This window comes from Roseovarius ramblicola (genome assembly GCF_042430665.1).
In the GTDB taxonomy this organism is placed as follows: Bacteria; Pseudomonadota; Alphaproteobacteria; order Rhodobacterales; family Rhodobacteraceae; genus Roseovarius; species Roseovarius ramblicola.
The window spans coordinates 1-109,514 of the sequence record NZ_JBHMEC010000003.1; the positions used below are offsets into that span (position 1 = coordinate 1).

Annotated in this window: 116 protein-coding genes, 1 pseudogene and 1 riboswitch (1 of these 118 running past the window's edge); of the genes and pseudogenes, 66 read left to right on the top strand and 51 right to left on the bottom strand. The window is 68.9% G+C overall.

The annotated features are described in order from the left end of the window. Positions 1-153: 153 nt before the first annotated feature. The 3 genes from fusA to rpsL all read right to left on the bottom strand — a co-directional run bounded on the left by fusA (position 154) and on the right by rpsL (position 3,224). Positions 154-2,271 (bottom strand): elongation factor G, encoded by a 2,118-nt coding sequence (fusA, locus tag ACFFU4_RS01580; RefSeq protein WP_377066361.1) that lies wholly within the window; start codon positions 2,269-2,271, stop codon positions 154-156. Between the two features lie 18 nt (positions 2,272-2,289). Then, positions 2,290-2,760, bottom strand: coding sequence for a 30S ribosomal protein S7 (rpsG, locus tag ACFFU4_RS01585; RefSeq protein ID WP_377066363.1), 471 nt, complete (start codon positions 2,758-2,760; stop codon positions 2,290-2,292). A gap of 92 nt (positions 2,761-2,852) precedes the next feature. Then, a complete protein-coding gene (rpsL, locus tag ACFFU4_RS01590; protein ID WP_104018583.1) occupies positions 2,853-3,224 on the bottom strand; it encodes a 30S ribosomal protein S12 in 372 nt (123 codons plus the stop codon). 269 nt (positions 3,225-3,493) lie between these two features. On the opposite strand from rpsL, the gene ACFFU4_RS01595 reads away from it, so the two are divergent. Next, entirely contained in the window at positions 3,494-4,357 is an 864-nt protein-coding gene (locus ACFFU4_RS01595; protein WP_377066366.1) for a glycosyltransferase, read from the top strand. Here the strand turns inward: ACFFU4_RS01595 and ACFFU4_RS01600 are convergent. The 4 genes from ACFFU4_RS01600 to ACFFU4_RS01615 all read right to left on the bottom strand — a co-directional run bounded on the left by ACFFU4_RS01600 (position 4,296) and on the right by ACFFU4_RS01615 (position 8,975). Continuing rightward, entirely contained in the window at positions 4,296-5,216 is a 921-nt protein-coding gene (locus ACFFU4_RS01600) for a DMT family transporter (protein WP_377066368.1), read from the bottom strand. The genes ACFFU4_RS01595 and ACFFU4_RS01600 overlap by 62 nt on opposite strands. Positions 5,217-5,300: 84 nt before the next feature. Next, positions 5,301-6,080, bottom strand: a complete 780-nt coding sequence (locus tag ACFFU4_RS01605) for an inositol monophosphatase family protein (protein WP_377066370.1) — start codon at positions 6,078-6,080, stop codon at positions 5,301-5,303. Next, on the bottom strand, positions 6,067-7,413 hold the full coding sequence (locus ACFFU4_RS01610) for a TldD/PmbA family protein (protein WP_377066372.1): 1,347 nt from the start codon (positions 7,411-7,413) through the stop codon (positions 6,067-6,069). Before ACFFU4_RS01610 ends, ACFFU4_RS01605 begins: the two co-directional genes overlap by 14 nt. Positions 7,414-7,469: 56 nt before the next feature. Continuing rightward, a complete protein-coding gene (locus tag ACFFU4_RS01615; protein ID WP_377066374.1) occupies positions 7,470-8,975 on the bottom strand; it encodes a DUF2125 domain-containing protein in 1,506 nt (501 codons plus the stop codon). A 132-nt stretch (positions 8,976-9,107) separates the two neighbouring features. Between ACFFU4_RS01615 and ACFFU4_RS01620 the strand changes: the two genes are divergently transcribed. Continuing rightward, the gene (locus ACFFU4_RS01620; RefSeq protein ID WP_377066376.1) at positions 9,108-9,857 is read left to right on the top strand and encodes an SDR family oxidoreductase; all 750 of its coding nucleotides are present in this window, start codon (positions 9,108-9,110) and stop codon (positions 9,855-9,857) included. Further along, on the top strand, positions 9,854-10,489 hold the full coding sequence (locus ACFFU4_RS01625; protein ID WP_377066378.1) for an enoyl-CoA hydratase/isomerase family protein: 636 nt from the start codon (positions 9,854-9,856) through the stop codon (positions 10,487-10,489). Before ACFFU4_RS01620 ends, ACFFU4_RS01625 begins: the two co-directional genes overlap by 4 nt. Before the next feature lie 34 nt (positions 10,490-10,523). Here ACFFU4_RS01625 and ACFFU4_RS01630 read toward each other — a convergent pair whose 3' ends face one another. Next, on the bottom strand, positions 10,524-11,216 hold the full coding sequence (locus ACFFU4_RS01630) for an NAD-dependent deacylase (protein WP_377066380.1): 693 nt from the start codon (positions 11,214-11,216) through the stop codon (positions 10,524-10,526). A gap of 39 nt (positions 11,217-11,255) precedes the next feature. Between ACFFU4_RS01630 and ACFFU4_RS01635 the strand changes: the two genes are divergently transcribed. The 3 genes from ACFFU4_RS01635 to cuyB all read left to right on the top strand — a co-directional run bounded on the left by ACFFU4_RS01635 (position 11,256) and on the right by cuyB (position 13,809). Then, a complete protein-coding gene (locus tag ACFFU4_RS01635; RefSeq protein ID WP_377066382.1) occupies positions 11,256-11,693 on the top strand; it encodes a low molecular weight protein-tyrosine-phosphatase in 438 nt (145 codons plus the stop codon). 128 nt (positions 11,694-11,821) lie between these two features. After that, positions 11,822-13,117 carry a histidinol dehydrogenase gene (hisD, locus tag ACFFU4_RS01640; RefSeq protein WP_377066384.1) on the top strand — a complete coding sequence of 432 codons (1,296 nt, stop codon included), beginning with the start codon at positions 11,822-11,824 and terminating at the stop codon, positions 13,115-13,117. An 8-nt stretch (positions 13,118-13,125) separates the two neighbouring features. Continuing rightward, positions 13,126-13,809: a cysteate racemase gene (gene cuyB, locus ACFFU4_RS01645; RefSeq protein ID WP_377066386.1), complete on the top strand. Its 684-nt coding sequence runs from the start codon at positions 13,126-13,128 to the stop codon at positions 13,807-13,809. Positions 13,810-13,829: 20 nt separating this feature from the next. Here cuyB and ACFFU4_RS01650 read toward each other — a convergent pair whose 3' ends face one another. The 3 genes from ACFFU4_RS01650 to ubiA form a co-directional block, all read right to left on the bottom strand. Continuing rightward, positions 13,830-14,165, bottom strand: coding sequence for a hypothetical protein (locus ACFFU4_RS01650; protein ID WP_377066388.1), 336 nt, complete (start codon positions 14,163-14,165; stop codon positions 13,830-13,832). Then, positions 14,152-16,068, bottom strand: coding sequence for an OmpA family protein (locus ACFFU4_RS01655; protein WP_377066390.1), 1,917 nt, complete (start codon positions 16,066-16,068; stop codon positions 14,152-14,154). Before ACFFU4_RS01655 ends, ACFFU4_RS01650 begins: the two co-directional genes overlap by 14 nt. A gap of 63 nt (positions 16,069-16,131) precedes the next feature. Next, positions 16,132-17,097, bottom strand: a complete 966-nt coding sequence (ubiA, locus tag ACFFU4_RS01660) for a 4-hydroxybenzoate octaprenyltransferase (RefSeq protein ID WP_377066391.1) — start codon at positions 17,095-17,097, stop codon at positions 16,132-16,134. A gap of 11 nt (positions 17,098-17,108) precedes the next feature. On the opposite strand from ubiA, the gene ACFFU4_RS01665 reads away from it, so the two are divergent. The 6 genes from ACFFU4_RS01665 (at position 17,109) to ACFFU4_RS01690 (ending at position 22,408) form a co-directional block, all read left to right on the top strand. Beyond that, positions 17,109-17,837, top strand: coding sequence for a 16S rRNA (uracil(1498)-N(3))-methyltransferase (locus ACFFU4_RS01665; RefSeq protein ID WP_377066393.1), 729 nt, complete (start codon positions 17,109-17,111; stop codon positions 17,835-17,837). Next, complete coding sequence (locus ACFFU4_RS01670; RefSeq protein ID WP_377066395.1) at positions 17,834-18,358, top strand: hypothetical protein; 525 nt, start codon at positions 17,834-17,836, stop codon at positions 18,356-18,358. The genes ACFFU4_RS01665 and ACFFU4_RS01670 overlap by 4 nt, the downstream gene beginning before the upstream one ends. Positions 18,359-18,423: 65 nt before the next feature. Beyond that, complete coding sequence (locus tag ACFFU4_RS01675) at positions 18,424-19,794, top strand: glutamate--cysteine ligase (protein WP_377066397.1); 1,371 nt, start codon at positions 18,424-18,426, stop codon at positions 19,792-19,794. Positions 19,795-19,995: 201 nt separating this feature from the next. Next, complete coding sequence (locus tag ACFFU4_RS01680; RefSeq protein WP_377066399.1) at positions 19,996-20,430, top strand: universal stress protein; 435 nt, start codon at positions 19,996-19,998, stop codon at positions 20,428-20,430. Positions 20,431-20,456: 26 nt separating this feature from the next. Continuing rightward, on the top strand, positions 20,457-22,010 hold the full coding sequence (locus ACFFU4_RS01685; protein WP_377066401.1) for an alanine/glycine:cation symporter family protein: 1,554 nt from the start codon (positions 20,457-20,459) through the stop codon (positions 22,008-22,010). A 113-nt stretch (positions 22,011-22,123) separates the two neighbouring features. After that, positions 22,124-22,408 carry a sll1863 family stress response protein gene (locus ACFFU4_RS01690; protein WP_377066403.1) on the top strand — a complete coding sequence of 95 codons (285 nt, stop codon included), beginning with the start codon at positions 22,124-22,126 and terminating at the stop codon, positions 22,406-22,408. Between the two features lie 753 nt (positions 22,409-23,161). Here the strand turns inward: ACFFU4_RS01690 and ACFFU4_RS01695 are convergent. Then, positions 23,162-25,288, bottom strand: coding sequence for an MSCRAMM family adhesin (locus tag ACFFU4_RS01695; RefSeq protein ID WP_377066405.1), 2,127 nt, complete (start codon positions 25,286-25,288; stop codon positions 23,162-23,164). Between the two features lie 149 nt (positions 25,289-25,437). On the opposite strand from ACFFU4_RS01695, the gene ACFFU4_RS01700 reads away from it, so the two are divergent. Next, entirely contained in the window at positions 25,438-26,112 is a 675-nt protein-coding gene (locus tag ACFFU4_RS01700) for a thiamine diphosphokinase (protein WP_377066407.1), read from the top strand. Next, positions 26,109-27,740, top strand: a complete 1,632-nt coding sequence (locus ACFFU4_RS01705; RefSeq protein WP_377066409.1) for an MFS transporter — start codon at positions 26,109-26,111, stop codon at positions 27,738-27,740. The genes ACFFU4_RS01700 and ACFFU4_RS01705 overlap by 4 nt, the downstream gene beginning before the upstream one ends. A 302-nt stretch (positions 27,741-28,042) precedes the next feature. On the opposite strand, the gene ACFFU4_RS01710 is transcribed toward ACFFU4_RS01705, so the two are convergent. Genes ACFFU4_RS01710 through ACFFU4_RS01720 form a run of 3 tightly spaced genes read right to left on the bottom strand, consistent with a single transcriptional unit; the run spans position 28,043 to position 30,295 of the window. Beyond that, positions 28,043-29,377 (bottom strand): MATE family efflux transporter, encoded by a 1,335-nt coding sequence (locus ACFFU4_RS01710; protein ID WP_377066411.1) that lies wholly within the window; start codon positions 29,375-29,377, stop codon positions 28,043-28,045. Beyond that, complete coding sequence (locus ACFFU4_RS01715; RefSeq protein WP_377066413.1) at positions 29,370-29,879, bottom strand: PaaI family thioesterase; 510 nt, start codon at positions 29,877-29,879, stop codon at positions 29,370-29,372. The genes ACFFU4_RS01710 and ACFFU4_RS01715 overlap by 8 nt, the downstream gene beginning before the upstream one ends. After that, complete coding sequence (locus ACFFU4_RS01720) at positions 29,879-30,295, bottom strand: PaaI family thioesterase (RefSeq protein WP_377066415.1); 417 nt, start codon at positions 30,293-30,295, stop codon at positions 29,879-29,881. The genes ACFFU4_RS01715 and ACFFU4_RS01720 overlap by 1 nt, the downstream gene beginning before the upstream one ends. A gap of 122 nt (positions 30,296-30,417) precedes the next feature. On the opposite strand from ACFFU4_RS01720, the gene ACFFU4_RS01725 reads away from it, so the two are divergent. The 9 genes from ACFFU4_RS01725 (at position 30,418) to ACFFU4_RS01765 (ending at position 40,128) form a co-directional block, all read left to right on the top strand. Next, complete coding sequence (locus ACFFU4_RS01725) at positions 30,418-31,563, top strand: putative manganese transporter (RefSeq protein WP_377066417.1); 1,146 nt, start codon at positions 30,418-30,420, stop codon at positions 31,561-31,563. A 61-nt stretch (positions 31,564-31,624) separates the two neighbouring features. Further along, positions 31,625-31,993, top strand: a complete 369-nt coding sequence (locus ACFFU4_RS01730) for a MerR family transcriptional regulator (protein ID WP_377066419.1) — start codon at positions 31,625-31,627, stop codon at positions 31,991-31,993. A gap of 161 nt (positions 31,994-32,154) precedes the next feature. After that, entirely contained in the window at positions 32,155-32,556 is a 402-nt protein-coding gene (locus ACFFU4_RS01735; protein ID WP_377066421.1) for a MerR family transcriptional regulator, read from the top strand. A gap of 38 nt (positions 32,557-32,594) precedes the next feature. Continuing rightward, positions 32,595-34,373 carry an acyl-CoA dehydrogenase C-terminal domain-containing protein gene (locus tag ACFFU4_RS01740; RefSeq protein WP_377066423.1) on the top strand — a complete coding sequence of 593 codons (1,779 nt, stop codon included), beginning with the start codon at positions 32,595-32,597 and terminating at the stop codon, positions 34,371-34,373. A 42-nt stretch (positions 34,374-34,415) separates the two neighbouring features. Beyond that, entirely contained in the window at positions 34,416-34,628 is a 213-nt protein-coding gene (locus ACFFU4_RS01745; protein WP_377066425.1) for a hypothetical protein, read from the top strand. 25 nt (positions 34,629-34,653) lie between these two features. Further along, positions 34,654-35,787: an acyl-CoA dehydrogenase family protein gene (locus tag ACFFU4_RS01750; protein ID WP_377066427.1), complete on the top strand. Its 1,134-nt coding sequence runs from the start codon at positions 34,654-34,656 to the stop codon at positions 35,785-35,787. 268 nt (positions 35,788-36,055) lie between these two features. Next, positions 36,056-36,691 (top strand): glutathione S-transferase family protein, encoded by a 636-nt coding sequence (locus tag ACFFU4_RS01755; protein WP_377066429.1) that lies wholly within the window; start codon positions 36,056-36,058, stop codon positions 36,689-36,691. Between the two features lie 14 nt (positions 36,692-36,705). Then, positions 36,706-37,917, top strand: coding sequence for an acetyl-CoA C-acetyltransferase (locus tag ACFFU4_RS01760; RefSeq protein ID WP_377066431.1), 1,212 nt, complete (start codon positions 36,706-36,708; stop codon positions 37,915-37,917). 15 nt (positions 37,918-37,932) lie between these two features. Continuing rightward, on the top strand, positions 37,933-40,128 hold the full coding sequence (locus ACFFU4_RS01765) for a 3-hydroxyacyl-CoA dehydrogenase NAD-binding domain-containing protein (RefSeq protein WP_377066433.1): 2,196 nt from the start codon (positions 37,933-37,935) through the stop codon (positions 40,126-40,128). A 42-nt stretch (positions 40,129-40,170) separates the two neighbouring features. Here ACFFU4_RS01765 and ACFFU4_RS01770 read toward each other — a convergent pair whose 3' ends face one another. After that, positions 40,171-40,827 carry a hypothetical protein gene (locus ACFFU4_RS01770; RefSeq protein WP_377066435.1) on the bottom strand — a complete coding sequence of 219 codons (657 nt, stop codon included), beginning with the start codon at positions 40,825-40,827 and terminating at the stop codon, positions 40,171-40,173. Positions 40,828-40,991: 164 nt separating this feature from the next. Continuing rightward, positions 40,992-41,642, bottom strand: a complete 651-nt coding sequence (locus ACFFU4_RS01775) for a carbonic anhydrase (RefSeq protein ID WP_377066437.1) — start codon at positions 41,640-41,642, stop codon at positions 40,992-40,994. A 141-nt stretch (positions 41,643-41,783) separates the two neighbouring features. Here ACFFU4_RS01775 and ACFFU4_RS01780 point away from each other — a divergent pair, with 141 nt between their 5' ends. The 3 genes from ACFFU4_RS01780 (at position 41,784) to ACFFU4_RS01790 (ending at position 44,420) form a co-directional block, all read left to right on the top strand. Next, positions 41,784-42,176 carry a hypothetical protein gene (locus ACFFU4_RS01780; RefSeq protein ID WP_377066439.1) on the top strand — a complete coding sequence of 131 codons (393 nt, stop codon included), beginning with the start codon at positions 41,784-41,786 and terminating at the stop codon, positions 42,174-42,176. Between the two features lie 76 nt (positions 42,177-42,252). Continuing rightward, positions 42,253-43,632, top strand: a complete 1,380-nt coding sequence (locus ACFFU4_RS01785; RefSeq protein ID WP_377066441.1) for a leucyl aminopeptidase family protein — start codon at positions 42,253-42,255, stop codon at positions 43,630-43,632. Beyond that, the gene (locus ACFFU4_RS01790; protein WP_377066443.1) at positions 43,629-44,420 is read left to right on the top strand and encodes a C40 family peptidase; all 792 of its coding nucleotides are present in this window, start codon (positions 43,629-43,631) and stop codon (positions 44,418-44,420) included. Before ACFFU4_RS01785 ends, ACFFU4_RS01790 begins: the two co-directional genes overlap by 4 nt. Here the strand turns inward: ACFFU4_RS01790 and ACFFU4_RS01795 are convergent. The 5 genes from ACFFU4_RS01795 to ACFFU4_RS01815 form a co-directional block, all read right to left on the bottom strand. Then, positions 44,404-45,315, bottom strand: coding sequence for a DMT family transporter (locus ACFFU4_RS01795; protein ID WP_377066445.1), 912 nt, complete (start codon positions 45,313-45,315; stop codon positions 44,404-44,406). The two genes, ACFFU4_RS01790 and ACFFU4_RS01795, sit on opposite strands and share 17 nt — an antisense overlap. A gap of 241 nt (positions 45,316-45,556) precedes the next feature. Continuing rightward, on the bottom strand, positions 45,557-46,930 hold the full coding sequence (locus ACFFU4_RS01800; RefSeq protein WP_377066447.1) for an L-serine ammonia-lyase: 1,374 nt from the start codon (positions 46,928-46,930) through the stop codon (positions 45,557-45,559). Between the two features lie 96 nt (positions 46,931-47,026). Further along, positions 47,027-47,731 carry a glutathione S-transferase family protein gene (locus tag ACFFU4_RS01805; protein WP_377066449.1) on the bottom strand — a complete coding sequence of 235 codons (705 nt, stop codon included), beginning with the start codon at positions 47,729-47,731 and terminating at the stop codon, positions 47,027-47,029. A 57-nt stretch (positions 47,732-47,788) separates the two neighbouring features. Continuing rightward, on the bottom strand, positions 47,789-48,103 hold the full coding sequence (locus tag ACFFU4_RS01810) for a DUF1244 domain-containing protein (RefSeq protein WP_377066451.1): 315 nt from the start codon (positions 48,101-48,103) through the stop codon (positions 47,789-47,791). Between the two features lie 56 nt (positions 48,104-48,159). Beyond that, the gene (locus ACFFU4_RS01815) at positions 48,160-48,897 is read right to left on the bottom strand and encodes an N-formylglutamate amidohydrolase (protein WP_377066453.1); all 738 of its coding nucleotides are present in this window, start codon (positions 48,895-48,897) and stop codon (positions 48,160-48,162) included. Between the two features lie 123 nt (positions 48,898-49,020). Between ACFFU4_RS01815 and pyk the strand changes: the two genes are divergently transcribed. The 4 genes from pyk to rplT all read left to right on the top strand — a co-directional run bounded on the left by pyk (position 49,021) and on the right by rplT (position 51,432). Then, complete coding sequence (pyk, locus tag ACFFU4_RS01820; RefSeq protein WP_377066455.1) at positions 49,021-50,466, top strand: pyruvate kinase; 1,446 nt, start codon at positions 49,021-49,023, stop codon at positions 50,464-50,466. A 36-nt stretch (positions 50,467-50,502) separates the two neighbouring features. After that, entirely contained in the window at positions 50,503-50,727 is a 225-nt protein-coding gene (locus ACFFU4_RS01825; RefSeq protein WP_377066457.1) for a hypothetical protein, read from the top strand. Between the two features lie 124 nt (positions 50,728-50,851). Next, positions 50,852-51,052 (top strand): 50S ribosomal protein L35, encoded by a 201-nt coding sequence (gene rpmI / locus ACFFU4_RS01830; protein WP_377066459.1) that lies wholly within the window; start codon positions 50,852-50,854, stop codon positions 51,050-51,052. A 14-nt stretch (positions 51,053-51,066) separates the two neighbouring features. After that, the gene (rplT, locus tag ACFFU4_RS01835) at positions 51,067-51,432 is read left to right on the top strand and encodes a 50S ribosomal protein L20 (protein WP_377066461.1); all 366 of its coding nucleotides are present in this window, start codon (positions 51,067-51,069) and stop codon (positions 51,430-51,432) included. 66 nt (positions 51,433-51,498) lie between these two features. On the opposite strand, the gene thiC is transcribed toward rplT, so the two are convergent. Further along, positions 51,499-53,313 (bottom strand): phosphomethylpyrimidine synthase ThiC, encoded by a 1,815-nt coding sequence (thiC, locus tag ACFFU4_RS01840; RefSeq protein ID WP_377066463.1) that lies wholly within the window; start codon positions 53,311-53,313, stop codon positions 51,499-51,501. A gap of 108 nt (positions 53,314-53,421) precedes the next feature. Continuing rightward, positions 53,422-53,542, bottom strand: a riboswitch (TPP riboswitch). Between the two features lie 136 nt (positions 53,543-53,678). Here thiC and ACFFU4_RS01845 point away from each other — a divergent pair. Continuing rightward, positions 53,679-54,557: an NAD-dependent epimerase/dehydratase family protein gene (locus ACFFU4_RS01845; protein ID WP_377066465.1), complete on the top strand. Its 879-nt coding sequence runs from the start codon at positions 53,679-53,681 to the stop codon at positions 54,555-54,557. Positions 54,558-54,577: 20 nt separating this feature from the next. Here the strand turns inward: ACFFU4_RS01845 and ACFFU4_RS01850 are convergent, their stop codons facing one another. The 8 genes from ACFFU4_RS01850 to greA form a co-directional block, all read right to left on the bottom strand. Continuing rightward, the gene (locus tag ACFFU4_RS01850; RefSeq protein WP_377066467.1) at positions 54,578-55,333 is read right to left on the bottom strand and encodes a TIGR02186 family protein; all 756 of its coding nucleotides are present in this window, start codon (positions 55,331-55,333) and stop codon (positions 54,578-54,580) included. Next, positions 55,333-56,250, bottom strand: coding sequence for a sulfite exporter TauE/SafE family protein (locus tag ACFFU4_RS01855; protein ID WP_377066469.1), 918 nt, complete (start codon positions 56,248-56,250; stop codon positions 55,333-55,335). The genes ACFFU4_RS01850 and ACFFU4_RS01855 overlap by 1 nt, the downstream gene beginning before the upstream one ends. Before the next feature lie 119 nt (positions 56,251-56,369). Continuing rightward, positions 56,370-56,786: a GNAT family N-acetyltransferase gene (locus ACFFU4_RS01860; protein ID WP_377066471.1), complete on the bottom strand. Its 417-nt coding sequence runs from the start codon at positions 56,784-56,786 to the stop codon at positions 56,370-56,372. After that, a complete protein-coding gene (gene tsaB, locus ACFFU4_RS01865; RefSeq protein ID WP_377066473.1) occupies positions 56,776-57,354 on the bottom strand; it encodes a tRNA (adenosine(37)-N6)-threonylcarbamoyltransferase complex dimerization subunit type 1 TsaB in 579 nt (192 codons plus the stop codon). The genes ACFFU4_RS01860 and tsaB overlap by 11 nt, the downstream gene beginning before the upstream one ends. Beyond that, entirely contained in the window at positions 57,344-57,907 is a 564-nt protein-coding gene (locus ACFFU4_RS01870; protein WP_377066475.1) for a NifU family protein, read from the bottom strand. Before ACFFU4_RS01870 ends, tsaB begins: the two co-directional genes overlap by 11 nt. A gap of 145 nt (positions 57,908-58,052) precedes the next feature. Beyond that, positions 58,053-58,508: a universal stress protein gene (locus ACFFU4_RS01875; RefSeq protein WP_377066477.1), complete on the bottom strand. Its 456-nt coding sequence runs from the start codon at positions 58,506-58,508 to the stop codon at positions 58,053-58,055. 118 nt (positions 58,509-58,626) lie between these two features. Continuing rightward, entirely contained in the window at positions 58,627-59,628 is a 1,002-nt protein-coding gene (locus ACFFU4_RS01880; protein ID WP_377066479.1) for a hypothetical protein, read from the bottom strand. Between the two features lie 16 nt (positions 59,629-59,644). After that, positions 59,645-60,115 (bottom strand): transcription elongation factor GreA, encoded by a 471-nt coding sequence (gene greA / locus ACFFU4_RS01885; RefSeq protein WP_377066481.1) that lies wholly within the window; start codon positions 60,113-60,115, stop codon positions 59,645-59,647. A 292-nt stretch (positions 60,116-60,407) separates the two neighbouring features. Between greA and ACFFU4_RS01890 the strand changes: the two genes are divergently transcribed. The 3 genes from ACFFU4_RS01890 (at position 60,408) to ACFFU4_RS01900 (ending at position 64,693) form a co-directional block, all read left to right on the top strand. Beyond that, positions 60,408-62,057: an electron transfer flavoprotein-ubiquinone oxidoreductase gene (locus ACFFU4_RS01890; protein ID WP_377066483.1), complete on the top strand. Its 1,650-nt coding sequence runs from the start codon at positions 60,408-60,410 to the stop codon at positions 62,055-62,057. Positions 62,058-62,163: 106 nt separating this feature from the next. Next, positions 62,164-63,870 carry a tetratricopeptide repeat protein gene (locus tag ACFFU4_RS01895; RefSeq protein WP_377066485.1) on the top strand — a complete coding sequence of 569 codons (1,707 nt, stop codon included), beginning with the start codon at positions 62,164-62,166 and terminating at the stop codon, positions 63,868-63,870. Further along, a complete protein-coding gene (locus ACFFU4_RS01900) occupies positions 63,857-64,693 on the top strand; it encodes a 4-(cytidine 5'-diphospho)-2-C-methyl-D-erythritol kinase (protein WP_377066487.1) in 837 nt (278 codons plus the stop codon). The genes ACFFU4_RS01895 and ACFFU4_RS01900 overlap by 14 nt, the downstream gene beginning before the upstream one ends. A 7-nt stretch (positions 64,694-64,700) precedes the next feature. Here ACFFU4_RS01900 and ACFFU4_RS01905 read toward each other — a convergent pair whose 3' ends face one another. Further along, positions 64,701-65,702 carry a polyprenyl synthetase family protein gene (locus tag ACFFU4_RS01905; RefSeq protein ID WP_377066489.1) on the bottom strand — a complete coding sequence of 334 codons (1,002 nt, stop codon included), beginning with the start codon at positions 65,700-65,702 and terminating at the stop codon, positions 64,701-64,703. A gap of 52 nt (positions 65,703-65,754) precedes the next feature. Between ACFFU4_RS01905 and ACFFU4_RS01910 the strand changes: the two genes are divergently transcribed. The 3 genes from ACFFU4_RS01910 to ACFFU4_RS01920 all read left to right on the top strand — a co-directional run bounded on the left by ACFFU4_RS01910 (position 65,755) and on the right by ACFFU4_RS01920 (position 67,015). Continuing rightward, positions 65,755-65,970, top strand: coding sequence for a putative signal transducing protein (locus tag ACFFU4_RS01910; RefSeq protein WP_377066491.1), 216 nt, complete (start codon positions 65,755-65,757; stop codon positions 65,968-65,970). Next, positions 65,960-66,724, top strand: coding sequence for a tRNA1(Val) (adenine(37)-N6)-methyltransferase (locus ACFFU4_RS01915; RefSeq protein ID WP_377066493.1), 765 nt, complete (start codon positions 65,960-65,962; stop codon positions 66,722-66,724). The genes ACFFU4_RS01910 and ACFFU4_RS01915 overlap by 11 nt, the downstream gene beginning before the upstream one ends. Before the next feature lie 120 nt (positions 66,725-66,844). Then, positions 66,845-67,015 carry a YdcH family protein gene (locus ACFFU4_RS01920; protein WP_129434444.1) on the top strand — a complete coding sequence of 57 codons (171 nt, stop codon included), beginning with the start codon at positions 66,845-66,847 and terminating at the stop codon, positions 67,013-67,015. A gap of 63 nt (positions 67,016-67,078) precedes the next feature. On the opposite strand, the gene phbB is transcribed toward ACFFU4_RS01920, so the two are convergent. The 3 genes from phbB to ACFFU4_RS01935 form a co-directional block, all read right to left on the bottom strand. Then, positions 67,079-67,801, bottom strand: coding sequence for an acetoacetyl-CoA reductase (gene phbB, locus ACFFU4_RS01925; RefSeq protein ID WP_377066496.1), 723 nt, complete (start codon positions 67,799-67,801; stop codon positions 67,079-67,081). A 174-nt stretch (positions 67,802-67,975) separates the two neighbouring features. Beyond that, positions 67,976-69,151 (bottom strand): acetyl-CoA C-acetyltransferase, encoded by a 1,176-nt coding sequence (locus tag ACFFU4_RS01930; RefSeq protein ID WP_377066498.1) that lies wholly within the window; start codon positions 69,149-69,151, stop codon positions 67,976-67,978. 111 nt (positions 69,152-69,262) lie between these two features. Then, entirely contained in the window at positions 69,263-70,099 is an 837-nt protein-coding gene (locus tag ACFFU4_RS01935) for an EAL domain-containing protein (protein WP_377066500.1), read from the bottom strand. Positions 70,100-70,207: 108 nt separating this feature from the next. On the opposite strand from ACFFU4_RS01935, the gene ACFFU4_RS01940 reads away from it, so the two are divergent. The 6 genes from ACFFU4_RS01940 (at position 70,208) to ACFFU4_RS01965 (ending at position 76,029) form a co-directional block, all read left to right on the top strand. Continuing rightward, positions 70,208-70,774 carry a DNA-3-methyladenine glycosylase I gene (locus ACFFU4_RS01940; RefSeq protein WP_377066502.1) on the top strand — a complete coding sequence of 189 codons (567 nt, stop codon included), beginning with the start codon at positions 70,208-70,210 and terminating at the stop codon, positions 70,772-70,774. Positions 70,775-71,174: 400 nt separating this feature from the next. Continuing rightward, a complete protein-coding gene (locus tag ACFFU4_RS01945) occupies positions 71,175-71,975 on the top strand; it encodes an alpha/beta hydrolase (RefSeq protein WP_377066504.1) in 801 nt (266 codons plus the stop codon). 630 nt (positions 71,976-72,605) lie between these two features. Next, positions 72,606-73,796, top strand: a complete 1,191-nt coding sequence (gene rlmN / locus ACFFU4_RS01950; RefSeq protein WP_377066506.1) for a dual-specificity RNA methyltransferase RlmN — start codon at positions 72,606-72,608, stop codon at positions 73,794-73,796. Continuing rightward, positions 73,793-74,746, top strand: a complete 954-nt coding sequence (locus tag ACFFU4_RS01955; protein WP_377066508.1) for an amidoligase family protein — start codon at positions 73,793-73,795, stop codon at positions 74,744-74,746. Before rlmN ends, ACFFU4_RS01955 begins: the two co-directional genes overlap by 4 nt. Continuing rightward, on the top strand, positions 74,743-75,468 hold the full coding sequence (locus tag ACFFU4_RS01960; RefSeq protein WP_377066510.1) for a gamma-glutamyl-gamma-aminobutyrate hydrolase family protein: 726 nt from the start codon (positions 74,743-74,745) through the stop codon (positions 75,466-75,468). Before ACFFU4_RS01955 ends, ACFFU4_RS01960 begins: the two co-directional genes overlap by 4 nt. 381 nt (positions 75,469-75,849) lie before the next feature. Further along, the gene (locus tag ACFFU4_RS01965; protein WP_377066512.1) at positions 75,850-76,029 is read left to right on the top strand and encodes a hypothetical protein; all 180 of its coding nucleotides are present in this window, start codon (positions 75,850-75,852) and stop codon (positions 76,027-76,029) included. Between the two features lie 33 nt (positions 76,030-76,062). On the opposite strand, the gene ACFFU4_RS01970 is transcribed toward ACFFU4_RS01965, so the two are convergent. Then, a complete protein-coding gene (locus tag ACFFU4_RS01970; protein ID WP_377066514.1) occupies positions 76,063-76,839 on the bottom strand; it encodes an enoyl-CoA hydratase in 777 nt (258 codons plus the stop codon). An 81-nt stretch (positions 76,840-76,920) separates the two neighbouring features. Beyond that, entirely contained in the window at positions 76,921-77,772 is an 852-nt protein-coding gene (gene mutM / locus ACFFU4_RS01975; RefSeq protein WP_377066516.1) for a bifunctional DNA-formamidopyrimidine glycosylase/DNA-(apurinic or apyrimidinic site) lyase, read from the bottom strand. 97 nt (positions 77,773-77,869) lie between these two features. Here mutM and ubiE point away from each other — a divergent pair, with 97 nt between their 5' ends. Together ubiE and ubiB are read left to right on the top strand one after the other, a co-directional pair. After that, positions 77,870-78,613: a bifunctional demethylmenaquinone methyltransferase/2-methoxy-6-polyprenyl-1,4-benzoquinol methylase UbiE gene (ubiE, locus tag ACFFU4_RS01980; protein WP_377066518.1), complete on the top strand. Its 744-nt coding sequence runs from the start codon at positions 77,870-77,872 to the stop codon at positions 78,611-78,613. Then, on the top strand, positions 78,610-80,142 hold the full coding sequence (gene ubiB / locus ACFFU4_RS01985; RefSeq protein ID WP_377066520.1) for a 2-polyprenylphenol 6-hydroxylase: 1,533 nt from the start codon (positions 78,610-78,612) through the stop codon (positions 80,140-80,142). The genes ubiE and ubiB overlap by 4 nt, the downstream gene beginning before the upstream one ends. 20 nt (positions 80,143-80,162) lie before the next feature. On the opposite strand, the gene ACFFU4_RS01990 is transcribed toward ubiB, so the two are convergent. Both ACFFU4_RS01990 and fliK read right to left on the bottom strand, forming a co-directional pair. Beyond that, on the bottom strand, positions 80,163-80,849 hold the full coding sequence (locus ACFFU4_RS01990) for a flagellar hook capping FlgD N-terminal domain-containing protein (RefSeq protein WP_377066522.1): 687 nt from the start codon (positions 80,847-80,849) through the stop codon (positions 80,163-80,165). Between the two features lie 12 nt (positions 80,850-80,861). Next, positions 80,862-82,076 (bottom strand): flagellar hook-length control protein FliK, encoded by a 1,215-nt coding sequence (gene fliK / locus ACFFU4_RS01995; RefSeq protein WP_377066524.1) that lies wholly within the window; start codon positions 82,074-82,076, stop codon positions 80,862-80,864. Between the two features lie 119 nt (positions 82,077-82,195). Here fliK and ACFFU4_RS02000 point away from each other — a divergent pair, with 119 nt between their 5' ends. The 6 genes from ACFFU4_RS02000 to ACFFU4_RS02025 all read left to right on the top strand — a co-directional run bounded on the left by ACFFU4_RS02000 (position 82,196) and on the right by ACFFU4_RS02025 (position 86,085). Next, a complete protein-coding gene (locus tag ACFFU4_RS02000) occupies positions 82,196-82,507 on the top strand; it encodes a rod-binding protein (protein ID WP_377066526.1) in 312 nt (103 codons plus the stop codon). Then, entirely contained in the window at positions 82,494-82,868 is a 375-nt protein-coding gene (locus ACFFU4_RS02005; RefSeq protein WP_377066528.1) for a flagellar protein FlgN, read from the top strand. The genes ACFFU4_RS02000 and ACFFU4_RS02005 overlap by 14 nt, the downstream gene beginning before the upstream one ends. Before the next feature lie 208 nt (positions 82,869-83,076). Next, a complete protein-coding gene (locus ACFFU4_RS02010) occupies positions 83,077-84,408 on the top strand; it encodes a flagellin N-terminal helical domain-containing protein (protein WP_377066530.1) in 1,332 nt (443 codons plus the stop codon). Positions 84,409-84,488: 80 nt separating this feature from the next. Further along, the gene (gene flaF, locus ACFFU4_RS02015; protein WP_377066532.1) at positions 84,489-84,881 is read left to right on the top strand and encodes a flagellar biosynthesis regulator FlaF; all 393 of its coding nucleotides are present in this window, start codon (positions 84,489-84,491) and stop codon (positions 84,879-84,881) included. Then, positions 84,878-85,285, top strand: coding sequence for a flagellar biosynthesis repressor FlbT (flbT, locus tag ACFFU4_RS02020; RefSeq protein WP_377066534.1), 408 nt, complete (start codon positions 84,878-84,880; stop codon positions 85,283-85,285). The genes flaF and flbT overlap by 4 nt, the downstream gene beginning before the upstream one ends. Next, entirely contained in the window at positions 85,285-86,085 is an 801-nt protein-coding gene (locus tag ACFFU4_RS02025; protein ID WP_377066536.1) for a DUF1217 domain-containing protein, read from the top strand. Before flbT ends, ACFFU4_RS02025 begins: the two co-directional genes overlap by 1 nt. A gap of 361 nt (positions 86,086-86,446) precedes the next feature. On the opposite strand, the gene ACFFU4_RS02030 is transcribed toward ACFFU4_RS02025, so the two are convergent. Further along, positions 86,447-87,853 carry a FliI/YscN family ATPase gene (locus tag ACFFU4_RS02030; RefSeq protein WP_377066538.1) on the bottom strand — a complete coding sequence of 469 codons (1,407 nt, stop codon included), beginning with the start codon at positions 87,851-87,853 and terminating at the stop codon, positions 86,447-86,449. A gap of 85 nt (positions 87,854-87,938) precedes the next feature. Between ACFFU4_RS02030 and ACFFU4_RS02035 the strand changes: the two genes are divergently transcribed. The 9 genes from ACFFU4_RS02035 to ACFFU4_RS02075 are packed head-to-tail and all read left to right on the top strand — an operon-like array spanning position 87,939 to position 92,516. Further along, positions 87,939-88,325 (top strand): FlgB family protein, encoded by a 387-nt coding sequence (locus ACFFU4_RS02035; protein WP_377066540.1) that lies wholly within the window; start codon positions 87,939-87,941, stop codon positions 88,323-88,325. Positions 88,326-88,336: 11 nt separating this feature from the next. Further along, a complete protein-coding gene (gene flgC, locus ACFFU4_RS02040) occupies positions 88,337-88,720 on the top strand; it encodes a flagellar basal body rod protein FlgC (protein WP_377066542.1) in 384 nt (127 codons plus the stop codon). A gap of 49 nt (positions 88,721-88,769) precedes the next feature. Beyond that, positions 88,770-89,057, top strand: coding sequence for a flagellar hook-basal body complex protein FliE (gene fliE, locus ACFFU4_RS02045; protein ID WP_377066544.1), 288 nt, complete (start codon positions 88,770-88,772; stop codon positions 89,055-89,057). A 4-nt stretch (positions 89,058-89,061) separates the two neighbouring features. Further along, positions 89,062-89,331 carry a flagellar biosynthetic protein FliQ gene (locus ACFFU4_RS02050; protein ID WP_377066546.1) on the top strand — a complete coding sequence of 90 codons (270 nt, stop codon included), beginning with the start codon at positions 89,062-89,064 and terminating at the stop codon, positions 89,329-89,331. Positions 89,332-89,334: 3 nt separating this feature from the next. Next, positions 89,335-90,048, top strand: a complete 714-nt coding sequence (locus ACFFU4_RS02055; protein WP_377066548.1) for a flagellar hook-basal body complex protein — start codon at positions 89,335-89,337, stop codon at positions 90,046-90,048. A 17-nt stretch (positions 90,049-90,065) separates the two neighbouring features. Beyond that, positions 90,066-90,851, top strand: coding sequence for a flagellar basal-body rod protein FlgG (gene flgG / locus ACFFU4_RS02060; RefSeq protein WP_377066550.1), 786 nt, complete (start codon positions 90,066-90,068; stop codon positions 90,849-90,851). Continuing rightward, positions 90,851-91,267: a flagellar basal body P-ring formation chaperone FlgA gene (gene flgA / locus ACFFU4_RS02065; RefSeq protein ID WP_377066552.1), complete on the top strand. Its 417-nt coding sequence runs from the start codon at positions 90,851-90,853 to the stop codon at positions 91,265-91,267. The genes flgG and flgA overlap by 1 nt, the downstream gene beginning before the upstream one ends. An 8-nt stretch (positions 91,268-91,275) precedes the next feature. After that, positions 91,276-92,010, top strand: a complete 735-nt coding sequence (flgH, locus tag ACFFU4_RS02070) for a flagellar basal body L-ring protein FlgH (protein ID WP_377066554.1) — start codon at positions 91,276-91,278, stop codon at positions 92,008-92,010. A 23-nt stretch (positions 92,011-92,033) separates the two neighbouring features. Then, the gene (locus ACFFU4_RS02075) at positions 92,034-92,516 is read left to right on the top strand and encodes a flagellar basal body-associated FliL family protein (protein WP_377066556.1); all 483 of its coding nucleotides are present in this window, start codon (positions 92,034-92,036) and stop codon (positions 92,514-92,516) included. Here the strand turns inward: ACFFU4_RS02075 and ACFFU4_RS02080 are convergent. The 9 genes from ACFFU4_RS02080 to ACFFU4_RS02120 form a co-directional block, all read right to left on the bottom strand. Continuing rightward, entirely contained in the window at positions 92,504-92,959 is a 456-nt protein-coding gene (locus ACFFU4_RS02080) for a hypothetical protein (protein ID WP_377066558.1), read from the bottom strand. The genes ACFFU4_RS02075 and ACFFU4_RS02080 overlap by 13 nt on opposite strands. Further along, a complete protein-coding gene (locus ACFFU4_RS02085; protein WP_377066560.1) occupies positions 92,956-94,044 on the bottom strand; it encodes an EscU/YscU/HrcU family type III secretion system export apparatus switch protein in 1,089 nt (362 codons plus the stop codon). Before ACFFU4_RS02085 ends, ACFFU4_RS02080 begins: the two co-directional genes overlap by 4 nt. Beyond that, entirely contained in the window at positions 94,044-94,817 is a 774-nt protein-coding gene (locus tag ACFFU4_RS02090; RefSeq protein ID WP_377066562.1) for a flagellar biosynthetic protein FliR, read from the bottom strand. The genes ACFFU4_RS02085 and ACFFU4_RS02090 overlap by 1 nt, the downstream gene beginning before the upstream one ends. Beyond that, positions 94,814-96,898, bottom strand: coding sequence for a flagellar biosynthesis protein FlhA (gene flhA, locus ACFFU4_RS02095; protein WP_377066564.1), 2,085 nt, complete (start codon positions 96,896-96,898; stop codon positions 94,814-94,816). Before flhA ends, ACFFU4_RS02090 begins: the two co-directional genes overlap by 4 nt. A 143-nt stretch (positions 96,899-97,041) precedes the next feature. Further along, on the bottom strand, positions 97,042-99,474 hold the full coding sequence (locus tag ACFFU4_RS02100) for a hypothetical protein (protein ID WP_377066566.1): 2,433 nt from the start codon (positions 99,472-99,474) through the stop codon (positions 97,042-97,044). Further along, complete coding sequence (motA, locus tag ACFFU4_RS02105; protein ID WP_377066568.1) at positions 99,471-100,340, bottom strand: flagellar motor stator protein MotA; 870 nt, start codon at positions 100,338-100,340, stop codon at positions 99,471-99,473. Before motA ends, ACFFU4_RS02100 begins: the two co-directional genes overlap by 4 nt. Before the next feature lie 72 nt (positions 100,341-100,412). Beyond that, entirely contained in the window at positions 100,413-100,982 is a 570-nt protein-coding gene (locus ACFFU4_RS02110) for a MotE family protein (protein ID WP_377066570.1), read from the bottom strand. Further along, positions 100,979-101,359: a hypothetical protein gene (locus tag ACFFU4_RS02115; protein WP_377066572.1), complete on the bottom strand. Its 381-nt coding sequence runs from the start codon at positions 101,357-101,359 to the stop codon at positions 100,979-100,981. Before ACFFU4_RS02115 ends, ACFFU4_RS02110 begins: the two co-directional genes overlap by 4 nt. 12 nt (positions 101,360-101,371) lie before the next feature. After that, positions 101,372-101,902, bottom strand: coding sequence for a flagellar basal body-associated FliL family protein (locus tag ACFFU4_RS02120; protein ID WP_377066574.1), 531 nt, complete (start codon positions 101,900-101,902; stop codon positions 101,372-101,374). Positions 101,903-102,028: 126 nt separating this feature from the next. On the opposite strand from ACFFU4_RS02120, the gene fliF reads away from it, so the two are divergent. The 6 genes and pseudogenes from fliF to ACFFU4_RS02150 all read left to right on the top strand — a co-directional run bounded on the left by fliF (position 102,029) and on the right by ACFFU4_RS02150 (position 107,681). Further along, the gene (gene fliF / locus ACFFU4_RS02125) at positions 102,029-103,678 is read left to right on the top strand and encodes a flagellar basal-body MS-ring/collar protein FliF (protein ID WP_377066576.1); all 1,650 of its coding nucleotides are present in this window, start codon (positions 102,029-102,031) and stop codon (positions 103,676-103,678) included. Next, the gene (locus ACFFU4_RS02130) at positions 103,678-104,271 is read left to right on the top strand and encodes a FliH/SctL family protein (RefSeq protein ID WP_377066578.1); all 594 of its coding nucleotides are present in this window, start codon (positions 103,678-103,680) and stop codon (positions 104,269-104,271) included. The genes fliF and ACFFU4_RS02130 overlap by 1 nt, the downstream gene beginning before the upstream one ends. After that, on the top strand, positions 104,268-104,570 hold the full coding sequence (locus ACFFU4_RS02135; RefSeq protein WP_377066580.1) for a FliM/FliN family flagellar motor switch protein: 303 nt from the start codon (positions 104,268-104,270) through the stop codon (positions 104,568-104,570). The genes ACFFU4_RS02130 and ACFFU4_RS02135 overlap by 4 nt, the downstream gene beginning before the upstream one ends. Then, positions 104,567-105,319, top strand: coding sequence for a flagellar type III secretion system pore protein FliP (fliP, locus tag ACFFU4_RS02140; protein WP_377066582.1), 753 nt, complete (start codon positions 104,567-104,569; stop codon positions 105,317-105,319). Before ACFFU4_RS02135 ends, fliP begins: the two co-directional genes overlap by 4 nt. Before the next feature lie 25 nt (positions 105,320-105,344). Beyond that, entirely contained in the window at positions 105,345-105,722 is a 378-nt protein-coding gene (locus tag ACFFU4_RS02145) for a type I glutamate--ammonia ligase (protein WP_377066584.1), read from the top strand. Beyond that, positions 105,723-107,681: pseudogene (locus ACFFU4_RS02150) on the top strand (iron-containing alcohol dehydrogenase). A gap of 254 nt (positions 107,682-107,935) precedes the next feature. Here ACFFU4_RS02150 and ACFFU4_RS02155 read toward each other — a convergent pair. Both ACFFU4_RS02155 and nth read right to left on the bottom strand, forming a co-directional pair. Then, the gene (locus tag ACFFU4_RS02155) at positions 107,936-108,922 is read right to left on the bottom strand and encodes an adenosine kinase (RefSeq protein WP_377066586.1); all 987 of its coding nucleotides are present in this window, start codon (positions 108,920-108,922) and stop codon (positions 107,936-107,938) included. After that, on the bottom strand, positions 108,919-109,514 hold the 3' portion of the coding sequence (gene nth / locus ACFFU4_RS02160) for an endonuclease III (protein ID WP_377066588.1). The gene runs 49 nt beyond the window's last position; only the last 596 of its 645 coding nucleotides appear in the window; the start codon falls outside the window, past its right edge; the stop codon is at positions 108,919-108,921. The genes ACFFU4_RS02155 and nth overlap by 4 nt, the downstream gene beginning before the upstream one ends.

Sequence of the window (109,514 nt, forward strand, 5' to 3'; positions counted from 1 at the left end):
GTCAACGTGACCAACCGTCCCGATGTTCACATGCGGCTTCGAACGGTCAAACTTTTCCTTCGCCATCGTCTTGGCTCCTTTTTGTCTTTCGGATGGTGGGCCCTTGCCCACCCTACGGTTTGGGTAGGGCGGGGTTTACCCCGCCACCCGGGTTCATGCGTATTTCGACTGGATTTCCTCGGAGATATTCGCCGGCACCGGATCGTAATGCGAGAACTGCATGGTGAACTGGGCGCGGCCCGAGGACATCGAGCGCAGCGTGTTGATGTAGCCGAACATGTTGGCGAGCGGCACGTTGGCGTTGATCGCGATGGCGTTGCCGCGGGTGTCCTGCCCCGAGACCTGCCCGCGCCGCGACGTGAGATCGCCGATGATCGAGCCGGTATACTCTTCCGGCGTGACCACCTCGACCTTCATGACCGGCTCCAGCAGCTTGGCCCCGGCCTTGCGCAGACCCTCGCGCATCCCCATGCGGCCGGCAATCTCGAACGCCATGACCGAACTGTCCACATCGTGGAACTTGCCGTCAACGAGCGCGACCTTGAAGTCGATCACCGGAAAGCCGGCGAGCGGACCGCTGTCCATGACCGACCGGATACCCTTTTCGACGCCGGGGATGTATTCCTTGGGCACCGCGCCGCCGACGATGCGGCTCTCGAAGCTGAAGCCCTCTCCCGGCTCGGTCGGCGCGATCTCGAGCTTGACCTCGGCGAACTGCCCCGAACCACCCGACTGTTTCTTGTGGGTGTAGGTGTGCTCGATCTTGTGGCTGATTGTCTCGCGATAGGCCACCTGCGGCGCGCCGATATTGGCGTCCACCTTGAACTCGCGCTTGAGCCGGTCGACGAGGATGTCGAGGTGCAGTTCGCCCATCCCCTTCATGATGGTCTGGCCCGATTCGAGATCGGTCTCGACGCGGAAGGACGGGTCCTCGGCGGCGAGCCGCGCGAGGCCGGCCGACATCTTCTCCTGGTCGCCCTTGGTCTTGGGCTCGACCGCGATCTCGATCACCGGATCGGGGAAGGTCATGGTTTCCAGCACCAGCGGCTTGGCGGGATCGCACAGCGTGTCGCCGGTGGTGGTCTCCTTGAGCCCGGCCAGCGCGATGATGTCGCCGGCGAACGCCTCGTCGATCTCGGAGCGGTCGTTGGAGTGCATCATCATCATCCGGCCGACGCGCTCTTTCCTGCCCTTGGTCGAATTGAGGATCGCGTCGCCCTTCTTCATCGTGCCCGAATAGATGCGCGTGAAGGTGAGCGAGCCGACGAACGGGTCGTTCATGATCTTGAAGGCCAGCGCCGAGAACGGCTCGGCATCGTCGGCCTTGCGGGCGATGTTGCGGGTCTCGGTCTCGTCATCGGGCGAGAAGCCCATGTAATCCGGCACGTCGAGCGGCGAGGGCAGGAAATCCACCACCGCGTTCAGCAGCGGCTGCACACCCTTGTTCTTGAACGCCGACCCGCCGAGCACGGGCACGAAATCGAGCGCCAGCGTGCCCTTGCGGATCAGGCGGCGCAGGGTCTCGATATCGGGCTCCTCGCCTTCGAGATAGGCCTCCATCACGTCGTCGTCCTGCTCGACCGCAGTCTCGATCATCGTGGCGCGCCACTCTTCGGCCATGTCCTTGAGCTCATCGCGCACCGGCTGACGGGTCCAGCTCGCGCCGAGATCCTCGCCGCGCCAGGTCCACTCCTCCATGGTGATGAGGTCGATGATGCCCTCGAGCTTGTCCTCGGCCCCGATCGGCAGGTTCACGGGCAGCGGCGTCGCACCGGTGCGCGCCTTGATCATGTTGACGCAGTTGATGTAGTCGGCGCCGATCTTGTCCATCTTGTTGACGAACACGATGCGCGGCACCTTGTAGCGGTCGGCCTGGCGCCAGACGGTCTCGGTCTGCGGCTCGACACCGGCATTGCCGTCGAGCAGGCAGATCGCGCCGTCGAGCACGGCGAGCGAGCGCTCCACCTCGATGGTGAAATCGACGTGACCGGGGGTGTCGATGATGTTCAGGCGGTGCTTCGAGCTGGCCGGCTCGGTGCCGGTATAGGTCTTTTCCCAGAACGTGGTGGTCGCGGCGCTCGTGATCGTGATGCCACGCTCCTGCTCCTGCTCCATCCAGTCCATCGTCGCGGCGCCGTCATGCACCTCGCCCAGCTTGTGGGACTTGCCGGTGTAGAACAGGATCCGCTCGGTGCAGGTGGTCTTGCCTGCATCGATATGGGCCATGATCCCGAAGTTGCGGTAGTATTCCAGCGTATAATCGCGTGCCATCGGAGAATGCCTCTCGGGTTACCAGCGGTAGTGGCTGAACGCCTTGTTGGCGTCGGCCATCTTGTGGGTGTCTTCGCGCTTCTTGACGGCCGAGCCGCGGCTCTGAACGGCATCGAGCAATTCGCCCGCGAGACGCTCTTCCATCGTCTTTTCGTTGCGGGCGCGCGACGCGTTGATCAGCCAGCGGATCGCCAGCGCCTCGCGGCGCTCGGTGCGGACCTCGACGGGCACTTGGTAGGTGGCACCGCCGACGCGGCGAGAGCGGACCTCGACCGACGGCTTGATGTTGTCGAGCGCCTCGTGAAACACCTCGACGGGGGCGCGCTTGATCTTGCCCTCGACACGCTCCAGCGCGTTGTAGACGATCTTTTCCGCGGCGGATTTCTTGCCGTCCACCATCAGGTTGTTCATGAACTTGGTCAGCACCCGGTCGCCATACTTGGCGTCGGGCAGGATATCGCGCTTTTCGGCGGCGTGACGACGGGACATTTGCTTCTCTTTCCTCTTGTCATCCTCGGGCGCAGCCCTCGGACCTCAAACCAGTGAGATCCCCGCCTTCGCGGGGATGACGCCGACCGGCGTCACTTGGGGCGCTTCGCCCCGTATTTCGAGCGGCGCTGCTTGCGGTCCTTGACGCCCTGCGTATCGAGCACACCGCGCAGGATGTGGTAGCGCACGCCGGGAAGGTCCTTGACGCGGCCGCCGCGGATCAGGACGACCGAGTGTTCCTGAAGGTTGTGCTTCTCGCCGGGGATGTAGCTGATCACCTCGAAGCCGTTGGTCAGGCGCACCTTGGCGACCTTGCGCATGGCCGAGTTCGGCTTCTTCGGCGTCGTGGTATAGACGCGCGTGCACACGCCGCGTTTCTGCGGGCAGCCCTGAAGGTGCTGCGATTTCGTGGCTCTGACTTTCGGCTGCCGCGGCTTGCGGATCAGCTGCTGGATCGTTGGCATTCCGGTTCTTTCCCCGTCTCTCAACACATGTGTCTGCAAGGGCACGCCCCTGCGGTTCATCGGTTACGCGCTGCGCGTCCGCAACACGCATACACCGCATCCGCACCTTTTCATCCGGTGCGACGCGGCGGGCTTCCAGAGGATCGGGGCGCATTCGCCCGGATCATGACCACTCAAGTTATGGAACAGACGGCAGGGCGATGCGCCCCGCGCCTGTGGATTGAGCGGCGTATAGGCAGAGTCGCCGTGCTTGTCAACAGCGGCTCGGGATGCCAAGACTCGAACCACCCGAGACCACCCGCGAGGCCCGCGCCATGCGCGTCATCGGACTGTGCCGCTTCTCCTATCCTGCCCTCGGCGGGTTCAAGCGGATGCACGGTTCGGTGGCCGAGCGCGAGGCGTATCTCTACGGCGACGACCGGATGGCGCTGCGCTTCGCGCATTTCGAGAGCCTGACCCTGCCCTCCATCGCGGCGCAGACCAATGGCGATTTCACCTTTCTCGTGGTCACCGGCGAGACCCTGCCCGAGCCGTGGCGGTCGCGCCTGCGCGATCTTGCCGCCGATGTGCCGCAGATACAGATCGTGCCGATGCCGCCGATGCGCCACCGCGACGCCATGCGCCTCGCCATCAAGCAGGCATTGGGCGAGGACGACACCGGATCGATCCAGTTCCGGCTCGACGATGACGACGCGGTGTCGGTGGGATTCGTCCAGAGCCTGCGCTGGTTCGAGCGCAACACAAGGCGGATGCGGCGGGCATGGCGCAACGTCGCGTTCGAGTACAATCGCGGCTATGCCGTGCGCCTGTCGGAGCGGGGGATCGAGGCCGAGGCGGTGCAGACGCATTTCTGGGCCTGCGGCCTCGCCGTGCTGTTCCGCCCCGATGATGCGAAAACGGTGATGAATTACGGCCACCACAAGCTGCACCACGAGATGCCGACGCTGATCAATCCGGGGCCCGAGATGTACCTGCGCGCGCTGCACGACGACAACGACACCGGCGCGGCCCAGCACCCGCCCGCGCTCAGCCCGCTCGACGAGGCGCGGCGCGCGCTGTTTCAAAAGCGGTTCAACGTGGACGAGGACCGAGTGAAAGCTCTTTTTGCCGCGCGGCCCGCGCCCGCCGGCTGATCCGCGCCTCGCGGTAGAGGGTGAACACCCCCGAGGCCACCACGATCCCGGCGCCAACGAGCGTGATCATCTGCGGCCAGTCGCCGAACACCACCCATCCGAGGATCAGCGCCCAGATGAGGCTCGTGTAGCGGAACGGCGCGACGAACGATATCTCGCCCACCCGCATCACCATGATGGAAAACAGGTACCCGCCGATGATCATCACCGCCGCCCCGCCAATCAGCAGGGCGGCGCGCCCGTCTACCGGGGCCCAGCCCTGCGGCACGGTCGCCAGACCGAAGAAAACCATGATGCAGGCCGAGGTGATGAGCGTCACCTGCATCGAGGGCACATCGCGCGACAGCCTGCGGGTGGCCAGATCGCGCAGCGTGACCATCGCCACCGCCGCGAGACCGTAGACCGAGTAGACGGTGAACCCCTCGGTGCCCGGGCGCACGATCAGCATCACACCGACGAACCCCGCGACGATCGCCGACATGCGCTTCCAGCCCACCGGCTCGCCAAGGAACAGCGCGGCCGCGAGCGTGATGGTCAGCGGCAGCGCCTGCATGATCGCGCTGATATTGGCGATCGGCATGTGAAACAGCGCGGTGACAAAGAAATAGGCCGAGCCCACCTCGCCCACCATCCGCCAGAACACCGGCCACCGATCGACGCGCGGCAGGCGCCGGCGCAGCGCCCCGGTCCGCCAGGCGATCACCGCCACCATCGCCGTCGTCAGCACCCCGCGCAGGAACATCACCTGAAACAGCGATATCTGCCCCGACAGCGACTTGATCATCGCGTCGTTGAAGGTGAACGCCGCCATCGACCCCATCATCAGGAGCGCGCCGGTGAGATTGTCGGAACGGGGCATCGCGGAACCGAAAGGTGGCGGAAACGCGGGGGCCAGCCCCCGCACCCCCGGAGTATTTGGCCCAAGGTGAAATGACAAGCGCGCTCAGCGCGCGAGCGCGGCGATGAGCCCGGCGTGAAGCGCGCGGTTGGCGGCGGCGATCCCGGCGACCTGCGGCACCGGGTTGTTGAACACGAGCGCGCCGCCGCGCCGGTCGGAGGTCGCCGCCCCGGCCTCGCGCAGGATCAGGTCGCCCGCCGCCGCGTCCCATTCCCAGGTCGGGCGCAGCGTCAGCATCGCGTCATACCGCCCCTCGGCGACCAGCGCGAGCCGGTAGGCGAGCGACGGCCGAAACCCGCGGCGCAGCGTCGGTACCCGCCCGTCGCGCCAATGCGCGGGGTCGAGCGCGGGGCTGGCCGCCAGCAGCGTGGCCCCCGGCAGCGCGTGGCGTGCGCCGGCGCGAATCGGCACGCCGTTGAGCGTCGCCCCCTGCCCGGCGGCGGCGGCGTAGAGCTTGTCGCGCATCGGCAGGAAGATCACCGCCGCCGTCACCACGCCACGCTCGGCCACCGCCAGCGCGTGCGCCCAGAGGCCCGAGCCCTCGATCAGGCTGCGCGTGCCGTCGATGGGATCGACAATGAACACCCGTTCGGCGGCCAGCCGCGCGGCATCGTCCTCGGTCTCTTCCGACAGCCAGCCATATTGGGGCCGCGCGCCGCGCAGCCGCGCGGCGAGGCAGGCGTCCACCGCGAGGTCCACCGCCGTCACCGGCCCGGCACCGCCGGGCTTTTCCACCGTGTCGAGCGGACGTGTCACCAGATCGCGCGCCAGCGCCCCCGCCTCGCGCGCCGCGTCGATCAACAGGTCGAGGTCATGCGCCGGCAAGCGTCAGCCCCTCGACCAGGAGCGACGGCACCACCCGGCTCAGATGCGTGCGCGCATCATTGGCCGGCGTGATCCGGCGCAGCATGTCAGGAAGGCTCCCGGCGATGGTGCATTCGTTGACCGGCCAGGCGATCTCGCCCCCCTCGACCCAGAACCCGGCCGCCCCGCGCGAGTAGTCGCCGGTATTGGGGTTGACGGTCGAGCCGATCAGCGAGGTGACCAGAAGCCCGGTGCCCATCTCGCGCAGCAGGTCGGCGCGGCTCCGGTCGCCCTGCGTGAGCGCGACGTTCCACATCGCGGGCGACGGCGTGCCCGACACACCGCGCGCCGCGTTGGCCGTGGGTGCCATCCCCAGCTTGCGCGCAGAGGCGAGGTCGAGCGCGTAGCCGCGCAGCACGCCGCCCCCGACGATCGCGCGCGGCGCGGTCGGCAGCCCTTCGGCATCGAACAGCCGCGAGCCGGACACGCGCGGGCGGTGCGGATCCTCGCGCAGGTCAAGCCCATCGGGCAGCACCGGCGCACCGAGGCGGTCGCGCAGCCACGACGATCCCCGCGCCACCGCCGCGCCATTGGCCGCGGCCAGCAGATGGCCGATCAGCGTGGCCGCCACCCGCTCGTCGAAGAGCACCGGCCAGGCCCCGGTGGGCGGCCGGCGCGCGCCGATCCGCTCGGCCGCGCGCGCGCCCGCGGTGTGCCCGATCTCTTGTGCGCCGCGCAGGTCGGCGGCAAACACGCGGGAATCGCCGTCATGGTCGCGCTCCATCCCCGAGCCGGTCCCGGCGATGGCCACGCAGGACAGGCCCGTGTCGCCGCGCGCATAGCCGCCGGAAAAGCCGTTGCTCGCGGCGATGTGCACCTCGCGGCGCGACCATGCCGCCGAGGCCGACTGCACCTGACTGATCCCGTCAACGCCCAGCGCCGCCGCCTCGGCCTCTTGCGCCATGCGCATCAGCGTCTCGGGCGCGGGGGCGGGGGCCGGATCGCAGAGCTCGAGCCCGGCGGCATCGCGCCGGTCGGACAATTGCGACGCGTCCGCCAGCCCGGCATACGGATCCTCGGGGGCCTCGCGCGCCATGGCCACGGCACGCTCCGCCAGCGCGGCGATGGTTTCGGGCCTTGTGTCGGAGGCCGAGACGACAGCCTGCCGCCGCCCGACCAGCACGCGCAGCCCGATATCGGTGCCCTCGGCGCGCTCGGCCTGCTCCAGCGTGCCGCCGCGCATGTCCACGATCACCGATTGGCCGCGCATGGCGATGGTATCGGCGGCCCCGGCACCGGCCTTGCGCGCGGCATCGAGCAGCGCATGGGTCAGATCATCGAGCGTCTCGGGCATGGTCCCTCCTCACGGTCCCGCGGGAGGTAGATCGCCGCGTCCCCCGGTGCAAGCTCTCAGCGCATCCGCTGGCCGTTGACCGTCACGGTGCCGTCCTTCTCGATCTCGATGCGCGAGGTCAGCGTGTCCTCGCCCTCGACCGCGTTGGCGAACATCGAGGCCATCATCCGCGCGGTCATCGCCTGATCCTCGGGCACGAGGCCGATATCCACCAGCTTCTGCAACAGCCCCTCGCCGCCCTCGAGCCGCAGATCGACGGTGCCTTCCGCCGGCGGCATGTCGAGCCCCTCGGCCTTGCCAATCTCGATCGCGCCCTCGCCGGTGAGCCGCGCCCCCGCCACCGAGAACGCCAGCTTTTCGAGCGCCAGGCTGTCGAGATCGCCGGGACTCTCGCCGCTTTCCTCAAGCGCCGCAATCTCGGCCTCGTCGAAGATGTTCGTCGTCAGCCGCGCCGTGCCGGTCAGATCGACCGCGAGATGCGCCGGGTCGCGCGGCAGCGTGGCCTCGGGGTCGATCAGCGACCACAGCGCCTCGGGCAGGTCGAGCCCGGCGAAATCGACCGACAGGCCGAAATCCTGAAGCGCCTCGCCCTTTGACACCGGCAGATCGAGCCGCGCAAAGGCGCGTTCGATGGCATAACTCAACGGCATCGGGAACATGTCCGTCTCGGTGGTGACGGCCAGCCCCTCCGTCTCGCTCTCGTAGATCAGCCCGTCGCGGGACAGCGAGCCGTTGATGCTGACCCGCTCGCCCTGCGCGTTTCCGGCAATCCTCTCGCCGTCCCCGGCGAACTCGAAACGTCCCGTCCCGGTGCCAAGGACGAGATCGGAGTCGACGCGAAATCCCGCATCGAGCGCCGCCGCCATGTCCGACAGGTCAACCCCCTCGGGCAATCGCACCCGGGACTCGTGGCGCATGGTCCGCGCATCGCCCGCGACATCGAGAACCGAACCCGTCTCGTCATCCACCACGTTGAACATATAGCTGACCGGCCCGGAGGACAGGCTCTGCGCGATGCGGCGCGCGCCCTCCACCATCCGCATGGTGCTGGTGCCCTCAAGATCCTCAAAACTCAACGCGCCGGTCAGGCTCTCGACCGGGGCACCGCCAATGGTCACCTCTCCGATCCCGACGCGCGCGGACCGCGCGGCATACTCGTAGTCGATCTCCTCAGGGGTGCCGGAAGCGGTGATCGACAGATCTTCGTGGCTCAGCGTCAGGACCGCGGTCAGCGGCTCGTCATCGTCGGGCGTGATGGCAACGGCCATCGGCATGGTCGGCGGATAGATCACCTCGACCGTGCCATCGCCCGTCTCGCGGAGCTCGATCCGGCCCATCCGCATATCGATGCGCCCGCCGTCATCCGGCAGGTCCTGCGTCAGTCCGAGATCCGGGATCACGATCCGGTCGCCGCCCTCTTGCGGCGTGCCGGTGATCTCGTAGCCGTAGTGCGAAATCTGCCCCTGCCAGTCCTGCCAGACATCCGCGGCGGTCAGGTCGGCAAGGGCGGGACCGGCGAAAAGGCCGAGAAAGAGCAGCGGGGCGGCGCGCAGGCAAGGCATGGTCAAATCCCTTTCGAAAGAGCGGTCCGCGGCAATGTCGGCGCTGCCACCCCCGGGGTCAAGCCACGATCCGTCTGGAATTCGCGCGCCACGCCGGATAGAACCCGACAGGAGACCAAAGCGGGGGCAGACATGAGCATGACCGGAAAATGCGTTCTCATCACCGGCGCGAGCAAGGGCATCGGCGCGGCAGCGGCGCGGGTCTTTGCCGCGGCGGGGGCCAACGTGGCGCTGGTGGCGCGCAACGGTGACGCCATCGCCGAACTGGCGGGCGAGATCGGGCCGAGCGCCATCGCCATCCCCTGCGACGTGAGCCGCTACTGGGAGATGGAGGCCGCGGTCGAGGCCTGCCACACCGCCTTCGGACAGCTTGACGTGCTGATCAACAACGCCGGCGTGGTCGCGCCCATCTCGATGCTGGCCGAGGCCGATCCCGACGCCTGGGGCCACGCCATCGACATCAACCTCAAGGGCGTGTTCAACGGCATGCGCACGGCGCTGCCGGGGATGATGGCACGCGGCGAAGGCACGATCATCACCGTCAGTTCCGGTGCCGCGCATAACGCGCTCGAAGGCTGGAGCGCCTATTGCGCGTCCAAGGCGGGGGCGGCGATGCTCACCCGCAGCGCCGATCTGGAGGCGCGCGGCGCGGGCGTGCGGGTGATGGGCCTGTCGCCCGGCACCGTCGCCACCGACATGCAGCGCGAGATCAAGGCAAGCGGCGTGAACCCGGTGGCCGCGCTCGACTGGTCCGAGCATATCCCCGCCGACTGGCCGGCAAAGGCGCTTCTGTGGATGTGCGGGCCGGAGGCGGGCGACTTCGCCGGGCAGGAAATTTCGCTGCGCGACCCGGATATCCGCCGCCGGGCGGGACTGGCATGATCGGACTGACGCGCGAGGACGGGCTCTGGACCGTCACCCTCGACCGCCCCGACAAGGCCAACGCACTGACCGCAGAGATGCTGAGCGAACTGGCCGATATCGCCGAGGCCGCGCATGGCGACGCCCGGGCGCTGATCCTCACCGGGTCGGGCAAGGTATTCTCCGCCGGGGCCGACCTCGACGCCGCGCGCGCAGGCCTCGCGACAAGCCCGCTGTGGGAGCGGCTCTCGGGCGCGATCGCGGCACTGCCATGCCTCACCGTGGCGGCGCTGAACGGCACCGTGGCGGGCGGCGCGATGGGGATGGTGCTGGCCTGCGACCTGCGCGTCGCGGCGCAGGGCGCGGGCGCGTTCTACCCGGTGATGCGCCTCGGCTTTCGCCCGCAACCCAGCGACCCGGCGCGGCTCGCCGCGCTCATCGGCCCCGCGCGGGCCAGGATGATCCTGCTCGCGGGCGCGCGGATCGGCACCGACGAGGCGCTGGCCTGGGGCCTCTTTGACCGGGCGGTGCCGCGCGACGACCTGATGCAGGCGGCGCGGGGCCTCGCCGCCGACAGCCTCGCCGCCGACCCCGACCACGCCGCGGCGCTCAAGGCGATGTGCCGCGCGGGCGGCGCGCCTGTGGGGGAGTGAGGCGGCCCAACGCCCGCAACACGCCGGACAGCCCCTACCCGGCCAGGATCTCCGCCACCCAGGGCGGCACCACGACTGACGCAGGCCCCTGCCGCGCCTCGTCGAAATCCGCGGCCACCGCCGATGCCTCGAGATTGATCTCGACGCAATGCGCCCCCGATGCCGCCGCCTCCGACGCAAAGCCCGCCGCCGGATACACATGCCCCGACGTCCCCACCGCGGCAAACAGGTCCGCCCCGGCCAGATGGTCAAGGATCTCCTCCATCCGATAGGGCATCTCGCCGAACCAGACCACGTCGGGGCGGCAGGCGCGCACGCCGCAGGAGGGGCAGGCATCGGCGGCGGACATCTCCGGGGATGCGTCCCACCGGTGGCCGCAGGCAGCACAGAGCGCGCGCGCAAGCTGTCCGTGCATGTGGATCACGCCCGGGCTGCCCGCCGCCTCGTGCAGGGCGTCCACGTTCTGCGTGACGATCACCACCTCGCCGGGATGCGCCGCCTGCAACCGGGCCAGCGCCAGGTGCGCGGCATTGGGGCGCGCCTCTGCGGCCTGCGCACGCCGCGCGTTGTAAAAGCGGTGCACCCGGTCCGGGTCGCGGGCGAACGCCTCTGGCGTGGCCACATCCTCGATGCGGTGCTCGGCCCATATGCCGCCCGCATCGCGAAACGTCCCCAGCCCGCTTTCGGCGGAAATCCCCGCACCGGTGAGAATGACGATCTTTTCCATCGCGGCCTCCCGGTCTATTCATGCCGTATCGGAGGCCCCATGACCAGCCGCATCCTCTTCGTCTGTCTCGGCAATATCTGCCGCTCGCCCGCCGCCGAGGGGGTGTTCCGCGCGCTCGTTCCCGACGCGCAGACCGACAGCGCGGGCACCGGCGGCTGGCACATCGGCGAGGCCCCCTACGACCCGATGCAGCACGCGGCACGGGCACGCGGGCTCGACCTGTCGGACCTGCGCGCACGGCAATTCGAGGCGGTGGATTTCGACCGCTTCGACCTGATCGTCGCAATGGACGCAAAGAACGTGACCGCCATCGAGGCGCTGCGGCCCGCGGGCTGCGCCACGCCGGTCGCGCGGCTCACCGATTACGCCCCCGAGACGTGCGCCGATCACATCCCCGACCCCTATTACACCCGCGATTTCGACGGCGTGCTCGACCTGATCGAGACCTGCGCGCGCGGCCTCGCCGCCCGGCTCTGAGCCGCACAGCCCTTCGGAAAGTCCGAAACAGGCTTTCGCGTGCTGGAAAAACGCCCTCACACCCCCGGCAAACCGCTTGCCCGGCGCGGCGCCCAACCCCATTCCATGAGGGGAAGGAGACCCGCATCATGCCGCTGACATATCTCAAGACCGCCCGCACAGAGCCACCGCAGGCCGGTGCCGACATCGCCGACACGGTGCAGGTCATGCTGGCGCGGCTGCGCGCGGGCGGCGCGCAGGTGGCACTGGAATACGCCCGCGACCTCGACGGCTGGGACGGACCGGTGACGCTCCCGGCAGAGCAGATCGCGGCGGCCTCGGCCCGCGTGCCGCAGGCGCTGCGCGACGATATCGCCTGGGCGCATGACAATATCTCGCGCTTTGCCGCCGCCCAGCGCGCCACCGCGCAGGACATGGAGATCGCGCTGCGCCCCGGCCTGATCGCCGGGCAGAAACAGATACCGGTGCGCGCGGCGGGCTGTTACGTGCCCGGCGGGCGCTACAGCCACATCGCCTCGGCGCTGATGTCCATCGCCACCGCGCGCGAGGCCGGGGTCGCCGACATCACCGCCTGCTCGCCGCCCTCCGGCCCCGGCGGCATCCCAGACGCGCTCGTGCACACGATGAGCCTCGCCGGGGCCACGCGCATCCTGTGCCTCGGCGGGGTGCAGGGGGTGGCAGCGATGGCCTTTGGCCTGTTCGGCGCGCCGCAGGCCGATATCCTCGTCGGCCCCGGCAACGCCTACGTGGCCGAGTCCAAGCGCCAGCTTTTCGGCCCGGTGGGCATCGACATGTTCGCCGGCCCCACCGACAGCCTCGTGCTGGCCGACGCGAGCGCCGATCCCGACACCGTCGCCGCCGATCTCGTGGGTCAGGCCGAGCACGGCACCACCTCGCCGGTATGGCTCGCCACCACCTCGCGCGCGCTGGCCGGGGCGGTGATGGCGCGGGTCCCCGCCCTCATCGCCACCCTGCCCGAGCCCAACCGCACCGCCGCCACCGCCGCCTGGCGCGATCTGGGCGAGGTGGTGCTGTGCGACACCGCCGAGGAGATGGCCGCCCATGCCGATGCCCGCGCGCCCGAGCACCTGCACGTACAGGCCCGCGATCTCGACTGGTGGCTGGACCGTCTGTCGGCCTATGGCTCGCTCTTCCTGGGCGAGCGCACCACCGTCGCCTTCGGCGACAAGGCGGCGGGGCCCAACCATGTCTTGCCCACCTCCGGGGCGGCGCGCTACACGGGGGGGCTGTCGGTGCACAAGTTCCTCAAGACCGTCACCTGGCAAAGGGTCGAACGCCCGGCGCTCGGCGATCTCGCCGGGGTGACCGCACGGCTCAGCCGGGCCGAGGGGATGGAGGGACACGCGCGCAGCGCCGATATCCGCATGGGCACACAGGACCGTGCCCTCACCTCGACGGGGTAGAGCGACCGATGAAAACCGTGGGCATTCTCGGCGGGATGGGGCCAGAGGCCACCATCCTGCTGATGCAGAGGGTCATGGCCGCCGTGCCCGCGCGCGACGATGCCGATCATGTGCCGCTCCTCGTGCACCAGAACCCGCAGGTGCCCAGCCGTATCAAGGCGCTGATCGAGGGCACCGGAGAGGACCCCGGCCCGACGCTCGCGCGCATGGCCCGCGACCTCGCGGCCGGCGGCGCGCAGGCGCTCGCCATGCCGTGCAACACCGCGCATCACTACGCCCCGGCGGTGCGCGCGGCGACGGACCTGCCGTTTCTCGACATGCTCGACCTGACCGCGACGCATCTGGCGGGTGCCGGGGCGCGGCACATCGGCATGCTCGCCTCGCCCGCCACCCGGCGCGCGGGCGTGTTCGACGCACCCTTCGCCGCGCATGGCCTCACGCCCGTCTTTCTGCCGGACGACACGGCGCTCCTCTCGGTCATCCGCGCAGTCAAGGCGGGCGAGGCGCTCGACACGCTCCGCCCCCGCCTGCGCGCCGAGGCCGAAATCCTACTGGCAGAGGGGGCCGATCACCTGCTGGTGGCCTGCACGGAACTGTCGCTGATGACCGACGCGTTACCGACGCAATACCGACAGAATACCGACAGCCTCGATTGCCTCACCGCCGCCATCGTCACCTTCGCCCGCGGCTGATCCCGGTCGTCCGGTCCGGCTCACTCGGCGGCAGCCCGCGTGACCCTGTCGAGATGGGCGCGCAACTGCTCGGCCTCATAGCGGGCCTCGCGCAGACCCTCCATCGTGGCCGACAGCTCGGCCTCGGTCTGACTGATCTGGTTGGTCAGTTCCGCCTCACGCTGCTGCAGGTAGGTGATCGCCTGGTCGCGGGTCTCCTCGGCCTCGTGCAATTCCTGCGCGAGACGTTCAAGCTCGCCCACATCCGACGCCTGCACCCGCACGAAGCGATGCACCAGCCAGTTGGCGAACCAACCCACACAAAACGCCACGAAAAGCACGATGGCCGTGGCGATGATGAATTCAGTCCTGTTCATCGTCGGTGATGTCCTGGCCCTGGGCCCCTGTCCCGGCCCCTTTCTCCACTGTATCCGCGGTGCTTTCAAGGGTCGTTTGCTCCGCGGGGGCGGCTTCGGGCCGGATCAGGCGGAATTCGATGCGCCGGTTGGTCTCGCGGCCCTCTGCCGTGTCGTTGTCGGCGATGGGACGGCTCTCGCCATAACCCTCGGCCTCAAGCCCCGAGGTCAGCACCCGGCGCAGGCGCAACTCGTCCAGCACGGCGCGCGCCCGCTCAAGGCTCAGCCGCGCGTTCATCTCCTCGCGGCCCTGGCTGTCGGTGTGGCCCGCCACCTCCATGCGGATCTCGCCGCATTCCTTGAGGATCGCGGCGATCTCGTCGAGGATCACCGCCCCGGTCCCGTCGACCCGCGCCGACCCGGGCTCGAACCCGATCTTGCGCTCGTCCTGCACCGCGGCGATGCGCGCCTCGCACTCCTCGGGCGTGGGCAATTGCGACACCGGGTCAAGCTGCTCGACATAGCTCACGTCGAGATCATACCGCGCGCCGCTGCCCAGCCGGTCGGCCAGAAGCTGCGCGATCGCGGTACCGGCCTCCTTGCGTCCCGATTTGCCGCGCACGCCGATGGTATCGGGCGTCACCCTCACGGCGCCGCTGTCGAGATGGGCGAGCGCCTCGATGCCCAGCAGCACACGCATCGACCAGCCGGCAGGCAGCTCCTCGGCCACCCGTGCCGTAACGTGCACCGCATCCCCGGCAAAGCGCGCCTGCGCGAGGCTCGTCGCCGTGTCGCGCATTCGCGCACTGCTGACGCGTCCGCGCAACAGCACCTGCCCCTCGGGCGACAGCGTGGCGATGAATTCCGGGGCCTCCGGGTCGCTTTCGTCGGGCGGCGGCGGCAGCGTGGCGTCGAGCGCGAAGACCTCGGGCAGCGCCCCGTCGAGCGCGCCCACCACATCGTCGAACAGCGCCTGATCGGTACCCGGCTCCGCCAGCAGGGCGATATCGGCATCGGTCAGCGTGACACTGCCCGCCCCGAGCCGCGCCAGCGCGTCGATCGACAGCTCAACGGCACGCGCCCATTTCGGCGACGGCACACCCATGCCGACCACGCAGTCGGCGCGCCCCTCCAGCCCCGCCTTTACGGCGGCGTGCACGATACGGTCGCGCGCCTGCTCGGTGTCGGCGGAGCAGGCGTCAAAGCGTGCGCCGCGCCCGTCGATGACAAGGCGCAGCGTGAACGGCGTGATCACAGGGCGCGGCGCGGAAATGTCCAGCGCGAGACGCACATCCTCGGGGCTGCCCCGCGCCAGATCGGTTTCGATGCGCCGCTTTTCCCCGGCGCTGTCGACCATCGCGGTGACGGCGACATGCCCGGCGCTCACCGAGATCTTGCTGCGCGGCAGGTCTCCGAGCGCGCGCACCGCGTGGTGCAGCGCCGGCCGCCAGGTCTCGGGGGCGGGATAGTCGGCGGCCTCGAGCAGGTCGGCCACCGGCGCACCGTCCGTCGCGCGGGCGATCTCCTCGATGAGGGCCTGCCGGTCGAGCGTGGCCGGCACCAGACCGATGAGCGAAATGCCGCGCTCGTTGCGCAGGATCTCGATGGCGAATTGCGGCGGGGCCAGCGGCTCGGTCTCTTCCACCACGGTCTGGTCGATCACCCGGGTCACGTCCACCACCGTGCCCGCGACCGACAGCGCGGCAAAGCGCGCGGCCTCGTCCGGCGCGGTCCCGGCAAGAAACACCTGCAACCCGTTGGTGCCCACCTCCGCCCAGTCCATCCCGCGCGAATAGAGCGCGTCGCGCACCGCGTGGCGCGAGCCATCCTCGACGGCGGTCACCGCATACCCGGCGGCCAGAGCCGACAGCACGGCAGCCCCGGCAAAGGCCCCGGCAGTTGCGAAAATCATCGACAGGCGCATGGCCTCCGGGCCTCGTATCCTTGCACTCCCCGGCGTTCTAGGCACCGCGCGCGCCGAGCGCAATCAAACCAGCAGCGCGACGGCGAAAAACGGCACAGGCAGCAGTCCCGCATCGCGGTTGGACCGGAACAGCATCAGCAGTCGCGCGTTGTCGTCGAGCCGCAGCCGCCGCAACTGCCCGTAAAGGTGCAGACCCATCGCCCAGACCCCGCACAGCGCCACGACCATCGCAACCGGGCGGTCGGCGGGCACGGCAAGGATCACCGCCACCATCATCAGGACCACGCAAGCCACCAGGAACCGCCGCAGCCAGCGCGGCGACCCCTCGCCAAACAGGCGCGCGGTGGATTTCACCCCGATGAGCGCGTCGTCCTCGGCATCCTGATGGGCATAGATCGTGTCATAAAAGAGCGTCCACGCGATCCCCGCGAAATAGAGCAGCACCGCCGGTGTCTCCAGCCGCCCGGCATGCGCCGTCCACGCCAGCAGCGCCCCCCAGTTGAACGCCAGCCCGAGGAATATCTGCGGCCACCAGGTGAACCGCTTGGCAAACGGATAGACCGCCACCGGCAACAGCGCGAGCACCCCGAGCGCAATCGCCGCCGCGTTGAACGTCAGCAGGATGAGACACGCCACCAGCGCCTGCGCGCACATCCACGCCAGCGCGCAGCGCACCCCCACCTGCCCCGACGGGATCGGGCGCGACGCCGTGCGCGCCACCGACCCGTCGATATCGCGGTCGGTGATGTCGTTCCAGGTGCAGCCCGCGCCGCGCATCAGGAACGCGCCGAAGGCACAGCCGACGAGGATCCACGCGTCATGCCAGCCGGCGCGCCCGTCGGCCACCATCGCAAGCGTCAGCCCCCACCAGCACGGCAACAGCAGCAGCCAGGTGCCGATCGGCCGGTCCGCGCGGCTCAGCCGCAGGTAGGGGCGCGCTGCGGCGGGGGCGCGGCGATCCACCCAATTACCCCGATAGGCGTCGGCGACGGTGCCTTCGGCCTCTGGCGTCCGGTTCGCTGCGCTCATATGCTGGCCCCATGAGTGGATCGACGATCAGGCTCTGTGTAGAGCACCCGCTGGGGGAAGGGCAAACGCTCTCTCTCAGCCGCGCGCAGGCGCATTACCTCTTTGGCGTGATGCGGCTGGGGGCGGGCGACGGCATCGCTGTGTTCAACGGGCGCGATGGCGAGTGGCGGGCCAGCGTGGCGCAGGCGGGCAAGCGCGGCGGGACACTGACCTGCGAGATACAGACCGCGCCGCAGCGCGACCCGCCGGACCTGTGGCTCATCTTCGCGCCGGTCAAGAAGGCGCGCACCGATTTCATCGTCGAAAAGGCCACCGAGATGGGGGCGGCGCGTATCGTGCCGGTGCAGACCGATTTCACCAATTCCGAGCGTATCCGCCAGGACCGGCTTCAGGCCCACGCCGTCGAGGCCGCCGAGCAATGCGGCGGCACCTTCGTGCCGGAGGTGACCGCCCTTCACAAACTCGACACGCTGCTCGCCGACTGGCCCGCGGACCGCCGCCTGATGTTCTGCGACGAGGCGCTCGCGGGCGGCGCCTGCGCCCTGCCTTCCGGGGGCCGCGGACAGCCCTGGGCGGTGCTCATCGGCCCCGAGGGCGGCTTTTCGCCGCCCGAGCGCGCCCGGCTCTCGGCCCTGCCCTTCGCGCACCCGGTGGCCCTCGGCCCGCGCATCCTGCGCGCCGATACCGCCGCCGTCGCCGCGCTGACGCTTTGGCAAACGGCCTGCGGGGACTGGTCATGAGCCTGATCCGCCCGCAGGCGCGCGCCGCGCTGTGGCGCTGGCGCGAGGTGCTGGCGGGGACCGGGGCCGTCGCGCTGGGGCTGTGGTGGGTGATCGGCGGCGCCGGGATCGTGCCCTGGCTGGGCTGGGTGCTGATCGCGGCGGCGCTGGCGCTGGTGCTGGCCGGGGTGCAGCGCGGCCGCTTTCGCACCGGCGCGGGCGGACCCGGCGTGGTCGTCGTGGACGAGGGGCTCATCGCCTATCTCGGGCCCCACACCGGCGGCACGGTGGCGCTGTCGGAAATGACCGCGCTCGCGCTCGACGCGCAGGGGCCGCGCCGCTGGCGGCTGTCGCAACCCGGCCAGCCCGATCTGGACATCCCGCTCGACGCGGAAGGGGCGGAGGCGCTTTTCGACGCCTTCGCCGCTCTGCCGGGGCTGCGCAGCGGGCAGATCGTGGCGGCCATGCGCCGTCCCGCGGCCGGCGAACATCTGCTGTGGGAACGTTCCGGACAGGCACGGGCGCGGCCAAGGCTGCATTGACACCCGCGCCGAATGCCGCCAACTCTGGCCACCAAACCGAAGCACACCGCGCAGGAGGCCCGCGCATGTCCATCCCCCAATCCGGCGGCGGGCCGATCGAACATCACGCACAACTTGCAGAATACCTCGAAAGCGGGTGCAAGCCGCGCGACGACTGGCGCATCGGCACCGAGCACGAGAAATTCGGCTATTGCAAGGACACGCTCCTGCCGATCCCCTACGAGGGCGAGCGCAGCGTGCTTGCCGTGCTCGAAGGGCTGCGCGACGGCCATGGCTGGACCCCCGTGGAGGAGGGCGGCAAGCTCATCGGTCTGGAAAAGGACGGGGCCAACGTGTCGCTGGAGCCCGGCGGACAGCTCGAACTCAGCGGCGCACCGCTGGAGACCATCCACCAGACCTGCGACGAGGTGAACGAACATCTCGCCGATGTGAAGGACATCGCCGACAAGGTCGGCGTGGGGTTCATCGGCCTCGGCGCGGCCCCGGTCTGGACCCATGACCAGATGCCGATGATGCCCAAGGGGCGCTACAAGCTGATGGACAGCTACATGCAAAAGGTCGGCACCATGGGCCAGACCATGATGCGCCGCACCTGCACCGTGCAGGTCAATCTCGATTTCTCGACCGAGTCGGACATGGTGCAGAAATTCCGCGTGGCGCTCGCCCTGCAACCGGTTGCCACCGCGCTTTTCGCCAATTCCCCGTTTCTGGAGGGCAAGCCCAACGGCCACAAATCGTGGCGCGCGCGGGTCTGGCGCGATCTCGACCCCGACCGCACCGGCATGTTGCCGTTCGTGTTCGACGAGGGCTTCGGGTTCGAGCAATACGCCGATTACGCGCTCGATGTGCCGATGTATTTCGTCTATCGCGACGGACAGTATATCGACGCTTTGGGCCAGTCGTTCCGCGACTTCCTGCGCGGCGAACTGCCCGCCCTGCCCGGCGAGAAGCCGACGCTCAGCGATTGGGCCGATCACCTGACCACCATCTTCCCCGAGGCGCGGATCAAGAAATTCATGGAGATGCGCGGCGCCGACGGCGGCCCGTGGCGCAGGCTCTGCGCGCTGCCCGCGTTCTGGGTCGGGCTGATGTATGACCAATCCGCACTCGATGCGGCCTGGGAACTCTGCAAATCATGGGACGCCGAAACCCGCGAGGGCCTGCGCGTCGCGGCCAGCGTCGATGGGCTTCAGGCAAAGGTGAACGGAATCGACATGCACGTCCTGGCACGAGAGGCGCTCGACATCTCCGAATCCGGCCTCAGGGCGCGCGCCTGTGCCGGCGGCGGCGGCATGATCCCCGACGAGACGCATTTCCTGGGTGCCCTGCGCGAAAGCGTCGAGACGGGCCGCACCCCCGCCGACGAACTGCTGGAGCGCTACCACGGCGACTGGCAGGGCGACCTGAGCCGCATATACGCCGAATACAGCTACTGAACGTCGCGCGTCGGCATGCCGCAGGGCAGCGGTGCCCCAAATTCGAATTTCCTTGCATCCGGCGCGCGAAACGCCCGGATTCAGACGCGTTCGGCCTGCGAACGGGGTCATTTCGGGACAATCGTGAGGCGAGGCTCTGCTAATTTTGACCACCGGGCCGCCTTCGGGCCCGGATATCGCAACCAACGAGGGAATATACAAATGTCTGATAAATTCGTCGTCGGCTACGACGGCAGCGTCGCGGCGCGCCGCGCACTCGAGTTCGCGGTCTCGCGGGCCAGGGCACAGGGCGGCACGATCGTGCTGGCGCATGTGCTCGAATGGTCGCCCTACTCGTTCCTCACGCCCTCCGAACTCGAAGAGCGGCACATGCGCCGCCGCGAAGAGATGGCGCGCGCGGAAAAAGCGGTGCTCGCACCGGTGGTGGCCGAGGTGACCGACAGCGGCGTACCGGTGGAATCGGTGATCCGCTACGGCAACATCGCCGAGATCCTCGGCAAGATCGCCACCGAGAAAGGGGCCGTTCAGATCGTCGTCGGGCGCGAGGGGTACTCGGCCCTCGAGGCGCGCATCTTCGGCTCGGTCGCCGGAACGCTGGTGCAGACCGCGCCGGTGCCCTGCACCATCGTGCCTTGAGCGATTCAACAACAGGGATAAAGAACATGAACAAAAACGCATTCTCCGCGGCACTGGCCGCGGCGGGGATGGCGCTCGCCGCCGCACCCGCGCTTGCCCAGGAACAGGCGGCCTCGCTCGACGACCGCGTGAACCAGGTATTCGCCAACTCGACCGGCTGGTTCGTCAGCCTGATTTTCTCGAATTTCCCCGGTACGTCCTTTCCATGGATCGTGGCCTGGCTGGTGGTGGGCGCCACGGTCTTCACACTCTATTTCGGCTTTATCCAGTTCCGCGCCGTGGGCCATTCCATCGCGCTGGTGAAGGGCGACTATTCCGATCCCAACGACGCCGGTGAGGTCAGCCATTTCCAGGCACTCGCCACCGCACTTTCGGGCACGGTGGGCCTCGGCAACATCGCGGGCGTCGCCGTCGCGGTCAGCATTGGCGGGCCGGGGGCGACATTCTGGATGATCCTCGCCGGGCTCATGGGCATGGCGTCGAAATTCACCGAATGTACATTGGGCGTGAAATACCGCAACGAATACCCCGACGGGCGCGTCTCGGGCGGACCGATGTATTACCTGACCAAGGGCTTCGCCGAACGCGGTCTGCCCGGCGGCAGGATCCTCGCCGTGCTGTTCTCGATCTTCTGCATCCTGGGCGCCCTGGGCGGCGGCAACATGTTCCAGGCCAACCAGGCGCATCAGCAGATTTCCGGCATTGTCGGCGACTATCCGGGCTGGATCACCGGCGTGATCTTTGCCGGTGTGGTCTTTGCGGTGATCATCGGCGGCCTCAAGTCCATCGCCAAGGTGACCGAGAAAGTGGTGCCGTTCATGGGCATCCTCTATGTCGGCACGGCGCTGATCATCATCGCCATGAACGCTGATCAGATCGGCTGGGCGTTCGGGCAGATCTTCGCCGGGGCCTTTACCGGGCTCGGTGTTGCGGGCGGCATGGTCGGCGCGCTGATCCAGGGCTTCAAGCGGGCGGCGTTCTCCAACGAGGCGGGCGTCGGCTCGGCGGCCATCGCCCACTCGGCGGTGCGCACCAAGGAGCCGATCACCGAAGGCTTCGTGTCGCTGCTGGAGCCGTTCATCGACACGGTCGTGGTCTGCACCATGACCGCGCTGGTGATCGTCATCACCGGGCAGCTCGTGGCCGGGCCGGATGGCAACTACCTGCTCAACGAGGCGGGCACCGCCGTGCAGACCGTCGGCGGCACCTCCGGCGTCGGCCTCACCTCAGCGGCCTTCGGCAGCGCGATCAGCTGGTTTCCTTACGTGCTGGCCATCGCCGTCGTGCTCTTCGCCTTCTCGACGATGATCAGCTGGTCCTATTACGGCCTCAAGGCATGGACCTACCTGTTCGGCGAGGGCGAGACCAAGGAACTGGTGTTCAAGGTGATCTTCTGCATCTTCGTCGTCATCGGCGCGGCCGCCAATCTCGGCCCGGTGATCGACTTCTCCGATGCCGCGATCTTCGCCATGGCGGTCGTCAACATCATCGGGCTTTACGTCCTGATGCCGATCGTCAAGCGCGAGCTCGACAGCTACATGTCGCGGCTGCGCTCGGGCGAGATCGCGAAGTTCAAGTAAGCGCGCCCCGAACACAAGGAGGGGCCGCCGGGAAACCGGTGGCCCTTTTCACATTTGGCAAGACTGCATAGGTCCGTGCTACGATCTTCAATCGGACGAAAGGAAGACGCACCATGGACAAGGAAACCTACGAAAAGAAACTGCAGGCCCAGCTCGACCAGTGGCAGGCCGAGATCGACAAGCTGCAGGCGCAGGCCCGCGAGGCCACCGCCGAGATGCAGGGCAAGTACCAGGACCAAATCCGCGACCTGCGCGCACGGCGCGACGAGATGGAGGCCGAATACCGCAAGATCGAGGCCGCAAGCGCCGAGGCCTGGCAGGATTTCAAGACCGGTGCCGACAAGGCATGGGACGAGATGGCCTCGGCCATGAAATCGGCGTGGAGCCGGTTCGGCTAGAGCATGTTGCTCAAAAGCGGGACCCGCTTTTGAGCTCCTTGAACGTGCGAAACCAGGCAGTTTGAGCGTGCCCGCGTGACTGCGGCCGAACGCGGCGCGCTCCAGTGTTTGCCACCTGACACAAGATACCCGACGAAAGCGGTGTATGGGGCATGAGCCCTGCATCCCGGATGCGAAACCGTCAGAGGCCGGTTTTGAGCCGGACATGCGGGCTGGGGCGGAACGGGGCTGTGGCAGGTTCTGGCCTGTTGCGGACATTGCAGTGAGCCGCGCCATCGGCAGGCCCCGGGCTGGCGATCCGACGGTTATTCAGGGCACTTTATGTCTCAGCATCCGTAAAACCTGTAATCGGTGCGCATACTTAACGATATCGCCAGTCCGTCACGCCGAAGGCGTGCCGCGTATACCGGCGCACCTCCGGTGCGACGGGGCGGCCTGGCGATGGCGCGGCGGCCTTCGGCCTTGATTCCGCGCCGGGACCAAGCACCCAACGACCGCTCCAGGCCATCCGTCCCCTTTCATGACGACCCCTGCCAGGAACCGCACGCCTGCCACCGGACCGTCGTCCACGCAACCGGGCGCGCACCAGAGGCGGACCGGGAGCGGTTCATCGGGTGGCTGACACCAGTGCATGTTGCTCAACAACAGGACCCGGTTTTGAGCTCCCCGAACATGCGAAATCAAACAGTTGGAGCGTGGCGCGCGAACTGCGCGCCCGAAGGGCGGGATGGTCCCGCCGCCCGGCCCCGGCGCTCACCCGGCCCGACGCTGCGCGGCGCTGCGGAACTCGGTCTCTTCGGTCACGCAGAACCGTCCCCCCGAGAGCTTTTGAAGCTTGCCCTCGCGGAGAAGTTGCCCGAACGAGCGCAGCCCGTCCTCGCGCGAAAAACCGTCCTCGTCGACCTCGCGCAGCTTGCCCATCAGCATCGGGCGCGAAAACTGGCTGCGGCCCTCGACATCGGCGAGATAGGCGGCCGCGGCCTCGAGCAGGTCGGGCAGACCGGTCGCACCCAGTTCGTCGGCAAAGGCAGAGAAGTCCTTGTTCTGCGCCTCGATCACCCCGGTCTGCGACGGCGTCGTCACCCGGCGGGGGCGCACCTTGCTGCGCGGCCCGTCATCCACGCGCTGCTCGGCCACCAGCTTGAGCGGTGCCGGGCGCGGCTCTTCGGGGCGGGCGCTGCGCGGCGCGTCCGGGGCGGATATCGCCCGGCGCGGTCTTACGGCGGCGTCAAGATCGCTTCGATACGGCGTGGTATCCACCTTTTCCCCGAGATCGCTGCCCGCCGCCTTCTCTGCGCGGGTGGCGGCGAGCGCGGCGCGCAGGTGCTGGATCGTGTTGCGCCGGCGCACCGAGCCGGGATCGGCCATCTGGCTGTCGGTCTCGTCGAAGATACGCGACACTTCCGTGCGCTTGCCGGTGTCCGGCCGCGCGGCGGTCGGGTCCTGTTCCGGTTCCGGTTCCGTCGCGAGACTGTCCGCGATGTCCCCGGGCGCGTCCTCGATCGCTGCCGCCTCCTCCGGCCCGATCTTGTCCGGCCCGATCTTGTCGCCAAGCTCCGCATCGAGGCTGGCAAGCTCGCGTTGCAGATCCGCCTCGTCCTCGGGACTAAGCCCGGCGGTCTCGTCGCCGAAGATGTTGACCGTGTCCTCGCCGGGCGCGTCAGCCGTGTCGAGAAGCCCGTCGGCATGCGCGGTCTCGACATCGGCGCGGCGCACCTTGAACACGCGCGCACCGGGGCGGGCACCGGTCTCCGGCGGGACCGCCCCGCCGCGCTCCGCGCCGTCGTCCTCGTCGGGGTTCGGTGTCCGCGCGCCCACCGGGGTGGCGTCGGCAAGAAGCGCGGCGAGCGTGTCCTCGAACAGATTATCCTCCTGCACGGCACGCGCGCTGTCGCTGTCCCCGGTCGCGGTCCAGTCCTCATCGTCCGCGTCCGCCGGGGCTGTCACGGTGTCTTCCCCGGCCCCGGTTGCCGTGGTTGCCGCGTCCCCGGCAAGCGCGGCGTCGTCGTCCTCGTCCTCGCCCGCCATGTCCCAGGCGATCGGCTCGCCGCGCCCGGTGTCGGTCAGGTTCTGGGCGTGCTCGTCCTCGTCATAGCTGTCCGACGTGCCCACCACCGAGCGGATGAGGTCGAGCCGCGCGCTGAGCGCATCGCCCTCGGCGGCAGGGGTGGCGGCGGCGGCGAGCGTGGCCGGCTCGTCGGCCTGTTGCAGCGGTGACGAAGCGGCGTCCTCCCCGGTGGCCGCGTCCGGTGCCAGGGCATCCTCCTCGCGTTCGAGCCCCTCGGGCTCCAGCGCGTCCAGCGTCACGGCAGCGTCTCCGGCGGCGGTCGTAACGTCGGACACCGCCGTCGCGGGCGCACCGGCAACGTCGCCGGTATCGGGCATGGCGTCCGATTCGGCGGCAGTCACCGATTCGGGATCATCGTTTGCCTCGGGCGCGGGATCGGGCGCGGTTTCCGGCCCGGACACAGTCTCCGTTTCGGCAGCCGGTCCCGGCCCGGCTCCCGCTCTTGGCACAGGACCCGGCCCGGCGGTATGCCCGTCCGTCTCCCCGGATGCGGCGGCGAATGCCGTCTCCGGCGCGGCGCCGAGCGCCGAGGCCAGCGCCCTGCCCGCCGCCGCATTATCCTGCGCGCGCAGGACGATACGCCCCCCGTCCTCGTGCGCCTCGACCCGCCGCGCGACCTCGCGCTCGGCAATGCGGGCCAGCATGTCGGCATCGGGGGTGGGCGGCTCGGCCCCGAAATAGCGGTCATCGGCAGCAAGATCGCGAAAATACTCGGCAATCGCCTTCATCGTCTCGAAAGACTCGTCGAATCCCTCCAGAGTGCACGAGAACGTGCCGTAGGAAACCGTCAGGATCTTGCTGGAACCAACCATGTCAAACGCTCACTTTGCTTGCCCGCAATGCCAGTGTTTACCATACCATCCGCGACCAAAGCCGCCCGATTCTTCGATCTTTACTGTATCATTTCATGGCCCGATTGTGTCATCGCGGATATTAAGGCAACGATAACGGCGGCTGGGAAATGATTGTTCGCGAAAATGAGGCAATCACGCTGATCGGCGGGGCGGGCGTGGCGCAGGGCGATCTCGAGGCCGCGCTGCGCCTCGCACCGCTGGTGGTGGCCGCCGATGGCGGCGCGGATACCGCGCTCGCGAACGGGCTCGCGCCGCGCGCGGTGATCGGCGATTTCGACAGCATCAGCGCCGCCGCCCGTGCCCGCCTGGCGGATGACATCCTGCACGCGCTCGACGATCAGGACAGCACCGATTTCGAGAAGTGTCTCGCCCACATCGAGGCACCGCTCATCATCGGGCTGGGCTTTACCGGCGACCGGCTCGACCACCAGATGGCCGCCTGCAACGCGCTGGTGCGCCACGCGGATCGGCGCTGCGTGCTGCTGGGGGCGCATGACCTGATGTTTCTCTGCCCGCCGGTGCTCGACCTCGCGCTGGAGCCGGGCTGCCGGGTGTCGCTGTTTCCCATGGGCGCGGTCGAGGGCGCGTCCGACGGGCTGGAATGGCCCATCGGCGGACTCAATTTCGCCCCGGACGGGCGCATCGGCACCTCGAACCGCACGGTTGGGCCGCTGAACCTGTCGGTTACCGCGCCCAAGATGCTGATCACCCTGCCCGCACGCACGCTCGACACGGTGGCCCGCGCGCTCGGCACCTGCACCGCGACATGGAGCACCGAATGAGCGCCGCGCCGGGCAAGGGCTGGATCGACGCGGTGGTATTCGACCTCGCGCGGCAGATGCGTTGGACCTTCCTGCCGCCGCTGATGGTCTATTTCGCCGCCGGGTTCTCGGGGCTGACGGCGATCGTCGGCACCTTCTTCGTCAAGGAGTATCTCGACCTGTCGGCGGCCTATCTTGCCGGGCTGGCGTTCTGGGCGGGGCTGCCCTGGGCGCTCAAGATGCCGCTGGGGCACCTGGTGGACATCATCTGGCGGTGGAAATGGCTGCTGGTCTATCTCGGGGCAGGGTTGATCGGGCTGTCGGTGCTGATCATGTACCTGCTGCTCACGCAGACCGGGATGATGACCGCGATCATGCCCATGGCGGCATGGTATATCCTGTCCTACCTGCTCGCGCCGTCGGGCCTCGTGATCCAGGACGTGGTGGCCGACGCCATGTCGGTCGAGGCGGTGCCGCGCATCGACGCCGACGGTCGCGAGATCGGGGTGGACGAGTCGCGCGCACTGCACACCACCATGCAGACGCTGGGCCGGTTTGCCCTCATTCTCGGGACGGTGGCGGTGGCGGCGCTCAACATCACCATGTTCTCGGGCATCGAGGCGCTGGACGCCGAGGGCAAGCGTCAGGTCTACGCCACGATCTATCTCAGCGCGCTGGCGATCCCGCTGGTCTCGGTCTCGGGCGTGGTGCTGGCGGGGGTGCAGAAATGGCGCGCGCGGCGGGGCCTCATTCGCGGTGGGCTCGACCCGGCAGAGGCCGACGCGCTCTTCGAGCGGCCGGGCGAGGACACCAAACCCAACCCGTGGTATTTCATCGGCGGTGCCGGGTTCGTGGCCATCTCGCTCACCGTCGGCCTGAGCGAGATCGCCTACGGGCAGGAGATCATCTTCGCGGGCTCGCTGGCGATCGTGCTGCTCCTGATGCGCCAGCTTGTCGCCGTTCTGCCGGTCGCGCAGGCGCGCACGCTGATCGGCACGGCGCTCATCATCTTCATCTTCCGCGCGGTGCCCCGGCCCGGCGACGGCTACACCTGGTTTTCCATCGACGAGTTGGGGTTCGACCAGCAATTCCTGTCGATCCTGTCGCTCATCACCTCGCTGCTGACGCTCGCGGGCATGGTGATCCTGCGCCCGCTCATGGCCAACAATTCCATCGTCTATATCGTGGTGTTGCTGACGCTCGCGGGGGGGCTTCTGTCGCTGCCCAATATCGGGCTCTATTACGGCGTGCAGGAGGTGACGTCGGCGCTCACCGGCGGCGTCGTGGACGCGCGCTTCATCGCCATTCTCGACACGGCGCTCGAATCGCCGCTGGGCCAGATCGCGATGATCCCGATGCTGGCGTGGATCGCGCGCAACGCGCCCGACGATCTCAAGGCCACGTTCTTCGCGGTGATGGCGTCGTTCACCAATCTGGCGCTGTCGGCGGGCTCGCTGCTGACCAGGTATCTCAACCAGGTCTTCGTCGTCACCCGCGAGGTGACCGACCCCGCGACCGGTGCCGTCACCACGCCCGCCGATTACAGCCAGCTTGGCCTCCTGCTCATCGTGGTGAGCACGATCACCGTCGCCGCGCCACTTCTCGCGGTGGCGCTGGTACAGCGCTCACGGCTCAGGAGCGTGGACTGAGCGGGGAGGGCGCTGTCCGGTGGGGGCGGCTGCTGGCCTGTACCTGCCATTCGCCTCCCTGGCCCCGGCGCGGAATCAAGGCCGAAGGCCGCCGCGCCATCGCATGTACGCCCCGTCGCACCGGAGGTGCGCCGGTATACGCGGCACGCCTTCGGCGTGACGGACAGGCGATATGGCTCAGCCAGCGCGCCGATCGCATGTTTTGCGGATATGGATGGATAAAGTGCACTGAAAAGACCGTCGGATCGCCTGCCCGCGGACATGCGATGGCGCGGCTCACTGCAGCGTCCGCTCAAGGCCCGTCACGGCGCAGCCGGTCCCGCCCCCACCCCGCGCTCCAGCGCCGGGTAGCGCAGCCCGAGCGTGACCCCGCGCGCCACGAAGCTGAACAGCAGCGCCAACCACAGCCCGTGATTGCCCGAAGCCGGCACCAGAACCGCCACCGCCAGCCCGTAGAGCAGCAGGCTCAGCGCCATCATGTTGCGCATGTCCCGCGTTCGTGTTGCGCCAATGAACACCCCGTCGAGCATGAAGGGGGCCAGCCCCAGCAGCGGCGCTGCCACCGCGTAGGGCAGGAACACCCGCGCCTCGGCGCGCACCTCCGGGGCGGTGGTCATCAGGTCGATCACCGCGCCGCCCGACAGCGCATAGACCGACGCGATACCGACGCAAACACCAAGCGCCCAAAGGCTCGTCAGCAGCGCCCCCCGCCGCAGCACCGCGAGGCGGCGCGCCCCGTATGCCTGCCCGACGATCGCCTCGGCGGCAAAGGCGAACCCGTCGAGCGCATGCGCGGTGACGTTGAGAAACTGCATCAGCACCTGATTGGCCGCCAGCGTCACGTCGCCGAACCCGGCGCCGAGGAACAGGAACGACACGAACACCGCCTGCAACATCAGCGACCGCAGCAGGATATCGCCGTTGACCGCTGCCATCACCCGCAGCCGCACCGGATCGAAGACCCGCGGCCAGTCGCGCCAGGCGGGCACGCCAAAGGCATCGCGGCAGAACCAAAGACCAAGGCCCAGCCCGCCCCATTCGGCGATCACCGTGGCGCGTGCGACGCCCTCCACCCCCCAGCCGAGCCCGAGCACGAACCACAGGTCGAGGGCCACATTCACCCCGTTCATCAGCACCTGAATGGCCAGCACCGCGCGCGTGCGCTCCTGCGCGATGAGCCAGCCGGTCATGCCAAAGATCGCGATCATCGCCGGGGCCGACCAGACGCGGATCGCCATGTAATCGCGCGCCAGCCCCTCTACCTCGTCGCTCGCCGGGGCGAGGAGGAAGGCCCCGGCGAAAAGCGGCACCTGCACCGCGATCACCGCCGCGCCCCCGGCAAGCCCGACCATCAGCGCGCGCGTCAGAAGTGCTGCCACCTCGCCCGCCTGCCCGGCCCCGGCGGCCTGGCTCGTGAGGCCCGTGGTCCCCATCCGCAGAAAGCCGAACACCCAGTAGATCGCGGTCAGGATCACCGCGCCCAGTCCCACCGCCCCGATCGGTGCGGCCAGCCCCAACTGTCCGACCACGCCGGTATCCACCGCGCCGAGGATCGGCACCGTGGCGTTGGAGATCACGATCGGCAGCGCGATCTTCAGGACGCGGGCATGACTGACCGCGCGGGTGGTCTCACTCATCGCGGCGCGGCATCAGGAAATGCCCCGTCGCCTGCGCGAAGGGGCGGCTGCGATTGTCCTGCCACGCCTCCACCCGGACCGAGGCATAGCGCCGCCCCGAGCGGTTGACCTGCGCGCGCGCATAGGCATCGCGCGGCAGGCCCGAGCGCAGGTAATCGACAGTGAAATCAATGGTCTTTGGCAGCCGCGGCAGGTGGCCACCGGTCAGTGTCTCGGGATCGACCGCGCCGCTCTCGATCTCTTCCCACAGCATCGACCAACTGAGCCCGATGATCGCCGTGATTTCCAGAAACGCCGCCGTCGCGCCGCCGTGCAGCGCCGGCAGGAGCGGGTTGCCGATGAGCTTTTCGTCGAATGGCATCACCGAGGTCAGCTCGTCCCCGCGCCGTTCGAATTCAACGCCGAGGAACCGGATATAGGGCACGCCGTCCACCAGCGCCTTCAATGCGGCGTCGCGGCGTTGCTTGACCACCTGCACCGGTTCGGGTCGGGGCCGCGCCATCATCCGCCCTCCACGGTGAAGGTGCCGGTGGCGGTGGCCACGGGGCGTTCCGCGTCGTCATCCATCGCCCGCGCGCGCACAAAGGCCACCGAGCGGGTGACGTGATAACACTCCGCCTCGGCACGGATCGCCTGCCCCGGCACGGCGGGGCGCATGTAGTCGATGCGCAGATCAATCGTCGCGGTGCCGCCGGGCGAGGCGGGATGGCTCATCGCCGCCGCCCCGCAGCAGGTATCCATCAGCGCCGACACCGCGCCGCCGTGAATCACCCCTGTCTCGGGGTCGCCGACGAGGCGCGCGGCGTAATCCATTTCGATTCGTGCCCTGCCCTTGCCCATCGACACGAGGCGCATGCCCAGCGCCCGCGCATGCGGCAGCGCCTCCATGAAATCGCGGGCAGGGTCGGTGTCGCTCATCGTGCCTCTCTGCGGTGGTGCGGGCCGCATCGCGCCGCGCCGCCCGTTATTCGGTCTTGACGGGGCTGCTTCAACCCCCTATTTCCGCAATTGATAATTATTCGCAACAAAAGGACCGTGAAATGAGCATGGACAGCGCCGCCTGCGACTCCGCCCCAACGGCCCGGTTCGGGCAGCCGCTGCGCCCCAAGCGACTTCTCGTGGCGCTGGTATTGCTGGCCTTCGCGCTGATGCCGGGGACGTTCGGCGCGGTCACGCGCGAGATGATGGTGGATGCCTATGTGCAGGTCTCGGCCTTCGTCGCCGCGACGCTGCTGCTGTTCTATGGATCCGAGCGGCTGTTCCGGTTCAACATCGGCACGGCGCTCAACGCGGCGCGCGGGGCGCAGGTGCCGCTGGCCGCGCTGATGGGGGCGACACCGGGCTGCGGCGGGGCCGTCGTCGTGGTGGCCGCCTACAGTTCCGGGAACGTGAGCTTCGGTGCCGTGGTGGCGACCCTGACCGCAACGATGGGCGACGCGGCCTTCCTGCTGATCGCGACGCGGCCCGAGGTCGCCGCGGTGGTCCTGCCGATGTCCTTTGCCGTGGGGATCATGTCGGGCTGGCTCATCGATGGGCTGCGGCTCGCCCCGATCACTGCGCGCCGCGCGGAAACCGGGGATCTCGTCCCCCTCATCGGACGGCTTCGGCGTCGCGATCTGGCGTTCCTGGCGGTCGCGGTGCCGGGCCTCGTCATGGGGATCACGCAGCTCACGGGAGCCGAGATCGGTGCCGTCTTTGGCGCGAGCACGGTTGCCACCGTGGGGCTCGCCGGTACGGCCGTCGGTCTCGCCATCTGGGCCACCTCGTCGCTGACGGCGATGACCAACAGCGCCGACACGCCGGTCACGCGCATGGCCGAGGAGACCTCGTTCATCTCGGTCTGGGTGATCGGCGCCTATCTGGCCTATGAGTATCTCGCCGCCTTTGGCGGGCTCGACCTCGAGGCGATGTTCGCCACGGTCGCGCCGCTCTTGCCGCTGATCGGTGTGCTCATCGGATTCGTACCCGGCTGTGGGCCGCAGGTGTTGGTGACGACGCTCTACATCAACGGGTTGATCCCGTTCTCTGCGCTCGTGGGCAACGCCATCTCCAACGACGGCGACGCGCTGTTCCCGGCCATCGCGATCGACCCGCGTGCGGCGGTGCTGGCGACGGCCTATTCCGCGGTACCCGCCCTGATCGTGGCCTACGGCTTCTTCTTCTTCGCCCCGGGTTTTCTCAACTGACGACGGCATTGACGCGGCGCGCAACAGGCATAAGCTCGGACCCGCAACAGGGAGCGAGCGAATGATCCAGACGCGACTCGGCTTCAAGGAGATGTGCGCGAAGTTCGACGTGACGCCGCGCACCCTGCGGTATTACGAATATATCGAGCTGTTGCAGCCCGAGCGCGAGGGGCGTGCGCGCTGGTACGGTCCGCGCGAATGCGCGCGCATGACCCTGATCCTGCGGGGGCGGAAATTCGGCTTCGCGCTCGAGGAGATCCGGCAATGGCTGCTCGTTTACGAAAAGGAAGGTACCGAGGCGCAGATGCGCCAGTGGATCGACCTGGCCGACCGCCAGCTTGCCGAACTGGCCGAACAGCGCCGCCAGATCGACGAGGCGATGGACGAACTCCGCACGCTACGCGACGAGACAGCAGCCAGCCTCGGGTGACCGGGCGCTAAGAAAATTACCCTGCCGAACGCCTGACCTTGCCTTATCTTACGTCAACTTCAAAGTGACGTGACGTAGCGATTACGTAAAGCCGCACGCTTGTTGTAACGGTGGGACCGGACGCGCAGATTGTCACCAGGCGATCCGCAAGAGGCCCCGCGATGACCGATGACGTTATGACAATCCGGCAGATGTGCGACGCGTATCATGTGACGCCGCGCACCCTGCGCTTCTACGAATCCAAGGAGTTGCTCTCGCCCGTCCGGCAGGGCCAGCGGCGGCTCTTTACCCGGCGCGACCGTGCCCGGCTCAAGCTCATCCTGCGCGGCAAGCGTTTCGGCTTCAGCCTCGAGGATCTGCGCAAGCTGCTCGACCTCTACGACCGGGGCGACCAGCAGCACGGCCAGATCGCCGCCGCCTACGAGGTCGCCCGCGAACGGCTCGCCGACATGGAGCGTCAGCGCGCCGATCTAGACGCCGCCATCGCCGACCTGCGCGAACAGATGACATGGGGCGAGCGCATGCTCGCCTCGCTCAAGGACAACCACGACGCCGCCGGGTGATACCGGCAAGGGCGATTCATTGAGGGAGACCCAACCAGATGCCAAGCTACACCGCACCGACCCGCGACATGCAGTTCATCCTGCATGACGTGCTCGACGTGTCAGAGCAGGACATCCCCGGCTACGCCGAGCTTGACCGCGATTTCACCAGCGCGGTCCTCGAAGAGGCGGGCAAGATTTCCTCGGAAGTGCTGTCACCGCTCAACCCGGTGGGCGATACCGAAGGCTGCGTTCTGGAAAACGGCGTGGTCCGGACGCCCACGGGCTTCAAGGCGGCGTTTGACCAGGTGTGCGAGGGCGGCTGGACCGCGCTCGACCTGCCCGAGGAATATGGCGGGCAGGACATGCCCTACATCCTCGGCACGGCGGTGGCCGAGATGTTCTCGGCGGCCAATCAGGCCTTCACCATGTATCAGGGCCTCACCCATGCTGCAGCCTCGGCGATCCTCGCCCATGGTACCGACCAGCAGAAAGAGACCTACCTGTCAAAGATGGCCGCCTGCGAGTGGACCGGCACCATGAACCTGACCGAGCCGCATTGCGGCACCGATCTGGGCATGATGCGCACCCGGGCCGAGCCGCAGGATGATGGCAGCTTCAAGATCACCGGGCAGAAGATCTTCATCTCGTCGGGCGAGCATGACATGGCCGACAACATCATTCACCTGGTGCTGGCCAGGATCCCCGGCGGGCCCGAAGGGATCAAGGGCGTGTCGCTCTTCATCGTGCCGAAATTCATGGTGAAGGAGGATGGCAGCCTCGGCGACCGCAACGGCGTTTCCTGCGGCAAGATCGAAGAAAAGATGGGCATCCACGGCAATTCCACCTGCGTGATGAACTATGACGGTGCCACGGGCTACCTGCTTGGGCAGGAGCACAAGGGCATGCGCGCCATGTTCACCATGATGAACGAGGCCCGGATCGGCGCCGGGATGCAGGGGCTGGCACAGGCCGAAATCGCCTACCAGAACGCACTGACCTACGCCAGGGACCGGCTTCAGGGCCGCGACGTGACCGGGGCCAAGAACCCCGACGGCCCCGCCGACCCGCTGATCGTGCATCCCGATATCCGCCGCTCGCTGATGGATCAGAAATCGTTCATCGAGGGCGCGCGCGCCTTCATGCTCTGGGGCGCGGAACTCGTCGACCGCTCGCATCGCGGCAATGACGCCGCCGCCGAGGGGCTCATTTCGCTAATGACGCCGGTGATCAAGGGGTTCCTCACCGACGAGGGCTACGACATGACCGTGCTGGCGCAGCAGGTCTATGGCGGGCACGGCTATATCGAGGAATGGGGCATGTCGCAGTTCACCCGCGACGCCCGCATCGCCATGATCTACGAGGGCGCGAACGGCGTGCAGGCGCTCGATCTGGTCGGGCGCAAGCTGGCGCAGGACAGCGGGAAACATGTCATGGCATTCTTCGAGGTGGTCAAGACTTTCCTCAAGGAGAACGAGGGCGACGAGGCGCTGAAAAAGGACTTCCTCGACCCGCTCAAGGCGGCGTCCAAGGACCTTCAGGCGGCCGCCACCTTCTTCATGCAGAACGGCATGAAGACCCCCAACGCGGCGCTTGCCGGGTCCTACGACTTCATGCACCTGTTCGGCCATGTCTGCCTTGGCCTGATGTGGGCGCGGATGGCCAGGGCGGCGCATGCCGCGCTGGAGGCGGGCACCCCGGACGAGGCGTTTTACAAGACCAAGCTGGCCACGGGGCGCTTCTACATGAAGCGTCGCCTGCCCGCGACTGCCCTGCATCTGGCGCGCATCGAGAGCGGTGCGGAGCCGGTGATGGCGCTCGACGCCGAGGCGTTCTGAAACAGGGTGGGTTGGCACCCACCCCGCGCGGAGGAGGGACAGATGCCGAAACGCTTTCGCCTGACGCGCCGCTTCAACGCGGCGATGACCGAGGACGGCTACCGCCGGCTGCGCCGCTTCGCGGCCGAGGCGGGGCTCGACGAGGGCGAGGCGCTGTCCTTCCTCTTCGAGAATTTCGACAGCGTGATCGACGAGGATGCCTTCGCGCACCGGTTGCGCATCTTCAATTCGGAGCTTGAGGCGCGCAAACGCTGACCATTCAGGGACGGGAGGCCCGGCGATGACATGGATGACGGACGAGCACCGGATGCTCGGCGAGATGACGGCGAAATTCATCAATGATGAATGGCGTCCGCATTACGAGCGCTGGCGCAAGGCGGGCATCATGGACCGCGAAACCTGGCAGCAGGCGGGCGAATTGGGCCTTCTGTGCCCCTCGATCCCCGAGGAATACGGCGGCGCGGGCGGCGATTTCGGGCACGAGGCGGTGATCTGCCTCGAGCAGAGCCGCGCCAATCTGGCAAGCTGGGGCAACCCGATCCATTCCGGCATCGTGGCGCATTACATCCTTGCCTATGGCTCCGACGAGCAAAAGCGTAAATGGCTGCCGAAAATGGTCTCGGGCGAGATGGTCGGCGCATTGGCCATGACCGAACCCGCCGCCGGATCGGACGTGCAGGGGATCAAGACCCGCGCGGTGCGCGACGGCAACGCCTGGCGTCTCTCGGGGCAAAAGACGTTCATTACCAACGGACAGCACGCCGACCTGATCATCGTCGCCGCCAAGACCGACCCCAAGGAGGGGGCCAAGGGCACCTCGCTCGTCGTGGTCGAGACCGAGGGCGCCACCGGCTTTGCGCGCGGGCGCAACCTTGAAAAGGTCGGGCTGCACGCGGGCGATACCTCGGAATTGTTCTTCGACAATGTGGAAATCCCGCCCGAAAACATCCTTGGCGGCGAGGAGGGGCGCGGCTTTTACCAGATGATGGAGCAACTGCCGCAGGAACGCCTCATCATCGCCTGCGGCGCGCAGGGCGCGATGGAGGGCGCGGTCGAGCGCACGATTTCATATTGCAAGGAGCGCCAGGCCTTTGGCGGCCCGATCCTGCAATTCCAGAACACCCGATTCAAGCTGGCCGAATGCCAGACCAGGACCGCCGTCTGCCGGGCCTTCATGGATGAATGCATTGCCGAGCACATGCGCGGTGAGCTGAGCGTCGAAAAGGCCGCGATGGCGAAATACTGGCTGACCGATGCGCAGGGCGAGGTGCTGGACGAGTGCCTGCAACTGCATGGCGGCTATGGCTACATGCAGGAATACGACATCGCCGAAATGTGGGCCGATGCCCGCGTGCAGCGCATCTATGGCGGCACCAACGAGATCATGAAAGAGCTGATCGCGAGGGCGCTGTGATGGTCCGGGCGGTGGCACATATGGCACATGCCGGATGCCTCCGGCGGGGATATTTGGGGCAAGATGAAGGGGCAGAGGTCCACCCTGCCGCGCGCGCGGGCCAATTGGCATCAGGCGCTGCGACAGGGCTTCACCTTGCACGTCCATCGGCTTCCCAGCCTGTGACGCCATGCCATCAAAGCGCATTAAACCTAATCAATGATGAACAGCCCCCTGCTTCATCTTGCCAAAAATATCCAAATCCAACACCGCAACCGGGAGCCGCACCATGACCATCAAACTCCACTGCTTCGGCGAGAGCGGCAATGCCTACAAGGCGGCGCTGGCGCTGGAGCTTTCCGATCTCGACTGGGAGCCTGTGTTCGTTGATTTCTTCGGCGGTGAGACGCGCGGCGAGGCGTTTCGTCAACTCAACGTAATGGGCGAGGTGCCGGTGCTGGTGGACGGCGACACGACCTTGACGCAATCGGGCGTCATGCAGATGTACATCTCTGAGAAGACAGGCAAATTCGGCGGTGAGACGCCGGAGGAGGCGCGCGAGGTGATGCGCTGGATGTTCTGGGACAATCACAAGCTGAGCTCTCAGGCCGGGATGACACGGTTCCTGATCAACTTCCTGCCCGAGGAGAAGCGCCCGGCGGAGGTGATCGGCTTCATGCAGGGGCGACTCAAGGCCGCCTATACCGCGCTCGACGCTCATCTGGCGGGCCGTGACTGGATCGTGGGCGACGCCCCCACCAATGCCGATCTGAGCTGCTGCGGCTATCTCTTCTACCCCGAGCCCTTCGGCTTCGACCGCAATGACTGGTCTGAGATCGACCGTTGGCTCTCGAATATCGAGGGCCTGCCCGGCTGGAAACACCCTTATGCGCTGATGCCCGGCAATCCGTCGGACCGGCAATGACACAGGAGATAAACATGACAGATGCCTATATCTATGACGCGGTGCGCTCGCCCCGCGGCAAGGGCCGTAAGGATGGTGCACTGCACGAGGTGACAAGTGCGCGGCTCTCGGCGCAGATGCTCAATGCGCTCAAGGAGCGCAGCGGGCTTGAGGGTCATGCCGTCGAGGATGTGATCTGGGGCAACGCCACGCAGGTGATGGAACAGGGCGGGTGCCTTGCGCGCACCGCCGTGCTGGCCTCGGATCTGGACGAGCGGATTCCGGGCCTGTCGATCAACCGCTTCTGCGCGAGTGGCATGGAGGCCGTGAACCTCGCCGCCAATCAGGTGCGCGCCGGCGCGGGCGACGGCTATATCGCGGGCGGGGTCGAGATGATGGGCCGTGTCGCTATGGGCAGCGACGGGGCGGCGATTGCGGTCGATCCCAGCATCGCCATGGACAGCTATTTCGTGCCGCAGGGGATTTCAGCGGATATCATCGCCACCGAATACGGGTTCAGCCGCGATGATGCCGACGCGCTCGCCGTGGAATCGCAGCGCCGCGCCGCCGCCGCCTGGGAGGACCGCCGCTTTGACCGCTCGATCGTCGAGATCAAGGATCAGAACGGCCTCTCGATCCTTGATCGTGACGAATACATGCGCCCCGGCACCGACATGCAATCGCTCGGATCCTTGAAGCCCAGTTTCAAGGATATGGGCGAGGTGATGCCGGGCTTCGACGCCGTGGCCAAGCTGAAATACCCGCACCTTGAGGCGATCAACCACATCCACCATGCCGGTAACTCCTCGGGTATCGTGGACGGCGCAGCGGGTGTGCTCGTGGGCAGCAAGGCGTTCGGCGAAAAATGGGGGCTCACCCCCCGCGCCCGCATCCGCCAGACCACCAAGATCGGCACCGATCCAACGATCATGCTGACCGGCCCGGTGCCCGCCACCGAAAAGGCGCTGACAGACAGCGGCATGGCAATCTCGGATATCGACCTCTTCGAGGTGAACGAGGCGTTTTCCGCCGTCGTCCTGCGCTTCATGCAGGCGTTCGACGTCGATCACTCACGCCTCAACGTCAATGGCGGGGCGATTGCCATGGGCCATCCGCTCGGGGCCTCGGGGGCGATCATCATCGGCACGCTTCTCGATGAGCTGGAGCGCAGCGGCAAGGGTGTGGGCCTTGCCACGCTCTGCGTCGCCTCCGGCATGGGTGCTGCCACCATCATCGAACGCGTGTAAGGGGAGAGAGCGACAATGACCGATTTCACCATGAAAAAGGGCGCCGACGGCGTCGCGATCATCACCTGGGACGTGCCCGGCAAGTCCATGAACGTGATGAACCAACAGGGCTTTCTCGACCTTGAGGCGCTGATTGACGACGCGCTCGCGGATGATGCCGTCAAGGGTGTGATCCTGACCTCCGGCAAGGAGGGGTCTTTCGCCGGGGGCATGGATCTCAACATCATCGCCAAGATGCGCGACGACGCGGGCGATGAGCCTGCCAAGGGGCTCTTCGAGGGCGTGATGGGCATGCACGCCATCCTGCGCAAGATCGAGCGCGCGGGCATGGACGACAAGAACAAGGGCGGCAAACCGATTGCCGCCGCCCTGCCCGGTACGGCGCTTGGCATCGGGCTGGAAATCCCGCTGGCCTGTCACCGGATCTTTGCCGCCGACAACGCATCGGCCAAGATCGGCCTGCCGGAGATCATGGTCGGCATCTTTCCCGGCGCGGGCGGCACCACGCGGCTGGTCCGCAAACTCGGCGCGATGTCGGCCTCGCCGCTCCTGCTCGAGGGCAAGCTGAACGACCCGAAAAAGGCCAAATCCGCCGGGGTGGTGGACGAGGTCGTGCCCGCCGATCAACTGATCGAGAAGGCGCGCGAATGGGTGCTGTCCGGCCCGAGTATCGTCAAGCCGTGGGACGAGAAGGGTTACAAGATGCCCGGCGGCGCGCCCTATCATCCGGCGGGCTTCATGACATTCGTGGGCGCGTCGGCCATGGTCAACGGCAAGACCCAAGGCGCGTTCCCGGCCGCCAAGGCGCTGTTGTCCGCCGTCTACGAGGGGGCGCTTGTGCCGTTCGATACGGCGCTGAAGATCGAGGCGCGCTGGTTCACCCATGTCCTGATGGACCCGAGTTCCAGCGCCATGATCCGCTCGCTCTTCATCAACAAGGAAGCCCTGGAGAAAGGCGCCAACCGCCCCGATGTGCCGGATCAGAGGGTGAAAAAGGTCGGTGTCATGGGCGCGGGCATGATGGGCGCGGGCATCGCGCTTGTCTCGGCCATGGCGGGGATGCAGGTGGTCCTCATTGACCAGAAACAGGAGGCCGCCGACAAGGGCAAAGCCTACACCGTCGATTACATGGACAAGGGCATCAAGCGCGGCAAGGCGACCGAAGAGAAAAAGCAGGCCGCGCTCGATCTCATCACCGCCACCACCGAGTATTCGGCGCTCAAGGGCTGTGACCTGATCATCGAGGCGGTGTTCGAAGACCCTGCCGTCAAGGCCGAGGCCACGAAAAAGGCGCTGGCCGAGGCGGGCGAGGATTGCATCTTCGCCACCAACACCTCGACCCTGCCGATCACGGAACTGGCCAAGGCGTCCGACAGCCCTGAGAATTTCATCGGCATCCACTTCTTCTCGCCCGTCGAGAAGATGATGCTGGTCGAGATCATCAAGGGGCAGCAGACCGGGCCGCGCGCCGTCGCCAAGGCGCTCGATTACGTGCGGCAAATCCGCAAGACGCCCATCGTGGTGAATGACGCGCGGTTCTTTTATGCCAACCGCTGCATCATCCCCTATATCAACGAGGGTATCCGCATGGTGGCCGAGGGTGTGGCCCCCGCGCTGATCGACAACGCGGCGCGGCAGTTGGGCTTTCCGGTCGGGCCGCTGCAACTGGTCGATGAGACCTCGATTGATCTGGGGGCCAAGATCGCGCGGGCGACCAAATCGGCGATGGGCGACGACTATCCCGACGAGGCCGTCGACGAGGTCATCTTCTGGATGGAAGGCGAAGGACGGCTTGGCCGCAAGGCCAATGCCGGGTTCTTCGACTATGACGACAAGGGCAAGCGTCTGGGGTATTGGGAGGGCCTCGCCACCAAATACCCGCGCGCCGAGGATCAACCGGACCTCATCGAGGTGCAGCACCGCCTGATGTTCGCGCAGGTGCTCGAAGCGGTGCGCGCGCTGGAGGAAGGCGTGCTCGAGGACATCCGCGAAGGCGACGTGGGCGCGATCCTCGCCTGGGGCTTTGCGCCCTGGTCGGGCGGGCCGTTCTCCTGGCTCGACATCATCGGCACGCCCTATGCCGCCGAGCGCTGCAACCAACTGACCGAGAAGTTCGGGCCCCGCTTCACCACACCCGCGCTGCTGCGCGAGATGGCCGACAAGGGACAGGGGTTCTACGCCCGCTTCGGGCAAGAGGCACAGGCAGCCTGAGCCACATGGCCCGGCGCCGTGCCTGTCGGGTGCGGCGCCGGATCAGCGGGGCGCCGAAGCGCGCGGGGCTTCGTGGTCGCGGCTCTCCTGCGCGGCGAGGAACGCGTCGGCCTCTTCGGCATCGAGATGGCGGATCTTGCGCCCGCCGATCACCGAGCGCAAGCCGTCATCCACGGCAGTGGGGTCTAGCACGCGCATGGATGGTGGGCACTGGATCCACGCTCCACCAGCGACAAGCACGTATTCCTCGGCGGCAAAGATCGGCCGGATCAAACCTGCGCCCTTGGGTGGGTCCGCAGGCGTGATGCCGCGAAAGCCGGTCAGATCACCCGCCCGGATGGTGACATGCCCCGTCCCGAGATGCGGGCGCAGGCCGGGATCGTGCATCAGCACGCGCATATCTTGTTGCAGCAGGAACGCCTCGCGATTGCCCAACGCGTGCGGCGGCACCGCGAGCGGGTGCACCACCGCGGGGCAATCCACCGGGTCGAGCCAGATGCTTTCGCGCGTCACCTCTTCGGGCTTCATCCGCCCTTTCGGGAACACGTGCAGGTGATCGTGGCGGTCGATCTGCTCCGCCCGCCGCCAGCCGCCGCGCACGCGCAGCGCCGTGCCCTCGACAAGGCCGGAGGCCCCGCAGCGCGCGCATCCGGCCTCGGTCAGTCGTCGAGTGCACACATGATGGGAAAACGGGAACACGACGCGATCCTCTCGATCGTTCTACATGCCCCCATAACGCGAACTATACGCGCATAACTTTCGGAAAACAAGAAATTGCTGCGCCACGCATGGCCTGCCCGGCGCAAGATCGGGCTTGCGCCCCCGCGCAAGCCCGGTCTCTGCCGCCCCCGGCGAAGCGCCCGTCAAAGCTGCGAGAAGCTGCCCCGCACCGCGTCATACTGTTCCAGCGCGCCCGAGCCGATATCGTGCCACAGCCCGTGCAGCGACAGCGCGCCCGCCGCCACCCGCCCGGACACGAAGGGAAAGCTCATCAGGTTCTCCAGCGACACCACAACCGTCTGCCGCTCCAGCGCCGAGAGCTGCGCCGCCGTATCGCTCTCGTCCTTCACCCGCTCAAAACCCGGGCGCAGGATCTCCAGCCAGCGACCGACAAAGCTGGTCTTTTCCTCAAGTTCGGGCGCCTGGCCCGAGCACATCTGCTGACACCCCTTGGCACCGCCGCAGGCGGAATGGCCGATCACCAGGATATGCGCCACCCTCAGCGCGCTCACCGCGTATTCCACCGCCGCCGAGGTTCCGTGCTGCCCGCCATCGGTCTCGAAGGGCGGCACGAGGTTGGCGATATTGCGATGGATGAAGAACTCGCCCTGGTCGGCCCCGAAGATCGAGGTGACGTGGACGCGGCTGTCGCAGCACGAGATCACCATTGCGCGCGGGTGCTGCCCCTGCTCGGCAAGGTGGCGATACCACGCCTGATTCTCGGCATAGCCGGTGGCGCGCCATCCGTGGTAGCGCTGCACCAGGTAGGACGGCAGGGGGCGCGCATGATCCATGATCGTCTCCACATCGGCGGGTTCTGCTCCGATTAAACGGTATTTTCGCAGAATTCGAGAGAGAATTGCCGCGCCCGGCAACCATTTGGGAACCGTTACGCGCCATCCTGCACCCGTCCGTGGGGGCGCGGGAAAACGACAGTGGGTGACACAGTGGAACAGGTGACGGCCTTGCAACCGGCAGAGCGGGTGCGTCTCGATGCCGACCGGCTCGAAGCGCTTTACATGCAACTCGGCACGCGCGGGGCAGAGGACGTGGTCTGCCGCGCGCTCGAGGAAATCGCCGCGCGGCTCGCCCGCGCCGAGCGCGACTACCGCGCCGCGCGCTTCGCCGACATGCGCAAGCGCTGCCGCGGCCTTGTCGGCATGGCCGAGGAGGTCGGCATGCCGCTCATGGCGCGGGTGGCGCGCGACGTGACCGGCTGCATCGACGCGGGTGACGGCACCGCGCTCGGCGCCACATTCGCGCGCCTTCTGCGCACCGCCGAACGCTCGCTCTGCGAGATATGGGACATGCAGGACGGCGCATTCTGAGCCTTCCGTGACAGGGGCTTGCAGGCGGCGCGATCCCCGCTAGGCTATGCCCAAAGACCTGTCCCGGAGAGCACCGATGCCCCTCACCTTTGCCGATCCCGGCACCCCCGCCATCCCGCTGCACGTCGTCGCCGAGGACGGCCTCGAGGCATGGCTCGCGGCGCAGCCGGAGGCGACCGCAAGCTGGCTGCGCGCCACCGGCTTCACCGCCGCGCTCGGGCAGGCCGCGCCGGTGCCCGACGGCGCGGGCGGCGTCGGCCTCGCGGTGGCGGGCTACGGCACCGGGGCGAGCCGCGCGCGGGGCCGCTTTCACCTCGCTGGCGCGGCGGCCACCCTGCCCGAGGGCACCTACCGCATCGAGGGGCTGCCGCCCGAGGCGGCGGAGGTCGAGGCGCTCGGCTGGCTGCTGTCGCACTACGCCTTCGACCGCTACCGCGCACAGAACGCCGCCAAGGCGCGCCTCGCCGCCCCCGCGGGCGTCGAGGCCGCCCGGCTCGAGGTGATCGCCGCGGGCGAGGCGCTCACCCGCGACCTCGTCAACACCCCCGCCGCCGACCTTGGGCCCGACGCGCTGGAAACCGCCTGCACCGATCTCGCCGCCCGCTTCGGTGCCCGCGCCGAGGTGATCCGCGGCGGCGACCTGATTGCGCGGAACTTGCCGATGATCCACGCCGTCGGGCGCGCCGCCGCGCAGGCCCCGCGCCTCATCGACATGGCGTGGGGCGACGCGGGGCCCGCGCTCACCCTCGTCGGCAAGGGCGTGTGCTTCGACACCGGCGGGCTCAACCTCAAGCCCGGCAGCAGCATGGGCCTGATGAAGAAGGACATGGGCGGTGCCGCCACGGTGCTGGGCCTTGCCCACATGATCATGGCGCTCGGCCTGCCCCTGCGCCTGCGGGTACTGATCCCGGTGGTCGAGAATGCGGTCAGCGCCACGGCTTTTCGCCCCGGCGACATCCTGACCGCGCGCAACGGCCTCACGGTCGAGGTGAACAACACCGATGCCGAGGGGCGGCTGGTGCTGGCCGACGCGCTGGCCCTGGCCGCCGAGGGAACGCCCGACCTGATCATCTCGATGGCCACGCTCACCGGCGCGGCGCGGGTCGCCGTCGGCCCCGATCTCGCGCCCTACTACACCGACGATTCGCACCTCGCCACCGCGCTCGACGCCGCCGCCGCCCGCGTCGCCGATCCGGTCTGGCGGATGCCGTTTCACGCCCCCTACGAGGCGATGATCGAGCCGGGCATCGCCGATCTCGACAATGCGCCCTCGGGCGGCATGGCGGGCTCGATCACCGCCGCGCTGTTCCTGCGCCGCTTTGCGGGCGGCCTGCCCTACACCCATTTCGACATCTACGCTTGGCAGCCCAAGCCTGCCTCCGCGCGGCCCAAGGGCGGCGTCGGCATGGGCGCGCGGGCGCTGCTCGAGGCGCTGCCCGAGGTGCTGGGGCTGTGACCGGGACGCGCCTCATAGGCTGGCCGCTGGTCGATCTCAGCCGCGCGCCGAACGGCCCGCGCGACCGGCAACTCCTGATGGGCGAGGCGGTGGATCTGACCGACGCGCCCGCCCCCCCGTCATCCTCGGGCCTGACCCGGGGATCTCCCCCCGGCTGGCTCCGGGTGCGCGCCCGGCGCGACGGCTATCCCGGCTTCGTCCCCGAGGCCGCGCTCACCCCTGACACGCCGGTGACGCACCGGGTTTGCGCGCGCGCCACCCACCTCTACCCCGCTCCTGATTTCAAGACACAAGAGCGCGCGATGCTCAGCCTCGGTGCGCGGTTGCTGGTGCGGGGCGCGGCGGACCGCTTTGCCGAGACGCCGCACGGCTTCGTCCCGCGCGCCCATCTCGCCCCGCTGGATGTGCCCGAGACCGATCCCGTCGCCGTGGCCGGGCGGCTCATCGGCACGCCCTACCTGTGGGGCGGCAATTCCGCGCTTGGCATCGACTGTTCGGGGCTGGTGCAGGTGGCCTGCCTCGCCTGCGGCATCCCCTGCCCCGGCGACAGCGCCGAGCAACAGGCCGCATTGGGCGCGCCGCTCCCCGAGGACGCCACGCTCGGGCGCGGCGATCTCCTTTTCTGGCGCGGCCACGTCGGCTGGGTCGCGGACCCCGGCACGCTGCTCCACGCCAACGCCCATCACATGGCGGTGGCATACGAGCCGCTGCACGACGCCATCGCCCGCATCGAGGCGCAGGGCGACGGCCCGGTGACCGCGCGCAAGCGGCTCAGGGCTGCGGGGTAGGCCGTCGTTCCAGGTGCCGCTCGCGCAGGAACACGAAGAGGCCAGAGGCCACGATCAGCACGATCCCCGCCACCGCCAGCCCGTCGGGCAGATCGCCGAAGATGTAGAAGCCCAGCACCGTCGCGCTGACGATCTCCAGGTATTGCAGCGGCGCCAGCAGCGACGCAGGGGCCAGCGATAGCGCGAAGCTCAGGCAGACATGGCTCAGCGTCGCCACCACCCCCAGCGCCACCAGCAGGCGCAGCATCTCCGGCGCGGGCCAGCTTGCGTCGAGCGGCGCAAAGCCGCTGCCGTGGAACGCCCAGAGCAGCGGCACGGCCAGCGCCAGCGCGGCCAACCCGGTATAGACCTGCAACGTGATCGGGTGCATCCGCGTCGCCATCCGCCGCGTCAGGATCATGTAAAAGGCGAAACACAGCGCCGTCACCAACGGCAGGAACGCCACCGCGCCCACCTCCCGGAACGAGGGCTGGATGATGAGCAAAGCCCCCGCGAACCCGACGCCGCAAGCGATGTAGCGGCGCGGGCCGATCGGCTCGCCCAGCAGCAGGCCGCCCAGCAGCGTCAGGATGAACGGTTCGACGAAAAAGATGGCGATGGCATCGGCGATCGGCATGAAGCGCAGCGCGCTGAAGAAGAATGCGGTGGCCACCAGCAGAAGTGCCCCGCGCAGCAGGTGCAGCCCGACCTCGCCCCGCCCCGGACAGTGCAGCCAGCCAAACGCCAGCGCCACGGGCAGGAGCAGCCCCGACTGGAACAGGAATCGCGTCGCCGCCACCAGACCCACCGCGACCGCGCCGCCGATCAGCTTGGCAAAACTGTCCTGCAACGGGGCCAGCACGCAGAACCCGATCATCAGAAGGATGCCCAGTGACATCCGGCGCGCATTGTCCATGATCCGCTCCCCCGCTCGTTTGCACCACCTTCCTCAAAAGCGGTGGCTTGTCAAAGCGGGGCGATACAACGCCAGCGCCGCCTTGCGATGCCCGTGTCGCGCGTCCGCACGGGCAAGGACGGGCGCCGCCTCGCCCGCCCCCGGACCGCCCCTCGCCCCACCGACGCAATACCGACAGAATACCGACGTGATACAGACGCGGCAAAACGCGCCGGACCGTGGCCCGGACCAGCCCTGCCGCTCAGCAATTGGGGATGTTCACCGCCAGCCCGCCGAGTGAGGTTTCCTTGTATTTCTCGCTCATGTCCTGGCCGGTCTGGCGCATGGTCTCGATGCAGGCATCCAGCGGCACGAAATGCGTGCCATCGCCGCGCAGCGCCAGCGACGCCGCGGACACCGCCTTGATCGCGCCCAGCCCGTTGCGCTCGATGCAGGGCACCTGCACCAGCCCTTTCACCGGATCGCAGGTCATGCCCAGATGATGCTCCAGCGCGATCTCGGCCGCGTTCTCGATCTGTGCGGGCGTGCCGCCCAGCACCGCGCAAAGCCCGGCCGCCGCCATCGCCGAGGCGCTGCCCACCTCCGCCTGGCATCCCGCCTCGGCCCCCGAGATCGACGCATTGAACTTCACCAGGCCGCCGATGGCGGCGGCGGTGAGCAGGAAGTCTTCGATCCGCCCCTCATGCGCGCCCGGCACATGCTCCAGCCAGTACTTGATGACCGCCGGCACCACGCCCGCCGCGCCGTTTGTGGGGGCCGTCACGACCTGCCCGCCGGCGGCGTTCTCCTCGTTGACCGCCATGGCATAGGCGCTCATCCAGTCGTTGATCTTGTGCGGCGCGCTCAGGTTGGTGCCGCGCTCGGCCAGAAGCGCCTCGCGGATGCCCCTGGCGCGGCGCTTGACGCCCAGCCCGCCGGGAAGGACCCCGTCGGAGGTCAGCCCCCGCTCGATACAGTCGTCCATCACCTGCCAGATGCGCGCCACGCCCGAGCGCAGGCTTTCCGGCCCGCCGCGGGCGATCTCGTTGGCGCGCTTCATGTCGGCGATGGTCTTGCCGGAGCGTTCCGCCATCTCCAGCATCTCGACCGCGGATTTGAACGGATAGGGCACCGGGTCGCCCTCGTCGGTATCCTTGCCCGCGGCCAGTTCCGCCTCGGTCATCACGAATCCGCCGCCGATGGAATAATAGGTCTCTTGCAGGATCACGTCGCCCTGCGCGTCCGTGGCCATCAGGATCATGCCGTTGGCATGGCCCGGCAGGTTCGGCCCGAAATCGAATTGCAGATCGTCCTTGGGGTGGAATTTCAACTCCGGCAGTCCCGGCGGCGTGACCTTGTGGGTCTCGCGAATCTGTTCAAGCACCTCCTCGGCAACCTCGGCGTCGTAGGTATCGGGGCGAAAGCCCGCGAGCCCCAGGATTGTCGCGCGGTCGCTCGCATGCCCCACCCCGGTAAAGGCGAGCGAGCCGTGCAGCGAGCCCCTGAGCCCCGCGTAGTGGAACGGCTCGGCGCGCATCCGGTCAAGGAAGCGCGCGGCGGCCACCATCGGCCCCATCGTGTGCGACGAGGACGGGCCGATGCCGACCTTGAACATCTCGAAGACAGACAGAAACATGATGCGCTCCCTGGATCGCGTGCGTTATCGGGGTTTTCCGGCCTCGCCACTTGTCCGAAAGCGACCCATCGGGGCCGTGTCGCTGACATGCGCGCCTCACAGCGCCGCGCCCTCGGGCGGGTCGGGCGGCTGCGGGGCGGTGAAGGGCCGTTCGCCCAGCCCCTCGGCGGCGATGGCTGCGCGGGTGCTGTCGCGGGCCTCGAGATCGCGGGCGAGTGCCGCGAGCGCTGGCCAGCGCGCGAGGTCGAACCAGCCCGCGCCGCCCGCCGGGTAGAGCGCGGCCCAACGCAGCCCAGGGCCGAGATAGAGGCCGAGCACGGTGGGACGGGCCCCGCTGAAAAGCACGGGGGCGTCGCATGCCGCGCGCTCCAGAACGTCGAGATGGCGCGCCGTTTCGCCCTGCATGTGACGGCGCAGCATCGCCTGCATGCCGGGATCGGCACCTGCGTATTGATCGGGGTAGAAGATCATGCGCAGCGCCGGGTGCAGCGTGTTGGAGAGATAGAATAGCCATTTGAGCGCTGCTGCGCGCCCCGGATCGCCCGGGGCGGGCACCAGCGCGCCGTGCCGGTCGGCCAGCCACAGCAGGATCGCGCCGGTCTCGAACACCGGGCCATCCGGCGTTTCCAGCACCGGGATCAGCCCCGCGGGGTTGATCGCGAGATAGGCGGGCGACTTTTGCGCCCGCACGCGCCGGTCCACCAGCACGGTACGATAGGGGACGCGCAGTTCCCCGAGCGCGAGCCGCACGATGAGTGAGGCGTTGTCGGGCGCGTAGTGCAGCCGGTAGCCCAGGCTCATGGCGTCCCTCCCTGTGGCGCGGGCGGGCCCTTGAGTATTTTTACCAAGAAGAAACCCCTACCCGCTTTCGCCCACGTTCCGCGCGAAGGCAGCGTCGAAGGCGGCCTGCTTCTCGGCATCGGCATCGGTCTGATGGCGCGCCTTCCACTCGGGATAGGGCATTCCGTAATAGACTTCACGCGCCTCGTCCTTCGACATCTCGATCCCGCGTTCATGGGCGGCCTCCTGATACCAGCGGCTCAGGCAGTTGCGACAGAAGCCGGCGAGGTTCATCAGGTCGATGTTCTGCACGTCGGGGCGCTTGTCCATCAGGTGATGGCGCAGCTTGCGGAAGGCGGCGGCCTCCAGTTCCGTGCGGGTCCGGTCATCCATGATCTCTCTCCCTTCTGGCCAAAGATGGGCCGCGCGGGCGCGCCGCGCAAGGCCCCTCAGACGCCGACCCGCGCCGCCGCATCCTGCAGGACCGGGGCGAGCCGCGCGGCCCAGGCGGCCTGTTGCCTGGGCGTGGCGATCAGGTCATTGCGCAGCTCGATGAGCACGTTGGGCCGCTCATGGACAATGGCATGGCGCGCGATGGTGTCGCCGGGCAGGTGGCCGCCATAGGGCTCGTTGTCGCCCACGCAGAGGTCGGGCTCGGCCCGCAGCCGCGCCAGTAGCGGATGCGCGAGCCGCGTGTCGGCGGCGTAGAGCAGCCCGACATGCCACGGGCGCGGCGGGCGGCCGCGGAATTGCGGGGTGAAGCTGTGGACCGAGACGATCACGGTATCGCCCCGACGTGCCGCAAGCTCGGCCAGCGCGGTGTGATAGGGGCGGTAGAGACGGTTCAGCCGGCGTACGACATCGTCGTCGCTCGGGTGCCGGTTGGCCGGGATCACCGTGCCGTCATAGAGCTTCATGATCAGCGTCGGATCGTCCTCGCCACGATTCGGGTCGATCACGAGGCGCGAGAAGTTGGACAGGATCGCCGGGGCGTCGAGCGCCGCGGCCAATGCGCGCGCCACCCCCGCCGCGCCCACATCCCAGGCGATGTGACGCGCCATGTCTGAAGAGGATATGCCGAGGCTGCCGCCGCCGACGAAACCGGGCACGGCGTTGGTGGCGTGGTCGCAGGTCACGAGCCAGCGGGCGGGGCGCGCGGCACCCTCGATGTGATATGGTTGATGCATGGTCCGGGTTGGTATTTGGTGCCCGCCCGATGTAGGACAGTTGCCCGGAAAAGGGAATTGGGTCATAACGCCTCCGACACACCGTTAGCGATAACAGTTTCGCGATCAGCAAGAGGACAGCAGATGAGAAGGCACCGCAATGTCAAGATCGTGGCCACGCTCGGCCCCGCCTCGTCCGACTACGCCACCATCCGCGCCCTGCACGAGGCGGGCGCGGACGTGTTCCGCCTCAACATGAGCCACGGCAAGCACCACGAGATCGCCGCGCGCCATCGCATCATCCGCGAGATCGAGGCGGAACTGAACAGCCCCATCGCCATCCTTGCCGACCTGCAGGGGCCGAAGCTGCGCGTCGGCACGTTTGCCCGCGGCGAGGAGGAGCTGATCGAGGGGGCAACCTTCCGGCTCGACCTCGACGAGGCAGAGGGCGATGCCACGCGCGTCTGCCTGCCCCATGCGGAGATTTTCGCGGCACTGAAGCCGGGCGCGAACCTGCTGGTCAACGACGGCAAGATCCGCCTGCGGGTAAAGGACTGCGGTGCCGATTTCGCCGAGTGCGAGGTGGTGGTGGGTGGCACCATCTCCAACCGCAAGGGCGTCAACGTGCCCGATGTTGTGCTGCCGGTGGCGGCGCTTTCGGACAAGGACCGCGCCGATCTGGAGTTCGCCTGCGAGCTTGGCGTGGACTGGCTCGCGCTCAGCTTCGTGCAGCGCCCCGAGGACGTGAACGAGGCGCGCACGCTGGCGCAGGGGCGCGCCGCGATCCTGTCGAAGATCGAGAAGCCCGCAGCGGTGACATGCTTCGATGATATCCTTGCCGTCTCGGACGGGATCATGGTGGCGCGCGGCGATCTGGGTGTGGAACTGCCCGTGCAGAACGTGCCGCCCATTCAGAAACGGCTGGTGCGCAAGTGCCGCGCGGCGGCCAAGCCGGTGATCGTCGCCACCCAGATGCTCGAATCGATGATCGAGTCGCCCGTGCCCACCCGCGCCGAAGTATCGGACGTGGCCACCGCCATCTACGAGGGGGCGGACGCGATCATGCTCTCGGCCGAATCGGCAGCCGGCGAGTACCCGGTCGAGGCGGTGACCACGATGGACAACGTCGCCCGCGAGGTCGAGAGCGACCCGACCTATCACGAGGTGATCGAGGCCAGCCGCCGGGTCAACCGCCAGAGCATCGCCGACGCCATCGTCGTGGCCGCGCGCGAGATCGCCGAAACCACCGATATCAAGGCGATCTGCTGCTACACCGAATCGGGGACGACCGCGCTGCTGACGGCGCGCGAGCGGCCGCATGTGCCGATCATCGGGCTGACCAGCCTGCAAAGCACAGCACGGCGGCTGGCGCTGACCTGGGGGGTGAACTGCGTGATGACAGAGCAGCTCACCCGGTTCAAGCTGGCGGTACTCAACGCCGCGCGCGCGGCGCGCGCGCAGGGCTATGCCGACGAGAGCGACCAGATCGTCGTTACCGCCGGCGTGCCCTTCAATGTTCCGGGCACCACCAACATCCTGCGCATCGCGCCATGCAAGGAAAGTTTGATCTACGCCACCGATCCGGGGTAATCACGTCGTTGCGGGTTGTCCCGCGGGGGTGTTTCGATGGATGCGGATCTGGCGATGGCGATCGGGCTGGTGCTGGGCGTTTTCTCGGTGCCTGCGCTGCTCTCGGCGATTTCGGAGGGGCGTGCGCCGCGGGTCGGCGCGCTGGTTATGGTGATCGCGTGCGGCCTCATCCTGTGGGCGATCTCGCACAAGCCCGGCGGCTATACCGTCGGCGATCTGCCCGCCGTCATCCTCAACGTGATGGCGCGCTATATCCCCTGACAGGCACATCGGCGGCTCTTGCACAATGCACGCGGCTGACGTATACGGCGCGCTCAATCCGCTGGTCCGGCCCGGAGAGGCATGCCGAGTCCAGCGGGACGACCGACCGAAAAAGGAGCCGGAAATGCCCAAGATGAAGACCAAGTCGAGCTGCAAGAAGCGGTTCAAGGTGTCCGCCAGTGGCAAGATCATCACCGCACAGGCGGGTAAGCGCCACGGCATGATCAAGCGCACCAACAAATTCATCCGCAACGCGCGTGGCACCACCACGCTGAGCAAGGCTGATGAGGCGATCATCAAGCCTATGATGCCGTATTCGCGTTAAGGAGGATTTGAGAGATGTCACGCACCAAAGGTGGGACCGTTACCCACGCTCGCCACAAGAAGATCACCACCGCGGCCAAGGGCTATTACGGTCGCCGCAAGAACACCTTCAAGGTGGCCGCGCAGGCCGTCGACAAGGCCAACCAATACGCCACCCGCGACCGCAAGAACCGCAAGCGCAATTTCCGCGCGCTGTGGATCCAGCGGATCAACGCCGCCGTGCGCGCACAGGACGAATCGCTGACCTATTCGCGCTTCATCAACGGGCTCAGCCTCGCCGGTGTCGAGGTGGATCGCAAGGTGCTCGCCGATCTCGCCGTGCACGAGCCGGCGGCCTTTGCCGCCATCGTCGATCAGGCAAAGCGCGCGCTCGCGGCCTGACGCCGGTCGCACGCGAGGGACAGGACAGGCGCCGCCCGGGGATCATCCCGGGCGGCGTTTTCCGTTTTAGCCGTCTTCGCCACTATCAACCGGCACGTAGAGGTCGCCGCCTTCACGGTACTTCTCGGCCATCGTCGCCATCCCCTCTTTCTGCGCCTCGGCGCGGATGTCGTGGCTGATCTTCATCGAGCAGAATTTCGGCCCGCACATCGAGCAGAAATGCGCCACCTTGTGCGCCTCCTTGGGCAGGGTCTGATCGTGGAAATCGCGCGCCGTCTCGGGATCGAGCGAGAGGTTGAACTGATCCTCCCAGCGGAACTCGAAGCGCGCGCGGCTCAGCGCATCATCGCGCCGCTGCGCGCCCGGCAGGCCCTTGGCCAGATCGGCGGCGTGAGCCGCGATCTTGTAGGTGATCACCCCGGTTTTCACGTCGTCGCGGTCGGGCAGGCCCAGATGTTCCTTGGGCGTGACGTAGCACAGCATCGCGCAACCGAACCAGCCGATCATCGCCGCCCCGATGCCGCTGGTGATATGGTCATAGACGGGCGCGATATCGGTGGTCAGCGGCCCCAGCGTGTAGAACGGTGCCTCATGGCAGCATTCCAACTGTTTATCCATGTTCTCCTTGATCTTGTGCATGGCGACATGGCCCGGCCCCTCGATCATCACCTGGCAATCCCTGGCCCAGGCGATTTTCGTCAGCTCCCCCAGCGTCTCCAACTCGGCAAACTGCGCGGCGTCGTTGGCATCGGAGATGGAACCGGGGCGCAGCCCGTCGCCCAGCGAAAAGCTCACGTCATATTGGCGGCAGATGTCGCAGATTTCCTCGAAATGCTCGTAAAGAAAGCTCTCGCGGTGATGATGCAGGCACCACTTGGCCATGATTGAGCCGCCGCGCGAGACGATCCCCGTCACCCGCTCCACCGTCATCGGCACCATGTGCAGGCGCACGCCCGCGTGGATGGTAAAGTAATCCACCCCCTGCTCCGCCTGCTCGATCAGCGTGTCGCGAAACACCTCCCATGTCAGGTCCTCGGCGACGCCGTTCACCTTTTCCAGCGCCTGATAGATCGGCACGGTGCCGATGGGGACGGGGCTATTGCGAATGATCCACTCGCGGGTGTTGTGGATGTTGCGTCCCGTGGAGAGGTCCATCACCGTATCGGCCCCCCAGCGGATCGCCCAGACCAGCTTTTCCACCTCCTCCTCCATCGAGGAGGTGACGGCGGAGGTGCCCATGTTGGCGTTGACCTTCACCAGGAAATTGCGCCCGATGATCATCGGCTCAAGCTCGGGGTGGTTGATGTTGGCGGGGATGATGGCACGGCCCGCCGCGATTTCGGACCGGACGAATTCGGGGGTCACATGGTCGGGAATGCTCGCCCCCCAGTCGTTGCCGTCGCGCGTCACCGGTCCCGCCTCACGCAACTGGTTCTCGCGGATCGCCACGAATTCCATCTCGGGCGTGATGATCCCGGCACGGGCATAGGCCAGTTGCGTGGGTGCTGCACCGCCGGTGCCGCGCAGGGGCTGCGCCCGCACCGGAAATTCCACCACCAGCCTCTCACCCGAGACAAAGCCGTTATCCTCGGGCTTCACATGGCGGCCCGCATACCCCGCCACATCGCCGCGCGCCATGATCCAGTCGCGCCGCAGGGGCGGCAGGCCACTGGCCACGTCGATCACGGCCTCGGGGTCGGTATAGGGCCCCGAACTGTCATAGACCGGCAGCGGCCCTTCGCCCGCCGTGGGATGGGTCGCAATCTCGCGCATCGGCACGCGGATATCGGGGTGCAGCGCGCCTGCAACGTATGTCTTGCGCGACGCGGGCAAGGGGCCGGTGGTCACGCTGGGGGCGATGTCATTGGTGGGGATGGTCATGCTTGGTGCTCCTCGTTGCACGGTGCCAAAGAGACCAGATGAGCCGTGGCCGGGGAGCATCGGGGCACAGGTCGCGACCCCGGTTCGGAACCGGCAGACCACCAGCAGGCGCGCGGTTCCTCAGCTTCCTACGCCAGTATCAACTGGGTCAGGTTCAAAGGGTCGCCTCACCGGTGTCACCACCTGTCAGCCTCTCAGTCCCCAAGGCGGGACTCCCCTGCAAGACCGGACGCTAGACGATACCCATGTCCGGGGCAAGCATCGTCCCCGCACGCCTCTCTTGTCGGTGCGCCACGTCGCTTGCTAGACAGGTGGGGGCGAATGCCCGGGCGGGCCCGGCATCCAAGCGAACGGACGGGCCGGGAATGACCGACAAGGCGGACACATCCATCCTTCTCACCGGGGCTTCGGGCCGCGTCGGTCGGATGCTGTGCGCCTGCTGGCAGGACGTGGTCCCCGGCCTCGCGCTCCTCCCGCAATACCGCCGTGCGGCCCCGCAGGGCGCGCTGGCGTGGAATCCGCTCGACGGGCCGGGCGCGCTCCTCGACCATATCGCGGAGACGGGCCGCCGCCCGGCAGCGATCGTGGCGCTCGCGGGCATCACGCCGGGGCCGGGGCGCGACCTGTCGCTCAACACCGCGCTGGCCGAGGCCACGCTCGACGCGAGCGTGGCTGCGGGCGTGCCGCGCGTGCTGCTGGCCTCCTCCTCGGCGGTCTATGGCGGGGACGGCGGCGCGCCCTTCGGCGAGGACGCCCCTCCCGCGCCGGTCAACGCCTACGGCACCGCCAAGCAGGAGATGGAGGCCGCCTGCGCCCCGTGGCGCGCGCGCGGCCTCGACATCTGCGCGATGCGCATCGGCAACGTGGCGGGGGCGGATGCACTGCTGCGCAACGCAGTGCGCGCCGGGCCGGGTGGGGCGGTGGTGATCGACCGCTTCGCCGATGGCGGCGGGCCGGTGCGTTCTTATATCGGTCCGACGACTCTCGCCATGGTGCTCGCCACGCTCTGCCGCCACCCTGGGCCCCTGCCCAGGGTGCTCAACATCGCAGCACCGCGCCCGGTGACGATGACGGCGCTGGCAAAGGCGGCGGGCGCGCGCATCGAAACGCGCCCCGCACCCCAGGGCGCGCATCAGCACATCACCCTCGATTGCCGCCGCCTCGCCGCACTGCACCGGTTCGCCCCCGGCGACAGCACACCGGCAGAGATGGTGCGCCAATGGCGCGCGGCGGGTGTCGCCTGAGCGCCCTTCGCCCGCGTGTCTCAGTTCCGCCGCAGCGCCCGGAACGCCGCCGAGGCCCCCCAGCCCGCGGCGATGGCGATCGCCAGAGACATCAGCCCATAGGCCAGCGGCTGCTGCCGCGACAGGGTAAAGAGCCAGCGCTCCAGCCCCACCTTGCGCACGTCGATCACCGTCTCGAACTGTGACACCACACGCCCCTCGCGGGTGAGAAAAATCCGCGTTCTGTAGGCCCCCTCGGTGAGGTTCGCGGGCAGGCTGATCGCGGTGCGAAACAACGTCTGCTCGTCGAGGGCGACGGCGTTTTCCAACAGTTGATAGGCATTCTGCCGCTCGCGGATGCGGATGAGCGCGTCGGTAAAGCTCTCGACATCGGCGGCCATGCTCGCCGCCCCGACCGAGCGGATCGCGCGCGGGATGGAGACCCGGTGGCGCAAATCCTCGGTATTGGTCAGAACCTGCCCGAACGGCCCGCTCGTGGCCACGGCATAGAAGGTGGGTGCGGCGTCGAGATCGACCGTGTCGGTATTGACCCAGATCCCGAGCACGCGCTCCTTGCGGCGCACCGTCACCGGCTGTGACGGGCCGGCCACGGTGATCACCACATCGAGCGGCACCTCCGATATCGGGGCCTCGCGCTTGACCGCGCCGAAGATCAGGATATCCGACCCCTCGAACGTGGCGGTGATCGCCACCCGGTCCCGCGACAGGCCCAGCACCACCTCCTCGGCGCGCAGGGGCAGGGCGGCGAGAATCAGCAGGAGCGCGAGACGCAGCATCAATGCCCCCCCGCGCCGGAGGCGATGGAATAGAGCTCGGACGGCATCACCAGCAGATCAAAGGCCAGCTTGCCGCAGACCACGAGCACCATGACCGCCAGCAGGATACGCAGTTGCTCGGCCTTCATGCGGGTGCCGATCATGGTGCCGAACTGCGCCCCGATCACGCCGCCGACCAGCAAAAGCACCGCCAGCGCAACATCAACGGTGAAGTTGGTGGTGGCGTGCAGCAGCGTGGTAAAGGCGGTGACGAAGATAATCTGAAAGAGCGACGTGCCCACCACCACCTTGGTCGGCATCCCCAGAAGGTAGATCATCGCCGGGACCATGATGAAGCCGCCACCCACGCCCATGATCGCGGCCAGAATGCCCACCGCCACGCCGACCAGAAGCGGCGGGATCACCGAGATATAGAGCCCCGACGTGCGGAACCGCATCTTGAAGGGCAGCCCGTGCACCCAGCCGTGCTTCTTGCGCTTGGGGGCCACGCCGCGGCGGGTATTGCGGATCGCACGCAGGCTCTCGATGAACATCATCCCGCCGATCACACCCAGGAAAACGACGTAGCAGAGCTTGACCAGAAGATCGACCTGACCCAGCGATTTCAGGTAGTTGAATACCACCACACCGACGGCCGCACCGACCAGGCCACCGATCAGCAGCACCGTGCCCATCGTGAGATCGACGGTCTTGCGGCGCAGATGTGCAAGCACCCCTGAAAATGAGGCGGACATGATCTGTGCCGCCCCGGTCGCCACCGCGACGGCGGGGGAAATACCGATGAAAAACAACAGCGGCGTTAGGATGAACCCGCCGCCCACGCCGAACATACCCGAAAGAATCCCCACGATCCCACCAAGCCCCAACAGCAGGAAGGCGTTGACCGAAACCTCGGCGATGGGGAGATAGATCTGCATGCCGATTGTTAGACCTATGCCAACGCGATATGCAAGGGAGCGGCGCGGTTTGCACCCCGGAAGGTCGGTAAATTCTTGTTGCCGGAAAGGGTATTTCGCAAAGCGCGAAGGTGCGCGGATCAATCCAGCCGCTTTTTCATGACAAGCGCGTCAACAGCCTCGGCATCTGCACGCGGGTAATATCCCGGACGGCACGCGCAGCCGTGCCAGCGCGCGGCGGCATAGAGGGCACGGGCGGCGGCGTTGTCGGCGGCCACTTCGAGAAAGCCGCGCTGCGCGCCGCGCGCCCGCGCCTCCGCCTCGAACGCCGCGAGCGCGGCGCGGGCAAGGCCCGTGCGCCGGTGCGCAGGATCGGTGGCGAGCGTCAGCAATTCCGCCTCATCCGCGATCGCCCGGCCCAGGGCAAAGGCGCGCGCATCGCCGACGACAAAGACATGCGGGCTGTCCAGCAAGGCCGCGAATTCCACCGCCGACCAGTTCCGCCCCTGCCCGGCGAAGGCGCGGGTGTGGGTGGCGGCGAGCGTCTCAGGCGTCATCCAGGATCACCGGCGGCGCGTCGCGGGCGGGGGCGGCATCGGCGGGCCGTGCATAAAGCGGCGCGGGCGGCGGCGCATCGGCGGGGGCCGCTTGCGCCAGCAGCGCGATCAGGCGCGCCGTCTCGGCGGGCGAAGGCGGGCCTGCCGCGTCGGCAACATCCGCAGTCGGGACCAGCGCGGGACCCACGCCGGGGGCCAGGACATGAACCATGCCACGCGGCGCAGGCACGGCGGGCGTGCCGCTCGCGCCGGTCGCCCGGATCACATCGAAGACATTGATTCCAATAGCAGAAATATCCAGCGACAGGGCCAGTCCGCGCGCCGCGGCGACGGAAATCCGGATGCCGGTGAAATTGCCGGGGCCGATGCCCACGCCGATGCGCGACAGGTCGCGCCAGTGCGCGCCGCCCTCGGCCAGCACCTCTTCCAGCAGCGGCATGAGGCGTTCGGCCTGCCCGCGCGCCATCGCCTCGGTGCGGACCGCGAGTACCCGGTCGCCCGACAGCAAAGCGGCCGCGCAATGCGCGGCCGATGTGTCGAACCCCAGTGTCAGCGGATCAGAGCCCAACGGGGCGCACCTCTGTCACCTCGGGGATGTAGTGGCGCAGCAGGTTCTCGATGCCCATCTTGAGCGTGATGGTCGAGGACGGACAGCCCGCGCAGGCCCCCTGCATGTGCAGGTAGACCACCCCGCGCTCGAACCCGTGAAAGGTGATGTCGCCACCGTCCTGTGCCACGGCAGGACGCACGCGGGTATCCAGCAACTCCTTGATCTGGCCCACGATTTCCGAGTCCTCGCCGCTGTGGTCGGCGTGACCGGAGGCACCGCCGCCCTCTTGCGACATGACCGGTTGACCGGATTGGTAATGCTCCATTATCGCGCCGAGGATGGCCGGCTTGACATGGTCCCACTCGGTGTCGTCGGCCTTGGTCACGGTGACGAAATCATTGCCGAGAAACACCCCGGCAACCCCGGGCACGCGAAAGATGCGCGCCGCCAGCGGCGAGGCGTCGGTGCCTTCGGCGCTGGGGAAATCGGCGGTGCCGCCCTCGAGCACGGACTGGCCGGGGAGGAACTTGAGCGTCGCGGGGTTGGGCGTGGATTCGGTCTGGATGAACATGGGGGGCCCCTTTTTCAGCTAGGCAAGATATGCGCGCGGGCAGGCCGCGAGTCAAGGTTTGGAACGATTCTAAAACGACGCGGGCCGCTCGCGAACCGACAGGTTCGGAGGGCGAACCACACGGTTCGCGCCATCGGGCGCACGGTCAGGTAATCGCTTCGAGACGGTCCTTGCTGAGATCGCCCGGCACGATGGTGATCGGAATGGGCAGCCCCCCGGAATTGCGGGTCAGTTGCGTGACCAGCGGCCCCGGCCCCTTCTTGTCGGCGGCGGCGCCGAGCACCAGCACGCCGATCTCGGGGTCGTCGCGGACCTGCGCCATGATCTCGGCCACCGGCTCGCCCTCGCGGATGACAAGCTCGGGGTCGACCCCCTGCTTGTCGCGCATCCACTTGGCGAACACCTCGAAATGCGCCTCGATGCGCTCGCGCGCCTCTTCACGCATGATGTCGCCGACGCCGATCCAGTGGTTGAACTCCTCGGGCGGGATCACCGAGAGGATTTCCACCCCACCACCGGTATGCGCCGCGCGCATCGCCGCGAAGCGCATGGCGTTGAGACATTCGCGGCTGTCGTCGAGCACCACGAGAAACTTGCGCATGGGACCGGCCTCCTCAGGCGGGCATCATGACCCGGAACGGGGACCGGGGCAAGAGAGGTAAGGCGCGGATCGTGACCCGTGCGGAATGGAGTATTTGAGCCAAGAAGAAACGCGCCGCTCACGCGAATGTGCCCGCGATGCGCCCCAGAAGCATGAAGGCGCGGGCGGTGCGGGTGTCGGCGAGGTCGGAGATCTCGGCATCGGTGGCGGTCTCGGCGAAATCGGACACCATCCGGTCGAACAGCCGCAGGAAATGGTGCGCCGCGTCGCGGAAAATCGTGTCCTGCTTCATCCGCGCGGCGGTGAGTGCCAGCGACGAGCGGTCGCGGATGCCGCCGAGGGCGGCGATGGGGCGGCCGCGCTCGCCGGCGGCGAAGCGGCGCCAGATCTCGGGGCGGGCCATGTCGGGGCGCAGGTCGTCCATGTAGATGCCGTCCTGCGCCAGCAGGGTGAGCACGTCCTGCGCGGCGCGCACGAGCTGTGCGGTGGGCCGGTCCCTGAGCGCACGGCGCAGCGCGTTGAACCCGGCCTTGTCCTCGGGGCTTTCGGGGAAATTGAGCGCACGGATGAAATCGGCGCGCGCGAGCGGCGGGGACATGTCCTCGGCGGGGGTGCCGAGCGGCAGCACCACCTGGCCCGAGGACGTGTCGGGCGGGGGCGGCGCGGGCGGCGCCGGGCGCGGCGGCTCGGGCGCGCGCACCGAGGAGAAGGTGGCGAGCGCCGTCTCGGTCTTGCGCTGGGCGGCCACGATCTCGTCGAGCTTCTGCGCCACGGTCTTGTCCACCGTCGCGCCGAGCGACTGGTTCTGGGTGATGTAAGCCTCGCGGATGGCGTCTATGGCGGCGCGCAGCCGCGCGCTCTCCTCGCGCATGGTGCGGCTGGCGCGGGCAGCGGTGGCCCCCACCCACAGCAGCGCCACCGGCATGAACACCGCAATCAGCACGATGACGAAATGCAGTGCGCGCCCCGCCGAATCCGGGCCCGGCGCCACCGTGACGATGTAGAGCGCCGACCCGCCGAGCCACGCCACCGAGAGCACCGTGGCAATGATCTCGACCGCGGTCAGCCGCCCGCGCGGCGGGGCGGTGGAGCGCGGTTCGGGATCGTTTGTCGGGGCCATGGGACGGGCCTTTGCCTCAGATATAGGCCACCTTGACCACCTCGTAGGAGCGATCGCCACCCGGCGTGCGGACCTCGACGCTGTCGCCCTCTTCCTTGCCGATGAGGGCGCGGGCGATGGGCGATTTCATGTTGAGCAGGCCCTTCTCGATACTGGCCTCGTGCTCGCCCACGATCTGCCATGTGTGGCGGGCCTCGGTATCCTCGTCGATCAGGGTCACGGTGGCACCGAACTTGATCGCGCCCGACAGGCGCGTGGGGTCGATCACCTCGGCGAGGCTGAGGATGCCCTCGACCTCCTTGATGCGGCCCTCGATGAAGGACTGCTTTTCCTTGGCCGAGTGATATTCGGCATTCTCGCTGAGATCGCCATGCTCGCGCGCCTCGGCGATGGCGCGGATGATGGCGGGGCGCTCGACCGACTTGAGGTGCTTGAGCTCCTTTTCCAGCGCTTCGTGACCGGCGGCTGTCATCGGTATCTTTTCCATTGCGCGCGTCCATCATCGCAAGAGGGGCCGCGAACCCGCAGCCCCGTTGGTGGTGTTCAATTGTGCATCCGAGACTGCACGAAGCGCGCGCCCGATTGCAAGAGCGGATCGCCGGGGCGGCCGGTTTCGCGCGCGTGAACATGGCCGCGAACGCGACAAATTGCCGGTTTCAGGGGGTCGGAACGTCGTGTTTCAATTGACGCCTCGCGCGGGCGCACGATAGTCACTCACGACAGTTTGTTGCGCGGCGGCGGGCGAAGGCTGCGCGCGCCCCGGGGAGAGGATGGAGACGATGAGCGAAGCGACGCGCGAAGCGATGGAATACGACGTGGTGATCGTCGGGGCGGGGCCCGCGGGCCTGTCGGCGGCGATCCGGCTCAAGCAGCTTGACGAGAGCCTCGAGGTCGTGGTGCTGGAGAAGGGCTCGGAGGTGGGCGCGCATATCCTGTCGGGTGCGGTACTCGACCCGTCGGGCCTCGACGCGCTGATCCCCGACTGGAAGGACAAGGGCGCGCCGCTCAACACCCCCGTCACCGAGGACAATTTCTACATGCTGGGCGCGGCGGGCCGGGTGCGCGTGCCGAACTGGCCGATGCCGCCGCTGATGAACAACCACGGCAACTATATCGTCTCGATGGGCAATGTCTGCCGCTGGATGGCCGAACAGGCCGAGGCGCTGGGGGTGGAGATATTCCCCGGCATGTCGTGCTCGGAGATGGTCTATGGCGAGAGCGGCGAGGTGCGCGGCGTGGTCGCGGGCGAGTTCGGGCGTAATCCCGACGGCACGCCGGGCCCCAATTACGAGCCGGGGATGGAGCTGCATGGCAAGTACGTGTTCCTGTCGGAGGGTGTGCGCGGCAGCCTGTCGAAGGAGGTGATCGCGAAATACGATCTCGCCAGCGGTGTCGAGCCGCAGAAATACGGTCTCGGCATGAAGGAAATCTGGGAGGTGGACCCCGACAAGCACCGCGAGGGCAGCGTCACCCACACGATGGGCTGGCCGCTGGGCAAGAACGCCGGCGGCGGCAGCTTTATCTACCACCTGGAGAACAACCAAGTTTACGTGGGCTTCGTGGTGCACCTCAACTACGAAAACCCGCATCTCTATCCGTACATGGAATTCCAGCGCTTCAAGCATCATCCGATGGTCGCCGACCTGCTGAAGGGGGCCAAGCGCGTGGCCTATGGCGCGCGGGCGATCTCGGAGGGCGGCTGGCAGTCGATGCCGAAGATGGTGGCGCCGGGGGTGGCGCTGCTGGGCTGTTCGGTGGGGATGGTCAACGTGCCGCGGATCAAGGGCAACCACAACGCGATGCTGTCGGGCAAGGCCGCCGCCGAGGCCGCGCACGACGCGATCAAGGCGGGCCGCGCGAGCGACGAGCTGGGCGCGTATGAACAGGACGTCCGCGAGGGAGCAATCGGCCGCGACCTGAAAAAGGTGCGCAACGTCAAGCCGCTGTGGTCGAAATTCGGGCTGCTGACCTCGCTCGCGGTGGGCGGTTTCGACATGTGGACCAACACCGCCGGGTTCAGCCTGCTGGGCACGCTAGGGCATGGCAAATCCGACGCCGACGCGACCGGCAAGGCCAGCGATCACACGCCGATCGACTATCCCAGGCCGGATGGCAAGCTGAGCTTTGACCGGCTGACCAACGTGAGCTATTCGATGACCAACCACGAGGAGAGCCAGCCCTGTCACCTGCGGCTGGGCGACCCGGAGGTGCCGACCAGGGTCAACCTGCCGCAATATGCCGAGCCGGCGCAGCGGTATTGCCCGGCGGGGGTCTATGAGGTGGTGCAGGAGGAGGGCAGCGACCCGCGCTTTGTCATCAATTTCCAGAACTGCGTGCACTGCAAGACCTGCGACATCAAGGATCCGAGCAAGAACATCACCTGGGTCACGCCGCAGGGCGGCGACGGGCCGAACTATCCGAACATGTGACGCAGGCGTGACCGGGTGCGGCGCGATCTCCGGGGCGCACCGCATTGCCTTGGGCCCGGTGGCACATTAGGTTTGACCGGTGGTTTTCAGCAGAAGGGGCTTCATCGTGACGCATCGCAGGATTCTGGCCGCGCTCGCCGTGTTGGTGACGCTGGGCGCGCAGGTCGCGGCGCAGACACCGTCGGGCGCCTATCTTGCCGCGCGCCACGCCCGCGCGCAGGGTGACGTCGCTGCCGCCGCGCAGTATTACGCGCAGGTGCTGACGCGCGATCCGGGCAATCCCGCGATCCTCGAAAACGCCGCCTTCGCCTACATGGCGCTGGGGCAGACCGACCGTGCCGCAGCGGTGGCGCGCAAGCTGGAAGCGGAGGGTGCGAAGAGCCATGCCGCGCAGATCCCGCTCATCGTCGAGGCGGTGCGGAACGAGGACTGGGACGGGCTGATCGCGCGCATCGAGGCCGGGCGCGGGGCGGGCGATCTGGCCGACGGCATGATCGCGGCCTGGGCCGAGATCGGGCGCGGTGACATGTCGGCGGCGCTGGCGCGGATCGACGCCGTCGCCGGGGAGCGGGGCATGCGCGGCTTTTCGCTCTACCACAAGGCGCTGGCGCTGGCGGTGGCGGGCGATTTCGAGGCCGCGGATGCCGTATTTTCCGGCGAGTCCGACGGTCCGGTGCAGCGCACGCGCAGCAGTGTCCTGGCCTGGGTGCAAGTGCTCAGTCAACTGGGCGAGACCGAGCGCGCGCTGGCCATTCTCGACGACAGTTTCGGCACCGAGCCGGGCCCGGAAGTCGCGGCGCTGCGCGCGCGGCTGGAGGCCGGTGAGACGGTTCCCTTCACGCTGGTCGAGGGGCCGCGCGACGGTGTGGCGGAGGTGTTCCTGTCGCTGGCCCGCGCGCTGAGGCAGGATGCCGACAACGAGTTCGTGTTGATCTATGGGCGCGCCGCCGAGGCGATCGACCCCGGGCGCGTGCACGCCACGATCATCGCTGCCGAGACGCTGCAGAGCATGAGGCAGTACAAACTGGCCATTGCGGCCTTTGCCAGCGTGCCGCGGGATCATCCGGCCTTTTACACCGCCGAACTGGGACGCGCCGAGGCGCTGCGCGCCACCGGCAAGCCCGACGCGGCGGCGGAGGTGCTGGCACAGCTTGCCGCGCGCTTTCCCGACATCGTGGAAATCCACGTTGCGGCGGGCGACCTGCACCGCGAACAGGAGGAATACGAGGCCGCCATCGCCGCCTATGACCGCGCCATCGCCCTGCTTGAGGCGCGCGACACCCCCAACTGGTTCGTCCGTTACGTGCGTGGCATCGCCCATGAGCGGCTCGACAACTGGCCCGAAGCCGAGGCCGATTTCCGCCGTGCGCTAGAGCTGAACCCCGATCACCCGCAGGTGCTAAACTATCTGGGCTACACGATGGTCGAGAAGGGAATGAACCTCGACGAGGCGCTGGGCATGATCGAGCGCGCGGTCGCGGCGCAGCCCGACAGCGGCTATATCGTCGATAGCCTCGGCTGGGTGCTCTATCGGCTGGGCCGTTACGACGAGGCCATCGGCCACATGGAGCATGCCGCGGAACTGATGCCCACCGACCCGGTGGTCAACGACCACCTGGGCGACGTGCTCTGGGCCGTGGGGCGCGAGACCGAGGCACGATTCCAGTGGAGGCGCGCGCTGTCGCTGCACAAGACCACGCCGTCGCCCGATCTCGACCCCGAGCGGGTGCGCCGCAAGCTGGAGGTCGGGCTCGACAAGGTGCTGCGGGAAGAAGGGGCCGATCCGCTCCGGGTGGTCGATGACGGCGGCTGAGGCGGCTGTTCACGAGGCGGCACCGGCCAAGATCAACCTTGCCCTGCATGTGACCGGGCGGCGGGCCGACGGCTATCATCTGCTCGACTCGCTGGTGGCGTTCGCCGACGCGGGGGACCGTGTGACCGCCCGCGCCGCCGGGCAGACGCGGCTGCACGTGACCGGGCCGATGGCCGCCCGGGTGCCGGTGGACGCGCGGAATTCGGTGCTGCGTGCCGCCGCGCTGATCGGCGTGAGCGCCGATATCACCCTCGACAAGCACCTGCCCGCCGCCGCCGGGATCGGCGGCGGATCGAGCGACGCTGCGGCCACGCTGCGCGCGCTGGCGAGGCTGGGCGACAGGCCCCTGCCCGAGGCGCTGAGCCTCGGGGCGGATGTGCCGGTCTGCCTGTTGGCAGGGGCCGCGCGGATGTGCGGGATCGGCGAGGACGTGGCGCGGGTGGAGGGCCTGCCCGCGCTCGACGCGGTGCTGGTGAACCCGGGCGTACCGGTGGCCACGCCCGAGGTGTTCGCCCGGCTGGAGTGTCGCGGGAATGCGGCGATGCCCGAGGTGCTGCCGCGCTGGCGCGACGGGGCCGACTGCGCGCGCTGGCTGGCCGCGCAGCGCAACGACCTGGAGGCCCCGGCGCAGGCGCTCTGCCCCGCGATCGGCGCGGTGCTGGAGCGGCTGCGCGCGGGCGCGGGATGCACGCTGGCGCGGATGTCGGGATCGGGTGCCACCTGTTTCGGCCTCTGCCCCGACGCGGCGACGGCGCGGGCCGAGGCGGCGCGGATCGCGGTGGAACGGCCCGATTGGTGGGTGGTGGCCACGCGGCTCAGGTAAGGTGTGCTCAGGTGAGGCGCGCAAACACGTAATCGGCGAGGTGATCGAGCATGTCGCGCACCGGGTGCGCGGGCAGCACCCCGAGCGCGCCGCGCGCCTCCGCGACCCACGCTATGGCGGCGGCGCGGGTGGCGTCGAGCGCGCCGCGCGCGTGCAGGATATCGAGCGCGCGGTCGAGATCGCCGTCCTGCTGATCGCCCTTCTCGATGGTGCGCCGCCAGAACGCGCGCTCGCCCTCGTCGGCCTGCGCCATGGCGCGGATCACCGGCAGGGTGACCTTGCGCTCGCGGAAATCGTCGCCCACGTTCTTGCCGGTGGATTTGGCGTCGCCCTGGTAATCGAGCAGATCATCGACGATCTGGAAGGCGATGCCGAGCGCATCGCCGTAATCATGGAGTGCCGCGATCCGGCGTTCCGGCGCGCCCGCGATCACGCCGCCCACCTGCGTCGCCGCCGAGAAGAGCGCCGCCGTCTTGCCGCGCACCACCTGGAGATAGAGCGCCTCGGTGGTGGCGAGATCGCGCGCCGTGCTGAGCTGAAGCACCTCGCCCTCGGCGATGGTGGCGGCGGCGTCCGACAGGATGTCGAGCACGCGCAGCGATTCGGTCTCGACCATGAGCTGGAAGGCACGGGCGAAGAGATAATCGCCCACCAGAACGCTCGACTTGTTGTCCCACAGGAGATTGGCGGTGGGCCGTCCCCGGCGGCTGGCGCTCTCGTCGACCACGTCGTCGTGCAGGAGCGTGGCGGTGTGGATGAATTCGACGGTGGCGGCGAGGCGCACGTCGTGATCGCCCGCGTAGCCGCACAGGTCGGCGGCGGCGAGGGTCAGCATCGGGCGCAACCGCTTGCCGCCCGCCTCGACGAGATGGGCCGTCACCTCGGGGATGCGGGGGGCATGGCGCGACGCCATGCGCGCGCGGATGAGGGCGTCGACATCGCCAAGCTTGGCGGCGAGATGCGCAGCGAGCGCCTCGTGCGGTTTGGTGGCTGCGTCGTCCAAGCCCATCCTTTTCCCCCGGCCCTCGACAAAGGGCGCACGGTGCCCTTATCTCGCGATCATGAGACAGTTATACCGCACCACCGACATGGCAAACATGGCATTTGCCAAGGCGCTGCTTCAGGGCGAGGATATAGACTGCTTTGAAATGGACGTAAACATGAGCGTGCTGGAAGGCTCGATCGGGATTTTCCCGCGCCGCCTGATGGTGGGCGAGGACGATTTCGACGCGGCGCGCGCGGCGCTTCTGGATAACGGGTTCTCGCTTGAGGAGTGAGCCGTTTGCCGGGGACGACCTGAGCCACGACGCCTTTCTCGGCGGGCGGCTGGAGATCGCGCAGCCGCGGCGGGGATATCGCGCCGGGATCGACCCGGTGCTGCTCGCCGCCGCGGTGCCCGCGCGGACGGGGGAGACGCTGCTCGATCTGGGCTGTGGCGCCGGCGTGGCCGCGCTCTGCGTCGGCGCGCGGGTGCCGGGGATGCGGCTGGCGGGGCTGGAGCGTCAGCCCGCCTATGCCGCGCTGGCGCAGGGCAACGCGGCGCGCAACGGGATCCCGATGGAGGTGGTGACCGGCGATGTCGCCGCGATGCCCGAGACCCTGCGGCAGCGGCAATTCGACCACGTCATCGCCAACCCGCCGTATTTCGACCGCGGCGCGGGCACGCGCGCCGCCGATGCCGGGCGCGAGGGGGCGCTGGGCGAGGCGCTGCCGCTGGCCGACTGGGTGGCGGCGGCGCTGCGGCGCTGCCGTCCCGGCGGGCATGTCTGCGTCATCCACCGCGCCGAGCGGCTGGGGGAACTGCTGGCGGCGATGCGCGGCTCGGTCGAGGTGCTGCCGCTGATTCCCCGGCGCGGGCGGGCGGCGCGGCTGGTGCTGGTGCGGGGGCGCAAGGGCGGGCGCGCAGCGCTCCGGCTGTGCGACGGCTGGCTGCTGCATGACGGGGCGTGCCACCCGGGCGACCGGGAAAACCTCACGGCATCAACGGCATCGGTGCTGCGCGATGCGGCCGCCCTGCCGTTTTGCCGTTGAATTGGCGAAAATGCGTTCGGAAAAAAGCCGCGCATCCTGCACGCGCAGCGTGACAGAATTGTAAAACTGTGCTGCAATTCCCATGTCCTTTGGACACCCATTTCACTGAGGAGACAGCCAATGAGCTTGAGTTCGCATATCGAGGAACTGAAGAAGAAGCACCACGCGCTCTCGGAAAAGGTGGAGGCGGCGCAACGCGCCCCGGGGGTAAGCTCGCTGGAACTCGCAGAGCTCAAGAAACAGAAACTGAAGATCAAGGAAGAAATCGAGCGCCTGACAGTCAACGCCTGACGGTCAACGCCTGACAGACGGCGCGGGCCGGGCGCATTGCCCGGCCCGCTTGCTCTCGTGTGATTACGAGAAAAACTGCCCGCCATTGGCGGAGATGGTCGAGCCATTGATGAAGCTCGCGTCGTCGGAGACGAGGAAGGCCACGCAGCGGGCGATTTCCTCGGGCTCGCCGAGGCGGCCTGCCGGGATCATGCCGATGATCGCCTCGCGCACCTTTTCCGGCACCGCCATCACCATCTCGGTCGCGATGTAGCCGGGGCAGACGGCGTTGGCGGTGATACCCTTGGCCGCGCCCTCTTGCGCGAGGCTGCGCACGATGCCGAGATCGCCGGCCTTGGTCGCGGCATAGTTGGTCTGGGCGAACTGGCCCTTTTGCCCGTTGACCGAAGAGATCACCACGACCCGTCCAAAGCCGCGCTCGCGCATCCCCGGCCACACCGGATGGACGGTGTTGAACACGCCGGTGAGGTTGGTGTCGATCACCTCTTTCCACTGCTGCGGAGTCATCTTGTGGAACGGTGCGTCGCGCGTGATGCCCGCGTTGGCCACGACGATGTCGATGGGGCCGAGATCGGCCTCGACCTGCGCGATTCCGGCCTTGGACTCGTCGTAATCGGCGACGTTCCACTTGTAGGTCTTGATGCCGGTCACATCGGTGAATTTCGCGGCGGCCTCATCGTTGCCGGCATAGGTGGCGGCAACGGTGTAGCCGTCGGCCTTGAGCGCCTTGGAAATGGCGGCGCCAATTCCGCGCGATCCCCCGGTGACGAGTGCAGTTCTGGCCATGATATCCTCCGCTATGGCTTGGTTCGTAAGGTGATTACCGGTTTGACCGGGTGAGCGCAACAATGTTGCGCGGTAAATTCTCTGCGATGCGGCCACGACCTGCTGCGGGCCGGAAAAAAGGGCGCCCTTTGCCGGCGCCCTTTGGTAATCCGTGCCCGCGTCACCGCGCGCCGGTCACGGGCGCTCGACGCAGAGCGCGACGCCCATGCCGCCGCCGATGCACAGCGTGGCGAGACCCTTTTTCGCACCGCGGCGCTGCATCTCGAACAAGAGCGTGTTGAGCACGCGGCAGCCCGAGGCCCCGATCGGGTGGCCGATCGCGATGGCGCCGCCGTTGACGTTCACGATGTCGGGGTTCCAGCCCATCTCCTTGTTGACGGCGCAGGCCTGCGCGGCAAACGCCTCGTTGGCCTCGACAAGGTCGAGGTCATCGACGCTCCACCCCGCCTTTTCCAACGCCTTGCGGCTGGCATTGACCGGCCCGACGCCCATGATCGACGGATCGACCCCGGCGGTGGCGTAGGAGGCGATGCGCGCCAGCGGGGTGATGCCGCGGCGCTCGGCCTCATCGGCGGACATCAGCAGGGTGGCGGCGGCCCCGTCGTTGAGACCGCTGGCGTTGGCGGCGGTGACGCTGCCGTCCTGCGCGAAGGCCGGGCGCAGCTTTTGCATGCCCTCGATGGTGGCCCCGTGGCGGATGTATTCGTCCTTGTCCACCACCGTCTCGCCCTTGCGGGTCTTGACGGTGAAGGGGATCACCTCGTCATCGAAGCGGCCTGCCTTCTGCGCGGCCTCGGCCTTGTTCTGGCTGGCCACGGCGAACTCGTCCTGCGTCTCGCGGGTGACCTGCCACTTGTCGGCGACGTTCTCGGCGGTCTGGCCCATGTGGTAGCCGTTGAACGCGTCCCACAGCCCGTCGCGGATCATCGTGTCGATATATTTCATGTCACCCATCTTGTGGCCCGCGCGCAGATGCGCGGCGTGCGGCGAGAGCGTCATGCTTTCCTGCCCGCCGGCGCAAACGATCTGCGCGTCGCCAAGCTGGATATGCTGGGCCCCGAGCGCCACCGCGCGCAGGCCCGAGCCGCAGACCTGGTTGATGCCCCAGGCCGCCGATTCGATGGGCAGGCCGGCGTTGACGTGCGCCTGGCGCGCCGGGTTCTGGCCCTGCGCGGCGGTCAGCACCTGGCCGAGGATGGTCTCGGAGACCTCGGCCTTGTCGATGCCCGCGCGCGCGACCACTGCCTCGAGCACGGCGGCCCCGAGATCGTGGGCGGGGGTGGTGGCGAACGCGCCGCCGAACGAGCCGACAGCGGTGCGCGCCGCGGACGCGATTACGACATTGGTCATGGATATCCTCCTCCGGGATGATGCAGGCGCGGGGCGCGCCGTGTTTCCGCCGCGTCATAACGCAATCGCTGCGTCGCGGCAACGGGCACGGCCCTTTGCCGCGGGCGCGGCTCAGCCGGTGGCCTGCGCGAACCCGGTATCGAGCCAGGGCGGGCGCACCGTGGGCGCGCCGAAATAATAGCCCTGCAGACAGTCGATCCCGAGCGCCGAAAGGTAGGCGGCGTCGTCGGCGCGCTCGACGCTCTCGGCGACGGTGACCATATCGAACTGCCGCCCGATACTCAGCAGCGCGGCGGCGAGCACCTGGTTGTCGGCGCTGGTGGCGATGCCGCGGATGAACTGCCCGTCGATCTTGAGAATGTCGAAGAAGAAATCCTTGAGGAATCTGAACGATGTGTAGCCGGCACCGAAATCGTCGAGGGCGAATCCCACCCCCCTGCCCTGCAACTCTGTCATGAACCCGATGACAAGCTCGGGCACCAGCATGGCCGAGCTTTCGGTGATCTCGAGGATCAGCCGCTCGGCGATGGTGGGGTCGGCATCAAGCCCCTTGTTCAGCGTGCGCATCCAGCGGCGGTAGCCGATGGAGCGGGCTGACATGTTGATGGACAGCCGCAGGTCGGGGTATTCGGCGAGGGTGGCGAGCCCCTTTTCCAGCGCCAGGCAGTCGATGATGCGCCCGCTCTCGCGGGTTTCCAACTGGGTAATGAACTCGCGCGCGGGGATCACGCGGCCGGTTTCGTCGGTGACGCGAATCAACCCCTCGTAGAAGGCCGGGCGGTCCGTTTGCCCGGCGGTCACAACCGGCTGAAAGGCGAGCAGCACCTGGCGGTGGCGGATCGCCGCCTCGACCATGTCGATCACCGAGCGGTCGCGCGTGGACACGGCATAATTGAGCGGGCTGTCATGCCCGGCGGGGATATCCGCCCATTTTCCCTTGCGCGCCATGCCGCCCTCCGATTCCGAATGCGCTTGCAGGGTGCGCGTCCGGCCTTAAGGTTCGCTTAAAGCGCGCATTTGAACGAATTTCCGCAGGATGGCAGGCAGGAGGGCCGCATGGAACGCTGTGGCTGGGCAGGCGGCGACACGCTCTATATCGCCTATCACGACACCGAATGGGGCGTGCCCGAGCGGGACGGCCGCGCGCTGTGGGAGGCGCTGGTGCTGGAGGGGTTTCAGGCCGGGCTGAGCTGGATCACCGTGCTGCGCAAACGCGAGAATTTCCGCGCGGCGTTTCAGGGGTTTGACCCGGAGGCGATCGCGGAATGGGGCGAGGACGAGGTGGCGCGCCTGCTGCGCGATCCGGGCATCATCCGCCATCGGGGCAAGATCGAGGCGACCATCGGCAACGCGCGCGCATGGCAGGAGATCGAGGCGGGGCCGGGCTTTGCCCGCTACATCTGGGATTTCGTTGACGGCAGGCCGGTGCAGAACCGATTCGCGAGCCTCGCGGAGGTGCCGGCCGATACGGAGATGTCCCGTAAACTCTCGAAGGACCTCAAGCGGCGCGGCTTTCGCTTTTGCGGGCCGACCACCGTCTATGCGTTCATGCAGGCGGCGGGGCTGGTCAACGATCACCTGGTGAGCTGCCCCTGCCACGCGCGGGTGGCCGGGATGGGGTGAGCGAGGGGCGAATCCCGCATCGGTATCGTGTCGGTATTCTGTCGGTATTCCGGCGGTGCGGCAAAGCGGAGACCGAGGCGGAACGTCGGGCGGCGTTCCAGAGGACGTTGGAGGGCAGGTGCGGACGCCGCTGCAAGCAGGATGGTCACGATCGACGGGAGTCAGCCCGAAGCGGTCATTGCGAAAACCCACGGGGCTGATCAGACCGCACATTCGCAGCGCTCACGTTCTATGTCTCAGTTGCGGGACAAAGCTGCCGATGGACGAAGGACCGCTTGCGGGTGCTCGTTCAGAATTCGTGATTTTTGCACGCTCTAGCATGAACTCAAAGAGCCGGGACCGACGCGCACGTCGCGTTCAGGCGGTCAGAATGCCAAGGCTGGATTGACTAGACATACTGGTGACGGCTAGCCTTACCAAGTCGGCACAATTTCTCGATGTTACGCAGGGAAAAACGATCTTCATGAAAAGGGACGTCCTGTTCATTCATGGCTGGTGGGCTTCTGATTGGGTCTGGTCCCAGGTTGCGGATCAGTTTTTATCGGCGGGTTTCAATGCGCATGTCGTCACACTTCCTGGTCCAGAAAGCGATCGGTCAAGATTTTCCGACAATCTGGAATACGCACTCGAGGCCGCTCGATCGCTCGGAAATCCGATCCTTGTAGGACACAGTGCCGGAGGTCTTCTGGCAATGAAGATGTGTGAAACCATCAATCCACCGGCCTGCATCGCCATCACGCCTGCGGCTCCGGCAGGCGTGATGCCGCGTCCAAGTTGGCTGTTGCTTCGGTTTTTGGTCGCGGCGTTGCCGTCGATCGCGTTTGGCCGCGAGTTTCTTCCGCGCTCATTGCTACGCCAGATCGACCTCAATCTCCTCTCGGCGGCGGAACAGGATGATATCCTTGAGAAGATGCGTCCGGTTTCGGCGTCTCAGGTCCGCATGATCGCACCCTCGCTGATCGGTGTTGACCGCAGCCGGATTCACACACCGTTGCTGATCGTGGGTGCTTCCGAGGATCGTTTGACACCGGCGGCGCAAACCCGAGCCATTGCTCGCCGTTATGGTGCTGACTATCGGGAGTATCCGAACGCAGCGCACTATATCCTTCGCGAACCAGCCTGGTCCGATATGACGTCCGACGTGATCGATTGGCTCAATGAGCAACAGACCGGATCATTGCAGCAGCTTCAGGCCCAGTAGTCGCGGCAGCGGCGGTATCTCGTGATTTCTGCACGCACTTTGAAGTCGTTTCGGATAAATCCATCAAACCGCGACAGGTCCATTGTGCTGCTGAGCAAGAATGAAACAAGCCGGATCAAACAACTTAATCGATCACGGACCACCAAAGACCGGATAGCCGATGCTGGCATCGAACTCATGAGCCAACCGGACGCGCAGAAATCTTGATTTTGCACGCCAACTTTGAGGAAGAAGACCTTCGCCGCATACTGCCGAATGAGCAATTTGGGCTCTCCCCCGGCATTCGCCGCACTCAGCTTGAAGGTCTGCTGTCGGGAAACGGGCCAAACTTTGCAAACTCCACTTCCTGCGCCAACCCGACCTTCGTCGCGCACGCAGCAAACGCAGGCTGGGTGCCAATCCCCCACACCCGGCGGCACGGATAATGGTGGGTTTCGCCCACCCTACGGCCGGGTTCCGGCCTGTTACGGACCGTGGGGACAGTGCCCTGAGCCGCGCGGGGGATGTTTGTGAGGTCCGCGAGAGACGCGCGGGCGTTGGGGGGCACCTCCCCCGCCCACCCCACAACGCCTGTTTCGGAATCGGCCCCGATGCCCTATATGACCCATCACCCCGACCACAGGACGCACCATGACCCAGACCGCCCCGATCACGCAGGATGTGCTGACCATCCCCCGCAAGGCCCCCGAGGGCGAGCGGATCAACATCGTCGGGCTGACGCGCGATGCGCTGCGGGCGGCGCTGATCGAGGCGGGCACGCCCGAACGCCAGGCGAAGATGCGCGTGAACCAGATCTGGCAATGGGTCTATCAATGGGGGGTGCGGGATTTTCACGCGATGACCAACCTCGCCAAGGCGTATCGCGCGATGCTGGCCGAGACCTTCGTGATCGCGCTGCCGGAGGTGGTGAGCCGTCAGGTGAGCGCCGACGGCACCCGCAAGTACCTGGTGCGGATCGCGGGCGGGCACGAGGTGGAAGTGGTCTATATCCCCGAGACCGACCGGGGCACGCTCTGCATCTCAAGCCAGGTGGGCTGCACGCTGACATGCAGCTTCTGCCACACCGGCACGCAGAAGCTGGTGCGCAACCTGACCGCCGGAGAGATCATCGGGCAGGTGATGCTGGCGCGCGACGACCTCGACGAGTGGCCGAAGCGCGGCGAGGCGGCGGGCGAGCGGCCGCGCCTGATCTCCAATATCGTTCTGATGGGCATGGGCGAGCCGCTTTATAATTTCGAGAATGTCCGCGACGCGATGAAGATCGCGATGGATGGCGAGGGGATATCGCTGTCGCGCCGCCGGATCACGCTGTCGACAAGCGGGGTGGTGCCGGAGATCGCCAAGACCGCGGAGGAGATCGGCTGTCTGCTGGCCGTGAGCTTTCACGCCACCACCGACGAGGTGCGCGACGGCCTCGTGCCGATCAACAGGAAGTGGAACATCGAGACGCTTCTGGGGGCCTTGCGCGAGTATCCGCGGCTCAGCAATTCGGAGCGGATCACGTTCGAATACGTGATGCTCAAGGGCGTCAATGACAGCGATGCGGACGCGCGGCGGCTGGTGCGGCTGATCGCGGGCATCCCCGCCAAGATCAACCTCATCCCGTTCAACGAATGGCCCGGCGCGCCCTACGAGCGCAGCGACTGGGAGCGGATCGAGGCGTTTGCCCATATCCTCTACAAGGCCGGGTATGCGAGCCCGATCCGCACGCCGCGCGGCGAGGATATCATGGCCGCCTGCGGACAGCTCAAATCCGCCACCGAACGCGCGCGCAGGCCGCGGCGCGAGATCGAGGCCGAGGCGGGAGCCACCCGCCCTTGACCGGATTCGCGCCGCTGCCGCAGCCCCTGAACGCCGATGGCGCGGCGCGGCGCGTGGGCGTGGAGATCGAGCTGGGCGGGCTCGACGAGGCGCGGGTGGCGCGGATCGTGGCCGACCGGCTGGGCGGGCACGCGGTGCAGGAGGACAGCCATATCTGGGCGGTCCGGGGCAGCGGCATCGGCGATGTCGCGGTCTATCTCGACATCTTTCTGCGCAAGGCGCAGAAGAGCCGGTTGCGCGACCTGGCGCTCGATCTTGGCCGCGAGGTGGTGCCGGTGGAGATCGTCACCGGCCCGCTGGACATGGACGGGCTGGCGCGGCTCGACGATCTGCGCGAGGCGCTGCGCGACGCGGGGGCGCTGGGCAGCGGCGCGGGGCTGATCTTTGGCTTTGGCGTGCATTTCAACATCGAGGTGGCGGGCGCGCGGGATGCCGACACGGTGCGCCCGCTGCTGGCCTATGCGCTGGTCGAGGACTGGCTGCGCTCGGCCTACCCGATCGACGAGTCGCGCCGCCTGCTGCCGTTCACCGACCCCTACCCCACCGATTTCGTGCGCGCCCTGATCGAGGCGGGGCCGGGGGCGACGCGCGATCAGGTCACCGGGCTCTATCTGGCGCTGACGCCGAGCCGGAACCGGGGTCTCGACATGCTGCCGCTGCTGGCGCATTTCGACGCGGGTCGCATCGCCGCCGCGATCTCGGACAAGACCTCGGCGCGGCCGACCTTTCATTTCCGCCTGCCCGATTGCCGGATCGACGAGGTCGACTGGACGCTGGCCGGGGAGTGGTGGCGCTGGGTGGCGGTGGAGAGGGTGGCGCGCGACGACGCGCTGCTGCGGCGGCTGTCGGATGCCTGGCTTGACGATCACGGGCTGGTGACGCTGTCGCGCCAGCACTGGGCGGCACGCGCGGGCCGCATCCTGCTGACGGCGGGGATCGACACCGCATGACCCGATCCGGCCCGCGCCCCGTGATCGGGGTCACCGTCTCGCGCCGGTCGGGATGGCGCATCTACCCGCTGATCGCGCTCAACCTGTGGCTGGCGGGCGGCTGCGCGCGGCGCTGGCAAGCCGGGCGCGGGATCGACATGGGCACGGTGGACGGCGTCATCATCGGCGGCGGCGACGACATCTCGCCCGATCTCTATGGCGGGCGGCTGGTGACGTCGGCGCGGCTCGATCCCGACCGCGACGCGCTGGAGCGGGGCGTTGTGCTCGATGCCTTCGCGCGGGGGATGCCGGTGCTGGGGATCTGCCGGGGCAGCCAGATGCTCAACGTCGCGCTGGGCGGCACGCTGCACCAGGACGCCTATGCCACCTACGCGGCGAGCGACCACCGGCGCACGGTGCTGCCGCGCAAAGAGGTGCGCATCGTGGCGGGAACGCGGCTGGCGCGGCTGGCGGGGGACGCGCCGATGAAGGTGAACGCTCTGCACAGCCAGGCGGTGGACGGGCTGGGCGAGGGCCTGCGCGTGGCGGCGCACGATCGCGGCGGCATGGTGCAGGCCATCGAGCGGGTCGAGGAGCCGTTCGCGCTGGGGGTGCAGTGGCACCCCGAGCACCTGTTCTACGCAAGGCGGCAGATGGGGATATTCCGCGCGCTGGTGGCCGCCGCGCGGGCGCGGGGGGCAGAGGCGGCGCAGCTTGCCGGGGTGGACGCCGAGGCGGGGTGAGCGAGGGGCATTCTGGCCTTGAGCGGACGTTGGAGTGAGCCGCGCGAGGGCCCGACCGCGGGTGGGCGCTCCAACGATGAAACGGCGCGCTTTATGGTGCCATATACTCCGGCGTTATCAGTAGTTTGAGACGTGGAAAAGCGCCCGCCCGGGGGGCGGGTCATGCCGGAGGCATGCCTCTGGCATGACCGCTCGCGCGGCGGTGCCTTGCGGCACCTTGATTCCGCGCGGGGACATGCACCCAAGGTCCGCTCCAGACCAAAAGCGCGCCACTCCGACCGGCCCCGACAATTCCGCGCGCCCGCCACAATCGCGCGCGATTGTCGCCATATCGGGACAGTATCGCTGGATCATCAAGCAACCGTATCACAGGTGGAAACGATGAGACTTGAGAGCACAAACGACATCCACGCCCTTGTCATGGGCGAGCGCGCCAAGGCCGTGTCCGAGCGCGAATGGCATCACCGGCTGCGCGGCTACGGCTATGCCATCCGCGACGATGCCGAGGGCGCCTATGTCACCTCGATCCTGCGCGGCGGGGCGCTCTGCCGGCTGAACTGAGGCCCGGGGCACGGCGATGCCCCCCGGCGCGGCTCACTTGTCGCGGAACTGCGCCTCGCGCTTTTCGGCGAAGGCGGCCATGCCCTCCTTTTGGTCGTCGGTGGCAAACAGCGAGTGGAACAGACGCCGCTCGAACAGCAGCCCCTCGCGCAGGGTCGTCTCGTAGGAGCGGTTGACCGCCTCCTTGGCCGCCATCACCGAAATCCGCGATTTCTCGGCGATCTTCTGTGCCGCCGACATCGCCTCTTCCATCAGTTTCTTGGCGGGGACGATGCGGCTTACCAAACCGGCGCGCTCGGCCTCTTCGGCATCCATGAAGCGGCCCGTCAGGTTCATGTCCATCGCCTTGGCCTTGCCGATCGAGCGGGTCAGGCGCTGCGTGCCCCCCAGACCGGCGATGACACCGAGGTTGATTTCGGGCTGGCCGAATTTCGCGGTGTCCGCGCAGATGATGAAATCGCACATCATCGCCAGTTCGCAGCCGCCGCCCAGCGCATAGCCCGACACGGCGGCGATGATCGGCTTGCGGACGCGCATGATGGCGTCGCTGTCGGCGGTGAAGAGGTCCTCTGTGAACACCTCCGCGAAGCCCTTGCCGCTCATCATCTTGATGTCGGCCCCGGCGGCGAATGCCTTTTCCGAGCCGGTGAGCACGATGCAGCGCACCTTGTCATTGGCCTGCGCCTCGGCGAGCGCGCGGGCCAGTTCCGACATGAGCTGATCGTTGAGCGCGTTGAGCGCATCGGGACGGTTGAGCTTGATGAGGGCTATGTGATCGTCCACTTCGACGATGATCGTCTCATAGGCCATGAAGTCTGCTTTCGGTGGTTTCGGAAGGGTCGACAGGTCTGATCAACCCGAGTCATTACCATTCTGGCGCGCCCGATCAACCTATCTTTGGCAGCGCGGGCAGTAGAAGCTGGAGCGCGCCGATTGCACGATCCGGGCGATTCGCGCGGCGCAGCCGGGGGTATGACAGGGCGCGCCCTCGCGGCCATAGACGTCGAAACCGTGCTGGAAATAGCCCAGTTCGCCATCGGCCTGCCGGTAATCGCGCAGCGACGAGCCGCCCGCGGCGATGGCGTCGCGCAGCACGTCGCGGATGACGGGGACGAGGCGGCCCACGCGCCGCTGCCCGACATTGCCCGCCAGGCGCCGCGGCGAGATGCGGGCGCGGTAAAGCGCCTCGCAGACGTAGATATTCCCCAGCCCCGCGACGATTCGCTGGTCCAGGAGGGCGGATTTGACGGGGGTGCGCCGCCCGGCGAGGGCGGCGGCGAGATGGCCCTCGTGAAAGCCGTTGCCGAGCGGTTCGGGGCCGAGGCGCGCGAGCAGCGGATGCGCCTCCACGGCGTCGGTCGGCATCAGGTCCATCGCGCCGAAGCGGCGCGGGTCGTTGAAGGTGATGCGCGCGCCGGTTTCCATGTCGAGGATCACATGATCGTGTTTCCCGGGCGCCGGGTGGTCGTGGACGAAGCGGCCCACCGGCGCGCCCGAAACCAGCATCCGCCCCGACATGCCGAGGTGCACCAGCAGCGTCTCGCCGGTCGAGAGATCGGCCAGCAGGTATTTCGACCGCCGCCGCAGCGCCAGCACGCGCGCGCCGGTCAGCCGCGCGGCCATGTCCGGCGGAAACGGCCAGCGCAGGTCGGGGCGGTTGATGCGGGCGCGCGCGATCACATGCCCCTCCATCACCGGCGCAAGGCCGCGGCGCACGGTTTCGACCTCGGGCAATTCGGGCATCGGGCACCTCGGCGCGTGAAAGGGGCGCATTGTCACCCCCGGTCAGCGGCCTATAAGAAGGGCGAGGGACACGGAATGGCAAGAGCCGGGGCAGGCCATGAGCGAGAAAACCACGCATTTCGGATACCAGGAGGTGCCCGAATCGGAAAAGGCGGGCCGCGTGCGCGGGGTGTTCGGCTCGGTGGCGTCGAAATACGACGTGATGAACGACGCGATGTCCCTGGGGATTCACCGGGTCTGGAAGGATGCGATGATGGACTGGCTGGCACCGCACCCCGGCCAGAGCCTGCTCGACGTGGCCGGCGGCACCGGCGATATCGCGTTCCGCTTTCTGCGGCGCGCGGGGCACGGCCACGCCACGGTGCTCGACCTGACCGAGGCGATGCTGGTGGAAGGGCGGCGGCGCGCCGAGGCCGAGGCGCTGGCCGGGAGCCTCGACTGGGTGGCGGGCGACGCGATGGCGCTGCCCTTTGCCGACAACAGCTTCGACGTCTACACGATCAGCTTTGGCATCCGCAACGTGACGCGCCCGCAGAACGCGCTCAATGAGGCGTTTCGCGTGCTGCGGCCCGGCGGGCGGCTGATGGTGCTGGAATTCAGCCAGATCCCGAACGACCTGATGCAGAAGGTCTATGACCTCTATTCCTTCAACATCATCCCGCGGCTGGGGCAGACCATCGCGAATGACCGCGACAGCTATCAGTATCTCGTCGAGTCGATCCGCCGCTTTCCCGACCAGGAGACGTTCCTGGGCATGGTGCAGGGCGCGGGCTTTGGCAACGCGAAATACCGCAACCTGAGCATGGGCATCGCGGCGCTGCATTCGGGCTGGAAGATTTGAGGGGGCCGCACAATATCCTGCGGCTCATTCGCACCGGCGCGACGCTGGAACGCACCGGCGCGATGGGCCTCATCATGGAGGCGTTCGAGGCGCCGCCGCTGGTGCGCGCGACGATGCGCGCGCTGGCCTGGCCGTTTCAGTGGCTGGGCTATCCGGGCGATGCGACGATGCCGTCGGCGGTGCGCGCGCTGACGGCGCTGGGGCCCGCCTATATCAAGTTCGGCCAGATTCTCAGCACGCGGCCCGACCTCGTGGGCGAGGAGCTTGCGGCGCAGTTGCGCGTCCTTCAGGACAAGCTGCCGCCGTTTCCCATCGACACCGCCAGGACGGAGATCGGCACCGAGCTGGGCCAGGCGGTGGACGCGATGTTCGACGATTTCAGCCCGCCGGTGGCCGCCGCCTCGATCGCTCAGGTGCACAGGGCGCGCATCCGCGAGACCGGCGAGACCGTGGCCGTCAAGGTGCTGCGGCCCGGCATCGAGCGGGCGTTTCGCCGCGATATCGACGCATTCTACTTTGCCGCGCGCATGGTCGAGGTGCTGGCGCCGGGCGCGCGGCGGCTGCGGCCCACGGATGTGATCGCGCATTTCGAAGGCGTGGTCATGGGCGAGCTCGACCTGCGGCTCGAGGCGGCCTCGGCCTCGGAATTCGCGGCCAATACGGATGGCGACGCGGGCTTTCGCCTGCCTTCGGTGCACTGGCACCTGTCGTCGCGCCGGGTGATGACGATGGCATGGGCCGACGGCGTGCCGATGGGCGATAACGCGGCGCTCGATGCCGCGGGGCATGACCGGGCGGCGCTGGCGACGCGGGTGCTTCAGCTCTTTCTCAGCCACGCGCTGCGCGACGGCTATTTCCACGCCGACATGCACCAGGGCAACCTCAAGGTCGCCGCCAACGGCGATATCCTGGCCTATGATTTCGGGATCATGGGCCATATCGACGAGTACACCCGCCGGGTCTATGCCGAGATCCTCTACGGCTTCATCAAGCGCGATTACCGGCGGGTGGCGGAGGTGCATTTCGAGGCGGGCTATGTGCCGCAGGACCGCGACGTGGATGCCTTTGCCCGCGCGCTGCGGGCGGTGGGCGAGCCGATCTTCGGCATGGACGCGAGCCGCATCTCGATGGGCAGCCTGCTGAGCTATCTGTTCGAGGTGACCGAGCGGTTCGGGATGGAGACGCGCACCGAGCTGATCCTGTTGCAGCGCACGATGGTGGTGGTCGAGGGGGTGGCGCGCTCGCTCGACCCGCAGATCAACATCTGGCAGGTCGCGCGGCCCGTGGTCGAGGATTACATCCGCCGCGAAATGGGGCCGCGCGCGGCGGTGCGCGATCTGGGGCGCACGGCGCTGGTGCTGTCGCGCTATGGCCCGCGGCTGCCCGGCCTCGTCGAGGCGGCGCTGATCCGGCAGGCGGCCCCGCAAGCCCCGGCGCCGCAGCGCCGCTGGCCCGGGCGGCTCGCCTGGGGCGCGGCAGGGGTCGCGGCGGGCGCGGCGGCGGCGCTGCTGGGCGTGGCGCTGATGTAAGGATGTAATGCGGCGCGGGGTCAGCCCTGCCGGGGCGGACGCAGGCCGATCACCTCGGCCGGGGCGACGCTCTGGCCGTTTTCCAGCACCAGCCGCACCGTGCCGCCGTCAAGCCGCGTCTCGGCCACGCGGCTGCGCATATGCGCATCGTGGCTGGCGATGGTCTGGCCCGCGGCGAGCGACCGCACCGAGAGGGTATAGCCGCCCTCGGGCAGCGCCCGGCCCTGCGCGTCACGCCCCACCCACAGCACGGCGCCGCTCTCGGCGGGCAGCGCGCTGCGCGCCACCTCGGTGCCTTGCGCGTCGCTGACCACGAGTTCGGCGGCATCGGCGCGGGGATCGACCGCCGCCTCGATCTGTACCGGCTCGCCGGTGAAGCGCACCGGCGCGCGCACCTCGGCCTCGAGCCCGATCCAGCCGGGGAACTGTCCCATGCCGAGCGTCGCCATCTGCGTGCCGAGGCCGGCGAGCAGATCGTTGGTCTGCACCTGCTGCTCGACCGAGGAGAAGGTGGCGAGCTGTACCGCGAAATCGGCGGAGTCCACGGGGTTGAGCGGGTCCTGGTTCTGCATCTGCGTGGTCAGCATGCGCAGGAAGGTCTCGAAATCCGCGCTGAGCGCGGGGCGGCCACCCGGTGCGGCCCCGGCTGCGGAGGCGAGCGGGGCGGGGGCCGGGAGGCCGGTGGCGATGCCTGTGATCTGGTCCATTGTCTGTCCTTTCTAGAGCCTGATATCGAGCCGTTCGCCCGGCACGAGCAGCGCCACCGTGACCGGCGCGGCGGCCTCTGGCGGGGCCGGGCCGGGCGCGGCGGCAAGGTCGGGCGCGGCGGCGGTGCCCGGGCCGCGCGCATCCGGGTCGCGCTCCGCCCCCGCGCCGTCTTGCGCAAAGGCGAACTGTGCGCCGTCATAGCCGATCTCGAGGAATTCGCGCGCCAGCATGTCGATGTTGCGGCGCATGAGGTCGAGCGTCTCGGGGCGGTCGGCGGTGACCGTCACGCTGAGCCCGGCCTCGGACGGGTGCAGGCGCAGGCGCACGCGTCCAAGCTCCTCGGGGCTGAGGCTGATCTCGACCGTGCCGCGCGGGGCACCGCCCTCTGCCACCTGCGCGATTCGCAGGGCGATCTGGCGCGGGATGCCGGGCGCGGCCGCCGCGTCCGGCGGCGCGGCGGTGCCGGCCAGCATCAGGGCGGCGCGGGTGTCGGGCGCGGCGACGGCCGGATCGGGGCGCGCCGGGTCCGACGCGGCCGCCATCGCCGCGGCAAGAGGCGCGGGGATTGCGGCCTGCGGCACCGCAGGCATGGCGAGGGGCGGACGCACCGGGATGCCGCGCGCGAAAGATGTCTCCGGCGCGGTGGGGCGCGGCGCCGGGGCGGAGGGTCCGCTGTCCCCGGCCCTGTCCGCTGCCCTGTCCGCTGCCCTGTCCCCGGCCGTGTCCGCGCCGTTGCCGCCGCCCGCCGGGGCGCGCAGGCGCCCTGCGGCGGGCGCGACCGGTGCCGGCCCGTCCGCGCGGTGCGATGCGACGGCGGCACCCGCCCGATGTGCCGGTATCGGGACGTCCGGTGCCGCGGCGGCGCGCGGCGCCGCGGCCTGTTCGGCGGCACCGGGCCCGCCGGGCCCGTCTGACACGTCTGACACGTCTGACACGTCTGGCCCGTCCGACGCCCCGTCCAGCTCCTCCGCGCCCCGCCTGTCATCCCGCCTGTCATCCCGCCTGTCATCCGGCCTGTCATCCGGCCCGGCAGTGCCGTCGGTATTCCCGGCGGGGCCGGTCGCGGCGGCGGGACCGGCGGAGTCCGCCTCTGCGCCATGCCGCCCGGGCGCGTCCATGACGGTGCCAAAGGCGGGACCCGCGCCGGGCGGGGCCGCCCGTGGTCGCGCCACACCGCCCGCCATGGCCGGGCCCGGTATCGTGCCGCGAAGCTCCGTGACAGTCATGCTGTGCCCCTATCCGGTCCGGTATCCGTTCATCCCTGCAAAATCGCAGAATCCGGTTACCGGTTCTTTACCGCTTTGCGGTTTGATGGCGTGAAATTCGAAAAATTGGAGGTAACGCCATGCTCGTATCCCTGTCCCGTTCGGTTGCCGATGCCGGCATACCCGCCCCGTCCGCCCCGCCAGGCCCGTCAGACCCGTCTGCCGCGCGACGCGATGCCGCCGAGGCGCTCGAGGCCAGTTTTCTCGCGGAAATGCTCAGGGCGACCGGCCTCGGCGAGCAGGAGAACAGCCTCAGCGGCAGCACCGGCGAGAGTCAGTTCGCCTCGTTCCACCGCGCGGCGATCGCACGCGAGATGGTGGCGGCGGGCGGCATCGGCCTTGCCGACGTGATCGAGGCGGCGATCGGGGAGACGTCCCGTGACGGCGCCTGACCCCCACCGGCCTGACCCCCACCGGATCGAGGCGCGGCTCGAATCGCTGCTCGCGCGCGAGCGGGCGGCGCTCCTGTCGGGCGATCTTCACGCGGTGGGCGCGCTGGCCCCGGAGAAGGAGGCGCTCGCGGCGGAGCTCGGGACGCTCGGGGCCGGCGCGCTCGCGGCGCTGCGCCGGCTGGGCGGGACCGCGCGGCGCAACCAGGCGCTGCTCGATGGCACGCTCCAGGGCATCCGGCGCGCCGGCGCGCGGCTGTCGGCCTGTCGCCGGCTTCGCGGCGCGATGGACACCTACGATCCGCAGGGCCGCAAGACGACCATCGCGGGCCCCCTCGAGCACAAGGTCGAACGCCGGGCCTGAGCGATTTGTCTCGAATGCGCGCGAAATCGTCGGGGGCGATTAGCACTCCATTAGCGGTTGGCGGGCAAATCTGGTCGGGCACTCGTGAAGAGATGGCGCGGCCAGGGCCCCGAGGGGGCCGGTCGCAAACGTCAGAAAGACACGCCCGGCCGCCCGCGATGGCGGCCCGTCAACCGGCGCGAACGCGCCGCAGTCATGAGGAAAGACCATGTCCAGTATCCTGACCAACAACAGCGCGATGGTCGCGCTCCAGACCCTGCAATCGGTGAATTCCAACCTCGCCAGGACGCAGGACACGATCTCGACCGGCAAGGAGGTGGCGACCGCCAAGGACAATGCCGCCGTGTTCTCGATCTCCAAGGTGATGGAATCCGATGTCGCCGGGTTCAAGGCGATCTCCGACAGCCTCAGCCTGGGCGAATCCACGGTGGCGGTCGGACGGCAGGCCGCCGAGACGGTCACCGACCTGCTCACCCAGGTCAAGGGCAAGATCGTCGCCGCGCAGGAGGAGAATGTCGACCGCTCCAAGATCCAGACCGATATCGACGCGCTGACCAAGCAGATCGGCGCGGTCGTGGGGGCGGCGCAGTTCAACGGGCTCAACCTCGTCGATGGCAGCAGCAGCGATCCGGTCAATATCCTGTCGTCGCTCGACCGCGATTCCTCGGGCAACGTGAGCGCCAGCCAGATCGAGGTCACGCGGCAGAACCTGTCGGTGACCACCCCGGTCACGGCGCAGACCTTCGGCACCGGCGATCTGGCCGACACCGCCGCCGCCGAGGCGCTGATCGACAGCACCGGCTCGACCACCATCCACAACGACGCCGCCACCATCGACGGCGGCACCTCCAACGCGGCGGTCGCCAACGCCGCAAGCGAGGTCATCACCATCGGTCAGGTGGCCGAGGGCGACAGCTTCCAGATCGATCTCGGCAACGTCGCCGTCAACGTCGCGGGCGGCGGCGTGGCGACCGGCGAGCGCACCTTCGAGTTCGTGGCCAGCGCCACCGACGGGACGGCGGATGTCGCCAGCAACCTCGCCAGCCAGATCGACGCGTTTTTCGAGGCCGCGACAGATTCGTCGCTGAACCTCTCGGCCACGGTGAGCAACAACCAGATCACTATCACCAACGGCGATGCGGGCACCGCCAACGCCGCTCTCGATATCGGCCTGCGCGCGCAGACCGGCGGCACGCCCGGCTCCTCCGCGTCCAGCGGCGGGCTGGGGGCGTTGCAGACCGTGGACGTGACCACCGATGCCGGGGCCACCGGCGCGCTGAATGCGATCGAGGGCCTGATCCAGAAATCGGTCGACGCCGCCTCTACCTTCGGCTCGGCAGAGGGACGGATTTCCACACAATCCGACTTCGTCAGCAAGCTGACCGATTCGCTGACCTCGGGGATCGGCTCGCTCGTCGATGCCGATCTCGAGGAAGCGTCGGCGCGGCTGCAGGCGCTTCAGGTCCAGCAGCAGTTGGCGACGCAGTCGCTGTCGATCGCCAACCAGGCACCGCAGGCGATCCTGTCGCTGTTCCGGTAAACCCGGCAGGGGCGCCCGCGCGGCGCCCCTGACACGCTGCCGGTTCCCGGCCCCGCACCGACCCCTTGAAAGGACACGACGTGAACACAACCCTGCAGGCACGCGCCGCCTACGGCGCGGAAGCTGGCGCCGTCCACACGCCGCGCGCCACCGAATACCGCGCCTTCGCGCGCATCACGCACCGGCTCAAGTCCGCCACCGCAGCCGACGGCGGACCCGGCGGCGGCCGCGACATGCCGGCCCTTGCCGCGGCGCTTCACGACAATCGGCGGCTTTGGGCGATCCTCGCCGCCGATGCCGCCGACCCGGCCAACCGGCTGCCGCCCGCGCTGCGGGCGCGGCTTGTCTATCTGGCGGAATTCACCCGGGTCCACAGCGGCAGGGTGCTGCGCGAGGGGGCGTCGACCGAGCCGCTGATCGAGGTCAACGTCGCGGTGATGCGCGGGCTGGCGGGCACGGGTGGCACGGCATGAGCGGGCTGGTGCTGAAGCTCGGCCCGCGCGAGCGCGTGCTGGTCAACGGCGCGGTGATCGAGAACGGCGACCGCCGCGCACGCCTGTCGATCGTGACCCCGGACGCGCATATCCTGCGCCTGCGCGACGCCATCCACCCGACCGAGGCGACGACGCCGGTGCGGCGCGCCTGCTATGCCGCGCAGCTCGTGCTTTCGGGCGACGCCACGCCCGAGGACATGCATCACCAGATCCTGCGCCGGATCGAGGAACTGAGCCAGGTGCTGCGCGATCCCGACAGCCGCGCCCTGCTCGCGCAGGCCGGGACGGCGCTTGTCGGGGCCGAGCATTATCGTTGCCTCAAGGCGCTGCGCGCGCTCCTGCCGCGCGAGGCGCGGCTGCTGGCGCACCGCAAGAGCGCCTGATGTTCACGCCGGTCGTGGCCGTCGGCGGCCTGCCGGGCTGGGCTCTGCTCAGCCGCACGATCGGGCGCCAGACAGCGCTGTTCAACGCCGCCCCCGCCCTGCGGCGCGACACAGATCATTTCCGGCAGTCGATCGCCGGAATCGAAAGCGCCGCCGATCTCGTCTCGGACCGGCGCCTGCTGCGGGTGGCGCTGGGGGCGTTCGGCCTGCAGGACGACATCGACAGCCGCGCCTTTGTCCGGGCGATCATCGAGCAGGGCACCGGCGAGCGCGAGGCGCTGGCCAACCGGTTGGCGGACGACCGCTACCGCGCCTTTGCCGAGGCGTTCGGCCATCTCTCCGGCGACGGGGGCGGGCCGCCCCCGCCCGGCTTTGGCGCGCGGATCGTCGAGCAGTTCCGGCGGCGGGAATTCGAGGTCGCGGTGGGCGAACAGGACGGCGCGCTGCGCCTGGCGCTCAACGCCGATCGCGAGCTGGCCGCGCTGGCGGCGGAGGGGGGCAGCGACAATGCGCTGTGGTTCCGCATCCTCGGCACCCCGCCGCTGCGCGAGACCTTCGAGACCGCCCTCGGCCTGCCGCAGAGCTTCGCCGGGCTCGATCTCGACCGGCAGCTCGCCGAGATGCGATCGGCTGCCGCCCGCCAGCTCGGCATCGGATCGCCGCGCGACCTCGCCGATGACGGGCTGCGCGAGGGGCTTGTCCGGCAATTCCTGCTGCGCGACCAGATTGCGGGCGTCGCCGTCAGCTCCGCGCAATCCATCGCCCTGACGCTGCTGCAATCGGCCCCGCGCCTGTTCTGACGCCGGGGCGCGATGATACCGGGTGCGACATCGCGGGGGGCGGCGCGGGGCGCGGCGCGGCCTGGGGACGGGATCGCGGGCGGGAGGCGTGGCACAGACCGATAAGTAGCCGGGACGTGCGCGGCGCACCCCGGGAGCGCGGCACCGTGACGCGCGTAGTGAGCGCAAAGGTGCGGTGCGCGTGCCGGACGGCGCGAGGGGCGCAGGATCAGACGGACACGACACCCGCGGCGCGAGACGGGGCGCTAGACGGGGCGCGACACCGCAGCGCGGCACCCGCGGCGCGAGACGGGGAGCGCGACGGGGCGCGAGACGGGAAGCACGACGGGGCGAGACGGGGTGCGCGACGGGACAGCGTGGCTCAGGGCACCTCCACCGCGCCGGGGCGCGACGCCCCCGCGGGGCCCGGCCCGGCACCGGGCGCGCCGACCTGCCCGCTGCCCGCCGCGCCCGCGCGCCGCAGGATGACCGACAGCCGCGCGAAGCTGTTGGCGATGTCGCCCGGCTCGGGTGCGGCGAGGAACGCGTCGAGCTCGGGCCAGACACGGATCGCCTGGTCGAGCGCCGGGTCGCTGCCCTCGGAATAGAGCCCGGCGCGCAGCATCGTCTCGGACCGCGCGTGGCGGCCCAGCAGGCCCCGCGCCCGTGCGATCAGGGCGTTCTCCTCCTCGCTCGCCGCGCGCGGCAGGCTGCGCGACACCGAGCGCAGGGCATCGATCGCCGGGTAGCGTCCGCGCTCGGCGATATCGCGGTCGAGCACGACATGCCCGTCGAGCACCCCGCGCAGGATGTCCGCCACCGGCTCGTCCATGTCCGATCCGGCGACCAGCACGGTAAAGAGCGCGGTGATGTCGCCCGCCCCCTCCGCCCCCGGCCCGGCGCGCTCGCACAGGGACATGATGGCATGCGAGGTCGAGGGCGGGAAGCCGCGCAGTGCCGGCATCTCGCCCGCCGCTGTCGCCACCTCGCGATGCGCCTCGGCGAAGCGGGTGATCGAATCGGCCAGCAGCAGCACCTGCCGCCCGGCGTCGCGGAAATGCTCGGCCACGGCCATCGCCGTCCAGGCGCAGCGCCGCCGCACCAGCGGCGAGCGGTCCGAGGTGGCCGCGACGATCACCGCGCGGCGCATCCCTTCGGGGCCCAGCACCTCGCGCACGAACTCGCCCAGCTCGCGCCCGCGCTCGCCGATCAGCGCCACCACCACCACGTCGGCCTGCATGTGCCGTCCGAGATGACCCATCAGCATCGACTTGCCCACGCCCGAGCCCGCGAAGAGGCCGATCCGCTGCCCGCGGACGATCGGCAGCATGGTGTTGAACACGGCCATCCCGGTTTCCAGCCGACCCCCGAGCGGGCGCCGCGCGGCCGGGTCGGGCGGGGCGGAGCGCAGCGGACGCGGCGTGGCCCCGCGTAGCAGCGGACGGCCGTCGAGCGGCGCGCCGAACGGGTCGATCACCCGCCCGACCCAGTCGTCCGAGGGCGCGATGCCGGGCGCGCCGAGCAGGCGCACCCGGTCGCCCAGCGCCACCCCCTCGGCGGCGGCATCGGGCAGCACCAGGATCGCGGCGGCCTCGAGCTGCAGCACCTCGCCGGTGAGCAGGCCGCCGCCGCGCCGCGCCACGCGCACCCGGTCGCCCAGCCGCGCCGCCCCCGACAGGCCGCTGACGCGCAGCACGCCGCCCTGCACCGCGGACACACGGCCCACCGCGTGCGCCGCGCTGAGCGTGGAAATCTCGGCCTGCATCCCTGCGATCACGGACTGGCTCATGGGTACTCTCCTGTCATGTCCCGGGAACGATTTCTAAACGAATCAGGGTTAAGCCTTGATTGAAGCCAGCCAGGGGAGACGCCCGATGCTCGAAGAAATCGACCTGTTCCGCCTGTCGCACGCGATGGCGCGCCATGCCGGGGCAAGGCAGGCGGTGGTGGCGCAGAACATGGCCAATGCCGACACCCCCGGCTATGCCGCGCGCGATATCGCGCCGTTTTCCGCCTATCTGGAGGGCGGGGCGGGATTCGCCGCCCGCGCCACGCGCCCCGGCCATTTCGGCGCCCCCGCCACCGCCCCCGGTTTCGCGCCGCGGATCGACCGCGGCGCGGTGCGCGATCCCAACGGCAACTCGGTGGCGCTCGAGACCGAGATGCTGCGCGGCGTCGAGGTGCGTCGGCAGCACGACCGCGCGCTGGCGATCTATCGCTCGGGGCTCAACGTGCTGCGCGCCGCCATCGGGCGCGGCTAGGAGGGCAGGACATGAGCGAGTTTTCCAACGCCCTGTCGGTCTCGTCGAGCGGTCTCCGCGCCCAGGCGCAGCGGCTGCGCCATGTGGCCGAGAACATCGCCAATGCCGACACGCCCGGATACCGGCGCAAGACCGTCGCCTTCGAGGCGTCGGACGCGGTGCACGGCGGGGTTGCGCCCGGACCGGTGCGGCTCGACCGGAGCCCGCTGAGCCGGGTCTACGACCCCGCCCACCCGCTCGCCGACGCGACCGGCCATTACCAGGGCTCCAACGTCAGCCTGATGATCGAGATCGCCGACGCGCGCGAGGCGCAGCGCAGCTACGAGGCCAATCTCAAGATGTTCACCCAGGCGCGGGACATGTCCTCGGGGCTGATGGACCTGCTGCGCCGATGATCGCGCGCCGCTGACGACGCCACAGACGACGCCACAAAGGAGATCCAGAATGGATGTTTCCGCACTCAACGCCACGCAGGGCTATGCCGACCTGCGCCGCGCCACCGGGCCCGCTCCCGGCGGCGAGCCCGCCGCGCCCGCCGCCACGCTGGCGCGCGATTTCGCCGCCACGCTGCGCGAGGGCGAGGAGACCGCCATCGCCGCCATGACCGGCGGGGCCGACCCGCATTCGCTGGTGCAGGCGCTGGTGCAGACCGAGCTTGCCGTCGAGACCGCCGTCACCGTGCGCGACCGCGTGGTCGAGGCCTACCAGCAGATCCTGCGGATGCCGGTGTGATCCGATGGGCGACGAGATCCTCTTCTACGACACGCTGCGCGAGGGGCTCTGGGTGGCGCTGATCGTGTCGCTGCCGATCCTCGTGGTGGCGCTGCTTGCCGGGCTGCTGGTCGGGCTCTTCCAGGCGCTCACCTCGATCCAGGAACTGACCCTCACCTTCGTGCCCAAGCTCGGCGCGATCGTCGTCACCTTCTGGCTCAGCATGGGCTTCATGACGCAGACGCTCGTGACCTTCTTTCAGGAGCGGCTGGTGCCGCTCATCATCGGAGGCTGAGACATGGACGCCGCAGGATATGCCACGCTCACCCGGCAAACCGGGCTGATGCGCGAGATGCAGATCGTGGCCAACAACATCGCCAACGCCGCGACCGCCGGCTACCGGGCCGAGGGGCTGGTGTTCTCGGAATTCGTGCGCCGCGCGGGGGACGGTCCGTCGCTGTCGATGGCGCGCGGCAACATCGCCGTGACCTCGGTCGCGCAGGGCGCGCTCGGTGCCACCGGCGGGGCGTTCGATTTCGCCATCGAGGGCGAGGGATTCTTTCTGGTCGAGACGCCGCGGGGCGAGCGGCTGACCCGCAACGGGGCGTTTGCCCTGTCGGCAGCCGGCGATCTGGTGACAGCGAGCGGCTTTCGCGTGCTCGACGCGGGCGGTGCGCCGGTCTTTGTGCCGCCCGGCAGCGGCGCGCCCGGGCTCGCCGCCGACGGCACGCTGAGCGGCGACGGCCGGCCGCTGGCGCAGCTCGGCCTGTTCCGCCCGGCGGGCGACGGCGCGCTGATCCGCGCAGGCGGCAATCTCCACGAGGCCCCCGACGGGATCGAGCCGGTGATCGGGGGCCGCATCAAGCAGGGCTTTCTGGAGGGCTCCAATGTCGAGCCGATGACCCAGATCGCGCGGCTGATCGAGGTGCAGCGCGCCTACGAGATGGGGCAGAGCTTTCTCGAGACCGAGAACCAGCGCGTGCGTGACGCGCTCGACACATTCATCCGCTGACCAGGAGGAGCCACGACATGCGCATTCTCAAGATCGCCGCCACCGGCATGGCCGCCCAGCAGATGCGGGTGGAGACGATTTCCAACAACCTCGCCAACATGTCCACCACCGGCTACAACGCGCGCCGCGCCGAATTTGCCGACCTGCACTATCAGCAGGTCTCGCGCGCGGGCACGATCAGCGCCGCGGATGGCTCGGTGCTGCCCACCGGTGTGCAGCTCGGGCTCGGGGTGCGGCCCTCGGCGATCTCCATCCACCTGTCGCAGGGCTCGCTGCGCCAGACCGGCGGCGATCTCGACATGGCCATCGACGGGGCCGGCTTTCTCGAGGTGACGCTGCCCTCGGGCCAGGCCGCCTACACCCGCGACGGCGGGCTCAAGCGCTCTGCCGACGGGCTGATCGTGACCTCGGACGGCTTCCCGGTGGCCCCCGAGATCACCATCCCCGACGACGCGCGCAGCCTGTCGATCACCCCCGAGGGCGAGGTGTTCGTCTTCTTCGACGATGCCGCCGAGGCGCAGCCGCTTGGCCAGCTCAACCTCGCGGGTTTCACCAATTCCAAGGGGCTCGAGGCGATCGGCAGCAACCTGTTCCGCGAGACCGAGGCGTCGGGGCCGCCCAATGCCGGCACTGCCGGGGAGGACGGGCTCGGCACGCTGCGCCACGGCTATCTGGAGGACAGTTCGGTCGATCCGGTGCGCGAGATCACCGAACTGATCGAGGCGCAGCGCGGCTACGAGCTGAATGCCAAGGTCATCACCGCCGCCGACCAGATGCTGGCGGCCACCACGCAGGTGCGGTGATGCGCACGGGCCTCCTGATCATCGCGCTGGCCGCGGCGCTGCCGGCGCGGGCCGACCGGGTCGAACCGGTGCGCGTGATCCGCCCGCAGGAGATCATCGCGCCCGACGACGTGGTCCTGCGCGACGGGCCGCGATCGGGCAGCCTGACGCTCGAGGCGGTGATCGGCCGCGAGGCGCGCGTCGCGCTCTATCCGGGCCGACCGATCCGGGCGGGCGATATCGGCGTGCCCGCGGTGGTCGAGCGCAACCAGGTGGTGCCGCTGGTCTATGTCCGCGGCGCGCTGCGGATCGAGGCCGAGGGCCGCGCGCTCGCGCGGGCGGGGGCCGGCGAATACCTGCGCGTGATGAACCTCTCGTCGCGCGCCACCGTGACCGGGCGCGTCACCGCGTCGGGGCGCATCGAAGTGTCACCATAGGGGGCAGCATGACCACGCCAGCGATGTTCCGCACGCTTCTCGTCGTCCTCGCGCTCGCGGGCTGCGACCGGGTCGGCCATATCGGCAAGCCGCCGGACCTCAGCCCCGCGCAGGAGGGCGGCGAGCAGGTCGCCATGCTCGACCCCGGCCTGCCGATGGCGACGGCGCATCGCGCGCCCCTGCAGGAGCCGTCGCTGTGGAGCGGCGGGCGGCGCTCGCTTCTGGGCGACCGGCGCGCGGCGCGGCGCGGCGACATTCTCACCGTGGTGATCGAGATCGACGAAGAGGCGGAGATTTCCAACGCCACCTCGCGGCGGCGCACCGCGTCCGAGGATCTGTCGGTGCCCGACCTGCTGAGCCTGCCGCAGCGGGCCGACGCGGACCTGCCCGCGGGGGCCGGGTTCGACCGGGTCGTGGGGATCGAGTCCTCGGGCAGTTCGGGGGGCGACGGATCGGTCAGCCGCAGCGAGGAGCTGACCCTGCGGGTCGCGGCGACGGTGACCGAAGTGCTGCCCAACGGTATCCTGCGGATCAGCGGCACCCAGGAGGTGCGGGTGAATTTCGAGCTGCGCGAGCTTCTCGTCAGCGGCTTCGTGCGCCCCGAGGACATCTCGCGGCAGAACGAGATCACCCATGACAAGATCGCCGCCGCGCGCGTCTCTTATGGCGGGCGGGGCCAGATCACCGATGTGCAGCAACCGCGGCTTGGCCAGCAGGTGCTCGACGCGATCCTGCCGTTCTGAGCCGTGGCCGGGGAGGACCACAGATGATGCGCTTTCTGCTGCCCGTTCTGATGGCGATCGCCGGTGCCGGGGCGGGCGTGGGCGCGGGGCTGCTGCTTGTGCCCGCGCCCGCCGCACCGCCCGGAGACACCGCCGCAACGCCCGCCACGGACACCGGCCCGGACACCGCCCCGGACACCGGTCCGAGCGATTTCATCGGGCTCAACAACCAGTTCATCGTGCCGATCCTCGAGGACGAACGGATCGGCGCGATGGTGGTGCTGTCGCTCAGCATCGAGGTGGTTCCGGGCAACGCCGAGGCCGTCTACGCGCGCGAACCCAAGCTGCGCGACGGCTTCCTGCAGGTGCTGTTCGACCACGCCAATCGCGGCGGGTTCGACGGGGAATTCACCAATGCCGACAGCATGGACGTGTTGCGCCGCATGCTGTCGGAGGTGGCGCGCGACCTGCTCGGCGAGGTGGCGCGCCGCGTGCTCATCACCGCGATCACGCGTCAGGACACCTGATCCGGCCCGTTGCCGGGCGGCGTCCGCATCCGTGCCACTGCCCCCAGTTCAGTCAGCAGCGCGGCCCGCCGCCGCGCCGCCCGGTCGCGCGCCACGGTCCGCGCCTGCGCGCCGAGCGCGCGCGCCGCCTCGGCCTTGCCAAAGGCGCGCCGCTGCGCCGGCAGGGCCTGTTCCCTGCGCGCCAGCACCCGCGCGAGCGCATCCCGGAGCGCCGCCCGCTGCCGCGTCAGCCAGCCTTGCCAGACGATGTCGGCCCCGATCTCGCGCAACCCGCGCAGCGCCTCCTGCGGCAGGGCGCGGGCGTCGCGGGCCTGCGCGTCGAGCCGGTCGAGCGCCGCGCGCAGCCGGACCTCCTCGTCGCGCAGGGCGCGCAGCCGCGCCGCCTCGCGCTGGTGCAGCGCATCGGTCAGCGCGCAGAGCGCGGCATGGCCGTCGCCCGTCATCCGAAATGCCGCGCCTTGCGGCGCATCGCATCGGCAAAGCGGATCGCGGCGGCCACCGCGCGGTAATGGCGCGGGTCGATTTCCTCGCCGATCCCGGTCCCGGCGTGGAGCGCGCGGGCCACGGGCGGGTCGTGGTGCACCGGCACGCCGTTCTCGCGGGCCAGATCGCGGATGCGCAGGGCCAGGTGACCGACCCCCTTGGCCACGCAGACCGGGGCCGCGCCCGGTGCCCGGCTCCAGCGCAGGGCGACGGCGTAATGGGTGGGGTTGACGATCACCACATCCGCCGTCGGCACATCCTCCATCATCCGCCCCGAGACGATCTCCATCCCCTTGCGGCGGCGCTGCTGCTTCATGTGCGGATCGCCCTCGTGCTCCTTGTGCTCGTCGCGGACCTCCTTGTGCGACATGCGCTGGCGGCGGGCATGGTCGAAACGCTGCCAGAAGAAATCCGCCGCACCGACGAGCAGGGCGATGACCACCACCACGGCCAGGAACTCGATCGCCATGCGCGCCATCAGCGCCCCGACCTGGCCGGGATCGGCATGAAGCGATGCGGCCATGCGCGGCAGTTGCCCGCCGAGATAAGCCCCGAGAAGACCGCAAAACGCCACCAGCTTGACCGTGCTCTTGGCGAACTCGAAGAGCCCGCTCGGCCCGAACTTGTTCCTGGCGTTCTCCACCGGGTCGATCCGCGAGAGCTTTGGCTCCAGCCGCGCGGCGGCGAAGACGAGGCTGCGCTGCGCCACCACCGCCAGCAGCGCCGCCACGCCGGGCAGCAGGAAGAACGCCGAGAGCGCGACGCCGACCCCGAGCAGGATCCCGCCGAGCGCAGCCATCCCCGGCCCGCCCTGGAACACCAGCGGCGCGAGGCGGTCGGGCTGATCGAGCAGGCGCATCATCAGCGATCCGGCCTCATCCACGGCCCCCGCCCCCGCCGCGACCACCGCGAGCAGGAAGCCCGCGTAGGACCCGGCGGTGTTGAGATCGGCCGAGCGCGCGAGCTCGCCCTTCTCGCGCGCCTTTTGCAGCTTGTGCGCGGTCGCCTCGTGGGTCTTGTCGCTGTCATCCTCCTGCCCGGCCATCATCCGCCCCCGACCGGATCGGCGAGGAACCCGCCGAGCCCCGCCGCCCAGATGCCGAGCATCGCGGGTGCGAGCAGGAACAGCAGAACCAGCCCCGCCGCCGTGATCGCGGGGGCGCCGACAAAGACGACCATGAGCTGCGGCATGGCGCGGTTGATGACGCCGAGCGTGAGGTTGTAGAGCATCGAGGCGATCACGAAGGGCGCGGCCAGCGTGAAGGCCAGCGCAAAGGCGCGGGCCACCCGGCCCGTGCCCCACTCCGCGACGTCCGCCGCCCCGGGCAGGCGGGCGGGCGGGAACAGCCGGTAGCTCTCGATCGCGAATTCGGCAAGGCGCAGATGCAGGCCGAGGATCATCGCCAGCGCCACCGCCCCGGTCACCAGCAGGTGGCCGATGGCGGGCATCGGCGTGATGCTCGCCCCGCCGAGGATCTGCGACAGCGAGGTCGATTGCGCGGCGATGGAGCCCGCGGTCTGCAGCGCCAGCACAAACAGGCGGATGCCGATGCCGAGCAGCAGGCCGATGCCGGTTTCGGTCAGGATGAGCCGGGCGAGATCGGGGTGCCCGGCCAGCAGAGGCCCGAGCGCGGGGGCCAGCGCCGGGCCGGTGATCGCCGTCAGCGCCAGCGCGAGGACCAGCTTGATACGCACCGGCACCGTGCGCTCGCCGAAGCCGGGAAACAGCGCGATCATCGGTGCCACCCGGAAGAACACCAGCGCATGAAGCCAGAGCACATCCTGCGACAGCCGGATCAGCGCCTCGATCCCGGTCATGCCGCCACCACGCCCACCAGCGCCGGCTGCGTCTCGACGCCGATTTCCTCGAACGACAGGACCGGCGCGCGCACCTGCCTGGCGGCGAGCGCCATGCGCAGGAAACGCCGCCGCTGCGTCGAGGTGATGACCGCCGGGCTGATTCCGCGCTCCAGCGCGGTGTTGACCTCGGCGGCGATGCCGCCGGTGAGCGTGTTGAACAGCTCTGGCGGCAGCGCCACGTCGGGGCGGCCGCGCTCGGCCTCGACCTGATGCGACAGGAACCGCTCCTCCCATTCCGGGGCGAGCTGGATCAGCGGCAGCGTGCCGTCGGCGCGCGTCAGCTCGCCCACGATCTGAAAGCCGAGCCGCTGGCGCACCTGCTCGCACACCGTCTCGGCACCCGCCCCGCCCTGCCGCCCCTCGGCGGCCGCCTCGATGATCAGCGGCAGGTTGCGGATCGAGACCTGCTCGGCCAGCAGCAGCCGCAGCACACCGTGCAGGAGGTCCGGCGCGACGCGGTCGGGGATCATCTCCTCGAGCAGCTTGCGGTTGGCCTCGGCGCGGCCCGTATCGGCGAGGTTGACCATCTCGTCGAGCAGGCGGCGCATCGCCTTCATGGTCAGCAGCCGCCCGAGATTGCGGCGGATGATCTCCAGCAGGTGCGTGGCCAGCACCTCGCCGGGCGAGACCACGGTCGCGCCGCCCAGAACCGCGGTGTCGCGCGCCGCCGCCGGGATCCAGCGCGCCGGGGCCTGATAGACGGGCTCGCGCACCGTCTCACCCGCGGGCAGCCCGGGGTGTCCGTCGGGATCGAGGACGAGGACATGATCCGCGCGCAGCCCGGCGCGGGCCTGCTCGACGCCGTGGATGCGGATCGCGTAGGTGCCGGGTTCGAGCGCGGACTCGTCGGTCAGGCGGATCTCGGACAGGATCAGCCCATAGCGCGTGGCGATATGGCGTCGCATGTTGGCGATGCGCGCGTCGAGCCCCTCGCCTGGGTCGAGCACCATGTTGATGAGGTCCGGCGCGAATTCCACATGGATGTCGTCAAGTTCGAGGATGTCGCCCATCGACGGCTCGGGCGCGGGCGTGGCGGCGGCGGTGTCCTCGGGCACGGCCTCCGCCTCCTGCGCGCGGCGCAGACCGGAGATGGCGACGGCCCCGAGCGCCAGCGCCCCGATGATGAAGGGCACGAAGGGCAGGCCGGGCACCAGCGCGAAGAGCCCCATCAGCACCGCCACCGTCACCAGCGCCGCAGGGTGGCGCAGGATCTGGCCGGTGATCGCGGTGTCGGTCGCCCCCAGCGTGCCGCCGCGCGCCAGCAGCAGCGCCGCCGCGATCGAGATCACCACCGCCGGGATCTGCGTCACCAGCCCGTCGCCGACCGTCAGGATGGCGTAGGTCTCGAACGCGTCGCCCGGCGCCATGTCATGGACCAGCGTGCCCATGGCGAGGCCCATCACCAGGTTGAGCAGCGTGATGAGCAGCCCGGCGATGGCGTCGCCCTTGACGAACTTGGACGCGCCGTCGAGCGAGCCGAAAAAGGTCGTCTCCTGCTGGTCGCGGTCGCGGCGTTCGCGCGCCTCCTCGTGCGAGATGGCCCCGGCGGACAGGTCGCTGTCGATCGCCAGTTGCTTGCCCGGCATCGCGTCGAGCGCGAAGCGCGCGCCCACCTCGGCCATGCGCGCGGCCCCCTTGGTGATGACCAGGAAATTCACGATGAGCAGCACGCCGAACACGACGAGCCCGAGAAAGACGCTGCCGCCCATGACGAAATCGGCGAATCCCTCGATCACGTGGCCGGCGGCTCCGGTGCCGCTGTGGCCCTGGCCGATGATCAGCTTGGTCGAGGAAACGTTGAGCGACAGGCGCAGCATCAGCGACGCCAGCAGGATCGTCGGGAAGGACGAGAAATCCAGCGGCCGCTCGATGAACAGCGTGACGGTGAAGATCAGGATCGCCAGCGCGAAGGAGGCGGCAAGGCCGATGTCGAGCACCCAGGACGGGACCGGCAGGATCATCATCACGATGATCGCCATCAGCGCCAGTGCCAGCAGCACCGTGGGCTGAAACAGCCGGGCGCGGGTCAGGCGCGGCATCGGCGGGCCGGGGCGGGGACGTTGGAGAGAGGTGGCTGGCGGTCTGGCAACGGGGACCCTCCCTGCTTGTGTGACGGCGGTGGCGGTACCGTGCCCGAGCCTGCGCGGTCATCGTTGAGATTCGGTTAGCCGCGGCGCGATTGCTATTGCGTCACGGCCTGCGCCGGGGTCGTGGCGAGCAGCCGCGCCATGGCCCCGCGCAGCGCCGTGCTGCGCTCCAGCAGCGCGCGATGCGCCGACAGGTCCGCCACACCCGCCACACCCGCCGCCGCCGGGGCGGCGGCGTCGCGCATGAGGATGTCCCCCAGCGCACGCAGCGACGGGTCTTCCGCCTGTGCCATTGCCGCGGCCCGGTGCGTATGCAGCGCGGCCCGGTCGGCCCGGCGGTCGGCACCCCGGGCGGCGAAGAGCCGCCGCGCCGTGCCGTGATCGCCGCGCGCGACGAGCGCCTCGGCGCGCAGCAGGTCGAGCGCCTCGCCGTCGAGGCTCAGAAGCTCCCGGAGCGCCGCGGCCGGGCGCGCCTGCATCAGCGCGATCCGCGCACGCACCTCGCGCCGCGCCGCGCCCTCCGCCCCAGGCCAGACGCCCTGCCCCCGCGCGACATGGCGCGCCGCCTGGCCCGGAAAGCCCAGCGCAAGCAACCGGCGCGCGGCACCCAGCGCGGCGGGGGCGTCAAGCGAGCCGGGCGCGGCGATGCGGTCGCCCGTGATGGCGCGCAGGAAGGTGACATCGTCGGCCTGCCGCACCAGATAAACCACCAGCACGGACGCGACCCGAGCCGCCTCCACGTCCTCCAGAGACCTGCGCAACCGCTCGAATTCGCTCATTGCCTCGGCAAACGCACCGGACGCGGCGAGCGCCGAGACGTAGGCCTGCGCGAGCCGTCCGCCGAGCGGCGTGCCGCGATGTTCGAAGGCCAGCGCCCCGGCCAGTTGCGCATCGTCGAAATCCACCGGTGCCGCCCGCGCGAGCGCGCGCTCGATGGTCTCGGCCAGCGCGATGCCGGTCTGCTCGGAATTGCTTCGGGTCACCGCGCGCAATGCCGCTTCGGCCGCCGCGTCCTCGCCCCTTTCCACGGCCCGCGCGGCGCGCGCCAGGCCGGTTTCGGCGTCCGACGGCGCATCGCCCCCGCGCAGGTGCCGCAGGATCGCGTCGGCGGTCTCGCGATGCCCGGCGTCCAGGAGCCGCTGCACGAGGGCGGGGCCAAACGCGCGCCGCAAGCCCACGGGCAGCGCGACAAAGGACCGCCGGAGGGCGCGGTGATCGAACACGGCACCCTCGGGCAGGTCCGGCCCCGCGAGGATCGCCCAGAGCACACCCGGCTCGCCACAGCCCAGCGCGCCGGCGAGCGCGGCCCCGGCGGCCAGCGGCGCCCCCTCCACGAGCCGGGAAAGATCGTGCGCGCGGGCGACCTCCGGCGCGCCGGGATCGAGCCAGCCAAGCACCTGCCGCGCCTCGGTACCGAAGCCGAAATGGATATAGAGACGCGCGAGGCGCAAGGCGTTGGCCTCCTGCACGGTGTCGAACTCGCCGAACAGCGTGCCGTTGAGGTGCCCCAGTTCGAGGGCAAAAGGCCGCGTGCCGCCCCACGCCGGCACATCGAGATGCGCCGTCGGCGGACAGGTTTTCGCGGCACGGTCCGCCCGCGGCGGCCCGTTTGCGTCACGGTCCATGCTGGTCGTGATGCGCAGGCCCGGCACGGTGGAACGGCCTGCCGCAATCCCGGCACCGGCGGGCGGTGGCGCACCCGGGGGCGCGGGTGGCGGGACGGGCGGCCCCGGATCACGGCCCTGCCGGTCCGTGGCGGGGGTCACCAGCCCCTGGTTCACGGCGCGGCCAAGCTGCTGTCCGAGAACCGATCGCATGGCATCGAACCCGTCCACCGGCGGTGTGTCCGGGACCTCCGGCAGGGCCGCGATCGGCGGGCCGCTACGGCCGTCGAGCCGCGTGGCCAGCGCCGCACCGGCGGTGGACGGCCGCCGCAGCCCGGCGCCATCGGCGGCGGGTGGCGCGGGCGGGGCGGGTGGCGTGGCAGCGGGCGGGGCGGCGACGGCATCGGCGGCGGGCGGCGTGGCGACGGGATCGACGGCGGGCGGAGTATCGACAACGGGATCGGCGGCGGGCGGAGCGGCGGCGGGATCGGCGGCGGCGGGATCGGCGGCGGCGGGATCGGCGGCGGCGGGATCGGCGGCGGGCGGGGAATCGGCGATGTCGATCACAAGCATGTCACCCGCATGCCAGAACGGCGCGATCCTGCAGTCGCAGTCGAAGACGAGATCGACCTGTCCGCCGCCATCGGGCGCGGAGATCGCGCGCAGCCGCTGCCGGTCGATCCGCTCGAACACCGCACCGAAGTCGAATCGCGGCCCGTTCCCGTCGAAGATCACCGAGGCCCCGTCGGCGCGGGGCACGACCCGCCAGGGCCTGCGCCCCGGCATGTCGAACACGAGCCGGTCGAACCCGTCATGCGCGCCGGAGCGCACGGAGACAGTCTGCGCGGCGGCAGGGGGCGCGTGCGCGGCAAGCAAGAGCGCCAGCCATGCCGCGAGGATCGTGGCGGCCCGCGCGCGGATCATGCAGCCTCCTGCCGCGTGACCTTGAGCGCCTCCTCGAGATCGCCGAAGCCGGGACGGTTGTGCGAGGGCGTGTTCTGCCGCCCCACCTCGATACAGATATTGGCCGAATGGTTATGAAGATTGGCCACCAGAACCTCCCGGATAAGCTTGTAGAAATGGGCGTCCTCCTCGATCACGTCACGCAGACGGCTGGCAAAGGGGCCGACGAACCCGTAGGCAAGGAACACCCCCAGAAAGGTGCCGACGAGCGCGCCGCCGATCATCTTGCCGAGGATCTCCGGCGGCTGGTCGATCGCGGCCATGGTCTTGATGACCCCCAGCACGGCGGCGACGATGCCGAGCGCGGGGAGCCCGTCTGCCATCGTCTGGAGCGCGTGGCTGGGGTGCAGCGCGTGCTGTAGCTGCGCCTCCATCCGCTTGTCGAGCACCTCTTCGACCTGGTGGGGATCGTCATAGTTCATCGAGGCCGAGCGCAGCGTGTCGCCGATCAGCGAGACCGCCTCGGGATCGGCGAGGATGCGGGGATACCTGCTGAAGATCGCCGAATTGGCCGGTGCCTCGATATGCTCCTCCACGGCGACCGGGTTGTGCCGTGCGAGGCGGATCAGCGCGAACAGCAGGCAAAGCAGGTCGCGGTAATCCCCGGGTTTCCAGCGGGGGCCCCTGAACACGCGCCCCAGGCTCCGGAATGTGTGCCGGATGGTGGTGACGTCGTTGCCGATGAGAAAGGCACCGATGGCGGCCCCGCCGATGATCATGAGCTCGAACGGCGCGGCATGCAGGATGATGTCGAGCTTGCCGCCGGCTATGAGGTAGCCGCCGAACACCATCACCAACACGACCACGATGCCAAGGATGCCGATCATCGCTCTCTCCGCCTCATCCAACCGGCCTTCATCCTGCCACCGGCGGGTTAAGAAAGCCTGACCTGGCGCCGGTCATTCCCGCGCCGCGTTGCGCCCGGCCAGCACCACGCTGATCGTGTGCGCGGCCCCGGGCGACAGCCCGGCCATGATCCCCGCCGCCGCCTCGGGCCGCATCCGGGCGAGGAAGCCGGCGGCGAATCGCGCGTCCATCTGCTCGAAGAGCGCGGCGGCCTCTTTGGGTTTCATCGTCTCGTAGACCCTGGTGAGCCGCGCGATATCATCCTCGGCGGCGGTCTCTGCGATCGCAACCGTGCGGCGCAGCGACTCCTCCGCCGCCGCGAGCTCGTCGAGCTTGCGCGCGGTCTCGGCATCGACCAGCGCCAGCGCCGCGCGGCGGTCGGCGAGCGCGGCCTCGTCCTCGGCGAGGCGCGCCTCGCGCGCCATCATGTCGTCAAGCAGGCGCTGCAGGTCGGCGGGTGTCTCGCCCGGGGCGGGGGCCTCTCCGGCGGTCGTATCGGTGCGCGCCATGGCCCGGCCCGCGCCGTCGCCGAGCCGGACCAGCGCCGAGGCTACGAGAAGCGCCGCGATCACCGCCAGCGTCCCGCGCGGGCGCATCCGGAACCGGGGCCGCGCGCGCTTCATGCTGTCCCCCCGTCACCCGGTGGCGGGTGGCGGCGGAACACCGGGGCCGCACCGTTGCCTGCGGTCTTTGGTGGCTCTGGCGGGGCCGGGGGCTCTGGCAGGTCGTGCATGGCGGCCACCAGAAGCTCCAGCCGCTTGGCGACCGCTTCGGCGCGACCGGTGAGCGTGGCGAGCGAGCGGCTCTCGGCCCCGGCGGCGGCCTGCGCATCCTGCAACGTGCGCGCGAGATCATCGACCTGCGCCGACAGCACCGCGACCGCGCCGCCCACACCGCTCTCGAGATCGTTGAACCGGCTCAGCCTTCGGGCCAGCACATGGCAGTAGAGACCCGCCGCGAGGGCTCCGGCCACCAGCAGGATATCCGCAATCAGCTCCATCTCCGCCTCCCTTCAGTTGAGCACGAATTCCATCACCAGCAGGTCGTTCACCCGCGCCGCGCCCACCACCGCCTGCACCCGCCGCAGCATCTGCGCGCGCAGCCGCGGCAACGCCGCGCTTTCCTCGAGATCGGTGAGCCGCAGGGCGCGCAGGTAGGTGTTGAGCACATCGACGATGCGCGGCATCACGCGGATCACCTCGTGCTCGGCGTCGTCGGACACCTCAAGCTCGGCGCGAAAGCGCAGGTGGCGGCTGCGCCCGTCATCGGCAATCGAGATCACCAGCGGCTCGACGGGTACATAGACAAGGTGGCCGAAATCGACCGCCTCGTGCATCGCGCGCGCGCGACCGTCGCCGCCACCACCGGTCTGTGTGTCCGCCGCCTGTCCGTCCGCGCCGGGGCCGAAGGGCAGGAGGCCGGCCCGCACGGCATAGAACCCGGCGCCGCCCGCCGCGAGCGCCAGCACCAGCCCGGCGATCAGCGGCAGCCGCGACGGCGCGGCGCGCTCCGGTGTGTCCGTCGTCTCCTCTTCATCCGCCATCACACGGTCCCCTCTTCTGGCCAACACGGGCATCATAACCCGGCAGGAACTAACCGAATGTTAAGCCTGATGCAGGAAGGATGACCCCACCGGCCGGCAGAACGCCGATCGTCAGGAGGCATCATCGTGCAGCAGATTCTCGGCCTGTGGAACGCGCTCGACACGCGGCGCCGCCTCATCGTGGGGGTGGCGACGCTGGCCATGTTCGCCGCCGTTCTCGGGCTCGCGCGCATGGCCGCCATCCCGTCGATGAGCCTGCTCTACGCGGGGCTCGATGCCCCGGCGGCGGGCGACGTGATCGCCGCGCTCGAACAGCGCGGCGTCGCCCACGAGGTCCGCGGCGACGCCATCTTCGTGCCTGCGCCCGAGCGCGACGGGCTGCGCATGACGCTGGCCGGCGAGGGGCTGCCGGCCAACTCGACCAAGGGCTATGAGCTTCTCGACGGGCTGTCGGGTTTCGGCACCACATCGCAGATGTTCGACGCCGCCTACTGGCGCGCCAAGGAGGGCGAGCTTGCGCGCACCATCCTCGCGCACCGGGCGGTGAGCGCCGTGCGCGTGCACCTCGCCGCGTCCGGGTCCAACCCGTTCCAGCGCGACTTGCGCCATTCCGCCTCGGTCTCGGTCACCACCGACGGGCAGGAGCTCTCGCCGCGGCACGCGCGGGCGCTGCAATTTCTCGTGGCCTCCGCCGTGGCCGGGCTCGCGCCCGCGGATGTCGCCATCATCGACAGCCAGGGCGGGCTGATCGGGGCCGCCGAGGACACGCCCGCCAACGCCCCCGACACCCGCGCCGAGGCGCTGCGCCTGCGCGCGCTGCGCCTGCTGGAGGCGCGCGTCGGCCCCGGCAACGCGGTGGTCGAGGTCGCGCTCGAGACCGAGACGCGCAGCGAATCGGTCCGTGAACGGCGGTTCGACCCCGAGAGCCGCGTGGCGATCAGCACCGATACCGAGGAGACCACCGAGACGGCCTCGGGCACCGGCGGCACCGTCACCGTCGCCTCGAACCTGCCCGACGGCGATGCCGGCGGCGGCGCGGATGCGACCAGCAACCGCGAGGAAACCCGCGAGCGGGTGAATTACGAGGTCTCGACCACCGAGCGCGAGGTGGTGACCGCGCCCGGCGCGATCCGGCGGATGAGCGTGGCGGTGCTGGTCAACGCGCTGCCCGGCGACAGCACCGGCGGCGCGGCCGACGCCCCGCCCCGCCCCGAGGAGGAGCTGTCCGCGCTGCGCGAACTGGTCGCCTCGGCGGTGGGGCTCGATCCCGAGCGCGGCGATGCGCTGACCCTGCGGGCGCTGCCGTTCGAGGCCGCCGCCCCGATCGGGACGCTGGCCGCCCCCGGCCTGCTGGACCGGCTGGTCATCGACACGATGTCGCTGGTGCAGGGTCTCGTGCTCGGGCTCGTGGCGCTGGTGCTCGGGCTGTTCGTGCTGCGGCCGGTGCTGCTGCGCCCGCCGCCGGCCCCGGCGCGGCTCGGCGCGGCCGCGCGCCCGGCCGGGGCCAAGGCAGACGGGGCCGCCGACGCGGATACCGCCACGCCGCTCACCGGAGAGATCGACGAGGGCGAGTTCGACGAGAGCGGCCTGTCGCTCGTCTCCGGCGAAAACGGCACGGGCGGCGGCCCCGCCGCGTCGCGCATCGCGTCGCCCGGCGGCGCCGGGCCGCGGCCCGAGGACCCGGTAGCGCGCCTGCGCGCGATGATCGGCGAGCGTCAGGAGGAGACCGTGGAAATCCTGCGCACCTGGCTCGAAGGCGAAGAGGAGAGGCCCTGATGTCCATTTCCCACCTGCTCGAGGACTTCGACGCCGTGCGGGACGGCCACGAGATCACCCTCACCGATGTCTCGCTCGAGGACGAGCGGCTCGCCGCCTTCGAGACCGGCTATCGCGCCGGGTGGGACGACGCCGTCGAGGCGCAGGCCGGGGATGCCCGCCGGATCACCGCCGATCTCGCGCAGAACCTTCAGGATCTCAGCTTTACCTACGAGGAGGCCCACGCGGCCGTGCTGCAGGCGCTGCGGCCCCTGCTCGCGCAGGTGACGTCGGCGGTGCTGCCCCGGCTCGCACAGGAGAGCCTCGGGCCGCGCGTGGCCGGGATGCTGGACGAGCTCGCCCGGGACCAGGGCCGCCGCGCGATCGAGATCGCCGCCTCCCCGGACGACGCGACGCGGCTCGCGCACCTGCTCGAGGCGCGGCCCGATCTCGGCGCCACGCTCGCCGAGGACGACACGCTCGGCCCCGGGCAGGTCTTGCTGCGCTTCGGCGAGGCCGAGCACGAGATCGACCTCGCCGGGGTGCTCGCGGGGATCGACGCCGCGATCCACGGATTTTTCGACCAGACCCAGCAAGGAAAGACCAGCGCATGACCGACACCCCAGCCGACCACGCCTCCGCAACCGCCGCGGACATGTCCAACCCGTTCTCGGCCGTGCCGATCGAGATCACCGTCTCGGTGGGCAAAGCAAGGCCCGCCATCCGCGAGTTGCTCTCGCTGGGACGCGACGCGGTGCTGCCGCTCGACCGGCGCGTCGATGACGCGGTCGAGCTCTATATCGGCGAACGGCTGATCGCGCGCGGTCAGCTCGAGGAGGTCGAGGGCGACGGCGACGGACAGCTCGCCGTGCGCCTCACCGAGGTGGCCAACCTGCGCGACGGGCTGGGATGACACCGCCCCGCGCCGCCCGCGCCGCGCCGCTCCTGGCTCCGGCCCTCGCGCTGGTGCTGCTCGCCGCCACCCCGGCACAGGCGCAGGACATCTCGATCTCGCTGGGGGAGGGCGGCTCGCTCTCGGGCCGCGCGATCCAGCTCATCGCGCTGATCACCGTGCTGAGCCTCGCGCCGGGGCTTGCCGTGATGATCACATCGTTCCCGTTCATCATCACCGTGCTGTCGATCCTGCGGCAGGGCATCGGGCTACAGCAATCGCCGCCCAACATGCTGCTGGTCAGCCTCGCGCTGTTTCTCACCTGGTTCGTGATGGAGCCCACCTTCACCGCCGCCTGGGAGGCCGGGATCGCGCCGCTCGTGGCCGAGGAAATCACCCTCGACGAGGCGCTGCCGCGCGCCATCGGGCCGTTTCGCGGCTTCATGGCCGCGCGGCTCGACGGTGCCACCTTCGCGGCGATGGCGGCGCTGCGCCCCGATGCCGCGGGCATCGCGGCGGGGCCTGACGCGCCGCTCTCGGTGCTGGTGCCGAGCTTCATGCTGTCGGAGATCGCCCGCGCCTTCCAGATCGGCTTCCTGATCTTTCTGCCGTTTCTCATTATCGACCTGGTGATCGCCGCCGTGCTGATGTCGATGGGCATGATGATGGTGCCGCCCGCCATCGTCTCGCTGCCGTTCAAGCTCGCCTTTTTCGTCATCGCCGATGGCTGGTCGCTGCTCGCCGCGAGCCTCGTGCGCGGCTACATGTGAGCGCGCCCCCGACCGGAGCCGCCCCATGCCTGCCCTCACGCTCGACGCCCTCGCGGCCATGGCCGAAACCGGCGAGATCGACACCGTGCCCGCCTGCGCCGTGGACATGCAGGGACGGCTCGTCGGCAAGCGCTTTCACATCGCCGGTTTCCTCGAAGGCGGGCATGAGGAAACCCATTGCTGCAACTACCTGCTGGCCACCGATCTCGAGATGGCCACGCCGGACGGCTATGCCGCCACAGGCTGGGCGGCCGGCTATGGCAACTACACGATGAAGCCCGACCTTTCGACGCTCTGCCCGGTGCCGTGGCTCGACGGCACCGCGCTGGTGCTGTGCGATTTCCTTGACCATCGCAGCCACGCCCCGGCGCCCCATTCGTCCCGGCAGGTGCTCAAGGCGTAAATGGCCCGTGCCGGGGCCATGGGTCTCACCCCGATGGTGGCGACCGAACTGGAGTTCTTCCTCTTCGAGCGCTCGTATGACGAGATCAGGGCCAGCGGCTACCGCGCGCTCGACCCGCTGGTGAAATACAACCAGGATTACTCGATACTGCTCTCCACCCGCGACGAGCACGTACTGCGCCCGGTGCGGGGCGCGCTCTGCGCCATGGGCATCCCGGTGGAGACTACCAAGGGCGAGGCCGAGGTCGGGCAGGAAGAGCTCAACATCCGCTACGGCGACGCGCTCACCACCTGCGACCGCCACACGCTGGCCAGGCACGCGGTCAAGGAGATCGCGGTACAGAAGGGCCACGCGGCAACCTTCCTGCCGAAATGGCACGCGGACCGCGTGGGCAGCGCCGCGCATATCCACCAGTCGCTGTTCCGGGACGGCGAAACCGTGCTTGCCGATGCGGACGGCGCGCATGGCATGTCGCAGACCATGCGCCAATACGTGGCGGGGCTGCTGAAATACGCCCCCGACTGCATGATGCTCATGGCCCCCTATATCAACAGCTACAAACGCTTCGTGCCCGGCACCTTCGCGCCGACCAAGGCGGCGTGGTCGATCGACAACCGCACCGCCGGGTTCCGCCTCGTGGGCGAGAGCACCGGCGCGGTCCGCATCGAATGCCGCATCCCCGGATCGGACATGAACCCCTACCTCGCCTGCGCGGCCCAGCTTGCCGCCGGGCTCGCCGGGATCGAGGAAGGGCTCGACCTCGCCCCGCCGGTCAGCGGCGATGTCTACGCCATGGAGGACATACCCGACGTCCCCCACACCCTGCGTGCCGCCACCGGGACCTTCCGCAATTCGGCCGTGCTGCGGTGTGCCTTCGGCGATGCGGTGGTCGATCACTACACCCGTGCGGCCGAGGTCGAGCAGGAGGATTTCGACCGCGCCGTGACCGATTACGAATTGCAGCGCGGGTTCGCCCTCCTGCGCGCAGACGGGCTGGCCGCGGCGATTTTCTCCGGGGTCGCCCCCAACCCGACCGGGATCAACCTCGCGGCGGGCATCGCGGCCTACACGGCCGGCGGGCATGACGGGGTCATCGCCTTCGGCGGCGGCTCGGGGCTCGACCTCGGCAAATGCGTGGCCTTCATGGCCGGGCAGACGCGGCCGGTCTGGGATTTCGAGGATGTCGGCGATTGGTGGACGCGCGCGGATGCGGCGGCCATCGCACCCATCATCGCGGTGCCCACCACCGCCGGCACCGGCTCCGAGGTGGGGCGCGCGGGCGTGCTCACCAACCCGGAAACCCGCGAAAAGAAGATCATCTTTCACCCCAGGATGCTGCCCGCCACGGTGATCTGCGATCCGCAAGTGACCGTGGGCCTGCCGCCCGCGATCACCGCCGGCACCGGGCTCGACGCCTTCGCCCATTGCGTCTAGGCGTTCTCCTCGCTGCATTACCACCCGATGTCCCAGGGCATCGCGCTTGAAGGGATGCGGCTGGTGATCGAAAACCTGCCCCGCGCCTGTCATACCCCCGACGACATCGAGGCCCGCGCCCACATGATGAGCGCGGCGGCGATGGGGGCGACCGCGTTCCAGAAGGGGCTCGGCGCGATCCACGTCATGAGCCACCCGGTGGGCGCGCATTTCAACACCCATCACGGCACCACCAACGCGGTCTGCATGCCCGCCGTGCTCGATTTCAATGCCCCGGCCATCGCCGCCCGCTTCGACCGCGCCGCGGGCTATCTCGGGATCGAGCGCGGCTTCGACGGGTTTCGCGCCTTCGTGCAGGAGTTCAACGACCGGCTCGGCATTCCCCGCGGTCTGGCGGCGCTCGGGATTACAGGGGACGCGGTCCCGGCTCTTGTCGCCGGGGCCATCCGCGACCCCTCCTGCGGCGGCAACCCGGTCGCGCTGACCGAGGACGCCCTCACCGGGCTTTTCCACGCTGCCATGTAGGCGGCCACGCGAGGGGCGCTGCCCCTCTTGGCCTGCGGCCAATTCACCCCGGAGTATTGACGGCCAAGAAGAAACAGCAGGTGCGCGCCCGGGTTTGACACACGCAACACCCGGGCGCGGCTTCTCCTTGGGCGGTCATCGGCTCTCCAGCCTGTACCGCAAGCCGAGCATGTCACGGCGTTGTTAACAAACCCTTGCGTTTCTTCTTGGCTGAAATACTCAAAACAAGACCGCGACACGCGCGCGCCTGTCGATCAGATCAGCCCCTCGGCGGCAAACAGCGCCCGGACATCGGATTCGGGCCGCGCGCCGTAATGGCCGATCACCTCCGCCGCCGCGATGCAGCCCATGCGCCCCGCCACGTCCAGCGGTTGCCCCGTGGCCAGCCCGTAGAGCAACCCGGCGGCGAACTGATCGCCTGCGCCGGTCGTGTCCACCGGCGTCACCGCGTGCACCGGCACCGTAACCGTCTCCTCGCCCTCGACCAGCACCACGTCATGGCCCGAGCGGGTGCAGACAATGAGCCCGCTTTCCTGCGCCGCCTGTTCCAGCGCCGCGCCGAGATCGTCGGTCTCGTAGAGCGCGCACCATTCGTGCTCGTTACCGATCACGTAGTCGAGCTCGCGCAGCAGCCCGCGGAAATCGCCGCGGTGGCGCTCGACGCAGAACGGGTCCGACAGCGTGATCCCCGCGCGGCCGCCGCCCGCCCGCGCCGCGCGCGCGGCCTGCTCGAACGCCGCCTTGCCCTTGGGCTTGTCAAAAAGATACCCCTCAAGGAACAAAAGCCCCGCCTGCCCGGCCACGTCCTCGGGCACGTCCTCCTCACCCAGTTCGGTCGAGATGCCGAGATAGGTGTTCATCGACCGTTCGCCATCGGGCGAGACGAAGATCATCGAGCGCGAGGTCGGCAACACGCCGTCGCTGCGCGGGGCGTTGACGAAATCGGTGCCGACCTCGGCCATCGCCCGTGCGTAATAGTGGCCCAATTCGTCATCGCTGACACGTCCGATAAAGCCGGTCGCGAGGCCGAGCGCGCCGAGCCCCGCGATGGTATTGGCGACCGAGCCGCCCGGCATCTGCCGCCGGTCGGTCATGTTCTCGTAGAGAAATTCGGCGCGCTCGGTTTCGATCAGTTGCATCACGCCCTTGTCGATGCCCATCCGGGCCAGAAAGGCGTCGTCGCACTGGCCGATCACGTCCACCACGGCGTTGCCGATGCCGACGGCCTGATACTTTGTCATAGGGTCTTGTCCTCGAATAAACACAGATCACGGATGAGGCAGGTGCCGCAGGCGGGCTTGCGCGCGCGGCAGGTATAGCGCCCGTGCAGGATCAGCCAGTGATGCGCGTGGCGCTGGAAATCCACCGGCACGTTGTCCTCGATGGCGCGCTCGACGGCGACCACGTCCTTGCCCGGGCAGATGCCGCTGCGGTTTCCGACACGAAAGATATGCGTATCGACCGCCTGCGCCGGGTAATGCCACCACATGTTGAGCACCACATTGGCGGTCTTGCGCCCCACACCCGGCAGCGATTGCAGCGCCGCGCGGGAATTGGGCACCTCTCCGCCGTACTCCTCGACGAGGATGCGGCTGAGTTTCATCACGTTTTTCGCCTTGTTGCGGTAGAGGCCGATGGTCCTGATATGCCCGATCAGCCCCTCTTCGCCAAGGTCCAGCATCTTCTGCGGCGTGTCGGCGATCCCGAAGAGCGCCCGCGTCGCGCGATTCACGCCCACATCGGTGGCCTGCGCCGAGAGGGCGACCGCAACCACGAGTGTGAAGGCGTTGACATGCTCCAACTCACCCCTGGGCTCGGGCTCGGCGGCCGCGA

Excerpts from the sequence above, each read along its gene's own strand:
- ubiE (WP_377066518.1), top strand. The coding sequence starts at position 77,870 with ATGAGCGAGAAAACCACGCATTTCGGATACCAGGAGGTGCCCGAATCG.
- ACFFU4_RS01805 (WP_377066449.1), bottom strand. The coding sequence starts at position 47,731 with ATGAGCCTGGGCTACCGGCTGCACTACGCGCCCGACAACGCCTCACTC.
- ubiA (WP_377066391.1), bottom strand. The coding sequence starts at position 17,097 with ATGAGCGCAGCGAACCGGACGCCAGAGGCCGAAGGCACCGTCGCCGAC.
- ACFFU4_RS01850 (WP_377066467.1), bottom strand. The coding sequence starts at position 55,333 with ATGCTGCGTCTCGCGCTCCTGCTGATTCTCGCCGCCCTGCCCCTGCGC.
- ACFFU4_RS01870 (WP_377066475.1), bottom strand. The coding sequence starts at position 57,907 with ATGTTCATCCAGACCGAATCCACGCCCAACCCCGCGACGCTCAAGTTC.
- flgC (WP_377066542.1), top strand. The coding sequence starts at position 88,337 with ATGAGCGAGTTTTCCAACGCCCTGTCGGTCTCGTCGAGCGGTCTCCGC.
- rpmI (WP_377066459.1), top strand. The coding sequence starts at position 50,852 with ATGCCCAAGATGAAGACCAAGTCGAGCTGCAAGAAGCGGTTCAAGGTG.
- hisD (WP_377066384.1), top strand. The coding sequence starts at position 11,822 with ATGCCGCTGACATATCTCAAGACCGCCCGCACAGAGCCACCGCAGGCC.
- ACFFU4_RS01725 (WP_377066417.1), top strand. The coding sequence starts at position 30,418 with ATGAGCATGGACAGCGCCGCCTGCGACTCCGCCCCAACGGCCCGGTTC.
- ACFFU4_RS01670 (WP_377066395.1), top strand. The coding sequence starts at position 17,834 with ATGAGCCTGATCCGCCCGCAGGCGCGCGCCGCGCTGTGGCGCTGGCGC.
- ACFFU4_RS01620 (WP_377066376.1), top strand. The coding sequence starts at position 9,108 with ATGAGCATGACCGGAAAATGCGTTCTCATCACCGGCGCGAGCAAGGGC.
- ACFFU4_RS01600 (WP_377066368.1), bottom strand. The coding sequence starts at position 5,216 with ATGCCCCGTTCCGACAATCTCACCGGCGCGCTCCTGATGATGGGGTCG.
- ACFFU4_RS01825 (WP_377066457.1), top strand. The coding sequence starts at position 50,503 with ATGGATGCGGATCTGGCGATGGCGATCGGGCTGGTGCTGGGCGTTTTC.
- ACFFU4_RS02000 (WP_377066526.1), top strand. The coding sequence starts at position 82,196 with ATGCTCGTATCCCTGTCCCGTTCGGTTGCCGATGCCGGCATACCCGCC.
- ACFFU4_RS02110 (WP_377066570.1), bottom strand. The coding sequence starts at position 100,982 with ATGAAGCGCGCGCGGCCCCGGTTCCGGATGCGCCCGCGCGGGACGCTG.
- ACFFU4_RS01740 (WP_377066423.1), top strand. The coding sequence starts at position 32,595 with ATGCCAAGCTACACCGCACCGACCCGCGACATGCAGTTCATCCTGCAT.
- greA (WP_377066481.1), bottom strand. The coding sequence starts at position 60,115 with ATGGAAAAGATACCGATGACAGCCGCCGGTCACGAAGCGCTGGAAAAG.
- ACFFU4_RS02050 (WP_377066546.1), top strand. The coding sequence starts at position 89,062 with ATGGGCGACGAGATCCTCTTCTACGACACGCTGCGCGAGGGGCTCTGG.
- cuyB (WP_377066386.1), top strand. The coding sequence starts at position 13,126 with ATGAAAACCGTGGGCATTCTCGGCGGGATGGGGCCAGAGGCCACCATC.
- ACFFU4_RS02135 (WP_377066580.1), top strand. The coding sequence starts at position 104,268 with ATGACCGACACCCCAGCCGACCACGCCTCCGCAACCGCCGCGGACATG.
- ACFFU4_RS01710 (WP_377066411.1), bottom strand. The coding sequence starts at position 29,377 with ATGAGTGAGACCACCCGCGCGGTCAGTCATGCCCGCGTCCTGAAGATC.
- ACFFU4_RS01900 (WP_377066487.1), top strand. The coding sequence starts at position 63,857 with ATGACGGCGGCTGAGGCGGCTGTTCACGAGGCGGCACCGGCCAAGATC.
- ACFFU4_RS01765 (WP_377066433.1), top strand. The coding sequence starts at position 37,933 with ATGACCGATTTCACCATGAAAAAGGGCGCCGACGGCGTCGCGATCATC.
- rlmN (WP_377066506.1), top strand. The coding sequence starts at position 72,606 with ATGACCCAGACCGCCCCGATCACGCAGGATGTGCTGACCATCCCCCGC.
- ACFFU4_RS02010 (WP_377066530.1), top strand. The coding sequence starts at position 83,077 with ATGTCCAGTATCCTGACCAACAACAGCGCGATGGTCGCGCTCCAGACC.
- ACFFU4_RS02025 (WP_377066536.1), top strand. The coding sequence starts at position 85,285 with ATGTTCACGCCGGTCGTGGCCGTCGGCGGCCTGCCGGGCTGGGCTCTG.
- ACFFU4_RS01655 (WP_377066390.1), bottom strand. The coding sequence starts at position 16,068 with ATGCGCCTGTCGATGATTTTCGCAACTGCCGGGGCCTTTGCCGGGGCT.
- ACFFU4_RS01845 (WP_377066465.1), top strand. The coding sequence starts at position 53,679 with ATGACCGACAAGGCGGACACATCCATCCTTCTCACCGGGGCTTCGGGC.
- flgH (WP_377066554.1), top strand. The coding sequence starts at position 91,276 with ATGACCACGCCAGCGATGTTCCGCACGCTTCTCGTCGTCCTCGCGCTC.
- ACFFU4_RS01675 (WP_377066397.1), top strand. The coding sequence starts at position 18,424 with ATGTCCATCCCCCAATCCGGCGGCGGGCCGATCGAACATCACGCACAA.
- ACFFU4_RS01905 (WP_377066489.1), bottom strand. The coding sequence starts at position 65,702 with ATGGGCTTGGACGACGCAGCCACCAAACCGCACGAGGCGCTCGCTGCG.
- ACFFU4_RS01960 (WP_377066510.1), top strand. The coding sequence starts at position 74,743 with ATGACCCGATCCGGCCCGCGCCCCGTGATCGGGGTCACCGTCTCGCGC.
- ACFFU4_RS01775 (WP_377066437.1), bottom strand. The coding sequence starts at position 41,642 with ATGGATCATGCGCGCCCCCTGCCGTCCTACCTGGTGCAGCGCTACCAC.
- ACFFU4_RS01755 (WP_377066429.1), top strand. The coding sequence starts at position 36,056 with ATGACCATCAAACTCCACTGCTTCGGCGAGAGCGGCAATGCCTACAAG.
- motA (WP_377066568.1), bottom strand. The coding sequence starts at position 100,340 with ATGATCGGCATCCTTGGCATCGTGGTCGTGTTGGTGATGGTGTTCGGC.
- ACFFU4_RS02030 (WP_377066538.1), bottom strand. The coding sequence starts at position 87,853 with ATGAGCCAGTCCGTGATCGCAGGGATGCAGGCCGAGATTTCCACGCTC.
- ACFFU4_RS01595 (WP_377066366.1), top strand. The coding sequence starts at position 3,494 with ATGCCAAGACTCGAACCACCCGAGACCACCCGCGAGGCCCGCGCCATG.
- ACFFU4_RS01715 (WP_377066413.1), bottom strand. The coding sequence starts at position 29,879 with ATGGCGCGGCCCCGACCCGAACCGGTGCAGGTGGTCAAGCAACGCCGC.
- ACFFU4_RS01650 (WP_377066388.1), bottom strand. The coding sequence starts at position 14,165 with ATGAACAGGACTGAATTCATCATCGCCACGGCCATCGTGCTTTTCGTG.
- ACFFU4_RS01965 (WP_377066512.1), top strand. The coding sequence starts at position 75,850 with ATGAGACTTGAGAGCACAAACGACATCCACGCCCTTGTCATGGGCGAG.
- ACFFU4_RS02120 (WP_377066574.1), bottom strand. The coding sequence starts at position 101,902 with ATGGCGGATGAAGAGGAGACGACGGACACACCGGAGCGCGCCGCGCCG.
- ACFFU4_RS02035 (WP_377066540.1), top strand. The coding sequence starts at position 87,939 with ATGCTCGAAGAAATCGACCTGTTCCGCCTGTCGCACGCGATGGCGCGC.
- phbB (WP_377066496.1), bottom strand. The coding sequence starts at position 67,801 with ATGGCCAGAACTGCACTCGTCACCGGGGGATCGCGCGGAATTGGCGCC.
- ACFFU4_RS02085 (WP_377066560.1), bottom strand. The coding sequence starts at position 94,044 with ATGGCCGGGCAGGAGGATGACAGCGACAAGACCCACGAGGCGACCGCG.
- mutM (WP_377066516.1), bottom strand. The coding sequence starts at position 77,772 with ATGCCCGAATTGCCCGAGGTCGAAACCGTGCGCCGCGGCCTTGCGCCG.
- fusA (WP_377066361.1), bottom strand. The coding sequence starts at position 2,271 with ATGGCACGCGATTATACGCTGGAATACTACCGCAACTTCGGGATCATG.
- ACFFU4_RS01745 (WP_377066425.1), top strand. The coding sequence starts at position 34,416 with ATGCCGAAACGCTTTCGCCTGACGCGCCGCTTCAACGCGGCGATGACC.
- ACFFU4_RS01610 (WP_377066372.1), bottom strand. The coding sequence starts at position 7,413 with ATGCCCGAGACGCTCGATGATCTGACCCATGCGCTGCTCGATGCCGCG.
- thiC (WP_377066463.1), bottom strand. The coding sequence starts at position 53,313 with ATGACCATCCCCACCAATGACATCGCCCCCAGCGTGACCACCGGCCCC.
- ACFFU4_RS01630 (WP_377066380.1), bottom strand. The coding sequence starts at position 11,216 with ATGGAAAAGATCGTCATTCTCACCGGTGCGGGGATTTCCGCCGAAAGC.
- ACFFU4_RS01970 (WP_377066514.1), bottom strand. The coding sequence starts at position 76,839 with ATGGCCTATGAGACGATCATCGTCGAAGTGGACGATCACATAGCCCTC.
- ACFFU4_RS01615 (WP_377066374.1), bottom strand. The coding sequence starts at position 8,975 with ATGCCTTGCCTGCGCGCCGCCCCGCTGCTCTTTCTCGGCCTTTTCGCC.
- ACFFU4_RS01735 (WP_377066421.1), top strand. The coding sequence starts at position 32,155 with ATGACCGATGACGTTATGACAATCCGGCAGATGTGCGACGCGTATCAT.
- ACFFU4_RS01935 (WP_377066500.1), bottom strand. The coding sequence starts at position 70,099 with ATGGCGCGCAAGGGAAAATGGGCGGATATCCCCGCCGGGCATGACAGC.
- ACFFU4_RS01625 (WP_377066378.1), top strand. The coding sequence starts at position 9,854 with ATGATCGGACTGACGCGCGAGGACGGGCTCTGGACCGTCACCCTCGAC.
- ACFFU4_RS02130 (WP_377066578.1), top strand. The coding sequence starts at position 103,678 with ATGTCCATTTCCCACCTGCTCGAGGACTTCGACGCCGTGCGGGACGGC.
- pyk (WP_377066455.1), top strand. The coding sequence starts at position 49,021 with ATGAGAAGGCACCGCAATGTCAAGATCGTGGCCACGCTCGGCCCCGCC.
- ACFFU4_RS01860 (WP_377066471.1), bottom strand. The coding sequence starts at position 56,786 with ATGACGCCTGAGACGCTCGCCGCCACCCACACCCGCGCCTTCGCCGGG.
- ACFFU4_RS01880 (WP_377066479.1), bottom strand. The coding sequence starts at position 59,628 with ATGGCCCCGACAAACGATCCCGAACCGCGCTCCACCGCCCCGCCGCGC.
- ACFFU4_RS02100 (WP_377066566.1), bottom strand. The coding sequence starts at position 99,474 with ATGATCCGCGCGCGGGCCGCCACGATCCTCGCGGCATGGCTGGCGCTC.
- rplT (WP_377066461.1), top strand. The coding sequence starts at position 51,067 with ATGTCACGCACCAAAGGTGGGACCGTTACCCACGCTCGCCACAAGAAG.
- fliK (WP_377066524.1), bottom strand. The coding sequence starts at position 82,076 with ATGACTGTCACGGAGCTTCGCGGCACGATACCGGGCCCGGCCATGGCG.
- ACFFU4_RS01680 (WP_377066399.1), top strand. The coding sequence starts at position 19,996 with ATGTCTGATAAATTCGTCGTCGGCTACGACGGCAGCGTCGCGGCGCGC.
- ACFFU4_RS02080 (WP_377066558.1), bottom strand. The coding sequence starts at position 92,959 with ATGACGGGCGACGGCCATGCCGCGCTCTGCGCGCTGACCGATGCGCTG.
- ACFFU4_RS01800 (WP_377066447.1), bottom strand. The coding sequence starts at position 46,930 with ATGTTTCTGTCTGTCTTCGAGATGTTCAAGGTCGGCATCGGCCCGTCC.
- flgA (WP_377066552.1), top strand. The coding sequence starts at position 90,851 with ATGCGCACGGGCCTCCTGATCATCGCGCTGGCCGCGGCGCTGCCGGCG.
- flbT (WP_377066534.1), top strand. The coding sequence starts at position 84,878 with ATGAGCGGGCTGGTGCTGAAGCTCGGCCCGCGCGAGCGCGTGCTGGTC.
- ACFFU4_RS02055 (WP_377066548.1), top strand. The coding sequence starts at position 89,335 with ATGGACGCCGCAGGATATGCCACGCTCACCCGGCAAACCGGGCTGATG.
- ACFFU4_RS01720 (WP_377066415.1), bottom strand. The coding sequence starts at position 30,295 with ATGAGCGACACCGACCCTGCCCGCGATTTCATGGAGGCGCTGCCGCAT.
- ACFFU4_RS02090 (WP_377066562.1), bottom strand. The coding sequence starts at position 94,817 with ATGACCGGGATCGAGGCGCTGATCCGGCTGTCGCAGGATGTGCTCTGG.
- ACFFU4_RS01785 (WP_377066441.1), top strand. The coding sequence starts at position 42,253 with ATGCCCCTCACCTTTGCCGATCCCGGCACCCCCGCCATCCCGCTGCAC.
- ACFFU4_RS01990 (WP_377066522.1), bottom strand. The coding sequence starts at position 80,849 with ATGGACCAGATCACAGGCATCGCCACCGGCCTCCCGGCCCCCGCCCCG.
- ACFFU4_RS01695 (WP_377066405.1), bottom strand. The coding sequence starts at position 25,288 with ATGGTTGGTTCCAGCAAGATCCTGACGGTTTCCTACGGCACGTTCTCG.
- flgG (WP_377066550.1), top strand. The coding sequence starts at position 90,066 with ATGCGCATTCTCAAGATCGCCGCCACCGGCATGGCCGCCCAGCAGATG.
- ACFFU4_RS01795 (WP_377066445.1), bottom strand. The coding sequence starts at position 45,315 with ATGGACAATGCGCGCCGGATGTCACTGGGCATCCTTCTGATGATCGGG.
- ACFFU4_RS01815 (WP_377066453.1), bottom strand. The coding sequence starts at position 48,897 with ATGCATCAACCATATCACATCGAGGGTGCCGCGCGCCCCGCCCGCTGG.
- ACFFU4_RS01920 (WP_129434444.1), top strand. The coding sequence starts at position 66,845 with ATGAGCTTGAGTTCGCATATCGAGGAACTGAAGAAGAAGCACCACGCG.
- ACFFU4_RS01700 (WP_377066407.1), top strand. The coding sequence starts at position 25,438 with ATGATTGTTCGCGAAAATGAGGCAATCACGCTGATCGGCGGGGCGGGC.
- ACFFU4_RS02145 (WP_377066584.1), top strand. The coding sequence starts at position 105,345 with ATGCCTGCCCTCACGCTCGACGCCCTCGCGGCCATGGCCGAAACCGGC.
- rpsL (WP_104018583.1), bottom strand. The coding sequence starts at position 3,224 with ATGCCAACGATCCAGCAGCTGATCCGCAAGCCGCGGCAGCCGAAAGTC.
- ACFFU4_RS01875 (WP_377066477.1), bottom strand. The coding sequence starts at position 58,508 with ATGCGCAAGTTTCTCGTGGTGCTCGACGACAGCCGCGAATGTCTCAAC.
- ACFFU4_RS01635 (WP_377066382.1), top strand. The coding sequence starts at position 11,256 with ATGACCAGCCGCATCCTCTTCGTCTGTCTCGGCAATATCTGCCGCTCG.
- ACFFU4_RS01930 (WP_377066498.1), bottom strand. The coding sequence starts at position 69,151 with ATGACCAATGTCGTAATCGCGTCCGCGGCGCGCACCGCTGTCGGCTCG.
- ACFFU4_RS01685 (WP_377066401.1), top strand. The coding sequence starts at position 20,457 with ATGAACAAAAACGCATTCTCCGCGGCACTGGCCGCGGCGGGGATGGCG.
- rpsG (WP_377066363.1), bottom strand. The coding sequence starts at position 2,760 with ATGTCCCGTCGTCACGCCGCCGAAAAGCGCGATATCCTGCCCGACGCC.
- fliP (WP_377066582.1), top strand. The coding sequence starts at position 104,567 with ATGACACCGCCCCGCGCCGCCCGCGCCGCGCCGCTCCTGGCTCCGGCC.
- ACFFU4_RS01855 (WP_377066469.1), bottom strand. The coding sequence starts at position 56,250 with ATGCAGATCTATCTCCCCATCGCCGAGGTTTCGGTCAACGCCTTCCTG.
- fliE (WP_377066544.1), top strand. The coding sequence starts at position 88,770 with ATGGATGTTTCCGCACTCAACGCCACGCAGGGCTATGCCGACCTGCGC.
- ACFFU4_RS01760 (WP_377066431.1), top strand. The coding sequence starts at position 36,706 with ATGACAGATGCCTATATCTATGACGCGGTGCGCTCGCCCCGCGGCAAG.
- ACFFU4_RS02075 (WP_377066556.1), top strand. The coding sequence starts at position 92,034 with ATGATGCGCTTTCTGCTGCCCGTTCTGATGGCGATCGCCGGTGCCGGG.
- ACFFU4_RS01890 (WP_377066483.1), top strand. The coding sequence starts at position 60,408 with ATGAGCGAAGCGACGCGCGAAGCGATGGAATACGACGTGGTGATCGTC.
- ACFFU4_RS01730 (WP_377066419.1), top strand. The coding sequence starts at position 31,625 with ATGATCCAGACGCGACTCGGCTTCAAGGAGATGTGCGCGAAGTTCGAC.
- ACFFU4_RS01705 (WP_377066409.1), top strand. The coding sequence starts at position 26,109 with ATGAGCGCCGCGCCGGGCAAGGGCTGGATCGACGCGGTGGTATTCGAC.
- ACFFU4_RS01940 (WP_377066502.1), top strand. The coding sequence starts at position 70,208 with ATGGAACGCTGTGGCTGGGCAGGCGGCGACACGCTCTATATCGCCTAT.
- ACFFU4_RS01690 (WP_377066403.1), top strand. The coding sequence starts at position 22,124 with ATGGACAAGGAAACCTACGAAAAGAAACTGCAGGCCCAGCTCGACCAG.
- ACFFU4_RS02155 (WP_377066586.1), bottom strand. The coding sequence starts at position 108,922 with ATGACAAAGTATCAGGCCGTCGGCATCGGCAACGCCGTGGTGGACGTG.
- ACFFU4_RS02115 (WP_377066572.1), bottom strand. The coding sequence starts at position 101,359 with ATGGAGCTGATTGCGGATATCCTGCTGGTGGCCGGAGCCCTCGCGGCG.
- ACFFU4_RS01665 (WP_377066393.1), top strand. The coding sequence starts at position 17,109 with ATGAGTGGATCGACGATCAGGCTCTGTGTAGAGCACCCGCTGGGGGAA.
- ACFFU4_RS01910 (WP_377066491.1), top strand. The coding sequence starts at position 65,755 with ATGAGACAGTTATACCGCACCACCGACATGGCAAACATGGCATTTGCC.
- ACFFU4_RS01750 (WP_377066427.1), top strand. The coding sequence starts at position 34,654 with ATGACATGGATGACGGACGAGCACCGGATGCTCGGCGAGATGACGGCG.
- flhA (WP_377066564.1), bottom strand. The coding sequence starts at position 96,898 with ATGCCGCGCCTGACCCGCGCCCGGCTGTTTCAGCCCACGGTGCTGCTG.
- ACFFU4_RS01810 (WP_377066451.1), bottom strand. The coding sequence starts at position 48,103 with ATGGATGACCGGACCCGCACGGAACTGGAGGCCGCCGCCTTCCGCAAG.